This window comes from Desulfovibrio sp. 6_1_46AFAA (genome assembly GCF_000224635.1).
Lineage (GTDB): Bacteria > Desulfobacterota > Desulfovibrionia > Desulfovibrionales > Desulfovibrionaceae > Desulfovibrio > Desulfovibrio fairfieldensis.
Map to the genome: position 1 here is coordinate 599,729 of NZ_JH114302.1, position 84,776 is coordinate 684,504.

Genomic DNA, 84,776 nt, shown 5'->3' on the forward strand with positions numbered 1-84,776 from the left:
CCGACGGCGAGAGCGGAGATCGTCCGGTCGTCTCTCTCTCTCTCTCTCTCTCTCTCTCTCTCTCTCTCTCTCTCTGCATCATCGCCCCCTTACAAACCCCAGAGTCAAACCTGTTTAGTTTTATGAATTTCTCTTCCTGGAGCAGATTCACTTTGAAATTTTATAAATTTCAAAGTGAAATTGTTCTAAGTTGGCTTATACCATTACTCAAAGAGACTGAATGCCTGATCCGCTGTTGCGGGCGTGACCACGCATTTGATGCAGCCGTCGCTCTTACGTTCAAAAATGTCGTAGCCTTCCAGAATGCGCTCCAGGGGCAGCCGGTGGGTAATCAGGGGACGCATGTCCAGTCTGCCTTCGGCGATAAGCCGGATCAGGCGGTCACAGTGCACGGCATCCACCCCGCCGGTCTTGAAAATGAGGTTTTTGCCGTACATCCGGTGCAAGGGCAGGCTCTGGTCCTCGGCATACATGGCTACCACGGCCACACAGGCGTGGGGCCGGGCGATTTTCCAGGCCGTCTGAAAGGTATCTCCGCCCCCGGCGGCTTCGATCACGGCATCCGCGCCTTTGCCCGCGCTGAGTTCACGCACGCGGGCCTCCACATCTTCCGTGGCGGCGTTTATCGCGTCGTCGGCCCAGCCCTGGGCCCTGGCCAGACATAAACGGCTTTCCAGAAGATCCACGGCAATGATCCGGCCCGCGCCGAACAGGCGGGCGCAGGCCATGGCGCAGAGGCCCACAGGTCCGGCCCCGAGCACGGCCACCGTGTCGCCGGGGCGGATCTCGGCCAGTTCCACGCCGAAATAACCGCTGGAGAGCACGTCGCCCACAAAAATGACCTCCTCGTCGGTCAGGTCCGTGGGGATGGGGTTGAGGCCGTTGTCCGCAAAGGGCACGCGCACATATTCGGTCTGGCAGCCGTCAATGCGGCAGCCCAGTTCCCAGCCGCCCTGCTCGCAGTTGTTCACATAATCGTGACGGCAGAAGAAACAGGAGCCGCAGAAGGTTTCCACATTGGCCGCTACCCGCATGCCGGGCCGGACTTTGCGCACCTCGGGGCCGATCTCGACCACCTCGCCCACAAATTCGTGGCCCAGAATGACGCCGGGCCGGGCGCGCGGCACCGCGCCGTCGCGGATATGCAGATCGCTGGCGCAGATGCTGGACAGTGTCACCCGCACAATGGCGTCGCGCGGGTCCTGAATGTGGGGGAGGGGGCGTTTTTCCAGGCGCAGTTCGCCCGCGCCGCGCCAGACCAGTGCCGTCATTGTGCCGTTCATGACAAGCCTCTTTGAACATGAATATTTTTAAAGCGAACCTGCTCCGGGGGACAGCATGCCGGAAGACGGGTGCGCGGTAAAGGCCGGAAGTCCGCCGCAGCGCGCCGGGACATTGCGCCGCGCCGAAGCTTGAGCTATAGTGTTCTATGTCGGGCAACCGCCGGAGACCCTTGTCTTTGCGCGTTGTTCTTCTGATCCGGGAGGCGTAAGAGTGCGGCGTTTTTATCAGGAAAGCTGGCAGGGAATTCCGTTCACGGCGTTCTCGCACATTTCGTTTTTCCATCTGGCGGAACCCAAGTTCTACGCCACGTTTTACGAGGAGTTGTTCCGCCGCTACAAGGATTGGGACGACCTGCCCTCGGTCTGGCGCGCCAACAAGCGCAAGGACGCCCGCTGGCTGGCCGGTCAGTTGCGCGCCAAGCTGGCCCAGGAACCGGGCCGGGCCGGGCCGTTGCGCGTGCTCTCCATCGGCAGCGGTGTGGGCTATATGGAAAAAGAGCTCCTGGAGGAAATGCCCGAACTGGAACTGCACGTCAACGAACCCAGCACCGTGGGCATGAAGTGGCTCAGGCGGCAGATCCCGGCGGAGCGCATCTACATCGGCCTGCCCCCGGCCTGCCTGCCCTCGGACGTGCAGTACGACATGATTTATCTTTCTACGGTGGATTACGGCATTCCCACCCGCGAGCTCACCCATTTGCTGGAGGAACTGCGCGCCCAACTGGCGCCCGGCGGCGAGCTGGTCTGCCTGTCCGCCTCGTTGCTGGAAGAGGATTCCTTTATCGGCAGCTTCGTCAATGCCATCAAGATCGTCATTCGCGGCGTCCTGCATTATCTGGGCATCCGCCGCCAGCAGTTCTGGGGCTGGCGGCGCACCCGCGACGAGTACCGCCAGCTTTTCAAGCAGGCGGGTTTCAGCAATGTGGAGGACGGCTGGCTGGAAGACGGTTTTGAAACCTACTGGATCCGGGGACAGTAGCAGGCGGAATGTGGGCAGGCGAGGGCATGTTCAAGGTGAAAATGCTTAACTCCCGGCGCAGCTGTAGAGCATTTAACGTGTTGACTGCTCTGGGAGCTGTTTTTAAATTGTCCTTTAGCCCTCTGCCTGCGTCAGGCTCGCCCCGTGCGGAGGTCGAATCTGTTTGAATATGCTCCTCGCCCAGGACTCGTCTTCCTTGGCAGAGAATGAAAATCCTAATTTAGAAACAGCTCCTAACCTACATCTGTTTTTATTGTTGTGCGGCCCGCGCGGCACTTTCTCCTGTCGCGCTTCCCTGTACCAGTATCACCCCGGAATTGCCGTTGACCGTCTGTGGCGACGGCTCCGATGTCTGCCCTGTGATTCGCATTGCCGGAGTTGTGACTGATTCCCCCTTCCCATTGCAGCGCGTGCTCATGTTCCGGCACGGGCTTGAGCCGTCTTGTCGCTCTTATCCGCTTGTCGGCTTGTGCCCAGAGGACACTCCGGCAGCTTTTCCCCCCTATATGAATACCTTTATTTTTGAATTGATAGTGCATAGGATGCTGTCTGTCACTATCTAAATGTGTACTATATACGTATGAAAGGTCAGGTCTGAGCGCTCCATGCAGCCTCCAGCAATATACCATGTCGGTCTCGATATCGGCTCCACCACCGTTAAAACGGTTGTCATGGACCCGGCGGAGAACATTCTTTTCAGCAAATACACGCGGCACTATTCCGAGGTCAGGGAATGCGCGGCGCGCCTTGTGCGCGAGATCGCGGCTTTCGGGGGCGATACGGCCTGCCGCATGAGCATCACCGGCTCCGGCGGCATTTCCTTGGCCGACGAGCTGGGGCTGCCCTTCATTCAGGAAGTGCTGGCCTCAAATCTGGCCATCAGAAAAAAAATTCCCGATGCCGACGCGATTATCGAGCTGGGCGGCGAGGACGCCAAGCTGACCTTTCTGACCGGCGGCCTTGAGCAGCGCATGAATGAAACCTGCGCTGGAGGCACGGGCGCGTTTATTGACCAGATGGCGGCCTTCATCGGCACGGACGCCGCCGGTCTGGACCGGCTGGCCCGGAACTGCGCGACCATCTATCCCATTGCCTCGCGCTGCGGGGTTTTCGCCAAAACCGACATTCTTCCCCTGCTCAACGAGGGCTGCGCGCGCGAGGACATTGCCGCCTCCATCATGCAGGCGGTGGTCAACCAGACCATCGGCGGCCTGGCGCGCGGCAGGGCCATCAAGGGCAAGGTCGTTTTTCTCGGCGGTCCGCTGTTTTTTTTGCACTCGTTGCGGGAGCGTTTCACGGCCATGCTCAAGGACATGACCGAGGCTGTTTTTCCGGATGACGGGCATTTTTTCGTGGCCCTCGGCGCGGCCTACCATGCGCTGAACATGGCCCCGCGGGAAATGTCTTTTCAGGACTGCCTGACCGTACTGGAAAAACGCAGCGCGCCGCAGACCTACGGCAGGCTGCCGCCCCTGTTCGCCTCCGAGGCGGAGCGAAGGGCCTTTACGGCGCGGCATGCCGGAAGCCGGGTGACGCGGCGGGATCTGGAAAGCGCCGTGGGCGACGCCTGGCTGGGTTTTGACTGCGGCTCCACCACCATCAAGGCCGCCTTGCTGGATGCCGACGGCAATCTGCTCTACTCCTTTTATGATTCCAACAAGGGCGACCCCCTGACCGCGGCTCTCGGCGTGCTCAAAGACATTTACGCCCGCAAGCATCCGGATCTCGTCATCAGAGCGGCGGCGGCCACGGGCTACGGCAGCGCCCTGCTGACGGCGGCGTTGCGCCTGGACATTGATGAAGTGGAGACCGTGGCGCACTTCACGGCGGCCGCCTTTTTCGAGCCGCGCGTCTCGTTCATTCTGGACATCGGCGGCCAGGACATCAAATGCATGCGCATCCGCAACGGCGTCATTGACAGGATCAATCTCAATGAAGCCTGCTCGGCCGGATGCGGTTCTTTTATCGAGAATTTTGCGGAGTCCCTGAACATGCCGCTGGCGGACTTTGTGAACGAGGCGCTGTATGCCGGGTCGCCCGTGGATCTGGGCACCCGCTGCACGGTGTTCATGAATTCCAAGGTCAAGCAGGCCCAGAAAGAAGGGGCGAAAATAGGCGACATTGCGGCCGGCCTTTCCTACGCCGTGGTGCGCAACGCCTGCTTCAAGGTGATGAAGATCGCCAATGTGGCCGAGTTGGGCGAATACCTGGTCGCCCAGGGCGGCGCTTTCGCCAACGACGCCCTGCTGCGGGCCCTGGAGCTGGAGCTGGGGCGTCCGGTCAAGCGCCCCTCCATTTCCGGGCTGATGGGGGCTTTCGGCGCGGCCCTGATCGCCGAAAGGCGCGGGCCGATGGGTGCAAAAACCAGCCTGATCGGCCCGGAAGAACTCAAGACGTTTTCCGTGCGCACGGCCGCGACCCGCTGCCGCCGCTGCACCAACGCCTGCCTTTTGACCATCACCACCTTTGCGGACAAGCGGCGCTTCATCTCCGGCAACCGCTGCGAGCGCGGCGCGGAAACGGAACCCTCGCGCTGCCCCAATCTCTATGCCTACAAGTACAAGCGCCTGTTCGAACCCTATACGCCGCTGGCAGCGCGGGAGGCTTGGCGCGGCTCCATCGGCATTCCCCGCGCGCTGAACATTTTTGAAAACTATCCGCTCTGGTTCACCTTGTTTACCAGGCTGGGCTTTCGGGTGGTTCTCTCCTCTCCGTCGTCCAAGGAAATATATTACGGCGGTTATGACACGATTCCCTCGCAGACCGTCTGTTACCCGGCGAAACTCTCGCACGGCCATGTGCTGGACCTGGTGGAGCAAGGGCTCACCACCATCTTTTTTCCCTGCCTGCCGCACGAGCAGAAAAACGCCGGATCAGATGCCGGCACCTTCAACTGTCCGGTGGTCATCGGCTATCCTGAACTGTTGGCGCGCAATATCAGCGCTCTTGAGGAGCGCGGCATAACTTTTATCCATCAGTTTCTGCCTCTGGACAGAAAGGTGCTTGCCAAGCGCATGCGCGACATTCCCTTCTTTTCGGGCATTCCCCTGGCCGAACTGGAAGAGGCCGTGCGCGCGGGCTTTGAGGAGATGGACAATTTCCACCGGGAAATGCGCGAGGCGGGCGAAGCCGCCCTGGCGGAGCTGACGGCTGCGGGCAAGATGGGAATCGTTCTGGCCGGGCATCCCTACCATACGGACCCGGAGGTGCACCACGGCGTGGCCGAGCTGGTGGCCTCCTGCGGTCTGGCCGTGTTGACCGAGGATTCCGTAGCGCATCTGATGCCGGACCCGGGCCCGTTGCGGGTGGTGGACCAGTGGGCCTACCATTCGCGCCTGTACCGGGCCGGTGCCTATGCGGCCACGGTGGACAACCTGGCCGTGTTGCAGCTGGTCTCGTTCGGCTGCGGCCTGGACGCCATCACCTCGGACCAGCTGGAAGAAATCGTCACCCTGCGGGGGCGTCTGTATGCCCAGATCAAGATCGACGAGGGCGCGAACCTCGGCCCGGCGCGCATTCGCATCCGCTCGCTGCTGGCGGCCATGCGCGAACGCCGGGAAAAGCAGACCTGCCGCGCCGTGATGGCGGGAGGGCCGCCGCCGGTCTTTACCAGAGACATGCGCGAAACGCATACCTTGCTGGTGCCCCAGATGTCCCCCCTGCATTTCCAGTTCGCGGAAGCGGTGTTCGCCTCCGAAGGCTACACGGCCGTGCAGTTGTCCCATGTGGACAGGGCGGCCATTGAGCTGGGGCTGCGCCATGTGAACAATGACGCCTGCTTTCCGGCCATCGTGGTGGTGGGGCAGTTGCTGGCCGCAGTCAAAAGCGGCGCCTATGATCCGGACAAGGTGGCGCTGGTGATCTCGCAGACCGGCGGCGGCTGCCGGGCCACCAATTACATCGGTTTTCTGCGCAAAGCCCTGTTGGACGCCGGTCTGGAGCATATTCCCATTGTTTCCTTTTCCACCAGCATCCAGGCGGATGCCCCGGGCATCAGGCTGACAGGCAAGATGCTGCGCCGGATGATCATGGCCGGGCACTACGGTGACGCGCTGTTGCGCATGACCCATCGGGTGCGGCCCTACGAAAGGGAGACAGGAAGCGCGGAGGCCCTGGCCGCGCTCTGGGCGGAGAAAGCGAGGAAAAATATCGTCTCAGGAAACATTCCGCGTTTTGAGCTGAACATGCTTTCCATGATCCGGGAGTTTGACCGTCTGCCCCTGCTGACCGAGGAGCGCAAGCCGCGCGTGGGCCTGGTGGGCGAAATCCTGCTCAAGTACCATCCGGACGCCAACAACAATGCCGCCGGAATCGTGGAAGAGGAGGGCGGCGAGGCGGTGGTCACGGACCTTATGGATTTTGTCCTCTACAACTTCTATGACCACGTCTTCAATTACAAACACTTGGCGGGCTCCAAAAAGGATTCCCGCGCGGCCCTGGCCGGAATCGCCTTTCTGGAGTTCACCCGGCTGGGCATGCGCATCGGCTTTCGGCGCAGCAAGCGCTTCAGCACGCCGGTGCGTTTTCACGAACTGCGGAAAAAAACCAAGGATCTGATTTCCCTGGGGCACCAGACCGGCGAAGGCTGGCTGCTGGGCGCGGAAATGGTTCGGATGCTGGAGGCGGGGGTCAACAATATTCTCTGCATGCAGCCTTTCGGCTGCCTGCCCAACCACATTACGGGCAAAGGCCTGCTCAAGGAGCTGAAACGGCGCTATCCCGAGGCCAACATCATTGCCCTGGATTATGATCCGGGCACGAGCGAAGTGAATCAGATCAACCGGATCAAGTTGATGATGCGCTCCGGCCAGTTGAAGTGACGGGGCGCGGGTGGCGGTTCCGGAAGACGCGCTCTTTCGGCCGGAAACGCCGTTTTATGTATACTGCGGTTCGTTTTCCTTGATGATCTGAAAGGCCTTCATGGCTTTGACCGTGCCCGCGATACCCTGGTATTTGCCCACACCGGCCACCGTGCAGGTGAGCAGGTCCTCCACGTCGGTGTCCAGCACCAGCACGTCGCCCACCTGCATGCGCAGGAGCTGATTGCCGGTGATGGTGGTGTTGCCGTAATGCACTTTGAGTTCCACCGGGGTTTCCAAGAGCCTCTCCTTGAGGCGCGCCACCCAGGCGTGGTCCACTTCCAGGCGTTCGGTCTGGAAGCTGGCGTGCAGTTTGGAACGGATGGGTTCAATGGTGGCATATGGCAGGCAGATGATCATGGAGCCCAAGGCCGTATCCAGCTCCACCTCAAAGGTGATGACCACCACCACGTCGCTGGGCGGCACGATGGCCGCGAACTGGGGGTTGATTTCGCTGCGCACCAGTTCCAGTTTGACGTCATGCACGGGCCGCCAGGATTCCTCCATATTGTCCAGGGCGATCTTGACGATTTTGTCCACCACGGCCTGTTCGATGCGCGTGAATTCGCGGCCTTCGATCTTGGGCTGGGTGCCCGCGCCGCCGAAGACGTTTTCCACCAGGGCGAAGACCAGACGCGAGTCCACCACCATGATGGCGTTACCGCGCAAGGGGTCCATCTTGAAGATGTTGATGGACGTGGGCACGGGCAGGGAGCGCATGAATTCCCCGAACTTGGTCATGTCGATGGAAATGGGGTTCAGCTCCACACGTTTGCGCACGGCGTTGGACAGGGCATTGGTGCAGAGCCGGGCGAAACGGTCGTTGACGATTTCCAGCACCGGCATGCGGCCGCGGATGATACGGTCCTGATTGGCGAGATCAAAGGCCACAATGCCGGAATCGTCTTCCGGCACTTCCGGTTCGTTTTCGATCTCGCCGCCGGAAAGCCCGCGCAGCAGGGCATCCACTTCGTCTTGCGCCAGAACTTTGTTCATATGGACCTCGAAACTCCCGCTTCCGGTATGCGCACCGAAAATGCGGATATTTTTATTCGGGTCAGGCAGCAATGCAAACGCGTTTGCGCCTGGCCTTTGCCGCCTGTCGCGGCCGGAACCGCCTGTTCCGAAAAAAGATGCAAAAAAAAGGCCAGATTGACAAGGCCTTCGGAACAGGGCCGCCGCGCGCCGCGTCCGTCATCGCGTTCCGTTTCTTGTCAGAAGCCCGACATGGGGGCCGGGCCGGGAAGGCTCTTTTGCCTATCTGACTATTTTATATGCTGATTCCATTTGTCTATATTTTATTGAACAGATATTAGCGTGCGCTATAATGTATCATTATTGCTGCTGATCATATACCGCTGCCGAATATCAGGATATGAATGATTCCATAAACGCTAAAGCATAGTATCCTTATAGGATATGGCGCATTGTCATTTCCTCACGCGCAATATATAGTCAAGTATCCTGCTTGTGTGAAACTGAATTAGGTGACTATTCAGATTTTTCGGTTCTGATGTGACGTAATATGGTTGCTATTTTGATTTTCCGTCACATTTCCCCTTCAGTTTCTCCATTTCGGCTGTGACTCTTTGAAAGAATTCCAAAGGATGCACTTGCAGGGCTTCGCAGATGGAATAAACGGCGTTGACGGTCGGTTTTTTGGTCCTCTGTTCGATTTCCCGTAAGTAGCGCCGTTCAAGACAGGCGAAATCCGCCAGGGAAGATTTGGTCATGCCTTTTTCTTTGCGCAGTATTTCAATGACTTCAGCAATGGCTTCAGCCAAATGGGGCTGTATTTTCATGCTGCCAGCCTACACAATAACTTGCTATGGTATGTGAGCTATAGTACTCCGGTTAAAGGAATGCCTTTCCGGGCATCGTGAGAGGGTGAAGTCATGCCCAGCGACGGCACGGGCTTGAAGCCCCGCGCCCGGACAATCCGCGAACAGAAAACAGACCCGTCCCGGACAAGCGATCCGTTGCTCTGACGGTGACCGGCCGGGAAAATACGGGAGGCCGCATGCGCTTGAATGATATTTCCATAAAAAAGAAACTCGTCGTCATTTTTTTATTGGGCATGCTCGTTGTCGTGGCCTTCATGCTGCTCAATATCCGGGAATTGCGGCTGATCGGGGGCGAGGCCGATATCCTGAGCCGTCCCCGGCAGGACACCATGCTTCTGGCCGCTGAAGTGGCTCACTTGCAGTGGGCGTCCCGCGTGCAGAGCTATCTGCTCGATAACGGCGAAACCACGTTGGAGGCCTCGCTGGACGGGCATACGTGCGCATTCGGCCATTGGTTCTACGGCCCCGGCAAGGCCGGTCTGGAGCGGGAACTGCCCGCGCTGGAACCGCTTTTTCAGAAGCTCGGGGCCGTCCATCTGGCTCTGCATGATTCCGCCGTACGGCTCAAGGCCGCCATGGAACGCGGCGACAGCGCCCAGGCCCGCCGCCTGTTTGAAGACGTCACCATGCCGTTGCTCAAGCAGGTGCAGGAAATTCTTACCGAGGCCCGGGGCGAGATCAATACGTCCTTTGCCGGGACGGTGGAAAAACTGCGCGCCAAAATCCATATGACCACCATGCTGGATATGGGCCTCGGCACGCTTACCGTGCTGGGCTGCTGCCTGGCGCTCTGGCTGTTGATTCGGGGCATTTCCGCGCCCCTGGCCAGGTTGAAGGACCACGCGGGCCGCGTGGCCCAAGGGGAGTTCAGCAACGTGCCCATCCGCCAGGCCGACGAGGTGGGGCAGCTGGCCGAAGCCTTTAATATTATGGTGGGGCATATCAAGGAAAAGCTGGGCATGTCCCAGGGCATCATGCGGGGCATCACCCTGCCGTTCGCCGCTTTTGACGTGGATTGCCGCCTGATCTACGTGAACCGGGCCATGCTGGCCTGTTGGGGGCATTCCGGCAGTCCGGAAGACTACCTCGGCAGAAACGCCGGCGAGTTTTTTTACGCTGATCCTCACCGGGAAACGCTCTGCGACCAGGTCATGGGCGAACGGCACGAAATTTTGAATTACGAAGTCACGCGCGAGAATTTCAAGGGGCAGGTCAAGCGCGTGGCCATGGACGTTTCCCCGCTCTGGGACCTGGACGGCACCCTGATCGGCTGCTTCACCCTGCACCGGGATCTGACCGATATTCACGCCCAGCAGGAACGCATCGCGGCCCTGAATGAGCGCATCTACCAGTCCGCCGACGAGGCGCGGGATATTTCGGGCCGCCAGGCGCGGGCCTTTGAAAAGCTCAGCGGACAGTTGCGCACCACCGGCGATATGGCTGAGGAACAGGCTCAGGCCTCTCTGGCCGCGGCTGACGGCATTCGCAGCATGGTCGAGATCATGAGCGAGGTGGCGGCCGGAGCCGGTCGGGCCGCAGGCGACAGCAAAAGCGCGGAGGAAGAGGCCGGCAGCGGCGTGGAGGTGGTGCGCGAAACCATCGCCTGCATCGCCAGGGTGGCCGAACAGACCGCCGCCGTGGCCGAAGGCATGGGGGAACTGGGCGCGCATGCCGCAGGCATCGGCCGCATTCTTGAGCTGATCACCGACGTGGCCGATCAGACCAATCTGCTGGCGCTCAACGCGGCCATTGAGGCGGCGCGCGCGGGCGAGGCCGGGCGCGGTTTCGCGGTGGTGGCCGACGAGGTGCGCAAGCTGGCGGAAAAAACCATGCAGGCCACCACGGATGTGGCGGCGGCGGTGCGGGCCATCCGGCAGGGCGTGGACGCGGGCAGCGCGGCTACGGAGCGTGCCGTGGAATTGACCCGCCAGACCACGCAACTGGCCGACAGTTCCGGGGAGCGGCTGAACCGCATTCTCGACGTGTCGCGGCAGGTGGCCGACACGGTGGCGGGCATCGCCAAAGCCACGGAAGAGCAGGCCGCCGCGGGCGGGCGCATGCTGGAGAGCATCAAGAGCATCAGCGGCAAGGCCCGCGACACCACGGACAATATGCAGGCTTCCGACGGGCATGTGCGGGACTTGAGCGCGCTTTCCGGCGAACTGAAAAAGATCATCGACGGCATGCGCAGCGAGCGCCGCGCGGAGCCCCGTTTCCAGTTGCGCGATCCCTATAATATGCATGTTTCCTTCAGCGGACGGAAGATTGAGGCCGTGCTGCTGGATGTCAGCCGATCGGGCGCGCGCCTCTGTTTTAACGCTCCCGCCGGGCTGGAGGGCGGGGAGACCATTGTTCTGCACGCGGAGGCCGGTCCCTTTGACGCGGTCCTCGCCGGGCGGGAAGCCAGGGTCATGTGGGCGGACGGCCCGCAGGCGGGCCTGGCCTTTGCCGAGCCCGTGGAAGGCGATCTGGAGGCCCTGACCAGAGCCGTGGGCGGCAACAGGGCCTAAGCGCACTCGGTGCCGTTTGCGGCGCGGCTTGCCATTGCGGCGGCCTTGGGGCAGGGTAGGCGGCATGAAATTGCGCCTTTCTCCCGCTGCGGAGGGTACCGCCGTCGGCGGTACGGCCCCGCAAATTTCCGCGCCGTGCGTGGACATTGAAGCTCCGGCCGGAGAAAGTCTTTCCCGTGCCCTCTGGCTTTCCGGGAAGCTGCGACCCCTGCCGCTCTGCGGCGGGCTGGGCCGTTGTGGCCGCTGCCGCCTGCGCTTCCCGCAGGATGCGCCCTTGCCCCTGCCCGCCGAGGAGGCGGTTTTTTCAGCGCGGGAGCTGGAAGCGGGCTGGCGGCTGGCCTGTCGCCGCCAGGTCCCCGATGCGCCCGCTACCGGGCCCGCTTCCGGGCCGGGCAGCGTTCTGGAGCTGGAACTGCCGCCGGAGGATTTCGCGGCGGAAGTCGACGAGGTTTCGCCGGGGAACGCCCTGGGCGCGGAGGCGGGACGGAAACTGGCGCTGGCCGTGGATCTGGGTACCACTTCCGTGTACTGGCGCGCTCTGGAGACGGATTCCGGCGCGGCAGTTGCCCAGGGACACTTTCTCAATCCCCAGGCCGGGGCCGGAGCGGATGTCATGTCCCGCCTGGCCGTGGCCCGCGAGCCGGAAGGCCGCGCCCGTCTGGCCGGGCTGGTCCGCGCCGCGTTGCGCCGCGTTGTGGACGGCCTGCACGCCTCGGGCAACACGGTGGTCCGCATCTGCTTGGCGGCCAATACAGCCATGACCGACATTTTCCTGGACCGCGATGTGGAAGGCCTCTGCGCCGCGCCCTATCACGCGGCCCACGCCGGGCACGAAACCGCGCATCTGTCGGGTCTGCCGCCTGTCTATATCCCGCCGCTGCCCGCGCCCTTTGTGGGCGGCGACGTGAGCGCGGGCCTGGCGGCACTGCTGGCGGCCCGAACGCCCCGGCCCTTTGTGCTGGCGGATCTGGGCACCAACGGCGAATTGGCCCTGGTCACGGCGCGGGGGGATCTTCTGCTGACCAGCGTGCCCCTGGGTCCGGCTCTGGAGGGCATCGGCCCGGAATGCGGGCAACTGGCCGGGCCCGGCGTGGTCACGGACTTCAGCCTGACTCCGGCGGGACTGGCGGCGCATTCGCCGGACGGCGCACCCGGCTCCACGTCTGGCCCCGCGCGCGGCATCAGCGCCACCGGTTATCTTTCGCTGCTCGCTCTGCTGCGGCAAGTGGGGCTGCTGGACGCCGCCGGCCTGTTTGCCGATGGGCGCGCGGGATTTTCCATGCCTCTGGCCCGTAAGCTGGCCGCCGGTTTGCAAAAAGAGCATGGCCGCATGCGCCTGCATCTGCCGCGCGGTCTCTGGTTGGCCGCCGCCGATGTGGAAGAGCTGCTCAAAGTCAAGGCCGCCTTTGCCCTGGCTCTGGACGCTCTGCTGCGGGCCGCCCGCGTGCCGCCGCGCGAGCTGGCCGCGTTGTGCCTGGCCGGTGCGCTGGGCGAGCATGTGCGGGCCGACAATCTGGAACAACTGGGTTTTGTGCCTTCCGGACTCGGCTCCCGCATCCGGGCTGTGGGCAATGTCTCTCTGGACGGCGCGGCCCTGCTGGCCCTGCATCCGGACAAAGGCGCTGAACTGGCCCGCCTCTGCGCCGGAGGCCGCCTGCTGCCCCTGGTGGAAAACCCGGATTTTCATCACGCCTATCTGCGCCATATGCGCTTTGGAGTCTGAATGCCCCGCCGCCCCGCGTTCCCGCCCTCCCGATCCGGCAAGAACAAAGCGGATGCCCCGCCTCGCCGCGCGCCTCGCAAGGAGCGCCGCGAGCCCGCCGCCCGTGCAGAAAAACATTCCGAGTTCCGGCATTCCGTAAGAACCGAGCCGGACGGGCCGCGTCCCGCGCATCCCGCCCACCCTGCCCGGACGGAGCGCGCAGTGCCAAGCCGCCCGCTGCCGCCGTCTCCCTGGCCTCAGGCCGAGCCGCTCTTCCCGCCTCTGGACGCGGACGCGCGCACGGCTCTGGAGCGCCTGCCCGAGGCCCTGCACAAGGTCTGGCCCCTGAACGCCGCGCACCGCCGCTCCCTGCCCGAGGACGTGGCCGCGCTGTCGCGCCTGCTGACCACGGAACGCCGGGATCTGCGGCATCCCTATTGGAGCTCCCCGGCTTTTGTCAGCGCCTATCTCTATTATTTCCTGCCCTGGAATCTGCTGCGCCTGGCCCGGCTGTTGGCGGCCCTGCCGTTGCCCGACCCGCGCGCTCTGGCCCCGGCGGGCGGCGAGGCCTTGCTGCTGGACGCGGGTTCCGGCCCCCTGAGCCTGCCCCTGGCCCTCTGGCTGGCCCGGCCGGAGTGGCGGGAGGCCCCGGTGCGGGTGCTGGCCCTGGACAGTGCCGCCCGGCCCCCGGAACTGGGCAAGGCCCTGTTCGCGGCCTGGGGCGCGTGCCTGGGCTGGAAAACCTGGCCCGTGCGCACGGCGCAGGGACCGCTGGAAAACCTGGCCCGACAGGCGGCCCCCCTGCTGGCGGGCCGTGCCGGGGCGGGGCCGTGCCGTCCCTGGCTGATCACGGCGGCCAATGTGCTCAATGAGCTGCGGCCGGGCCGCAAGACTGCGGGCGGACGGCAGACCTGGGACGAGGACGGGGAGGACCCGGACGGTTCCGATGCCGGGGACCGGCAGTCCGGCCCGCTGGCCGAGCGCCTGGACGGCCTGCTGGAGGCCTTCGCGCCCCTGCTGTTCCGTCGTGAGGAATCGTGTTCCGGCGGCACGCGGGCCGCCCCGGCCCTGCTCTTTGTGGAACCCGGCACGCGCCTGGGCGGCAATACCATCATGCGCCTGCGCGCCCTGGCCCTGGAAGGCGGGCTCGCGGCCCTGGCTCCCTGCCCGCACAACGCGGCCTGTCCCCTGCTGTCAGGGCAGGGCGGGCGGACCTGGTGCCACTTCACCTTTGACAGCCGGGATGCGCCGGACTGGCTGCTGCGTCTCTCCACCGAGGCCGGGCTGCCCAAGAGCGGCCTGTCCCTGGCGCCTCTGCTGCTCGGCCCTGACGTGGAGAACGCCCCCGTCGCCGGGCAAGGGACCGGCCTGCCTGCGAGAGTGCTTTCCGCGCCTTTCCCGGTGCCGGGCCTGGCGGGCAGGGGCCGCTATGCCTGCACGGCTCAGGGGCTGGCCCTGCTGGAAGATGCCGAGGCCCTGGCCTCGGGCGGACTGCTGCCCGTGCGGCTCGCGCCGGACGCGCCGCGCGACGCCAAAAGCAGGGCGCGCATTGTCCGCAGGCCGCGTCCGCAGCCGTCCGCAAAGCCTTGAGCGGCGCGGCCCCGGCATTTTTTCGTGAACTTTTTCTGAAAAATTATTTTGTTATTACAGATAGTTATACGGGGAATGCGGATTTTCGGAGGCTTTTTTTTCAGCCCCGCCAAGCGTATATGAACAAAGTTCACGCCCCTGCCGCAGGCAGGGTGTGTCCTTGTCCAACTTCTATCCCAAGGTTTATGCTCTGATGATCGCAATGCCCAAAAATCTGCCGCAGCCGCAATTGAAACCCAACACCGAGGTGGTGCTGCAGAAGCGCTATCTGCGCAAATCCCTGGACGGCAAACTCTCGGAAACCCCGCGCGACCTCTTCTGGCGCGTGGCTTCGGCCATCGCTGCGGAGGAAGGCAAATACGAGCGCTCCTCCTGCGAGCCTGAAGCCCTGGCCCGCGACTTTTACGATCTGATGACCGGCTGGAAGTTCCTGCCCAATTCGCCCACCCTGATGAACGCGGGCACGGATCTGGGCCAGCTCTCCGCCTGTTTTGTGCTGCCCGTGGGCGACTCCATTGAAGAAATTTTCGACGCCGTTAAGTATGCGGCCATGATCCACAAATCCGGCGGGGGAACGGGCTTTTCCTTCTCGCGCCTGCGCCCCAAGGAAAGCCGGGTGGGTTCCACCGGCGGCGTGGCCTCCGGGCCCGTCTCCTTCCTGCGCATTTTCAATACCGCCACGGAGCAGATCAAGCAGGGGGGCACCCGGCGCGGCGCCAACATGGGCATTCTGCGCGTGGACCATCCGGACATTCTCGATTTCATCCGAGCCAAGGAAAAAGAGGGCGAATTCAACAACTTCAATCTTTCCGTGGGCCTGACCGAAGCCTTCATGCAGGCCGTGGAAAAGGACGAGCACTACGATCTGCGCGCGCCCAACACCGGCGAGGTGGTGGACCGCCTGCGCGCCCGCGACGTCTTTGACCTGCTGGTCAAAAAAGCCTGGCAGTCCGGCGATCCGGGCATCGTCTTCCTGGACCGCATCAACCGTGACAATCCCACTCCGGACCAGGGCGAGATCGAATCCACCAACCCCTGCGGCGAGCAGCCCCTGCTGCCCTTTGAGGCCTGCAATCTGGGCTCCATCAATCTTGCCTGCTTCTATCTGCCCGGCCATAACGACGACGCCGACCCGGCCCGCGACGGCATCGACTGGGCGGAGCTCAGGCGCGTGGTGCATCTTTCCGTGCGTTTTCTGGACAACGTCATTGACGCCTCGTTGTTCCCGCTGCCCCGCATTGCCGAAACCGTGCGCAAAAACCGCAAGATCGGCCTGGGCGTCATGGGCTTCGCGGATCTGCTCTTTGAGCTGGGCGTGCCGTACAATTCCCGGGAAGGCATTGCTCTGGCCGAACGGGTCATGGGCTTTGTACAGGAGGAAGGGCACAAGGCCTCGGCCGAACTCGCCAAGGAGCGCGGGCCCTTCCCGGCCTATCCCGCCTCCACCTACGCCAAGGCGAAAAAAGGCCCCTACCGCAACGCCACGGTGACCACCATCGCCCCCACGGGCACGCTCTCCATTATTGCGGGCTGCTCCTCCGGCGTGGAGCCGCTCTTCGCGCTCTGCTTCACCCGCAATATTCTGGACGGCGAGCGCCTGGTGGAGGTCAATCCCTATTTCGAGGCCGCGCTGGCCGCCACCGGCCTGGCCGGCCACGAGCTCATGGACAGCGTGGTGGCCAAGGGCTCCATCCAGGACATGGACTTTCTGCCCGCCAAACTGCGCAAGGTCTTTGTGACCGCCATGGATATCGAACCGGTCTGGCATTTGCGCATGCAGGCGGCTTTTCAGCGGCACACGGACAATGCCGTATCCAAGACCGTGAACCTGTCCAACACGGCCACGGAGCAGGACATTTTCGACATCTACTGGCTGGCCTACAAGGAAGGCTGCAAGGGCGTCACGGTGTACCGTGACGGCTGCAAGAGCATTCAGGTGCTGGCCACCGGCGAAGGCCAGAAAAAAATGGACGGCGAACCCGCCGCCCCATCCGGCCGGGTCGCCGTTCAGACGGGCCGGGCCCAGGCTGCGGTGCGCAAGCGCCCGGACATCGTGCAGGGCTTCACCCAGAAGGTGCAGACCGGCCTGGGCGCCATGTACCTGACCGTCAACGAGGTGGGCGGCGAGCCCTTTGAGGTCTTCGCCACCATCGGCAAGTCGGGCCGTTCCATCACGGCCAAGGCCGAGGCCATCGGCCGCCTGGTGTCCCTGGCGCTGCGCTCGGGCGTCCATGTGCGCGACGTGGTGGCCCAGATCAAGGGCATCGGCGGCGAACACCCGGTCTTCCGGGGCAAGGGCCTGCTGCTGTCCATTCCGGACGCCATCGCCTGGGTTCTGGAAAAGCGCTATCTCAAAGACGAGCACATCGGGGAGGTCAACGACCTGGAAGCGCAGCGCTGCCCCGAATGCAACGAGCCCCTGGTTTTTCAGGAAGGCTGCCTGATCTGCCCGGCCTGCGGGTTTTCCCGCTGCGGTTAGCGCCGGACGGTCTTTTTGCCCGCTGACTGCGTCAGACGGCGCGGCCCGGTTTGGTCACGTAGTTAGGCTACGTTCCCGCGCCGGGCTGCTTGTCTTTCTTGTCGGCGAACAAAAACCCCCGTCCGCCGGGGAAGCGTCTTATGATGTGGCATGGTATGGAGGAAAATATGACACAAGTACGAGTGTTTTTGGGGGCAGTCGTGCTGGCCCTGATTGTCTGTTGCTGGTCCCCTGCAAAGACTGCGGCGCAGGAAATCGGCGAGTCGGCCCGTGTTGCGGAGGATCTGGACGTGGTCCGGCTGTCCGGGCGGGTATACATGCACGTATCCCGCTATGAGATGCCGCCGTTCGGCCTGGTGCCCGCCAATGGTTTGATTCTGGTGGACAAGGGCGAAGCCTTTCTCTTTGACACGCCGTGGACCGAATCTCAGACCGAAGTCCTGCTGGACTGGATAGAAAATGTCCTGCACGCCAGAGTCACGGCCTGCGTGCCCAACCATTGGCACAAGGATGCCATGGGCGGCTTGCCCGCCGTGCGCCGCCGGGGCATCCCGACCTACGCCTACGACGGCACTATTGCCATTGCCCGGCAAAAGGGCCTGTGCCTGCCGGAGCACGGCTTCGCGAGCGAGCGGACGCTCAAACTGCACGGTCTGGAGGTGCGCAACGTCTATCTGGGCGGCGGCCATTCCACGGACGGCATCTTTGTCTGGATTCCCGCCGAAAATCTGCTTTTTCCGGGCTGCATGGCAAAGGACGCCAAGACCGTCAATCTGGGCAACACTGAGGACGCCGACGTGCGGGCCTGGCCGGGCACTATGGAAAAGGCCCTGGCCGCCTTTCCCGATGCCCGCATTGTGGTTCCCGGCCACGGGCAGCCCGGCGGCCCGGAGCTGTTGCGGCATACGCGCGATCTGGCCCTGCGGGCGAGCGGATCACGATAGAGCAATTCCCGATTGAAATGTATAACATTTCAATCGCAAAATACTGTAGGTCACGGGACAGCGCATGAAATGGATCACCCATCAGGCGGCGGCCGTGGGCGCGGCCCTGGCCCTGCATCTGCCGCCCGCAGGCGTGCTGGCGGCCTGCGTGGGCGCAGTGCTGCCCGACGTGCTGGACCAGCGCCTGGCCGGTCTGGCCCCCACGCGGCGCGGCCGTCAGAAGGTCTTCAACCGTATCCACCGGGGCGCGACGCATTGGTTCGGCTGGTGGCTGGCCCTGTTTCTGGCGGCCCTGTTCTGGCATCTGCCGCCGCTGGGACGGGCCGCGCTGACCGGGCTGGCTTTCGGCGGCCTTTCCCATGTGGCCCTGGACATGCTCACGCCTCAGGGCGTGCCCTTGCAGCCCTTTTCACGCAAGGGACGTTTTTCCCTTAAGCTCTGCACCACGGGCAGTCTGGGAGAATACTGCTTTCTGGCGGTCATTGCGCTGGCGGTCTGGTTTTTCATGGGCCGGGATCTGCTGCGCCTGGTGCAAGGGCTGGGGCACGGCGCGCTGTTTTAGAGCGATTTCACTTTAAAATTGCTCTAACGCCGAACATGGTGAGGCGCGTCGCGAAGACCGACCCGACGGGCGGCCCGTAGGGCCGTGCCTCTAGCCCAAAGGGCGTACAGGCATCGAGAGCAACGCGGCGTGGATTGCGGCGAAGCGGCCGAAGGCAGCCCGAAGGGCTGTCCCCGTTGGCGACAACGGAGCCATACGGGGATCGACAGCCGTTTCAATCGTAAATTGTTTTATAGTGTCAACAGGCTCTAAGGGGAACGCCGCAGCCGCCGCAGCACGGGTTCCAGAATGGACGGCGCGAGCCACCAGGCCAGAGGCAGGAAGAGCAGGGCAAAAGCCAGGCCGCTGACGGCCAGAGCCGCGCAGGCCGCCGCAATGGGCGGCAGCGGCAGATGCGCGAGACTGTACCCGGCCAGCCACCAGGCCGCGCCCGCGCCGGGGAGAGAGCAGGCCAGGGCGCGCAGCCCCAGGCCGCAGAGCCCGGCAAAGGCCCCGTCGCCGTGGCGGCGGATCCACAGCCCCACCAGCCAGAGCACATAAAGGCTCACGCTCGCGCCGGACAGGGCGGCGATGGCCCAGGCCCCCAGGGGCACGGCCCAGTAATAGTAGAGCGGCAGGCAGGCCAGGGTCATGATGGTGCCCGTGACCGCCGGGGTCAGGGTGTCGCCGTGGGCGTAGTAGGCCCGTACCAGCACCATGTAGACGATCCAGAGCGGAGTCGAGGCCAGCATGATCCGGGTCAGGGGCACGGCGGCCATGGTCTCTGCCGCGCCGAAGCGCCCGCCCTGGAAGATCACGCCCAGAATGGGCCAGGCGGCGGCCATCATCCAGAGCGCGCAGGGGATGATCAGGCCCAGGCCCGCGCGCAGGGCCATGCGCAGGGTCTGGTCGAAGCGTTCCGTGTCGCCCTTGGTCAGCAGGGAGACCAGAAAGGGATAGGAGGCCACGGCGGCGGCCTGTCCCATAAGACCCACCGGCACCTGGGCAATGCGCCGCGCGTAGTTCAGCAGGCTGACCACGCCGTCCCCGGCCAGACTGCCGAAGACGCGCAAAAACTGCTCATCCAGCATGATGATGGTCTGTCCCAGCATCAGGGGCAGGGCCGTGATCAAAAATCGGCCCATGAGCCTGTGCCGCCAGACCGGGCGCAGATGCAGTCCGCCCGCGGCCGCCACCCGCAACGGCAGGGCAAAGGTGCCCAGGGCCGCGCCCACGGTGACGCCCAGGCAATAGCCAGTCATGCCGTAACCGTTGCCCTGGCTGATGCCGAGGCGCGTTCCCAGCAGGGGCAGCAGCAGGCCGCCCGCGATGATGCAGCCGTTGTAGACCAGCGGGGCCAGGGCCGGAACGCTGAACTGCCGCCGCAGGAAGAGCAGGGCCGTGAGACAGGCCCCACAGAGAAAAAAGACCTGGGCGGGCAGAATGATGCGCATGAAAAAGGCCAGCCTCTGCCACTGCTCCGGCGAGAAGCCGGGGGCCACCAGGCGGGCCAGGGGCTCGGCGGCCAGGATGCCCGCGCCCGTGAGCAGCAGCGAGGCGGTGAGGGCCCAGCAGAACACGCAGGAAAAAAAGCGCCAGGCGTCGGCCTCGTCCTCCTGAAAGCGGTGGGAAAGCAGGGGAATGATGGTGATGGACATGAAGCCGCCGGCCAGCAGGTAGTTGATGATGTCCGGCACCACAAAGGCCGCGAAATACATGTCCGCTTCACCGCCCGCGCCGAACTGCCAGGAAATGACCTTGTCCCGGATCAAGCCCATGAGCCGGGAAAGAATGGTGCTGGCGGCCAGAATCAGGGCCGCCGCGCCCATGTGCTGGCGGGAGGAGAGCAGGCCCATCAGCGTCCCCGTTTGGGGCGCGCGCCGTTTTGCTTTTGCCCGTTTCGCCCGGTCCGTGTCTCCTGTCCGGTGCGGGCGCGCGTCCGGCTCTTGCGGTCCGGTGCCGCGTCGGCGGGTTTGTTCCGGGTCTGCTTCTTGCGCGTCTGTTCAGCACGTCGCTCCGGGCGGGCCGCGCTTCGCGTCCGCCCGCCCGCATTGCGGCGTGCGCGCGTGCCCCGGTTTGCGCGGGGCAGTTCCAGGGGCATGAGCCGGATTTCCAGGCGGCCCATGTGCACCTCGGCCAGACGCACGTCCAGACGCTGGCCCAGACGCCAGCACAGGCCGGAACGCTGGCCCAGCAGGCACTGGCTGCGGGAATCCAGCTCGTACCAGTCGTCGCCCAGGTCTTCCACGCGGATCATGCCTTCCACGGGCATGTCCGCGAGCTCCACAAACAGGCCGAAATCCGTCACTCCGGAAACCACGCCGGCAAAGCGTTCCCCTTCGCGGTCTCGCAGGGCCAGGCAGCCCAAGCGGCGGGCCATTTCGCGTTCGCAGTCCACGGCGGCGCGCTCCCGCCGGTTGAGCTGGTCGCTGATGCGCAGCAGCTTCTGTCCGGCGGGCAGGGGGCCGACGGCCTGTCCCAGCGAGGTTTTCAAGGCCCGGTGAACCAGCAGGTCCGCATAGCGGCGGATGGGCGAGGTGAAGTGGCAGTAGGCCTGGGAGGCCAGGCCGAAATGCCCCTCGTTTTCCGGCTGGTAGCGGGCCTGGGGCATGGCCCGCAGGCAGAGGCGGTTTACCAGAAATTCCTGGTCTGTGCCTTGGGCCGCGGCGAGGATGCCCTGAATGGCCGCCGCATCGGGCCGCCCGTCCGCCTGCTTTCCTGATTGCTTGTCCGCGGGCATCGTTTCCAAAGCCGTGGCGGCAAGGGTTTCAAAGAGGCTTTCCAGGCGCTCCGGCTCCGGCTGGGGATGCACACGGTACAAAAAGGGCAGTCCGGCGTCGCGCAGATGCCGGGCCACGGCCTCGTTGGCCGCGATCATGAATTCCTCGATGAGCCGGTGGGCGTCGTGGCGCTGGTGGAAGCCGATCTTGAGCACCCGGCCCTCCGCGTCAAACGTGTATTCCGGTTCGGGCAGATCGAAATCCAGACTGCCGCGCTCCCGCCGGGCCTCGCGCAGCACGGTATAGAGCCGGAATGCCTCCTCCAGCATGGCCAGCACGTCCCCGCCGCGCGGGTTCTCGCGCAGCCGGGCCAGAGCTTCGGCGTCATGATCCAGCAGGCAGGCCTTGACCTGGTCGTAGGTCAGGCGCGCGGCGGAACGCATCACGGCCGGGGCGAAGCGCGCCTTGCCAGGCTGGCCTGTGGGTGAAAAGGGAATTTCCGCCAGCACGGCCAGACGGTCTTCCTGGGGTTTAAGGCTGCACAGGCCGTTGGACAGGGCCGGGGGCAGCATGGGTTCCACGGAACGGGGGAAATACCAGGAGTTGCCGCGCGCCAGGGCCTCGGCGTCCAGGCTGGCGTGCCCCTTGCCGGGAGCGGGCCGCACGTAATGGCTCACGTCGGCGATAGCCACCCGCAGCAGCCAGCCCTTGCCCTTGCGCTCCACCTGCACGGCATCGTCAAAGTCGCGGGCGTCCGCGCCGTCAATGGTCACCAGGGGCAGATGGCGCAAATCCTCACGCCCGGCCAGGTCCGCCTCGCCGGGAGCCGTGGGCAAGGCCGCCGCCTCGGCCAGGACCGAGGGCGGAAAATCGCGCGGCACCTCATGGTTGAGCTTGACCAGCTCCTCCTGCACGTCCACGTCGTCTTCGCGGCCGTAGGCGCCGATCAGGCGCGCGCGCCAGAGATCCGAAGCCAGACGCTCTTCCGGGGCCACCAGCAGAAGCGCGCCCTGTTCAGGCACGGCGGTTCCCTCGGGCAGGGGCACGCTGAAGTCCACGGCCAGGCGGCTGTCCGCCGGGCGGCAGAACAGGGTCCGCCCCGTGCGACTGTGCAGATGCACGGGGATTTCCTTTTGCGGGCGCTCCAGGATTTCCACAATACGGCCTTCCGGGTTCGGTCCGCCGCGCCCCTGCCCGGAGCGCGAGGAAGCCGGAGCCAGCACCACCCTCACCAGATCCTGATGCCAGGCCTCATTGCTTTGCAGGGGATGGATGAAAATGTCCCTGCCTCCCGCCACGCGCACGGCGGGCGAGCCGTTTTCGGCCGCCAGCGGGGTGACGAAGCCGCCGCCGTTGCGCAGGGCCTGATAGCGGCCCACCAGGCTTTTGAGGCTTTCGGGCCGGGTCCAGAGTCCGCCGCGCAGGCGCACCAGACGCCCCTGCCGGGCCAGATCCGCCAGGTTTTCCTCAAGTTCTTTTTTCGCCCGGCGCGGCAGACCCGTGGCGCGCAGCAGGCCGTCCAGACGCATGGGGCGGGATTCGCGGGCAAAAAGTTCCAGCAGTTCGTCATTGCCGGGAAGGGCGGCGGGATCGGCAGGGCGTATATTTTTATGTTGCTTTTTCACGTTATTTCCATGGGCCGCGCCATGCTCAAAAAAAAGGGGCAAAAGGCTCCGCCTTTTGCCCCCGCGCGGCTGAAAAAAGGTTCAGGGCTTATCTCCAAAGTGCGATATTGTCGGCTTTCCGGCAAGAAAACCGGGAAATCCATTTGGAGACAGTCCCCGCGGTCCGGCGGAATTGCAATCAAGATCCGTCGAGCCCGCGTTCTAGAGCAGATTCGTTTTGAAATTGTGCCAATTTCAAAGCTGACTCTGCCTTCAGCCTATCGTTGCTGTCGTCTTCCGTAGCGCTGCTGTCTTGATCCGTAACACGGCTTCGCCGTGAACGGCTCAAGCAAGCCGCCCAGCGACAACGGCTGACGCGCGGCGGGAACGCGCTCCCACCTTGGCTTCAGGCGCGGGCGTCCGCTCACGCGGCCGCCGGAGCATTTCAACATTTTCAACGTTGAAATGCTTTAGGCGGCTCAGTTGCGGTTGCCGCCGAAAAGCCGCAGCATCATCAGGAAGAGGTTGATAAAGTCCAGGTAAAGGGTCAGCGCGCCCATGATGGCCCCGCGCCGCACCGCCGTGCCGTCGTCCAGAGGCGCGGCTTCGCCGAAGCGGCGCAGCTTCTGGGTGTCATAGGCGGTCAGGCCGGTGAAGATCAGCACGCCCAGGCAGCTGATAATAAAGTCCATCATGGTGCTCTTGAGGAAGATGTTCACCACCATGGCGATGATGATGCCGATGAGCCCCATGAACAGGAAGTTGCCCATGGTCGTGAGGTCGCGCTTGGTTACCGTGCCGTAGACCGACATGGCCAGGAAAGTGCCCGTGGTCACCAGAAAGGCGTTGGCAATGGACGCGATGGGGTAGATCACGAAGATGGACGAAAGCATGGCGCCGGTCAGGGCCGAGTAGAGCAGGAAGAGGCCGGTGGCCGTGCCCGCCGACATTTTGTGGATGGCGGCCGAAAGGGCGATGACCATGCCGAATTGGGCCACGATCAGAAGAATCATAACCAGGCTGTTGCCCAGAATGGCATCCCGGATGGCCGGCGAGTTGGCCACGCCGTAGGCCACCACCGTGGTCAGGGCAAGGCCCGCCGTCATCCACTGGTAGACCTGACGCATGTAAGCGGAAACGGCGCTGGTTACGCCGCTTTGCGCGACACTGCGGGTAGTCGGTGACATAAGTCCTCCAAAAAAACTGTTGTTGTCCGATCCGGCACAGCGTGCCGCGGGGTGGTTATCCACACTCCTTTTTGCATACTATATGACTCCCCCCCGATTTAGCAAGTGCCGTGGCCTTGCGGCGGCGGAGCGGTTTTGGGGTTTCCGCGTCAGGCGTTGTTTCTAGGTTCCGGCTATGCCGTATAGGCTCTTATCGGGCAGACGCTCGTCATTGAAACTTTGTTTTTTTGTCGGATGCCGAACCGGCCTCACCGCCCGGCAAGGATTTGTCTGCAAGTCCTTGCCGCGAAATGCGAGCAGACGGGCTTTACTCGCCGTAAGCGGGCATTTTATGTGTTAACGTACTGGTGAGCGGGCCATGCTTCGTCTTGCGGGTGGGCCGGGCCGCGTGCTAGCATGCACAGTCGGCGCGGTGCCCGCACCGGCGAAAATGCCGTATTCCAAGGAGTCAGTTATGAAATTTTTTCTTTCGGCCTTCTGCCTTGTCCTGAGCCTGGCGCTGCTGCCGGTTTTCGCCGGGCAGGCCCGCGCCGCCGCGCCGGCGTCCGATCCCGCCGTCAAGCTGGAAACCAGCCTCGGGGACATCGTGGTGCGCCTGGATGCCCGCAAGGCCCCCATTACCACGGCCAACTTCATCCAGTACGTGAAATCCGGGCATTATGACGGCACCATTTTTCACCGCGTCATCAAAAACTTCATGGTCCAGGGCGGCGGCCTGACTCCGGATATGAAGGAAAAGAGCGCCCGCGCGCCCATTCACAACGAGGCCAACAACGGCCTGCGCAATCAGAAGTACACCATCGCCATGGCCCGCACCGCCGACCCGCACTCGGCCGGCGCGCAGTTCTTCATCAATACCAAAGACAACGGCTTTCTGGATTTCAAGAGCCAGACCCCCCAGGGCTGGGGCTATGCCGTGTTCGGCAAGGTCATCAAGGGCCATGAGGTAGTGGACAAGATTGAAGCCGTGGCCACGGGCAAAAAGGGCTTTTACGAAAACGTGCCCACGACGCCGGTGATCATCAAAAAGGCCGTGGTCATTGAATAGCGCGTTGAAAGAAATTGCCGGGTCCGGAGTCCGGACCGACGACGAACCCCGCCCCACGGCGGGGTTCGTTTTGAGGAGTTCACATTGTTGATGTGTAACTCCTCTGGCGGTAGCGTCAGCCTTGAGAATGCAATTTTCAAAGCTAATCTGCTCCAGGGAGTGTGAAATTTTTATGACGTTGCGCTTCGGCAGCGCAGGGCTTCTTGTCAGTCCATTTCGCTTGCATTACGGTATTTGAAGGCCCGTTGCGCGGCTTCATGGGGAAGCCCCGCGCGGCGCCGCAATCCGCAAGGAGAGAAAGGATGAAAAAGCTCATTGCGCTGGTCACGCTGCTGCTGGGCGCGGCCCTGTTCCCGCCGCAGGCCCCGCAGGCCCGTCCGGCCCATGCCCCCAAGTACGAGTACACGCTCAAAAGCGTCATGCCCGTGGCCGGCCGCCAGGGCGTGGCCTGCGACGGCAAGTACATCTACGTGAGCGACAGCAAAAAACTGTTCAAATACGACATGAACGGCAAGCTGCTGAAGCAGAACGACAATCCCTTTGAGGGCTACGCCATCCCGTCCAATCACATCGGGGACATCGACGTCTACAACGGCGAATTGTACATCAGCGCCGAGAATTTCATGGACGGCGTGGGCAAGGATATTCAGATCGCCGTGCACGATGCGGACACTCTGAAATTCAAACGCACTTTTAAGTTCGAGCCCAAGTCCGGCCAGCTGGAAGTGTCCGGCATCACTGTGGACCCGGTCAAGGGCACGGTGTGGATGTGCTCCTGGGTGGGCGAGGAAAGCGGCCGCTATCTCTATGAATACGACCTGGACGGCAAGTATCTGCGCAAGGTGCATCTGCAGCCCGTGCCGCAGTGGGTGCAGGGCGTGTTCTACTATGACGGTTCGCTTTTTGTGACGGCCGACGACGGCACCGCCGACGACAACGAACCCGACCATCTTTACCGCGTGGACGTGACCTCGGCCACCAACGCGCCCGTGGTGCTGGAAAAGACCTTTGACGAAGCCATCAAGCAGGGCGAAATCGAAGGTCTCTGCGTGGACCCCTCCAGCGGCGACCTGCTGGTGCACATGAACCGGGGCGCGCGTATCGTACTCGGCATGGGCAAGGGCTTCTATCCCGGCTACGACAAGGAAATTCACGAGTTGTACCGCTATTCCATGCAGCCCGCCGGGCCGCGCGCGCCGCGCCCGTAATGAAAACGGCGCACAGCGGACGCGAACCGTCCCCATGCGCCGGTGTTTAATTTCTGATGGACGGGATGCGTTTCCGGCTCCGGAGGCGCATCCTGTTCTTCGTTTTGTGGTCAGCGCGCCGTGAGCGCGGCAAAGCGCCGCATGGTCAGATGGCAGACAGCCACGCCCAGAGCGTCGGAGGTGTCCAGCGCCCAGTCGGCCTCGCGGACGTTGAGCAGGCGCTTGACCATAAAGGCCACCTGTTCCTTTTCCGCCCGGCCTGTGCCCACCAGGGACTTTTTGACCAGGGTCGGCTCGTAGTCGCTGATTCCCAGGCCATACGCCGCGCAGGCCGCCACGGCCACGCCTCTGGCCTGGCCCAGCTTGAGGGCGCTGGCCGCGTTTTTGGCGGTAAAGACCTGTTCAATGGCCGCTTCGTCGGGCTTGCAGCGCCCGAGCACCTTGGCCAGCTCATGGTAAATGCGCGCCAACCGCGCGGAAAATTCCTTTCCGGCTGAGGCCGTGCGCACCACGCCGCAGTCCACCAGCCGGAGAACGCCGGAGACTTCGCGCACCACGCCCCAGCCCGTGCGCTGGGAACCGGGATCAATGCCGATGACGGTGACGGGCTGCATAGAAGGTGCCCCAACAATATAGTTATGCCGCCGTCAAGCCGGTAGCGGGGGTATGACGGCGGCAATGAAAAAGGGCGCGCGACGAGGAATTTTGCCTTTCCGCAAGGAGCGCGAGTTTTTTATGCAGGAAGTGGACTCTTCTGGTCCATGACCGGAATAAAAAACGATGCGCGACACAGCAAGAAGGCAAAAGGACCGGCTTGCGTCAGTCGGTGGGCATATCGTCCGGAAAATCCACATTGGCATAGACATTCTGCACATCGTCATTGTCGTCCAAGGCTTCCATCAGGCGCAGCACCTTCTGGCCCATATCCGCGCTCACGGCCACCAGGTTCTGCGGCACCATGGCCAGCTCGGCGGACTGCATCTCAATGCCCGCGGCTTCCAGGGCGTCGCGCACGGCCGCGAAGTCGGCCATGGCCGTCTGAAGGGTCCAGACATCCTCGTCGTCCAGCACGTCGTCGGCCCCGGCTTCCAGGGCGGCTTCCATAATTTTATCCTCGGCGTAGGCGGCCTTGTCCACGCTGATGACGCCCTTGCGCTCGAACATCCAGCCTACACTGCCGTTCTCGCCCATGGAGCCGCCATGCTTGGTGAAAAGGTGGCGCACTTCGGCCACGGTGCGGTTTTTATTGTCCGTGGCGACCTCCACCATGATGGCGATGCCGCCGGGACCGTAGCCTTCGTAGAAGCCTTCCACAAAATCGCCGCCCGCGTCTTCGCCGGTGCCCTTGCGGATGGCGGCTTCAATCTTGTCCTTGGGCAGGTTCACGGCTTTGGCCGCAGCGATGGCCGCCCGCAGACGGGAATTGCCCGAAGGATCGCCGCCGTTTTTAGCGGCAATGATGATTTCCTTGGCGGCTTTGGTGAAAATCTTGCCGCGCTTGGCGTCCTGGCGTCCCTTGCGGTGCTGGATATTGGCCCATTTGCTGTGACCTGACATAAAACCTCCCGAAAACCGTAAAAGTATTAGAGCGTTTCACCTTGCAATGTTTGCGCGGCCCGTGGGGACTGCGCGCCGCGAAGCGGCATGGATTCAGCAAAAAAATATGTCTTTTTGCTGGATACAGTCTGAACCGCCATATGATTCAGACGAAATCCGGTTATGTTTCCAGCCCGGCATCGCCGGACGCGATAGCGGCTGTGTTGCCGCGAAAACCCAGGCCCGTAAAAAAGGTTTCCTTGCTTTCGGCGCGTGAGCTTTTGGGTTTAAAGGATTTGACCGAGCTGAACGCCTTGCGCATGGGGGTGAGCAGATCCTGAATATCCGGTCCCATGAAGATCTTGACCACAAAATTGCCGCCTTGCTTCAGATGCAGGCAGGCTACGGCCAGAGCCTCCAGGGTCAGCTCCAGGGAACGGGCCTGATCCGTGAAGCGCGTACCCGTGGTACGCGGAGCCATATCGCTGATGACCAGGTCAAAGGGGCCCAGTTCGGCCAGCTTGGCCTCAAAGGCGGCGGAGCGCTGGAAGACGTCCTCCTGCATGAAGAGCACCTGGGGCGGGAACGCCGTTTCCGTGCTCTGGATGTCGCAGGCCAGGACAAGCCCCTTGGAGCCCACTTTTTCCGCGACGCCCAAAGACCAGGAACCGGGGGCGGCCCCCAGATCCAGCACTTTCATGCCCGGCTTGAGCAGACGGAATTTGGCATCCAGCTCTTTCAGCTTGTAGACCGAGCGGGCCGGATAATTTTCCCGCTTGGCTTTGAGGAAATAATGGTCGCGATATTCCTTCATAAAAACCCCAACACATAAGCATAGCCTTTTTCAATTCGTTCGCCAAGTCTTGATGCCGGATGGGGCCGAGCGGCCTTGCACCGTGCCGCAACAGGCTTATCTGCCTGCTTTGAGAATAATTATTTCTTGTATTGACGGAAAGCCGGAAAGCAGGCTAGCGTCAGGACAGGTTAAAAAATCCATGCCGCTCCGGCTGAAGCCCGGAGTGCGCATTTGCCTATCTTAAGGAGAATGACAATGATTTTGAAAAACATGAGTTTCGCCCTGCTGCTCTGCGGCGGGCTGTTGTTGATGGGCTCCGCCGCGCAGGCAGAAAGCGTTAAAACCCCGGTGAACAAAATCAGCCCCGACGGCGTGGGCGAGGAAATCGGCTTCATCACCTTCTCGGACGCCGACGGCGGCGGGGTGGATATTATTGTGGACCTGACGGGCCTGCCCGAGGGCGAGCACGGCATGCATGTGCATGAAAACGCTTCCTGCGCTCCGGCTGAAAAGGACGGCAAAATGGTGGCGGGCCTGGCCGCCGGCGGGCATTACGATCCCATGAAGACCAATAAGCACGCCGGGCCCGACAAGGCCGGCCATAAGGGCGACCTGCCGCATATCATGGCCGATGCCGAAGGCGTGGCCAAGGCCAAGCTGCACGCTCCCAACCTCCAGGCCAAGGACCTCAAGGGCCATTCCGTGATGATCCATGAGGGCGGCGACAATTATACCGACAATCCGCCCTTGGGCGGCGGCGGCGCGCGCATCGCCTGCGGCGTCATTAAGTAGTACGTAATCAGGCTCATACCTTTCACTTTCCTTCTGTTGACAGGCCCCGCCGGAAATCCGGCGGGGCTTTTATGTCGCACGGTCTTGCGGCGGGCGGCGCATGGCGGCTATGGTGGGAAATCCGTTTTCTTGCGAGGGAGCATGCCTGAATCCATGCGCGCGCCACGGCGCGTCAGTTTGCCTGATTTCGCGGGGCGCAGCCTGAGCCTGCCCGACAATCCCGAATCCTGGGAGCGCCTGGGCGTCGGCAAGGATGTGCTGTTGTTGGGGCTGGGGCCGGGGCGGCCTGAGGAGCTGCCTTTTGCGCGAGGCGGCGCGCGCCTGTTCTGGCTGGACGAGCCGGAAACCCTGCGGCGTCTGGAGGTCGCGCATTCAGGAGCGGGGCGGCGGTCTCTGCCCGGGCATTGGCAACAGGTCACGCCGGAAGATATCGTGGCCTTGGCCGCGCGCTGCTCCGTCTTTTTTTATCGGCCGGGTCTGCGCCTGGCTCCGGATTTCTGGGGTCCGCTCCTGGGACGCCTGGGTGCGGCCCGACTGGAAGTGCGGACGCGGCGGACAGTCATTGAAGACGCTAAGAAACATGCGGCGGAGGAGGGCGGTCGCCGCCCGGTTCTGCTGCCCGGCACAGAGCGGCAGCTTCTGCATCAGGAATTGCGTCAGGCTTTGGGCGAAGCCGGTTTCGGACCGGTGCTGGAAAGTGTGCCCATGTGCCGCGACACGGAAAACCTGTTGGCGGCCTGGGAAAATCTGCTGGCCGGGAGCAATCCCGCGCTGCTGCTCTCCGTCAATTTACGTGGCCTGGACCCGGAGGGGCGGATTTTTTATCTTTGCCAAGCTCTGGGCGTGCCGGTGGCTGTCTGGTTTGTGGACAATCCCTGGCATTTGCTCTCCGGCCTGCGCCTGCCCTGGTGGCAAGAGGCCGCGCTGTTCGTGACCGACGAGAGTTTTATTCCCGGCCTGCGGGCCGCCGGAGCCCGGCGGGTTTTTTATTTGCCTCTGGCTGTGGCCCCACAAATGTGGCGGGATTTGCCGGACGAAAACGAGGCTGCGGACCTTGTCCAAAACCCGCCGCTCTTCGTGGGGCGTTCGGCCTTTCCGGAGCGGGAACGTTTTTTTGCGGCGGCCCGTGTGACGCAGGGCCTGGAGCAGGAGGCGCGCACCCTCTTGACGCATTCCGGCAGTCCTGCGGAGGGGCCGCATTTTCATTGGTGGCTCCGGAAATCTGGGGTTGCCCCCTGGCCTGGACAGGATGTGCGTTGCGTTGGTCTGGGCGCGGAGATCTGCTCCCAGGCCAATCGCGTCCGCTGGGTTCGGGCCGGGTTGGGTGCCGATATGCGGATAGTGGGCGATGCGGGCTGGCAAGACCTGCTGCCGGGCCTCGAGGTGCTGCCGCCGGTGGATTATTATACGGTCCTGCCGGATCTCTACCGTCGAGCCGAGGCCGTGCTCAACGTGACCAGCCTGTTGCTGCCGCATAGTCTGAGCCAGCGCCATTTCGACGTCTGGGCCGCTGGGGGCCTGCTTTTGAGCGACGCCACGCCCGGCCTGCGACTTTTCCCCGAGGCGTTGACCCGGCCTGTAACATTAAGTAGCCCGGCGGACCTGCTGCCCCGGCTGGCCGCCCTGCGCGCTGATCCGGCCCGGACCCGCGAACTGCGCCGCGCCTGGCGGGAATACTTATGCGCCGGGCATGCCTACCGTCATCGCGTGGCGCAACTGCGTGGAATTTTGGAAATCTGAGGAAAAACATGTAGCGCAAACGCGATCAGCCCTGGACTGGAGAAGGGCTTGACAGCCCGGCCCTTTTTGCCTAGAAATTTTTTCCACGATGTTTCTATTTGTGGGGAAGTAGCTCAGCTGGGAGAGCATCGCCTTCGCAAGGCGGGGGTCGAGGGTTCAAATCCCTTCTTCTCCACCACAAATTTTAAGGGGTTATGGTTTTAAAACCATAACCCCTTTTGTCGAGTTATAGATTTTCCGTGAAATGCATTCAATGGACATCGCCGCTGTTTATGGATAAAAACAAAAGCTACCAATAGTTGCTCGTCTTGTTTGTGCCCCCGTACTTGCGGATTGCGGCGCTATAACCCATTATAATAAAAATGGATATCATGAAAAAAGCTCTGATCACCGGTATTACCGGGCAGGACGGCGCATATCTGGCGGAATTCCTTCTCCAGAAAGGGTATGAGGTGCACGGCCTCAAACGGCGAGCCTCTCTGTTCAATACCGACCGCATCGACCATCTCTATCAGGATCCGCACGCCTGTGAGCGGCGTTTTATTTTGCATTACGGCGACCTCAGTGATTCCAGCAATCTCGTTCGCATCATGCAGGAAGTAAAACCTGATGAGGTTTACAACCTGGCGGCCCAGAGTCATGTGCAGGTGTCCTTTGAATCGCCAGAATATACGGCGGATGTGGATGCCTTGGGCACGTTGCGCTTGCTGGAAGCCATACGCATTACCGGGTGTGCCGAGCAAACCCGTTTTTATCAGGCCTCTACTTCCGAGCTGTTCGGTCTGGTGCAGGAAGTGCCTCAGACGGAAAAGACGCCTTTTTATCCCCGCTCGCCTTACGCCTGCGCCAAACTTTATGCCTACTGGATTACGGTCAACTACCGAGAAGCTTACGGCATGTATGCCTGTAACGGCATTCTGTTTAACCACGAGTCGCCCATCCGCGGCGAAACCTTTGTGACCCGCAAGATCACCCGTGCCTTGTCGCGTATGGTACTGGGACTGCAGGATTGCCTGTATCTCGGCAATATGGATGCCAAGCGCGACTGGGGCCATGCCCGCGATTATGTTGAAATGCAGTGGCTCATGCTGCAACAGGAACAGCCGGACGATTTCGTCATCGCCACGGGACGGCAGTTCTCGGTGCGGGATTTCGTCAATGCGGCGGCGGCCGAAGTAGGGGTAACGCTCACCTGGGAGGGCAGCGGCGTTGACGAGACCGGAACCGTGGCCGCCGTGGACGTATCCCGTCTTGCACAGGCCGCCGGAGGGCGGCAGGGCATGGAATGCCACGTTAAACCCGGCGACGTCATTGTGCGGGTGGACCCGCGTTATTTCCGCCCCACGGAAGTGGAAACTCTGCTGGGCAATCCGGTCAAGGCCAAGGAAAAGTTGGGCTGGACGCCCAAGACGACCTTTGAGGATATGGTGGCCGAAATGACCCGCGAGGATCTGGGCTTGAGCATGCGCGACGCCGTGTGCAAGGTGGCGGGCTTCAAGACATTCAGCCACAACGAGTAGCGTATGGACAAAAACGCGCTTATTTATGTGGCCGGGCACCGTGGCCTGGTAGGCGGGGGTATTTGCCGCGCGTTGCGTCGGGCCGGTTACAGCAATCTGCTTATCCGCACGCACGCGGAGCTTGATCTCTGCGATCAGGCCGCGGTACGCGCGTTTTTCGCGAAATGCCGCCCGGACTATGTCATCCTGGCGGCGGCCAAGGTGGGTGGTATTTATGCCAACGCCACGTATCCGGCGGAATTCATCTACCAGAATTTGCAAATTCAGAATAACGTCATTGACAGCGCATACCGCAACGGAGCGAAAAAGCTGCTCTTTCTGGGCTCATCCTGCATCTATCCCAAACTCTGCCCACAGCCCATCAAGGAAGAATACTTGCTCACCGGGCCTCTGGAACCCACCAACGACGCTTACGCCTTGGCCAAGATTTCGGGCATCAAGATGTGCCAGGCCTACAGAAAGCAGTATGGCTTTGACGCCATCAGCGCTATGCCCACCAATCTATACGGGCCGGGCGACAACTATCATCCCGAAAACAGCCACGTCATCCCGGCGCTGATCCGGCGCTTCCACGAAGCCAAACTGGCCGGGGCGGAAAAAGTGATTATCTGGGGCACCGGCACGGCCCTGCGCGAATTCCTGCATGTGGACGACATGGCTGAGGCCTGCGTTTTTCTGCTGGAGAAATATTCGGATTTTGAACACGTCAATGTAGGGTGTCAGAAAGAATGCGCCATCATGGACGTGGCTCGGCTTATTGCCAAGGTTGTCGGCTTTGAGGGCGCAATTGATACGGATCCCTCCAAACCGGACGGGACGCCGCGCAAGCTGATGGATTCCAGCAAGTTGTTTGGCATGGGCTGGAAACCGCAACACACTCTCGCTGAAGGCTTGGCCGAGAGTTATCAGTTGTTTGTGCGTCAGGCCGAAGTGCGGTCATGAGCGAGTCTCGTTCTGTTTTTCAAATTCTGCGTGCTCTGACGCCGTTGGCCTCCAGCCTAGGAAAGGGAAAAATTTGTGGCCTGCTGGCTTTGACAATTTTAATGGCCTTGAGCGAACTGGTCATCGCCGGCTTGGTGGCCTTGCTGGCTGCGTTATTTGGATCACCAGAAACGGCGCTCAACCATAATCCCTTGCTCTGGTGCAGAACGAACTTCGGTGTAGATTTTGGCAACGATGCCCGCTGGTTGGCCTTGGGAATTCTTTGTATGATTCTTCTGGCTATTGTGTGCAAAAATCTATTGAGCACAGTACATCAATGGCATATGACCGCATTTTCTGAATCCATAGGCAACAATGCTCGTAAGCGCCTGCTCCAATTGTTTTTGCGTGCCCCTTATTTATGGGTTCTCCGTGCGGGGACATCCGATATGCTGTTTGGCTTTAACGCGGGAACAATGCTTGGGCCAACCCTGTTGGCGGCTTTGCAGATACTTAGTAATGGCCTGATGATACTTACTATCTTTTTTGGGCTGGTGGCCGTATCCCCGTTGCCTTCTTTGGCTTTTTTGGGGGTGCTCGGTTTGGGCGGGTATCTGATTGTTCGTGTGACGCGCAATATGCTGAATACTCGCGCGAGCGCTGTCTATCGGGCCGATCTTGGGGCGCATAGAATACAGCAAACAGTTGTGCACGGTTTAAAAGAAATGCGTCTGTACGGGCGAGAATCTGTAGTCTTTGCGGCCTATTCAGACAAACTGTGTGACGTGCTGATTGCGAAAAAGTGGCTTCAGGCTTTGTCACGCTTGCCGGTTGGCAGTTTGGAAGTTTTGGGTTTCGCATCCTTGGTGGGGGTGCTGTTGCTTTTGATTCTTGTGCAAAATGCGAGCATCGCCATCGTGTCCGGAATCATGGGGTTCATGGCCGCCGCTGCTTGGCGGACCTTGCCCACGGCCAACAGGCTTGTTGATGCTCTTACCTTGCTGCGGTCTTCGCTACCCTATTTAACGAAGATAGTTGATACCATCGCGCTGGAAAAACAGTTTGCAGGGCAGCTTACTCCCGCATTTGAATCTTCTGTGCCGATTATTGCTTTCAGCAAGGCCATAGAACTTGAAAAGGTAAGTTTTCATTACCCGGGAGCAGTCGCTGCTGCGCTACACGATGTGGATTTTTGCATTCAGGCTGGGAAAATGGTGGGCTTGGTGGGATTCTCTGGTGCGGGAAAAAGCACGCTAGTCAATATCATCGCGGGACTTATTCCTCCCGAGTGTGGGCATCTTAAGGTGGATGGGGTCGCAATTACTAAGGACAACTATCAGTCTTGGCTGAAACGTATAGGTTATGTGGCCCAAGCCCCCTATCTTTTGGATGCATCATTGGCGGAAAATGTGGCGCTTTCCCGTTGGGGAGAATCCATTGACCGAGAGCGCGTTCTTGAGTGTTGCCGCATGGCGGCTCTTGATTTTATCGAAGAGCTGGACGATGGAATTGACACGGTGCTTGGAGAGTTGGGAGTACGCCTTTCTGGGGGCCAGGCACAGCGTGTTGCCATTGCCAGAGCTTTGTATAGTAAGCCTGAACTGATCATTTTTGATGAAGCAACAAGCTCTCTCGATTTGAAGAATGAAAAGTCCATCCATGAAACTATCCTGTCTCTGCGAGAGAAGGTAACCATAGTTATTGTTGCCCACAGGCTAAGTACCGTAGAAACCTGTGATGCCCTTATTTGGCTCGATAAAGGGCGAGTGCATATGGCTGGAAGTGTAGAAAAGGTATTGCCGGAATATATGGCGGCATTATCCGGCAGTGTGAAGAAAGTATTACCCAGCAATGTTGCCGGAGCAGAAGTGGAATAACATGTTTAATGAAAAGTCTATTCTTATTACGGGTGGGACGGGCTCTTTCGGTAAAAAGTGCATTGAAGTTTTGCTTAAAAAGTACACGCCGAAACGCATTATTGTTTTTTCTCGCGATGAACTGAAACAGTTCGAAATGGCGCAGAAATTTTCTCCAGAAAAATATCCGTGCATGCGTTATTTTATTGGAGATGTGCGCGATAAAGAACGCTTGCACAGAGCCTTTAGAGGCGTGGACTATGTTATTCATGCCGCAGCACTCAAGCAGGTTCCCGCAGCAGAGTATAATCCCACGGAATGCATCAAGACAAATATTACCGGCGCAGAAAATATTGTTAATGTTGCCGCCGACTGTGGTGTTAAAAAAGTAGTAGCACTGTCTACAGACAAAGCCGTAGCCCCGGTGAACCTATATGGGGCTACCAAACTTTGTTCAGACAAGCTTTTCGTTGCTGCCAATGCCTTTACCGCCTGTGAAACTGTGTATTCTGTGGTGCGTTATGGCAACGTTATGGGCTCGCGGGGTTCTGTTATTCCGTTTTTCATCAAAAAACGTGAAGAGGGTGGCCCGCTGCCCATAACAGATATGCGGATGACGCGCTTTTGGATTACGTTGGAAGAAAGCGTGCATATGGTACTACGTTCATTTGAAATTGCTGGCGGCGGCGAGGTGCTGGTGCCCAAAATCCCCAGCATGAAGATCACTGATCTAGCGGAAGCCATCGCACCTGGTATGCCCACAGTAGAAGTGGGGATCCGCCCCGGCGAAAAGCTGCATGAAACCATGATTACCGCGGAAGACAGCCGGCATACTATTGATATCGGCAAGTATTATGTCATTAAGCCTGAAACTTTCCGTTACAAAGGGCCAGAAGGAACGCCTGTTCCTGAAGGTTTTGAATATAATTCTGGTACCAACTCAGAATGGTTGACGGTGCCGCAGTTGAAAAACACTCTGCGTGAGCAGGGCTTTGATGTGAAATAATATGAGTAATTTTTTGCCTTATGGGCGTCAAATCATAGGTGATGATGACATCGCCGCAGTTGTGGATGTGTTGCGGTCAGACTATCTGACCACAGGGCCAGCTGTTGAGCGTTTTGAGGCAGATGTGTGCGCCTATACCGGTGCGACCCATGCCGTTGCGGTAGCCAACGGTACAGCGGCTCTGCACGCGGCCATGCACGCACTCGGTATCGGCAGGGGGGATGAGGTTATAGTCACCCCCATGACTTTTGCAGCCTCTGCCAACTGTATTCTCTACCAGGGGGGAACCCCCGTATTTGCCGATGTGGATTCACATACCCTGCTGCTTGATCCAGCAGCGGTGGAGGCTGCCATTACGCCGCGCACCAAGGCGATTATTGCCGTGGACTACGCAGGCCAGCCCTGTGATTGGGACGCTCTGCGCGGTATCGCGGACAAGCATAAGCTGGCCCTTGTGGCCGATGGCTGCCACGCCTTGGGGGGAGCTTATAAAGGCCGCAAGGTTGGCACGTTGGCAGATATTACGGTATTCAGCTTTCACCCTGTAAAGCATATCACCACTGGCGAGGGCGGTATGGTTGTAGCCGACGATGCGAATCTTGCCAGAGCCATGCGTGCCTTCCGGGGTCATGGTATCACCACCACGGCCAGCCAGCGCGAAAAATCCGGCGCGTGGTTCTATGAAATGACGGATTTGGGCTACAACTACCGCATCACAGACTTTCAATGCGCCCTTGGCAGCAGCCAGCTGAAAAAGTTGGATCAATGGATTGAAAAGCGCAACGCATTGGCGCAGTCCTATGACGCGGCCCTCGCGAGCACGGCCATTCGGCCGCTTACCAAGCATGCGCACGTACTCCATGCCTACCATTTGTATGTGGTACGCACGCCAGATAGGGACAATACATTTAAGCGGCTGCGCGAGGCAGGAATAGGCGCTAACGTGCATTATATTCCTGTACACTTGCACCCATACTATCAAAATCTGGGTTATAAAAAAGGCAGTTGTCCCGTGGCAGAAGCCGCTTATACGGAGATTTTGACGTTACCGCTATGGCCTGGAATGGTGACAGAAGATGTGACGAGGGTTGTGGCAGAGCTGTAGTTTTTTTGAAATGGCAGCGTTCTCTTTGTTGTCTTTCCACAATTGGCCGAGGGCCATATGAAGATAGCTGTTATTCCCGCAAGGGGTGGATCAAAACGTATTCCGCGTAAAAATGTGCGGCAATTTTGCGGTAAACCTCTGCTGGCCTATCCCATTGACATCTGTCTGCAGAGTGGTCTTTTCAAACACGTAATCGTGAGTACAGACTCAGAAGAAATCGCAGAAGTGGCAAGAGCGTGCGGAGCTGAAGTTCCTTTTATGCGTCCGCCTGAATTGGCAGGTGACTTTGTCGCCACAGCGCCAGTAGTGAAGCACACTGTAGCATGGGTGGACGAGCATTGGGGGAGCGTAGCGTACTGTTGCCAGCTCTATGCAAACCCTTTCATAACATTGTCACATTTGCAACAAGGGTTTGAATTGCTGCGTGAGCGTGGAGTCCATGAAACCTTGGGGATTGTGGAATTTCCCTATCCAATATTGAGAGCCTTTCAATTAAGCGATGCTGGCACTGTTGATTATGCTTTTCCTCAGTACCGCTCTGCCAGATCACAAGATTTGCCTGTGTTTTATCATGATGCGGCACAGTTTTATTGGCATGACTGCGCAAAAATGCACGAAGATGGTGAACATAAGTCGCTGCCTGTGATTATTCCCCGTCATAGGGCTGTGGATATCGATACTGAAGAAGATTGGCGCGTGGCAGAGCGCCTGTACATGGCCTTATCTCTGCGCGACAGGAGCATGTGATGGCCGTACAGTTCATGGCTGAGGTATCCAGCAATCATAATGCGGACATCAGCCGCTGTCTTGCTTTTGTGGACGCGGCGGCAAGGATCGGGTGCAATGCGGTCAAGTTTCAGCTTTTCAGGCTGGAAGGTTTGTTCGCGCCGGAAATATTGCAGCGTTCGGCCATGCACCGCGCCCGAAAGGCATGGGAGCTACCCGTTGCTTTTTTGCCTGCCATCGCCGAGCATTGTCGAGAACTGGGGCTGGCTTTTTGCTGCACGCCCTTTGATCTTCGTGCTGTGGAGGAGCTGGCGCCGCATGTGGACAGTTTTAAAATCGCCTCCTATGAGCTCACATGGCCGGATTTGCTCCGCGCCTGCGCGCAAACAGGTAAGCCTGTGATTCTTTCTACGGGCATGGCCTACCTGGAAGAATGCCAGAACGCCGTGAAAGTCCTGCGTCAGGCAGGGGCCAGGGATGTGACTGTTCTCCACTGCGTTTCTCACTATCCAACACGCCCCGAAGAGGCCAACCTGTCCTGCGTGGGCACGCTCCGACAGGCGTGCGGCTGTCCGGCGGGGTGGTCAGACCATTCTGTGCAGCCCGGCGTTATCTATCAGGCCATTTTCGGCTTTGGCGCGTCGATGGTGGAATTTCACCTTGACCTTGACGGGCAGGGGGCAGAATACGCTTCTGGTCATTGCTGGTTGCCTGAGGCTATGGGCGACGTCATCAAACAAGTCCGCTGCGGTGAAACAGCTGTGGGTGACGGCGTCAAACACACTACCCCGAGCGAAGAAGCGGAGCGTCTCTGGCGGGCTGACCCTGAAGACGGTCTCCGCCCCTTTAAGACGGTGCGCCAGACTTTTGTGGGTGATGGTTAATGAATGAAAAGCGCGTGCTTTTTCGGTGCAATGCCGATCACGCAACGGGATTTGGGCATGTGAGCCGTTGTCTTTCCGTGGCACGCGAGCTTCGGCAATCAGTGGATCATATCTGCTTTGCACTGGGCAGCGGTGACGCGGTACGGCGTGTGCAAGAGCGCGGGTTCACTGCTGCCGTACTTTCCGGTAATGATGCCGATGCAGCATTCGAGCAGCTTGTGAGCCGTATGCGTCCCTCTATTCTCGTGATGGACGTGCGGCCTGCGCATTCAGAGGCCTGCCTGCGGGCTGTACGCGCCCTTGTACCTACCATCGCGGTTATTGATGACAGCAGCCGCCAGCGATTGTTTGCTGACCATGTATTTCTTCCACCCACGCCCACGACCAAGCAACTTGACTGGACAGATTTCAAGGGGCAAATACACATGGGACTGGAATGGATGCCCTTGGGGGACACTTTTGAACCCTGCCCGCCCAGTCCATGGCCGGGCACAGGACCGCGCCGTTTGCTCATGACCATGGGCGGGAGCGACCCTTGGGGCTACACCATGGCTCTTGCGCCCGAACTGGATGCGGTATGCCGGCTTCAGGGGATGGAGTTGGGCATTGTCATAGGGCCGGGTTTTGCACAGCGTGAACAGCAAATTGAAACATGCACGGCGCTGCCGTGCCGTCCCCGCATTTTTGACAGCCCTGCGCGCATGACCGAGGTATATCAATGGTGTCATGTGGCCCTGATCGTGTTTGGCGTGACTGCCTACGAACTGGCCGCGTGCGCCCGTCCTGCGCTCTATGTTTGCCCCAACGCGGACTATAAGGAACACGCGGGGGTATTTGTTGCAGAAGGCAAGGGAAGAATATGGCCACTCAGGCCATATTCTCTTGCCTTCTTGAGCGACGTATTGGAAAAGATGTTCATGCTGACATTTGCTCCACTGCCAAATGCAGGGGCAAAATCTATTGCGAACCTGGTGCAATTATAGGGATATCCATGTCCATGTCGAATACTCTGACTACAGCCGCGCACTATGGCCCATGCCTTGCTCGCAAAGGCGACTATGAAATCATTGACTGCCAAGCGTGTGGTTTTGCCCACAGCACGCCACTTCCGACTGAAGATACGGTTGAGCAGATATACACCGCAGAGTATTATTCGGCTGTAAAACCAGAATATATTGCCTTGGTAGAAAAAGAGCGCACGTGGCACGAAAGCGTTTTTAACGAACGCCTTGGCGTCTTAGAGGGTGCCGTTCAAGGGCGTCGTCTGTTGGAAGTTGGCTCTGGACCGGGCATTTTTTTGCAAACGGCCGTGAGTAGAGGGTGGACTGTACAGGGATTTGAACCTTCGCGCGAGGCGTGGGCATATTCTACAAAAGTGCTGCATATGCCTGTAGAAAACACCTTTTTTACACACGAAAAAACCCAAAACGAGCCATTTGATAGTGCCTATCTGGGACTTGTGCTTGAGCATATCCCCAACCCCATACAGATGCTGGAGAATGTACGGCGGTGTCTTAAGCCTGAAGGCGTGATTTGCGTGGTCGTTCCCAATGATTTTTCACCTTTGCAGCGCGCCTTGCACGAACAGGGATTTCCGGAATGGTGGGTGGCTCCGCCGCACCACCTCAACTACTTCACGCATGAATCGCTGAAGAGAATTCTGGAACGCACGGGCTTTGCCGTTATTTCACAGACTGCAACGTTCCCACTGGAGATATTTTCTTTACTGGGCATGAACTATATTGGGAATGACGAGGTCGGCCGAAAATGTCATCAGCTTCGCTGTGATTTTGAAAAGACTCTTGATGATGTTGGCTTGCACCAGATGCGCCAAGAGATCTATGCGCTATGCCAAAAATATGGCATCGGTAGAGAATGTGTTGCCTATGCTCGGGTGAACAATATTGCCTGATAATGGTATCTCGTGACAAAGATCTACAGAAAAACTTGTTGTGGCTTTTGACATCTCATAGTTGAAATTGTTGGAAATCTACGGGTTTTCAACTGATGAAACGCTTTCATACCGTGCCCGTAATGGAGGCAATCTTCATGAGTCCGCAAAATATGATCCTTACGGGGTCTAGTGGCGACATTGGCGAAGCCATAGCCCTTGCCGCAGCTGAGGTGGGCATCAATGTAGCTCTGTGCTGCAATTCTGCCGCAAACAAGGCGCATGCCCTTGAAGAAAAGGTAAAATCGCAAGGTGTCAAAGCTGTAGTCATACAGGGAGATCTATCTCAGCCCCCAACATCAGCCGCCATAGTGCGGCAAGCGTGCGAGGCTCTTGGCGGGGTGGATATTCTTGTGAACAACGCAGGTTTTTTGCACCAGCAGCCTTTTGAGCAGATACCTGTTGAGGAGTGGGATGTCACTTTTGACATTAATCTGCGCGCTCCCTTTCTTTTGGCTCAAGCGGTGTTTCCTGTCATGCGGCAGGGGGGCGGAGGGCATATCATCAATATTGTCTCGTCTGGGGGCCAGTTGGGGGGACCGCTGGCGCCACACTATGCGGCCAGTAAGGCGGGTCTGATTTGCTTGACCAAATCCCTCGCCCGTCTGGGGGCTAAAGACAACATCATCACCCACGCCATTTCACCGGGACTTATTGTAACAAAAATGGTCGCCGTCGAAATGGCCTCTGAAGCTGGCAGGGAAAAGCTGAAAAATATTCCCCTTGGCAGGGCGGGCACTGTGGGGGAAGTTGCCCAGTGTGTATGTTTACTTGCGCAGGGCAAGATGGATTATGCCACAGGGCAGACCATCAACCTGAACGGCGGCCTATATATGGGATAGTTTCCCATGTGCAAATTGTGCTGTGCAAAATGAGGATATACTTATGTTGGGCGCAGAGAATATTATTGATTTTTTCCATGCTAACGGGGCTTCCTTTTTCACCTTTCCTGGTGGGACCATTGCGCCTTTGTATGACGTGCTGCTGCAGCGGGGCATTGCTGTTTTTACAGCGCGGCACGAGCAGGGCGCTGGGTATGCGGCTTTGGCTAAATCGAGGTTACTGCAGGAACCGCAGGTTGTTATGGTAACTTCGGGCCCTGGGGTAACAAATATTCTCTCTGTTGTCGCTGATGCATATTTTGATGGTACGCCGCTAATTGTTCTTACAGGGCAAGTTGGCACGGCTGACTTGCAGTCAGGACGACCAGTTCGCCAGCGGGGCTTTCAGGAAGTTGATACGCCAGCCATTGTTTCATCGGTGTGCAAACACTGCTATCAAGTGACTGATCCTGAAACTTTGCCTTCTGTACTCAGGGATGCCTATGCGTTGAGCATGATCGGGCGTAGAGGCCCCGTTGTTATTGATTTGCCGATGAATGTACAACGGGCGGAGGTGCATTGCTCTGCGGCGGAGGTTCCCGTACCCGCTGAAGGACAGCTGCCCCATCAGCAGGTACAGGAGGCAGTAGAGTCGTTGAAGGTGTCTGAGCGGCCAGTCATTCTCGCAGGTCAGGGCGTGCTGCAATCAGGTGGACTGTTGGCTTTGCGCGAACTTGCGCATCAGCACAATATCCCAGTGGTTTCTTCCTTGCTCGGGCTGGGCTGCATGCCGGGCGATTCTCCTTTGAATGTCGGTTTTGTAGGCCATACGGGAGTTCAAGTCGCAGGACAGGTTTTGCAAGAAGCTGACTTTGTCTTGATACTCGGAGCACGCCTTGACGTCCGTCAAACCGGGACATGTGTTGATGATTTTTGTCGCCATGCGCGTAAAATACTGCGTGTGGACATCGACGAGGGCGAGCTTGCAGCACCGCGAGTGCGTATCGATGGGGTAATTTTAGGTGATGTGAAACACTTTCTAAATGTCTTGAGCGCTGCCCTGTCAACTCCCACAGGGCTAGTTCTGAACGCTCGTGGGCAATGGCTTGCGCAGATTGAAACCTGGAAACAGCACAACACGACCGACGCGCATGAGGATCTTTCCCCCAAAACCGTTGTCCAATTTTTGGACAAAGTCACCGCTGGCAAAGATGTGGTGCTTACAACCGGCGTGGGGTCGCATCAGCATTGGGCGGCCAGGCATTTCACCTTTGATTGGCCTAAGCGAGTGCTGTTGACGTCTGGTGGGCATGGAACTATGGGCTACGACGTGCCTTCAGCTGTGGGGGCAGCGCTGACATATCCTGATAGAACTATTCTCTGTATCGTGGGCGATGCCTCCTTTCAAATGAATATTCAAGAGTTACAGTCTATCCGTGACCACAACCTGAATATTAAAATCATTGTGCTGGATAACGGGCGCATGGCGCTTGTGTCGCAATTCCAGCAGTTGACATGGGGTTCTGACCCGACTACGGGCAACGTTTTAAATCCGGATTTTGTAGCTATAGCAAAAGCCTACGGTATTGAAGCTGTCACTGTCGAAAAAGCGGAAGCGTTGCCGGGAACTCAAGATCTACTTTTGTCAAACAAGCCAGCCCTTCTGCATTGCCGCATCACACCACATGCCGATGTGCTGCCCATGCTGCTTGCGGGCCAGAAACTTGATGCAATGCATCACGGTGACATACAGTAATGCAGAAAACCCTCATTTTGCTCGGCGCTGGCGGGGAGTGCGTGCACGCTATTCTCCATGCGAAAAAGCTTGGCTATCGCGTGCTTGCCACAGATAAAAATCCGCAGGCCTGTGGCGCAACCGTGGCAGACGAATTTTTGCCCTTGTGTGCGTACACGCCTGAAGAATCTGTGGCGGGCCTTCTTGCGTGGCGTGAGCGGGGAGGGGATCCTGGCGGCGTCTTGTGCGTGGCTGTGGACGCACCAACCACTGTAGCCGCCGTGGGGAAGGCTCTGAACCTCTCCGCCATCAGTGTTGAAACCGCCCAACTGGCCACAGACAAGCTGGCCATGAAGGATATGTTCAAGGCTCGGGGGATTCCCATCCCGTGGTATGCTCCAGTGCGCGATGCACAGGACGTGCGTGAGGCTTTACAAAAAAAAGCCTGCCCGCTTGTTATTAAGCCTGTAGACAGCAGGGGCGCGCGCGGCGTAATGCGCCTCACTCCTGATGTAGATGCGGAGTGGGCCTTTGCGGCGGCTCAGGCAGAATCGCGAACTGCGCGGGTGATGATAGAGGCCTACCTTGACGGCCCGCAAGTGAGTACCGAAGGGCTTATGGTGCATGGTGTGGCGCACATTCCCGGTTTCGCTGACAGAAATTATGAATTTCTGGAGCGCTTTGCTCCACATGTTATAGAGAACGGCGGGGACATGCCTTCGATATTGCCCATGGAAGCGCAGGCCGCCATCAAGACGCTTACGGGCGAGGCGGCCACGGCCTTGGGTCTTACCCACGGCCCGGTTAAGGGGGATTTGGTGTGGCATGAGGGCAAACCCTATGTCATTGAGCTCGCTGCACGACATTCAGGCGGGTACTTTGTAACTCATGAAATTCCTTGGAATACGGGCGTAGATCTGCTCGGCGTGTCCATTCGCATGGCCATGGGCGAAGAAGTCGACACCGATGCTCTGCGCCCCAGATACCAGAAAGGTGTTTGCCAACGCTATCTTTTTCCTGAAGCAGGGAACGTAATTGCCGTAGAGGGAGAGGAAGAAGCACGACAACTCCCCGGTGTAAAGTATGTAGAACTACGGGTAAAGCCGGGGGACGCCGTACAGCCTATTCAAAGCCATCCCGGCCGTGCTGGTGTTGTCATGACAGTGGGTGCGACGCGCCGTGAGGCGCAATCGGTCATGCGTGAAGCTCTTGAGCGTGTGCGCATCACAACTGCTGTGGAGGATAAGTGATATGGCGCAGCGACCTGCCATGATTTTAATTCAAGCCGCATCACGGGCGTGGAGCGGTGGACAGGATTTGTGCATGCGACTTGCACAAGGGCATATCCCCGCAGTGCAACAGACTGCGGCCAAAGCTTTAGCAACGTGGCCGGGCATTCCCGTGGTTATCATTGCCCCTGAATACGATAGAGGATGTGAGCTTGAGCAGGTCAAGGAAGCCTTGATAGAAAATGGAAATATTTCAATATATTATGGGTTTGATGCCAGCCCCCTTGATCGAATGCTGGCCGCAACTGAATCCTGCTCTGAAGAAGACTGCATTGTACGTATTGATGGTCTCCATTTTGGCTGGATTCCAGATGTTGTTGCTGGCATGTATGAACTTGCGATAGGAAAGCGCCTAGATTGCGTTAAACTACCAGATGATTTTCCCGCACAGATTTCTTCGGATATCTACCGTGTTGGTGCTCTGCGTAAGATGCGAGCTATGCTGCAATATCATCCGGATTCTGCCGTTTATGCGGTACATCCAAAATATTTTATGTTTTTTTCCGCAGAGTTTACTTGTGCTTTTTTTGAATGTGACGACATAATTGACGACACATACCTGCAGCAATGTCGCGAGGCATTCGCAGCGGTATACGACAGTCATATTAATGTGATATTATCAGCACAAATTGCTTCTGGAAATCAATTTTCTTTTAGATATGAGCTTGCGCAGAAGTATATTTCAAAGTCGGACGTTGTCCTTGATATTGCCTGTGCCACAGGCTGGGGAACACGCATGCTTGCCGAGCATGCAAAGTCTGTGATTGGTGGGGATATAGAACCTGCTTCAATTGCTGCTGCGTCCATAGATATTCCGAGCAATGTGCATTTCCAAGTGGAAGACTGTCTTGCCATGTCATTTGCAGATGAGACGTTTGATGTTGTCGTCTCCTGTGAAACTCTTGAGCATGTTGATGCAGCCGCTTTTCTTCAAGAATGCAGGCGAGTCTTGAAACCGAATGGAATTCTTGTCATATCAACGCCGCAAAATCGTTTCGGCCATATTCCGATAACGATTGAGCATACTCACGAGTTTTCCGCAAAGGAATTGCGGGATGTTTGTGGTAGTTTCTTCCATGTCATCACCCAGCAAGGGTTAAAGCAGGGGCGTATTTTGAAAGATGGCGACCCGTTGGGCGCTAGCTCCTTTATCGTGTGTAAAAAGATTGCAGATGACTAAAGCGCAAACCACAGCCTATTTATTTTTCCATTGTAACCTCGCCTTTTCTTCTATTGCGGAAGAACAGCGCGCCGAGGTGATCGACCGTTGTTACATTCCCATGCTTGGCATTGCCCAAGAGTACGGCATCCCCCTTGGCGTGGAATGCACGGGATGGACGCTGGAAGAAATCGCCCGCTTACGGCCGCAGTGGTTAGACCGCTTCAGCACGCTCTGCGCTCAAGGCTTGGCTGAGTGCATCGGCTCGGGCTACACCCAGCTTATCGGCCCGCTGGTTCCGTCAGATGTTAACTGCAACAACCAGCGTCTTGGGCAGCGGGCATATGAACACCTGCTTGGGCAGCAGCCCGCAATTGCGCTGATCAACGAGCAGGCGTACTCGTCGGGTATTCTGGAACATTATGTAGACCACGGCTATGCCAGCATCTTGATGGAATGGGACAATCCCGCCCTTGCCCATCCCAGCTGGCAGAGTGAGCTGCGGTACGCGCCGCAGAAGGTTCTTGACCATCAGGGCCGCCCTCTTGATCTCGTATGGGTGCAGTCTGTGGTATTTCAGCATTTGCAGCGGCTGGTACACGAAGACTTGGAGCTTGATGCTTATCTGAATTGTCTGAAGCGGCATGTTGGCCCCAGTTCCAGAGCTATCTGCCTTTACGGCAATGATGCGGAAGTGTTCAACTTCAGGCCGGGACGTTTTGAAACAGAGGCCGCTATAACACTGGGCGAATGGCAGCGCATGGCGCAAGCCCTGTGCGCAGTGCGGGATGCGTTGGGTTGGCGCTTTTGTTTGCCAAGCCAGGTAACGGCCTTGAACCTCCCTCATGCCGGGCACGTCCTGCAACTGGAATCTTCAGCTCAGCCTGTTATTGTCAAAAAGCAGCCCAAGTACAATCTGTTGCGCTGGGCGGTCACCGGGCGGGGTGACTTGGACATCAATACGCGTTGCCATCGTATACTCCATGCCATGCGCGCGGGCGTGCCTGATGATGCGGACTGGAGGGCACTCTGTTGCCTTTGGGCCAGCGACTTTAGAACCCACATCACAGAGCAGCGATGGAATCGGTATGCGGCGGCGTTGGCAGACATGGAAAACAAGTGGCAGGTGTCGCCGCCGGATAATTCAAGCTTGCTCACGGGGCAAACAGCAGCATTGACCATGCCGCGCTGGATTGATGCGGCCACTCCTCATGTGGCGGCGCGGCTCAACCCACGCAAGGGCTTGGCGGTGCAGGCGCTTTCCTTCCCTTCGCTTGGCTCTGCACCCGTTCTGGGCACTATCTCGCACGGTGATTTTGAAGATATCGCGCATGCTGCCGATTTTTTTACCGGACATGTGGTGCTGGAAGCCCAGGGGGAGCGCAAGCGTACAGACCTCGCAACCGTAACTCCAGAAATGACGGAAACAGAGCAGTACATCAGCTACAGCGCTGCTATTCCCAATTTTTTCTGCCCCATGGAAAAGGCTGTCCGCCTTTCAAAGCAGCGGCCTGAGTTCAGCATTGCCTATCGGTTTGGCTGGCAATCGTTGCCCGTGTGTTCCATACGCCTTTTGCACCTTACTCTGTTGCCCGAGGCCTATGACGTAAGCACCCTCTTTTTTGCAACGCACAACGGCGGCAGCGGGTGGGAGCGCTTCGCGCTGACCTCGCCAGTTAACCACACGGCGCCGGTGTCCTTTCTGGTATCGGCAAGCCATGCCTTGGGCATGACAAGCGGGCTGTTGCGCATTGGCGATGCACGACACTGGCTTGAAGTAAAAACAGATTTAGCGCAGACCGCACTTGTGGGTATGATTGTCCATCAGCCCGTTGGCGCATCATGGCTTACCCGCGTTATATTGTCGTATCGAGAGATCGATGATACTGCCAAGCCTAATGCACTGGTTCCACCTTCAACTGTGACAGTCACTGTGGCCGCACACAGTAAAGAAATGGCTGCTGATGCCATATGTTAAAATGGTTTTATACCAAAGTCTAAGGTTGCCGTTTAAAAGATCGCGCATCTCGCGTGCGACACCTAGTCAAGGATTAATATAGAAATGCTTGTCACCGCACCGCGTCCCTTGGTAATTTTTTGCCGGAAACGGGCATAGAGCCCTATGCGCGCAATCTTGCCGTATTGGCCATGCCGGCCGCACATTGCGGCAACGTGTTTTGCTCATAAAGTGTACCGGCCAAATGGCGTATTGTTCCATGATAGCTATGTACGGCATGCCTGTAGAAAATCTCGAAATGGAAAAAAAGCGCCTTTGCGCCATATGCCACGCCAAGCATGATATAATATGTCGAGAGTATAGCTTTGAGCCTCTGGATATGGCCCAACTCACTGCTCCTCCAGATGAGTTTGCACAAATAATCGAGGCATATTCTTACGATTTGGGATCTGCTGAATATGCTGGCTTCTCTGTAGGGCTTATAGCCGCCTATGATTTTTCTCTTTTAACAAAACACTTGTATAGCGCAGACATTTCCCCTGAAAATATACCTATTATGCGTGCATATGTTCTCAACACCATGCCTTGCCTGACATACAGCAAAAAAATGCTTGAACGCATTACACTAGGTGCAATCCTTTGCTTTAATGAATACGCGCATGCCAAGCGATATGATTTTGCGCTAGCATTGCGCATGTACCGTTTATTGCAGTAAACTTGGCATCACATTTGGGCACAAGTGGGGCATTGTTTGCTTGTACAAGAAATATATTATCTGCTTAGGCATTTAAATATTGCGCTCAATGGCCTTCAGCACGCCATTTACCTATCGCAGAGAGATATGTCTGTGCCTACTTTGATGTTGTCCTCTTCCGCTCATATGGGAAATATGGAGTAGAATTTGCGTCAGGGCGACGAACAAATAAAAACAAACAAAGATTTTTCTGTTGAATTTACAAAGATTGCACAATAATTAAGCTCAAACCTTGCTACGATGGACGAAAAACATGGGAACAAAACAAATACTTCGAAAATTCTTGTCTTTTCCGGCGCGTATTTGGAGGGATAAACTGGTTTTTATCAGCATGTTATGCCCATTACCGGAACATCCTCAGTGCCCGAAGCCGATTAGAAAAAAAGATACCTGCTTGATTCTGGCAAATGGCCCTTCGGCCAAAAGCATCCTTCAGGAACTCATTGCTAAAAGAGAGCAATTTGATCTTTACACCATGAATTACGCTCAGCAGAACGACGTTTTTTCCCAGTTGCAACCCGTGATGCATATTCTGGCAGATCCAAATTTTTTCGAGTCAAATGTACACCCAAACATCAAAGATGCGCGCAACAAGCTTGCCGAAGTACTGCAAAATACAACCCATGGGTTACAAATTGCGGTGCCACTCAGATATTTCAGGCTGGCTCAAAATATTTATGATTCATCTTCTGTCGTTTTGACAAGCTTCCCTGACCGCTCCGTTTCGACCCAGAAGGTGTGGAACAAACAATTGGTTCAAAAAGGCTATTATAGCTTTGGTGCTCAAAGTGTGCCAAGCGCGGCATTGTACATGGCGCTGATGGCAGGATATAAAAAAATTTTGTTGGCCGGAGTTGATGCTGACTGGCTAAAGTCTATGAGCGTTGACCAGCACAACAAAGTATATTGGTTTGACAAGCATTACTATGACGGCAGCGCAAAAAAATGCTATTCAAACTCATCGTACAGCCAAGAGATCTCATCTATCTTTGGATATTTCTCTGAACTCCAAGAAATATATAACTATGCCAACAGTATTAATGTTAAAATTATCAATCTAAATCCGCAGTCAATGGTTGACATTTTCCCAAAACAGACACTTGATCAAATTGTGTTATAAAATATTTTTTGTATTGGATCACCCATGAAACTGAAGACTCTATGCAGGGAAATTCTTCCGCCCATTCTGTTGCGCTACATACAGAAATTCCACCATCGCAGCCACACTGAACAGGCTGTGACTTGGCAGGGCGACTATCCTGACTGGCAGAGCGCGGTTGCAGCTTCCACCGGCTACGATCAGGATGCTATTTTTGTAAGGGTTCGGGATGCGGCCAGAGCAGTGCGTGATGGCAAGGCTCTATGGGAGCGCGATTCCGTTTGTTTTGATCATGAAGAGCACAACCTGCCCTTGCTTTCAGCCCTCATGAGCGTGGCTGCCTGGAACAAGGGGCGTTTGCGGGTTCTTGATTTTGGTGGCGCGTTCGGCAGCACCTACTGGCAACACAAGCCCTTGCTGCAAAACCTGGACAGCCTTTCCTGGAATGTGGTGGAGCAGCCGCATGTTGTTTCCTGTGGCAGAGAAGAATTCAGTTCTGGTGAACTGCAGTTTTGGCCAGACATGCAATCCTGTGCCGCTAATGGGCCGATAGATGTGGTGCTGTTTTCCGCTGTGCTGCAATATCTAAAACTCCCTTATGCCTCCCTGGAGCAGTCTGCTGCTCTGAATCCGCAGGCTATCATCCTTGACCGAACCCCTTTTGCAGAAAAGGGCGAACGAATAACCGTGCAAAATGTTCCCCCGGAAATCTACCCGGCAAGTTATGCTTGCCGCTGGCTGGATGAAGAAAAGGTTCGCGGCATCCTCAAAAAAGCGTTCTCGTTAAGCCCCAAATGGCGAAGCCAGGTAGACCCGCCGGGCTTTTGGGGTATTATGGGGTATCATCAACAAATCATACTGAACTGTAGGGATTAAGCATGACCTCCTCTTTCACTCCCTTCGCCAATCCCCACGCGGCCTACGCCCAACGCAGGCAGGAAATTCTGGATTGCGTGGCCCGGGCTTTTGATGCTGGCCAATACATCCTTGGGCCGGAAGTCGAAGCATTTGAAAAGGATTTTGCTGCCTGGCTTGGTCTTGAACACGCGGCAGGGTGCGGCAGCGGTACTGACGCCATTGAGCTGGCCCTGCGTGCTTTGGGAGTTGGGCCGGGCAAGGCCGTGTTTACGGTATCACACACGGCGGTAGCCACTGTGGCGGCAATAGAGCGGGCGGGTGGGGTGCCCGTACTTGTGGATATTGATGCCGCCACATATACCATGGATCCGGCGTCTCTGGAAGAATCCGTTTTGCATCTGCAAACGCACCGATCGGATTTGACTCCGGCGGTAGTTATTCCTGTGCATATCTATGGGCATCCTTGCGACATGGATGCTATTACGGCCATAGCAAACCGACATGGCCTTGCGGTGCTTGAGGACTGCGCTCAAGCCCACGGTGCTCGCTATAGGGAGCGCATGGCCGGGACCATAGGCGCTGCCGCCGCTTTCAGCTTTTATCCCACAAAAAACCTGGGCGCGCTGGGCGATGGCGGGGCAGTCGCCACCAATGATGCCGCTCTGGCCGAAGAGTTGTCTGCCCTGCGTCAATACGGCTGGAAACAGCGCTACGTTAGTGCGGTTCCGGGCATCAACAGCCGTCTTGACCCGATACAGGCTGCCATACTGCGCATACAGTTGCGCTACCTGGATGCGGACAACGCCGCTCGGAGAAGTTTGGCGGCTCTCTATGCTGCCAAGCTCAATGCCTGCGGTCTGATTTTACCCCAAACAGCGCATTGGGCAAAACCGGCCTTCCATCTCTATGTCGTGCGTTGTCCAAGCGACAGAGAAAACTTTATGGATTTTTTACGCAAAAAAGGTGTTGGTACAGCCATCCACTATCCGCAACCAGTGCACTTGCAGCCCGCATACAGAACGCGTATTCTTGCGCCTTGCGGGCTTGCTGTCACTGAAAGCATTATGGATGAACTGGTCAGCCTGCCCATGTTTCCGCAGCTTGGCGCGGATGCTGTTGAACTGGTTTCTTCCGCTGTGCTGGCGTGGTGCAGTTTGGGTGCGTAAAACCGCAGTCAGGGAGTTTTTGTGGATTTTTCAGGAGCCAATGTTCTTATTACAGGCGGCGCCGGGTTCATCGGCGCCAATCTGGCCCGACATCTTGTAGATGCCGGGGCAACGGTGACCATTGCGGACAGTCTTATACCTGAATATGGCGGCAACTTGGCCAATCTGGAAGGCTTTCGACACAAGGTTTTTCTTAATATTACCGATGTGCGTGACACGCACGCCTTGAGCCACTTGATTCGAGGACAAGACTTCCTTTTCAATCTTGCGGGCCAGACAAGCCATATGGATTCCATGTCTGATCCCTTTACAGACCTGGAAATCAATGCCAAAGCGCAGCTTTCTATTTTGGAAGCATGCCGTGCACATAATCCTGGGGTGAAGATAGTCTTTGCAGGAACCCGCCAGATATACGGGCGACCAGACCATCTGCCGGTGGATGAAGATCACCCCATTCGGCCTGTGGATATCAATGGTATCCACAAGGTTGCGGGTGAATGGTATCATTTGCTTTACAATAATGTCTATGGGTTGCGTTCAACCGTGTTGCGACTGACTAATACCTATGGCCCCTGCATGCGTATCAAGGATGCACGCCAGACTTTTGTAGGTATTTGGATTCGTTTGATCTTAGAAGGCAAGCCTTTTGAGGTTTGGGGCGGCGAGCAGTTGCGCGACTTCACATATGTGGACGACTGCGTGGCGGCGCTACTTATGGCTGCGGCGAACCCCAAGGCGGATGGCCGCGTGTACAATCTGGGCGGAAATTCTGTAGTTAGTTTGCGCGAGTTGGCTGCAACTCTCATTGCTGTCCACAAGGGCGGAAGCTATGTGCTGCGCGAATTCCCGGCAGAACGGAAAAAGATTGATATCGGTGACTACTATTCCAAGGATGCGCGCATTCGGGGCGAATTGGGGTGGCGGCCAACTACTTCACTGGCGGAGGGGCTAAAGTGCAGTCTGGCCTATTTTGCGCCGCGCCTGGAGCAGTATTTGTGAGCACGCGCCATTTTTGCACATATTTTGATCACAACTATCTGCCGCGCGCCATGGTCATGCTGGAGAGTTTGCATAAGCACTGCCCGCATGCGCATGTGCATGTTCTGTGTCTTTCCGACCAGTGCCACGCGGCGCTGACCGCCTTTGCCTACCCCCATGTTTCACTGATTCGGCTGGAAGAATTGGAAAGGGCAGACCCCGAATTGGCCGCCACGCGCGCAGCGCGCAGCCTTATCGAATATTACTTCACCATTACACCCTGCCTTCCGTGGTATATTTTGGCAAAGGATAACGGCATCAAGGAAATTACCTATCTTGATGCAGACATGATGTTTTTTTCATCGCCTGAGCCAATTTTTGAAGAAGCCGGGGATGCCTCGGTCATCATCACGCCGCACAGATTCTCGGAAAATCTGAAAGACAGGGAGTGTTATGGTCTGTACAATGTGAGCTGGCTGACGTTCACTCAAACAAACAATGGTCTAGAATGTTTGAGTTGGTATCGTGATGCTTGTCTGAATTGGTGTAAGGATGAGCTAGAAGAGGATCGATTTGCGGATCAAAAGTACCTTAATAATTTTCAACAACAATTTCAAGGTGTTCATGTTATAGCACATGGTGGTGGCGGTGTTGCCCCGTGGAATTTGGCAGGGGCAGTCATTGAGTGGCACAGCTCTGGCCCACACATAAATGGTTCCCCCATAATTTTTTACCACGCGCACGGCTTTAAACATCTTTGGGGGCCACTGTTTGCTTCAGGATTATCCGAGTATAGAACCGCCATCTATTCAGAAAACCTTCGATTTTTTCTTGAGACATACGCACAGAAATTAAAATTTGCGATGGAGAATGTACGGCGTGTTTCAAAAGAAAGAGAGAATAACGGGATACGCCGAAATAAGAAAAAATCTTTATACACTTTGCCATTACAAGTGTTCTATGAGTACAGAAAGAATACACTTCTTTTTTTAGCCTAAGATTACAGACCTTTTATTTTTAATCCTGTTTTCATTGTTAAATAATATGGATAACCTTGATATGCGATGTATATATATTATAACCCCAAGTTTTAACGCTGTAGAAACAATAGAAGAGACATTATATAGCGTCTTTAGCCAAAGAGGTGAATACGTCATCCACTACCATGTCCAAGATGGCACATCTTGTGATGGAACACAGAATAAACTCGAAAAATTTGCACGCGACATAAGCACGATAGATCTAAATGGCTCATTTATTTTTTCTTGGTGCTCACAGCCCGATAAAGGAATGTATCACGCCATCAGTTTGGCTGTTGCGCATCTTAACATTCCTGAAGAAGCATTTATGGGGTGGATTAATGCAGATGATCTGCTCTATGCAGGATGCATTGCAAACTTGTTTAAAGTGGTGAAAGTTCTTCCTCAAGTACAGTGGGTTGGCGGAAAACCTATGATGATTGATATGGCTGGAAATATTATACCTAGAAAAAGTTTTGATTGGTATGGGCAGCAGCTCATCCGAAATGGCCTATGTGATGGGGTACATTGGCCATATATACAACAGGAAGGAACATTTTGGCGGAAGTGGCTTTGGGATGCTGCTGGCGGAATCAACTCGGACTTACGACTGGCGGGTGATTGGGACCTATGGCGGCGGATGGCGGAACACTCGCCATACATACAGTTACCGTGGCATATGGGAGTGTTCCGCAAACGTTATGGGCAGCTCAGCTCGAATATTTCGGCCTACAATGAAGAGATTAACAGCCTCTCCCCTATTGTTTCGCGCTATAAATATCTACGGAACGTATCTATAGAAACATCAACTTTTTTTGCACCCACCGTGGTGTCTATTGGTGAGAATCATTTTCAATTGGTTGAAGTGCCACTCAGCCTAAGGCTTGGATGCAAAATGAGGATTCGCTTGTTTTTGCTGAGCCTTGGATTACACTCTTTTGTTGCTGTTTGTCAGAAGATATTACGTGCTCTCAAGGGCGGTAAAGGTTAACTCGCATGTGGGACTATTTTTTCACCATCATCACCTCGACGTACAATGCCGGCTCCACCTTGCCTCGTCTCCTGGAGTCGCTTGCTGGGCAGACGTGTCGTGATTTTGAGCTTATCATTCAGGACGGCGCATCCAGGGATAATACCCTGGATGTTCTCCAGTCATACGCTTCACGCCTTCCGTCTGTTTCAATTGCATCTGAACCAGACAGTGGTATTTATAATGCGTGGAATAAAGCTGTGCAGCGCATCCAGGGGCAATGGGTAATATTTCTTGGCGCTGATGATTGCCTCGTGTCGCCTGATTCATTGGAGATAGTGCGTCAAAAATTATTGCCCTTACCTGCTTCAGTTGTCTTCGGTGCGGGCGATGTCTTTATTTGTGACGATGATAATGAGTTGTTTCTTATGCGAGGGCTTGACGGCGATGTTGCCAAGAAGCTGCGTGCGGGTGAGCCAGCCGTGCATTCGGCCCTTTTTCAGCGTGCGTGCCTGTTTGCCGGCACGCCATTTGACGAGTCATTCAAAGTAGTTGGCGATTATGATTTTGTGGCCCGTCTTTGGCGAAATGATGAAGATGGGCACTATCTTGATATTCCGGTAACGCGCATGAGCATTGGCGGTGCTACGAGTAACCTGAGAACCATGCTGCGCTATCGTTATGAAAAAGTGCGTGTCATGAAGAGATATTACGGCGTTGGGGCGACCTTGCCGCATCTGCCTGGCCTGGTAAAGGGGCTTTTGCCTTTTGCGCTTTCCCGAATGTTTTCGCCGCAGCGAGCAGTCTTTATCTATAATAAAATTCGTATATTACGAAAATTAAAAGCAGCGTATATCAAGTAAAATATGAATTCTCACGCCGTTGCCATTATTGCCTACAGGTCTGAACCAGATAATGATGAATTGGCCTCTCTACGGCAATGCTTTGTTACGCTGGGGCAGCATCCTCTGTTGTTGATTTGCCCAGAGTCTTTGCAGCCAGCCAGCTACCTGCGTGAGGCTGCGCTTGCCGGTGTGCGCCTGAGCCTTGTTCGGTTTTCGGATCACTGGTTCCGCAGTGTGAGCACATACAACAAGCTGATGTTGAGTGTTGATTTTTATGAACAGCTAAGCATGTATGAGTATTTGCTTATATACCAGCTTGATGCATGGGTGTTCTCCGATGCATTGGACAGCTGGTGTGCACGGGGATACAGCTATGTAGGCGCTCCTTTCTTCAATGACCGTGATGAATTGTTCCCTTTTGCTGGCAATGGAGGCTTTTCTTTGCGAAAAGTGTCTGCTTTTCTTGCTCTATTGCATGGCTCAGTAAATAGGAAGGAATACAATTATGATTTTATGACTATTCATCTCCCTGCTAGGACAAAACTTAGAGGGCAATTAAAACGTATTTTGCACGGGGGTGAAATGTGTCTTTGCCGATTGTCCTCAAAATGGTATTGTCGTTTAATACCAGACCATGAAGATTTTATTTTTGCCAAGGCTTTTTCATTGCTCGGGGTTGATAATGTTCCTCTGCCGCAAGAGGCTGCTTATTTTTCTTTTGAGCGCTGCCCTGAATTATTATTTTCATGGACAAAGGGAAACCTTCCATTTGGATGTCATGCTTATAGGAAATATGGGCGATCATTTTGGAATAAATGGATAATACCAGGCAGCGTTTCATGTAAATAAACAGGCAAAATCTGATATGCTGTAATATAATGCAAATTGAACAAACAATTCTTTCAATTATTATTGCTACGCACAATGCTGCTGAACTTTTATGCTATACCTTGACAAGTATCCCTCGTGACTCTTCATTTAGTTTTGAGGTGATTATTCAGGACGGCGCATCATCGGACAGCACTTGCTGCGTTGTGCAGAAATTTACTCATCTCCCAATATCTTTTGAAAGTATATCCGATAATGGTGTCTATGATGCTTGGAATAAAGCTCTCACCAGGATGCGTGGTCAGTGGGTGATTTTTTCTGGTGCAGGAGATTACTTTGACTGGCCTGTCTTGGAGTGTTGTGTGGCGGCCCTGCGGAGCCTGCCGAAGTTTGTAGATTTTTATGCCACGCCTATACGACTGATAACGCCATCTGGGGCTAGCTTGGAGCTGATGAAGCCCTCCGCTAGACCCTTGCATGACTTGCCGCAAGGTATGTGTCTTCCGCATCCAGGCATCTTTCATCGTAGTAGTCTTTTTCACGAACATCGGTTTAGTACAAACTGTCGCATTGCCGGAGATTATGATTTTTTGTGTCGTACAGTGCGGAGAGACAATGTTGCCATCGGGGAAAATTTCTTTGTATCCATGCTGACCGGGGGAATAAGCGGCTGTATGGATACCATGTTTTCCAGTGAAAAGGAGTTGCTACACATATCGAGAAAATATTTCCCCGGCGTTATACCTTTGAAACCGCTGTTACGGCTTTTGCGTAGTGGCAGCTATTTGGTAATACACCGTTTCTTTGGTTCACGGATTGCTGGCTATTGGGCGGATCTGCCCCGTCTGATGCAAGGCAAACAACGTCTTTGGAGTTTGCCTGCTAGTCTTTCGCCTTCAATGCTACCGGAATCAGGTAAAGAGCCATATATTGATTTGATGATCGCTACTCTTGGCCGTGAGTATGAACTCGGTCGTCTGCTCGCATCGCTGGAGAAGCAGACCTACAAAAATTTTCATATCTGGCTGGCGGATCAAAATCCTCCCGGTTTTTTAGACGACATGCTGGCATCCCACTCAGGCTTGCCTCTTACGAGAATAATATTGCCTTCACGCGGCGTATCCACTGCCCGCAATGCATTACTGCCCATGGCGCAGGGGGAATTGATCGCCTTCCCGGACGACGACTGCTGGTATGCCCCGGATACGCTTGCAAACGTTGTGGATGCCTTTCGCAAACATCCTCAGTGTGGCGCGCTGCTGGGAACATGGGGGCCCCGTGAAGATATGCCTCCACCGTGCTCTAAAGAAGGGCCGGTAGGCCGGATTGATTTGTTCCGGCAAGGGGGAACATGTGTACAGTTTTTCAGGAAGGAAGTGATAGAAGGTATTCGTTTTGATCCTGTCCTGGGGCCAGGAACCGGACTACCGTATGGATGCGGGGAAGATACTGATTTTTTGCTCTATGTCCATGCGAGGACCAAGGTATGTCGTTGTTCGAGTATACGGGTTTTCCATCCTTCACCACTCAATACCCTTCCCAATAAGGATAAAATCCAGTCGTACGCCTCCGGCAGAATATTTTTATTGCGCAAGCATAAATTTTCTCTTTGGTTTCAAATTGCCACTGTATTTTTTCCATTATGCATGATGCCCATAGACGGGTTGCGAAGAGGACGGCGGGGGATTGTGTACCGGTGGACGATGTTCCGGGCACGTCTTTGTGCTTTTTTCGCACAACGGACAACAGAACGCCGACGTGGATGATCCGCGTCGGCGCTGCTTCCCCTGAAGAAGAGATTTTCCGGCCCCAGGCACCCGCCGGGGGCCGGAAAATCGTGTGGGGAGGGGAGTATCTGTTGGCTGCTTCAAGGCCGGGCGTGCGCCCGGCCTTGTCTTACGCGGCCATGGTGTCGAAAAGTTCCTTGGCGTTGTTATTGGACGGATTGGCGCCCAGCACGGTTTCCAGGTGCTGGCGGGCTTCGTCGCTGCGGCCCAGGTAGATCAGGCAGCCGGCCAGGGTCACGCGCACGGCCTCGGCTTCTTCGCTGCAGGCCAGAGCGGCTTCCAGGTAGGGCAGAACCTGTTCCACGCAGCCCAGCTGATAGGCTTCGCGCACCAGGCAGTTCAATGCCACAATGTTGGCGGCGGATTTATCCAGCGCGCGGGCAAAGTGGCTGAAGGCGTCTTCGTGTTTGCCCTGTTCCATGTAGACCAGTCCGATACCGCAGAGGGCCTTGTCGGTTTCTTCCACGGCGGCGGCTTTCTGATAGAGCACCAGGGCTTTTTCCAGTTCGGAACGCTGCACGGCCACGGTGGCCAGCCCCATGTAGGGCGCGGCGCTTTGGGCATTGTTGCTGGCGGCCTTGCGGTAGTATTCCTCGGCCTTGTCAAAATCGCCCATGAAAAGATAGCACTCGCCCAATTCCTTATTGATTTCGTAATCCAGTTGGTTGTCCATGTTGTCCTCCCCATGAGGCTGTTTCCCACACCGGCGCCGTATGCGCCTGTGGCTTGTGCCCTCCTCATATGCACTGCCTATGCCACCTGAAATAAAAGTTAATAAAATCAGCGGAATTTTTTCTAAAAAATATCTCACAAGCGGGATGCATGCGCCGTAATGATGTGCACGCGCCAAAGACTTGTCGCGCTGGGGGGAGGGCAATCGGCAATTTTTGCCGTGAACAGGAAATTTCTGCCGGGGTTATGGTGAACTGGGTTTTGGGAAATACGGCGAGAGAAAGAGATGATATGGCGGGACAAAAATCATCGTCCCGCCAAACCGAGCGACAGGACATCTCGACAGTGAAAGGAGAAAGAAAAGAGTGAGAGATGGTGCGCATTATGCCGCCCCGGAAGCGCAAAGCCTGCACGCTGTCGTCCAAGGTAACGCCCTGAGTCATAGGGATGGACCAAAGAGGATTCGCCTTGGTCGTCTCTGTTGGCCAAGGACAAGCCTTTATAGGAAACGGCGGCGGAGAAGGGGAAGTGGCGGAAGGGAAAACCTCATCTCAGCTCTTGCGCCGGAGCCTCGAAACCTTGGCATCCGCTGGCCATTAGAGCATTTTACATTTGAAATGTTACACATTTCAAACGTTACGCCGCCCGGGTACTGCGGAAGCGGCAGCTGTTGGCGAGTCTTCGAGCCATACGAATACCGGCAGCAATGTTAAAACGCGGTTTATCGCTGCTGTCGATGCCCTTAAGCCCTTTTGGGCTAACGGGCACGGCTGCCGTGACTTGCTCTAATAATTACTGGAAACCGCAGAGGTGCCGTCGAGGTCCGCCTGGACGGCGACAGCAGAACAAGGGATAAAACGCCTTTCCCTATTTCGCCTGTGAGAATAAGGCCTGCGTGCCGCCGTGCACATTGATATAGTGCAGCATCACGCCCAAAACGCCTTCAATATCCAGCTGGGATGTATCCACAATCAAGGCATCCGTAGCCGGACGCAGAGGGGCCACAGTTCGATTGCGGTCCAGGGCGTCGCGCTGCCGGATCTGTTCGGTCAGGGCGGTCAGTTCCGCATGCTCGCCCCGGTTTTCCAGGTCGCGCAGGCGGCGCATGGCGCGCACTTCGGGCGCGGCGTCCAGAAAAAACTTGAAGCGCGCATCCGGAAAGACCACAGTGCCCATATCCCGGCCCTCCGCCACCAGGGGCGAGCGTTCGCCCATGGCCCGTTGCGCCCGACGCAGCACGTCGCGCACCACCGGCACTGTGCCGATGCGCGCGGCCAACATGCCCACTTCTTCAGTGCGCACTTCGCCGCGCACGGCTTGGCCGTTGCAGAACAGCGTGGCGCTCTGGCCCCTGCCCGCGATGCTGAAAGTCCACTGGCCGCAACGCTCGCGCAGTTCGTCCTCGGGCAGATGCTCCGCGCCGGGGCCCAGTTTGAGGGCCAGGCAGCGGAACATGGCCCCGGTGTCCAGATAGGCCAGACCCAGGCTTTCGGCCATGCGCCGGGCCAGGGTGGTTTTGCCCACGCCCGCAGGGCCGTCCAGGGTCACCACCGGTAGGCGTCCACTCATGCTCGCCTCCCTTCGGACTCGGTCAGAATGTCGCGCATGGCGGCAAGAAAAGCCGTATTTTCTTTGGCATTGCCCACGCTGACGCGCAAGTGTTCCGGCAGATTGTAACTGTTCAGCGGGCGGATGATGATGCCTCGCCGGAGCAGACCCTCAAAGCAGTCCCTGGCCGTACCCGCGCTCGGAGGCAGTTGGAAAAGCAAAAAGTTGGCCGCGCTGGGCCAGACCGTGCAACCCAACTCCGCGAGGCCGTCGCACAGTGTGGCGCGTCCCTGGCGCACAGCGTCCAAAGTTGCCCGACGGAAGGCCGTGTCCGACAGGGCGGCCAGCGCCGCCTCTTCCGCCAGGATGTTGACGGAGAAGGGCAGACGCGCCCGCCAGAAATATTCGGCCAGAGCGGACGGCAGCACCCCGTAGCCCAGGCGCAGCCCGGCCAGGCCCCAGCTTTTGGAGAAGGTGCGCAGAAAGGCCGTGTTCTCCGGCAGCGTGCCCGAGGCCAGGAGGGATGCGCTTGCCTCGTTTTCGGCAAAATCCATATAGGCCTCGTCCACCACCAGCAGGCAGTCCGGCGCGAGCCCGGCCAAACGCCGGGCCAGGTCCGTCACAGCCTCGCGCGGCGGGCAGTAGCCTGAGGGATTGTCCGGGGTGGTCACGAAAACCAGACGGGTGCTCTGGTCCACCAGACCGAGCAGCGCGTCGAAATTGAAGGAAAAATCCTTTTCCAGCGGGCAGCGACGGACCTCCACGCCCGAAATCCGACCCTGAATGGGGTAAATGCTGAAGCAGGGCTCAAAGCAGGCCAGGGAATGTTTGCCCGGTTCGGCCAGGATGCGGATCAGCAGATCAATGATTTCATCGGAGCCGTTGCCCACAGCTACCCGGCACGGGTCCACCCCGTGCAGTCCGGCCAAGGCGTGGACCAGACGCGGATTGCCGCCCTGGGGATAGCGGAACAGAAACGGCGCGTGGCGGCGCACGGCTTCCTGGGCCAGAGGCGAAGCCCCCAACGGGTTTTCATTGCTGGCCATTTTGATGACCTGGGAAAGGCCGTATTTCTGCTGGATTTCCGCAATGGAAAGCCCCGGCACGTAGGCGTCGAGCTCCCGGATGTGTGGGCGCACGCTGATCTCGGACATGGTCACCCCAAAAAAAAGCCGCCGCTGGCGCGGCGGCTGGCAGGCGTTGCGTGGCGGCGGGAAAAGGTCCCCGTCGCCGTCACGGCGGATTATTCCCCGATGGGTTCTGCGGGACGGATGGTCAGCACGGGCATGTCGGCATTCTTGACCACCTTTTCGGCTACGGAACCGAAAAGAATGCGGTCAATGCCCTTGCGGCCGTGGGTGCCCATGACAATGATGTCCACCTTTTCCTCGTGGGCGCGGTTCAGAATTTCCTCGGCCGCATAGCCGATGAGCACTTGGCCTTTGGCTTCCACGCCGGCGAAGTTCTCGGCCACGAAGGCCTCCATGGACTTTTCCGCGCCGGTGACGATTTCACCCACGAAGTTCTCAATGGTATTGGGCGGCACATGAAAACCCACATACTGGCTCAGAGAGGGAGCCGTATACACGACGAGGACGCCGGCACCCAGGCCCTTGGCCAGCAGGACCGCGTATTCGGCCACGGCCTTGCTGTGCTCGGAGAGGTCCACAGCGCAAAGAATCTTCTTGATTTCCTTCATGGCAAGCTCCATTTCCCCTGCGGGCTGCTAGTGTGACTGGGGAGCTCCCGGCAGGGGCGGAAAATTCCCCCGCCCTAGCCGAAGGCGCGCCCGGCCTGAAACCGAACGCTCTAACCCTGTAACTTGTATAAAAGCATAGAGTTTTTTTGGATAATAGACAAGGGCTTTTACAAAGCATATGCTCTGGGCATGGGAAATTTTTTCCTCCCCCAAGTGGGCGAATGTTGAAAAAAACAACAGGTTAGCCATCGTTTTTCTGTGGCAGAGTTTTTGCATATTTGGAGCGGAACGCCAACCCTGGAGGCGATATGGAAATTAATACCGAACAATTGGAAGCTCTGCTGCGCCAACAGGAGCAGCAGGCCGGGACGGTCCGCAGACAGACGGGCCAGAGCGGCGGTTTTGACGCCATTCTGGCCCAGCAGCTGGGAACCGGCACGGAACAGGCAAATGCCGCGGCCAGCCCGCTCTCACCCGGAGCGGCGCAGGCCGGGATGATCAGCCAGATGCTGTTGAACGGCGCGGGACAGAGCCAGGCTGCCGATCCCGATGCGGAGGTTCTGCAGGAAGCCTTTAACCAGGCATCCGGCACGTTGGATCTCTGGGATTCCTATGCCAAAACCCTGGGTTCGTCCGCTGACGGGGGTTCCCTGCGCGACGCGTATGCCCTGTTGCAGGGCATCGACAGCCAGGTGACCCAGATCAAGCAGGGCACAGCCGGTGTGCGCGGCAAAAACCCCGGTTTCGATTCGTTGCTGAACGAGCTGGAAGTGATGACCGCCACGGAAAAATTCAAATTCAACCGGGGCGATTACAACGTGTAAGCGCCTTGCGTAGCTTGTTATGTTAAGAGCTGCGGATTTCAGGGGATCCGCGGTTCTTTTGTTATGCAGACGCCTGCGTGTGGCTGTCGAAATGCGCAAAGCCCATACGAAAAGGGGAGCCTTGTGGGCTCCCCTTTGTCTGTCTGAAGATGTTGTTGCGTCCCTGAAGCTTAGAAAGCGTATACGAAGCTCAGGTTGACATTCCAGGGATCGCGTTCCTGGTCGCTTTTGCCGTTCATGGTGCTGCGGCCCCAGACGGACTTGGAGTGATCGATCCAGGTGGCCAGGTAAGCGGCGTCCAGCATGACGGTGAAGTTTTCGTACATCTGGTAGGTGTTGGTCAGGCCGATTTCCAGGGCGCTGTCGCTGGTGGTCATGTACAGCGGGTCTTCGCCAAGCCCACCGGCATTCGGGCCGTCATAGTAACCGTTGCCAGTGAAATACCGACCGGAAGTGGTGCCGGAAGAGAGGTACTTCTTGGCCATGGACGGGCTGTTGGTGCCGCCGATGTAGTTCACGCGCAGGGTGTGCTTGAGGTCTTCCACAAAGCTCACGTCCTTCACGCGGGCGCCGATGCCCCAGGTGCCGGACATGCTGTAGCCCAACTGGCCTTCACGGGCAATGTAGGGATTGCCGTTAAAGGCGAAGTTGGAGAAGCCGTTGTTATTGTTGTTCACGCTCAGGCTGGGCATGCGCTCGGAACCGTTGGCCGGGTTGCTGTCGTCGCCGGAACCGTACCAGCCGTACAGACCGGGAATGCCCCAATCCATCTTGTATTCGAAGAGCAGGGAGGCCAGCCAGCCCTGACGGTTCAGGCGGCTGTCGTCATACTGCACGGAACCGTAGTTGAAATCCCAGGCAATGCGGAAGGGATCCCACATGGTCACTTCGCCGGTCAGGCCGGCCCACCAGGCGGTGCCGTAGGAATTCAGCTTCTTGTTATCAAGACTGCCGTCCTTGTGACGGGCTCCACCCACTGGGAACATCCCGGCGGCGGGATACTTATTGGAGGTACCGGCCACATCGAAATAGTTGCGACCGTCGGGGTTATCATCCTTGTCGTACTTCTGCTTCGCAAAGGCATTAGGACCGATGGCGGCCATCATGCCCCAGGGGGTCACTTTCATGCCGTCAAAGGACAGGGGCAGCAGCAGAGCGAAAGCATCCACATTGTCCATGTAGTTGGCTTCATAGCCCTTGTCGTAGCCATCCTTATACCAGCCTTCGAAATTATCGTTAAAGGGGCGAGCCCACAAAGCGGTGAGGCCCACGTTTTCGTTGAACTGGTAGCTGGCGACCACACCGGCCACGTCGTCATTGAACACGTTGCTACCGGTGGTCATGCTGGGCAGGGCCACGCCCTGAATGCCCATGCGCACCTTCAGGTCGGTCTGGGGCACCATCCAGTCGATATAGGCGTTCTTCAGCTTCACCACGTCGTTACCGTCCGCGCCCAGCGCACCACCGTTCTTGCTGTCTTTGCCCCAGGTCTGGGCGCCGATTTCAAAGAAGACCGTGCCGGACAGGGCTTCAGAAGCCACGGCATCCAACTGCAAACGCACACGCTGCTTGGCTTCGAATTCGTCTTCGCCGCCTTTGCTTTTCGCACTGCCGTTGTAGCCGGTCAGGCCGTTGCCGCCGGTGAACTTGCCGTTCTGGGATCAATATGTTCCAGCAACAGTTTTTTGGCCGCTTCCCGTCGTTCCCGGGCCTCCCGCAGACTGAGCCCGGGCCAGGGGCCGATGACCAGCAGTTTCTGGCGGCCCAGGTAGCGGTACGCCAGCCGCCAGGATTTTCCGCCCTTGGGCGAGACGTACAAAAAAAGCCCGCCCCCGTCAGCGAGCTTTTGGGCCTTGCCGTTGCCGGTGACGGCGCGGACGGCTTTTTCCGTGAGTTTCATGCTTCCTCCTTGGCGGCTGGATGCCGCCAAAGAGGAAATCGGCAAAAAACGGGGAGGTACGGGGCGGCTCGATGCGAAAACAGGTTCCCGGGAGATACCAACGTCCGTACCAACAGCCGCGCGCGGCGGCGAAAAAGCTGTCAGTCCCGGCGGCGCAACGACAGCAAACCGTCCAGAATGCTCCAGGGATTGGGCGGGCAGCCGGGCACAAAGACATCCACGGGCGGCAGGCGGCCGCCTCCATCCAGACCCCCGTGACATTGCGGGCTTTCCCGGAACAGGCCGCCGGAAATGGCGCAGGCCCCCACGGCCACCAGCAGACGCGGCTCCGGCATGGCGGCCCACGTGTCCAGCAGAGCCCGACGCATGTTTTCCGTCACCGGGCCGGTGACCACCAGACCGTCGGCATGGCGCGGCGAGGCCGTAAATTCGATGCCGAAACGGCCCAGATCATACACCAGGGTGCCCAGCACATTGCAGTCGGCCTCGCAGGCGTTGCAGCCCCCGGCGCTGACCTGGCGCAACTTGAGGGAGCGGCGGAACAGACTGTAATCGCGGGGCGGGCACGGCGACGCGGATGCCGGAGCGGACGCGCCGGGCGGCAGGGGCGCGATGCGCAGAGCCTCCCGCCGGAAGGCGGCCAGACGGTGCTCCCCGCTGAAGTGGAAGGCCCCTTTGGGGCAGGCCGCGCGGCAGGCGCCGCAAAAAATACAGCGGCCCATGTCCAGCAGCGGGGTGCGCGCGCCGCAGGACTGACCGGGTGGGCCGGATGCAGCGGACGGGGACGGCAACAGCGCGCCTGCGGGGCAGGCCGTGAAACAGGCCCGGCAGTCGCCGCAATCCACATCCGTAAGCGTGGGACGCCCCAGATAGCGTGGCGAAAGCGCGGGCTCCCGCCGGGGATAGTCCAGCGTGCGGTATTTCTGGTGCAAGCGTTCCTTGATGATGCGCAGCATGGGCAAGCCTCACAGATCGTGGCCGCAATATGAAAGATTGAAGCTCTTGTTGCAGAGGGGAAAATCCGAGATCTGGCCTCCGCGCATGGCTAGCGCCAAGCCGGGCCAGTTGTGGAAGGACGGGTCCACGATTTTGCAGACCAGCGGTTCCCCGTTCGTGCCGGTGACGGCCAGATGGCAGATTTCGCCGCGCCACCCCTCCACCTGGGCCACGGCCAGCTTGCGGGCCGGAAGACGCGGCGGCCGCGAAAGCGCGGACACGGCGGGCGTTTCCGGACAGGCGGCCAGACGGGCCAGATCATCCCGCAGCAAGGCCAGGGAATCGTCCAGTTCATGGCTGCGCACCAGGGCGCGGGCCAGCACGTCGCCGCCGCGTTCCCGGCGCGGACCGTGATCGCCCACGGGCAGCTCCGACAGAGGGGCATGAAAGCGCGCGTCCAGATCAAGGCCGCAGGCCCGCGCGGGCACGCCCACCAGCCCCAGAACGCGGGCGTCCTCGGGGCGCAGCGCGCCGATACCCGCCAGCCGGTCGCGCACGCTGGCCGCCTCCAACATGATGTCCACCGCGCCGCGCGTGTCCCGTCCGGCCGCCCGCAGCCGCGCCGCCAGATCCTCGCAGCCCGCCGGGTCCAGATCCCAGGCCACGCCGCCGTAGCGCAGCAGGCCGCGCCCGAAACGGTTGCCGCACAAGCTGGCGGTCATGTTCAGAAAATCGCCCCGGATGCGCCCGTTCCAGGAGGAAGTGGGCAGAAAACCCGTATCCCCGGCAATGGCCCCCAGGTCGCCGCAATGGCTGGCCAGACGCTCCAGCTCCAGGCCGATGCGGCGCACAAGCTGGGCGCGTTGGGGCACGTCCGTCCCGGTCAGGCGTTCCCACAGCACGCAATGGGCCGTGGCGTGGGCCACGCTGGAATCTCCGGCCGCGCATTCCAGCAACGGCAGGCGGCGGCCCGCCGGGCCGCCCGTGAGCATGGCTTCCAGACCTCGGTGCTGATAGCCCAGGGCGATTTCCAGGTGCAATACGATTTCGCCGTGGCATTGAAAGCGGAAATGTCCCGGCTCAATGATGCCCGCATGCACCGGGCCCACGGCCACTTCATGCACTTCGCCGCCGTCCGCCCGGTAAAAGGGGTAGTCCGCCGGGGCGTCGCTCTTCGCGCCGCCCCGCATGCCGTCGGGCGTGCGGCGCACGGCCTTGAGCCAGGGATGCCCCACGGGTTCCACCCCCCATTGCTCGTATATCTCGCGCTCAAAAAGGTGAACCTGGGGGCAGTCCGGCGTGAGAGAGTCGAAGCGCTCCAGCGGCGGGGTGCGCAGCACTGTCAGCATGCGCGCGGCGTCGTGGCCCAGCACGCAGCACAGGCCCACGGGGCCGGAAGCGTCCGGACCGCGTGCGGCTTCCGGCAGTCCGAAGAAGGCCAGTACGCGCCAGCCTTCGGCCACGGCTCCGGTCAGACGGTCGCGCAGCTCCGCCGCGTCCATAAGGGGCAGATCGTCGAGATCCATGGCCTGCCGGTAATCAAAGGAAAGCATACCCAGGTCTCCTAGAGAGCATTTTGCGCTTGAAATGATCGCGTAACGGCGAAATAAATCTGCCTTGCGATACTTTCGCGGTGCGAATTTTCACGGAAAATCCGCACGGAGCGTTGAGATATTTTCAATATCAAAACGCTCTAGCCGTCGATAAGCGCCGCGCCGCGTTGCAGAAAATGCCACAGCCGGTCGGGCACCCAGAGGCCCAGCGTCAGTACGGCCAGACAGAGAGCCAGGGGCGGCAGCACGCTCAGCAAGGTCTCGTGTCGGCTCCTCGGCAAGTCCGGGGGCCGGTTGCCCTGCACCATGCGCAGCACGGCCACGGACATGCCCACGAAAATCACGGCCAGAGCCGTCAGATAGGCGGCGGCCACGCCGTAGGAGTCTTGGGCCAGCATGCCCTTGAGAATCAGGAATTCGCTGACGAAGATGCCGAAGGGCGGCGAACCGGCCACGGCCAGAAAACCCGCCGTCCAGAGCGCGCCGGTGACGGGCATGGTCCAGCGCAGGCCGCGTATGTCATAGCTGGAAAAGGTGTGATAACGGGCCAGGATGTTGCCCGCCAGCAGAAAGAGCATGCATTTGGTCAGGGAGTGGCAGACCGCATGCAACAGCGCGCCCTGGGCCGCCAAGCCGCCCAGGCCCGCGCCCAGGGCCAGAATGCCCATGTGCTCCACGCTGGAGTAGGCCAGCAGGCGCTTGTAATGGCCCTGCCCCACGATGAAAATGGCCGCCGTGATCAGAGAGAGCAGGCCGAAAAAGACCAGCAGGCCGCCGCTGAAATCGCCCAGATCCGCCGCCAGCATGATTTGGTGCCCGCGCAGGATGCCCAACAGGGCGCAGTTGAGCAGTGCGCCGGAAAGCAGGGCCGACACCAGGGACGGGGCCTGGCTGTGGGCGTCGGGCAGCCAGTTGTGCAGGGGCGCGAGGCCCATCTTGGTGCCGTAGCCCACCAGCAGAAAGATGAAGGCCGCCTTGAGCCAGGGTTGCGCGGCCGTATTCGCGTGCCGGATGAACCAGCCGACCTGGTCCATGTCCCCGGCCGGGATGCCGCTTCCGTCAGGTGCGTAAAAGGCCACGGAAAGCAGGATATTGCCCAGCAGCGCCAGGGCGATGCCCACGGAACAGATGATCAGATATTTCCAGGTGGCTTCCAACGAATGGCGGTGGCGGTGAAAATAGATCAGCGGCGCGCTGGAGAGGGTGGTGGCTTCTATGCCCACCCAGAGCGCGCCCAGATGCGGGGTAGTGGTCACCAGGCTCATGGCCGCCAGAAAGAAGCAGAGACAGGCCGTGAAGCGGCGCTCCGGGGCGTTGGTGAAGGGGCGGCCGTCCTGGATGCAGGTGCGTTCCTCAAAGTTTTCCTCTTCACGCAGATAGCCCACGGCGTAGATGGAGGCCGCCAGAAACAGCAGGCTGGCCAGCGCCAGAAAAAGCGCACCCAGCGCGTCCGGGGCCAGCAGGCCGCCCAGAGCGCAGGGCTGTTCGCCTCGCGCCACGCGCGCAACGGTCAGCAGAGACAGCGTGACGTGCCCAAGAGCCGTGAGCGGCAACAGTCCCCGGCAGAAGGCGGCGTTGCCCACCAGCAGCATGATCAGGCCCGCGCCGAGCGGGAGAAAAAGCAGAGCTTCCAGCATGCGCGTCTAGTCCCTGAGGCTGCGAAAGCGCCCCACGTCAATGGATTCAAAGGTTTCGCCGATGTGATTGATGGCGATGCCCATGACGAAAACCGCCACAAAAATGTCCAGCAACAGGGCCAGTTCGAACCAGACCGCGCCTGCGGTCATCAGCGGCACGCCCAGCAGAAAAATGCCGTTTTCCGCCACCAGATAGCCGATGACCTGCGAAAGGGCCGTGGTCCTCCCCACGACCAGGATCAGCCCACAGAACAGAGTGGTCAGGGCCGTGGGCAGCAGCAGCGGCGGAAAAAGCCCCGGCAGGATGGACAGCCGGGCCTCCAGCCAGAACGAGAAGACCAGCCCGGACATGCCCGCCAGAATGCCCAGCCCGATGTGCAGGCGGGGCCTGAGGCCCGCCCCGGCGCGCAGGCGCTTCCGGGTGCGCGTGAGCAGGCCGGGCAGCAGCAGGCCCTTGATCAGCAGCACGGCTCCGGCCAGCAGGGCATGATCCAGACACAGCAGCAGGGCCGCCAGCAGAATGCCCTGAAAAGCCGTGAGCCGGATCAGAGCCGGCAGACGCGGCGCGCCCAGCAGCAGAAGATTGTTGAGCAGCAGCAGAAAAAGCACTGTGGGGAGGAACGTCGTGGTCATTGTCCGCCTCGCCTGGAACAGCTTAGAGCGTTTTGATATTGAAAATATCTTAACGCTCTGTGCGGATTTTCCGTGAAAATCCGTACCGCGAAAGTATCGCAAGGCGAATTTACTTCGCCGTTACGCGATAATTTCAAGCGCAAAATGCTCTATCGTTGAAACGCCGCGCATTTCAGCGAACCTGGGTCAGAATCAGGGCCAGGGCCGCCAGAGCCGCCGTGCCGCCCAACAGCTGGGGGACGCGCGTCAGGCGCAGGCGGGCCATGACGGATTCCACCACGCCCACCACCGCCGCCAGTCCCGGAATGACGGCCAGCCACAGACCGGCCTGCTGCCAGAGCGGCAGCGGCGGCACCAGCAACCCGGCGATGAGCGCCGCGAAAAACCAGAGCTTGAGCGCCGCCCCATATATGATCATGGCCAGGTTGGGGCCGGAGTGGTCCAGCACCATGGCCTCGTGGATCATGGTCAGTTCCAGATGGGTGTTGGGGTCGTCCACCGGGATGCGGCAGTTCTCCACCAGCAACAGCACAAAGAACACCGCCGGAATCAGCAACAGCTCCGCGCGGCCCAGCAGCCAGGCCCCGGCGGCCTGTCCGCCGAACATGCCCGACAGGGAGAAGGACGCGGCCGGGTCCAGGCCGTGGTGCAGGTCGAGGCTCAGGCTGGTCAGCACCAGAAAGGCCAGAAACAGAACGGGTTCGGCCAGAGCCGAAAAGGCGGCTTCACGGCTGGCACCCATGCCCTCGAAGGAGGAGCCCGTATCCAAGGCCGCCAGAATCAGGGCGAAGCGCCCCATGCCCAGCAGATAGGCGGCCAGCAGAAAGTCCCCGCTGAAACCCAGCGGCGAGGGCGCGCCGCCCAGGGGCAGCAGGGCCAGAGCGCAGAGCGTGGCGGCCAGGGCCACGCCGGGCCCGGCGGCGAAGGTCCAGGTGGCGGTGCGGCTGATGACCTCGCCCTTGCGCAGCAGCCGGGCCAGATCATAGTAGGTTTGCAGCAGGGGCTTGCCCCTGCGCCCGGCCGTCTTGGCCTTGACCCGATTGATGATGCCGGGCAGCAGCGGGGCCAGGGCCAGGGCCAGCAGCAGCTGGACGAGATAGGCGGAAATGTTCTGGCTCATACGCCCAGCCCCCATATCAGCAGGCCCACCACCGTGGCCAGAATATAGAGGATATACAGATGAATCTTGCCGTGCTGGATGATTTTACAGGCATTGCAGAGGCGTTCCACGGCTTCGAACAGGGGCGTGAACAGACCGCTGCGCAGACGATCCGGCGCGGTCACGCTCAGCCCGGCCCGGCCGGGGAAAAGCCCCTCGATCATCGGGCGGCGAACCTTGAGCCCCATGGCTGGGGCGAAAATCCGCGCCAGCGGCTCGGAAAAGGAGGCGTCCGTATACTGGATGCGCGCTGAACCCGCCTGAAAGCCGCAGCCCCATGTCTGCTCCGTCCGCTCCATTTGCGCCGCCGCGCCGCGCCGCCGCAGCAGCCATTTGCGGCCCAGCAGCAGCGCCAGGGACAGCAGCAGGCCACCCCCGCCCAGCATGGAAACCATGCCGAGGCTCCCGCTCGCCTGGGCCTGGACTTCCAGCGCGCCGGGAATCAGACCTTGCGGCGGGGGGACGGCGTGCAGGGCAGTTTGCGCGGCCAGGCCGAAAAAGCTCGGGGCCAGCAGGCCGCCCGCCACGCAGGCCAGGGCGGGCAGGGACAGCGGCCAGAGCGTGCGCCAGGAGACGGCGTGGGCATTGGCCGCGAAGCCCGTGCGGGCCTCGCCCAGAAACGTCATGCCGTAAGCCTTGGCATAGAGGGCGGCGGCCAGGCCGCTGATCAGGGCCAGACCCGTCAGGGCCAGCAGCAGGCCCATCTGCCGCTCCACGCCGGGCAGGGTCGGGCCGTCCAGCATGGAAAGGGCCAGCACAAATTCTCCGGCAAAACCGCTCAGGGGCGGCAGGCAGGCGATGGCCGCCGCGCCCAGGGCGAAGGCCGCGCCCAGCAGGGGCAGGCGCTTCTGCAAGCCGCCCAGCAGTTCCATGCGCACCGTGCCCGTGGCGTGCAGCACTTCGCCCGCGCAGAGAAAGAGCAGGCCCTTGAAACCCGCGTGGTTGAGCATGTGCAGCAGTGCGCCCGCGAAGCCCAGCAGGGCGATCCAGGCGTTGCCCGAGGCCTTGCCGATGAGCCCGGCCCCCACGCCCATGAACATGAGGCCCATGTTCTCCACGCTGGAATAAGCCAGCAGGCGCTTGAGGTTGCTCTGGGCCAGCGCTTTCAGAATGCCCATCAGGCCGGTGCCCAGGCCCAGCAGAAGCAGACACCAGCCCCACCATTCGGGCGCGGCGCCTGGAGCCGCCAGTATGCCCAGACTGCGGATCAGCCCGTACAGTCCGGCGTTGATCATGGCCCCGGACAGCAGGGCCGAGACATGGCTGGGCGCGGCGGGATGGGCCTCGGGCAGCCAGACGTGCAGGGGCGCGAGCCCGGCCTTGGCCCCGAAGCCCAGCACGGCCAGCAGGAACAGCGCGGTCATGACGCCCGGCCCGGCCGCGCGCAGGGCCGCGCCGTCGCGAAGCGCGTCCAGCGCCGTGACGCCCGAGCTCTGCCAGAGCAGGCCGAAAAAGGCGATCAGGGCCACGGCCCCCAAATGCGCGGCCACCAGATAGACCCAGGAGGCGTCGCGCACCTTGCTGTCGCCGTCGTTGAAATCAATCAGAAAGAAAGGAGCCAGGGACATGATTTCCCAGGCCAGCAGAAAAAGCACGGCGTCGCGCGCGCTCATGACCAGGGCCATGCCCAGCAGCAGAAGCAGATAAAAGAACCAGTGCGCGCCCAGATTGTGCATACGCGGCGAAACGTGCCGCAGGGAGAGGCCGCCGGAAAGGGCGCAGACCAGTCCCAGGCCGAAAACCGGCAGCAGAAAAAGGCGGCTCAAGGAGTCCAGACCCAGGACGCACGCGCCCACGGGCAGTCCCCAAGGCAGGGCCGGCGACAGACTGTCGACGGCCTCCCAGGGGCCGACGGCCAGGGCGCAGAGCCCGATCAGGCACCCCAGGGCCGCGCCCAGCGAGCCGAACCGGTTGACGGCCCGTCCCCAGGCCGCGCCAAAAGGCCGCAGGGCCGCCGCGATGGCCAGCAGGCCTGTCGCCAGCGCCGTCCCCGCCAGAATCAGAAGGGCCGTGAGAAAGAGTTCCATGCGCTGTTCCGGATGTTCTCGGCCGGGCTACGCCAAGCCCTGCCGCAACTGTCCCTCGAAGTAGGCAACGGTTTTTTTCAGGCCTTCTTCCAGGGGCACCACGGGCTCCCAGCCCAGCATCTTCCGGGCCAGGGAAATATCGGGCCGCCGCTGCTTGGGATCGTCTCCGGGCAAGGGTTCATAGCTGATGACCGAACCGCTGCCGGTAAGGGCCACCACCTTTTCAGCCAGTTCCCTGATGGTGAATTCGCCGGGATTGCCCATGTTCATGGGGCCGGTGAAGTCGTCGGACGAGGCCATGAAACGCAGCATGCACTCCACTAGGTCGTCCACATAGCAGAAGGAACGGGTCTGGCTGCCGTCGCCGTAAATGGTGATGGGTTCGTTTTTCAGGGCCTGGATGATGAAGTTGGACACCACGCGGCCGTCGTTGGGATGCATCTTGGGACCGTATGTATTGAAGATGCGGCCCACTTTGATGGGCAGGTTGCCCTGCCGCCGGTAGGCGAAAAAGAGCGCCTCGGCGCAGCGCTTGCCTTCATCGTAGCAGGAACGGATGCCGTTGGGATTCACATGGCCCCAGTAGTCCTCGGTCTGCGGATGCACTTCCGGATCGCCGTATACCTCGCTGGTGGAGGCCTGATAGATGCGCGCGCCCAGCCGCTTGGCTAGGCCGAGCATATTGATGGCCCCGTGCACGCAGGTCTTGATGGTCTGCACCGGGTCGTGCTGATAATGCACGGGCGAGGCCGGGCAGGCCAGATTGTAAATCTCGTCCACCTCCACGTAGAGCGGGAAGGTGACGTCGTGGCGGATCAGCTCAAAACGCTTGTTGTCCATGAACTCTTCCACATTGGCCCGCGCGCTGGAAAAGAAATTGTCCACGCAGATCACTTCGTGCCCCTGATCGAGCAGACGCTCACAGAGGTGCGACCCCAGAAAGCCCGAACCGCCGGTGACCAGAACCCGTTTACGCAGATGCATGTTTCCCCCGGAAAGACTGTAGCCGGACGCCGCCGCGTTCAGGCGGCGGTGCCCGTAATGCAGATATATTACTCTCAATGCCCGCCGCTGGCAACGCCGCCCGACGGCCGTGCCGCGTGGTTCCCGCTTTACTTGCCTCGTTGCCGGAGCATTGCTATGTTTCCCCGCGAGGTTACGCATGGGACACAAAAAAGTGGAGCGTATTGACCCCCTGAGCCGGGCTTTGCCCCTGGGCGGGGTGGACAGCCACGCGCATCTGGACGATCCGGACTTCGATCCGGACCGTGAGGATGTTCTGGCCCGGGCCCGCGCGGCAGGGCTGGCCAACGTGGGCAACGTCTTTCTGGGGCCTGATGATTTCGTCGCGCGCCGGGCTTTGTTCGACAAGCATCCGGAAGTCTTTTTTCTGCTGGGCATCCATCCCTGCGACGGGCGGAACTGCACGCCGGAGAGCCTGGCGGCCATGCGCGCGGCCTTTGCGACGGAGCCGCGCCTGCGGGCCGTGGGCGAAATCGGCCTGGACTTCCACTGGCAGGACTGCCCCAAGGAGTTGCAGTTCAAGGCGTTCACTGAACAGCTGGATCTGGCCCGCGAGCTGGACGCCCCCGTGGTCATTCACTGCCGCGAGGCCGAGGACGAATGTCTCATGACCCTGGAGGCGCGCGGTTTTGCCGGATATCCGCTGCTCTGGCACTGCTTCGGGGGCGGCCCGGCTCTGGCCCGTCGCATTCTGGACAACGGCTGGCACATTTCCGTGCCCGGCCCGGCGACCTACCCGGCCAATGCGGCGTTGCGTCAGGCCGCGGCGATCATTCCGGCGGACCGCCTGCTGCTGGAAACCGACTCCCCCTATCTTTCACCCATACCCTGGCGCGGCAAGCGCAACGAACCGGCCCTGACAGTGTTCACCGCCAGGACTGTGGCCGAGGCGCGCGGCGTCGCGCCGGAAGAACTCTGGCTGGCCTGCGGGGAAAACGCACGCCGCTTTTTCAAGCTGAATCAGGGCGTTTTGGCATTGAAAATGTCTGACTGCTCAGCATAGTATACTCTAATGACCGATGCCTGCGATCCTGTTCAGCGGCGCGTATGCCACCGTGACGCGCCCCGGACAGGCCGGATACCAGGGGCATGACGAGGCCGCCATGGAATTTCTGACATTTTCTTCGCTGGACCCCGCTTTTAATCTGGCTCTTGAAGAGCGGCTTTTTGATTCCCTGCCGCCGGAACATCCCGGACTTTTCATGCTCTGGCAGAATGGCCCTTCCATTATTGTGGGCCGCCACCAGTGCACCGCCGAGGAAGTCAACGCCGATTTCGTACGGCGCGAAAATCTGCCGGTGGTACGGCGCATCACCGGCGGCGGCGCGGTCTACCATGATACGGGCAATCTCAATTTTTCCTTCATTGAAAACGCCAACGGCCAGGAGCGGGTGAATTTCCGGCGTTACCTGGAACCGGTGCGCGAAGCCCTGTACGATGTGGGGGTGCGGGCCGAAATTTCGGGCCGCAATGACCTGGAAGTGGACGGACGCAAGATATCGGGCAGCGGCCAGCGGATTCACCGGGGCAAGGTGCTGCACCACGGCACCCTGCTGGTGGACGTGGATTTCGGGCGCCTGAGCGAGGCGTTGAGCGTGGATCCGGAGAAAATCCGCTCCAAGGGCGTGGCCTCGGTACGGGCCAGGGTCTGCAATCTTTCCGAATGCTGGACGCCGGGCACGGACATGGGCACGCTCAAATGTTGCCTGCTGCGCCATTGCGCCGCAAGCGCCGCCCGTCTGAACATGGGGGATTACGCCGCGGCCCAGGCTCTGGCCGACAGCAAATACCGGCAGTGGAGCTGGAACTACGGCGCTTCGCCGGCCTTCACCGAGGAAAAGCGCCGTCGTTTTCCCTGGGGCGGTGTGAACCTGCGGCTGAGCGTGCGCAACGGTCGGATCGCGGATTGCCGGATTTACGGCGATTTCTTCGCCAATGCCGAAATCGAGGATCTGGAAAACATGCTTGCCGGGTTGCAGCATGAGCCCGGAGCCTTGGCCGAAGCCCTGGAAGACGTGCCTTGGGAATTGTATTTCAGCGGCTGCGATCCGGAGGAAATGCGCCGCTTTTTTGCGGAATAAGAACGCATTGGCTTCCACCGCCGCCGGGCGCGATGAGAGCATTTTAACGTTGATCCGCTCTGGCGCCGCCGCGCGGGCGGCGTTCAGGCTTGGGCGCTCCCGCACGCCCGTTCGGCTCCATGCCGCCGTTTGTCCTCATACATCCGGGCGTCGGCCGTTTTCATCAGCGCGTCATAATTCTTGCCCTCGGCGGGAAATTCCGCCCAGCCCGTGCTGCTGGAGATCCCTGCGGGCATGCCGTCGAGCAGGACCGGTTCGCGCAGACTTTCCCGGATGCGCCGCAGCAGTTCCGGCACCGCGTCCCGGCCGCCGCCCGTGACGACCACGGCCGCGAATTCGTCGCCGCCCACGCGGGCAAGAGCTGCCTGGGGCCCCAGGGCGGAGCGCAGGCGCCGCGCGAACTCCTTGAGTACCGTATCCCCCCAGAAATGGCCCAGCGTGTCGTTGCAGGCTTTGAACGCGTTCAGGTCCATATACAGAAACACAAAGTGCGCGGGCTGCGGCGCGCGGCAGAGCGCATCCACCACCCGGTTCAGCTTGCGGCGGTTGTACAGGCCGGTCAGATCGTCAGTCTCCGCGGCTTGGCGCAGCAGGCGTTCCTTTTCCCGCCGCTGGTGCGCCACGACGGCGCACAGCCCGCTGATGACGAAGCCCAGGCCCAGTTGAAGGGGGAGCTCCCTTGTGTCTACCCAGCCGCCTTCCGGGGCAAGGCTGAGCGTCCAGGCATGGTTGGGCACCTGGATGCCGTAGTCCACAGGCCGTCCGGAGGGCATGACGCCGCTCTGGGCGATTGTCAGGTCATCGCCGTGTTCCCCCCGGCAGTGCAGGCGGTAGGCGTAGCCCTCCTGCCGCAACGCGTCCAGAAAGACCGGTTTCAGGGCCTCGGGCAGGTCCAGGATCAACGCCGCGAACCCCCAGAATTTTTCCCGCCCGTCGGCCTCGGTCAGAAAAATGGGATTGCGCGCCACCAGTCCCAGGCCGCCTTGGAAAAGGCTGTATGGGCCCGATAAAACAATGCTGCGGCTGTTGACGGCCAGCAGAGCATCGGCCCGGCGTTTGGGGTTGGTGAAAACGCTTGTGCCCATGACCGCTTCATTGCCCTCGCGGGGATAGCAATAGGTCACGACGCCGTCCGGCAGATACTGGACGGCCCGGATGCCCGCGCCGTCGGCCAGCGATCTGGCCAGATCCTCAAAGACTGTTTCCGGTATGTGCCCGTGTCCGGCGATGATCACGGATTCCAGCACGTCGGTTTTGTGAAAAAGCCCGCCCATCAGCGTTTCCAGGCGAGCGCTGTACACTTCGGCGGTGTGCAGGGCGTCCGTCCGCCGATGATCGGCCGAGGACCACGCGGCATAGGCGACGAAGGCGATGGTAAGCAGCACGCCGGTCAAAAAGACCGGGAAATGCAGAGGGCGGACCTTGGGCATGTAATGTTTCCGAAAGAAGGCGCTTGAAAAGGAGGCTGTCGAAGAACCCGCGCATGTCCGGGCAGTTCATTTTCTTATGCTCCATATGCCGCAAGGGTCAAGGCGCCTTGGGCGACGGCCCCGGCGTCTTTTTTGCCGCGTTGTCAGGTTTGCGCGGCATGCCGGGCTTCTTGTGCCCCGCCTCCGGACATGGTAAAGTACACGCGCCCATCACAGGCTGCCCGACGGGCTCCGGCCGCTTACGGCCGCGTTGAAGACACTGCAGCAAAGGAGAATCCATGTCGGAACTGCGTACGCCGCTCACTTCCTGGCATGAGGCCCATGGGGCCAAAATGGCGCCTTTCGCCGGTTGGCTCATGCCCATCCAGTACGAGGGCATTCTGATCGAGCATCAACACACCCGTCAGCATGCCGGTCTTTTCGACATCTGCCATATGGGCGAATTCCGCATTGAGGGGCCGGGCGCGGATGAGGCGCTGTCCCGCGCGGTGAGCCACAACCTGGCCACCCTTGCGCCGGGCAAATGCCGTTACGGCTTTCTGCTCAACGCCGAAGGCGGCGTGCTGGACGATTGCATCATTTATCGCTTCGGCCCGGACGCTTTCATGATCGTGGTCAACGCGGCCTGCGCAGCCGGGGATTTTGCGGCTCTGCGCGAGCGCCTGCCCCAAAGCGTGGCCCTCACCGACCTTTCCGCCGTCACGGCCAAGGTCGACCTGCAGGGGCCGGAGTCCGTGGGCGTGCTGGAAGCCGCGCTCAACGAGAATTTTCATGACCTGCCCTATTTCGGCTTCCGGGAAACGACCTTTGACGGCGCGCCTCTGCTGGTCAGCCGCACGGGCTACACCGGCGAACTGGGTTTTGAGCTTTATCTGCCCTGGGACAAGGCCGAGTCCTTCTGGACGGCCCTGCTCAAGGACGAACGGGTCAAACCCGTGGGCCTCGGCGCGCGCGACACTTTGCGCCTGGAGGCCGGGTTGCCCCTCTACGGGCACGATCTGGACGACAAACACTCTCCGGCCGAGGCGGGCATGGGCCGCATGCTGACCAGCACGGCCGACTATGTGGGCAAGGAAGGCGCGCAGCGCGTGCGCGAGGTGCTGGTGCCTCTGCGCATTGAAGGCCGCCGTTCCGCGCGGCACGGCGACGTTCTGGCTCTGCCCGGCGGCCCGGAAGTGGGCCGGGTGACCAGCGGTTCCTTTGCGCCCTCGCTGGGCTGCGTCATCGCTTTTGCCTGGGTGGACGCGGCTCAGGCCGAACATGCGGATTTCGTGGTCCGCACGGCCCGCAGCGAACTGGCGGCCCGCCGCGCGGATCTGCCTTTCTACAAAGAAGGCACGGCCCGCAAAAAATTGCAGTAGGCGCGGAGCCTTTGCCCGCGCAAGGCTTTTGATTTCACATAACCAACACATTTTATGCAGTGTAAAGGGGAAACACCATGTCCAACGCTCCCGCCGATCTTCTCTACAGCAAAAGTCATGAATGGGCCCGCCTGGAAGGCGAAGAAGCCGTTATCGGCATCACCCATTTCGCCCAGGAATCCCTCGGCGACATCACCTATGTGGAACTGCCGCAGGCGGGCGACGCCCTGGCCGTGGACAAGGAATTCGGCTCCGTGGAATCGGTCAAGGCCGCCAGCGACCTGGTCTCGCCGGTGAGCGGCGAAGTGGCCGAGGTGAACGCCGTTCTGGAGGATGCCCCGGAAAAATGCAACAGCGATCCTTACGGCGAAGGCTGGCTGGTGCGCGTGAAGCTGTCCGGCAAGCCCGAGGGCCTGATGGACGCGGCGGCGTATGAGGCTTTCTGCGCAACAGAGGCTCACTAGGAGCTGTTTCTAAATTGGTTCTTTTGTCTGCCGGCTTCGTCAAACGTCGCTTTTCACTCCGGCCGAATACCAGAAGAGTATACTCCCGTCGTAAAAAGCTCGTTTTCCTCGCTGGAAAGGCAAAACTCCCTGATTTAGAAACAGCTCCCAGGAAAATACTGAGTAATGGTCTTTTTGCGCTCTGCCCGCGTCCGGCTCATTCCGTGCGAAGGTCGGGTTTGAATATACTCCCTCCGCCCGCGGTTCGCCGCCCTTGGCAGAGAACAAAAATTTTCATTACTCAGCGCTTCCCTTGAGCAGATTCCTTTGAAATGCTCCGGGGCTGTTTCTAAGGAAGCGCTGATGTCATTTTGATTGACGTAGCGGTTTCTTGGATATGTTTTGTAAAACTAACTGGTTTTGCAAAAGACGCGCAACGTTGCAGGGCAAGCCGCAAGGCAGGTTCAAAAAGGAGTAAACATGCCCTATATTCCACACACGCCGGACGATCTCCAGGAAATGCTCTCCGTGGTCGGCGTGCGCACCCTGGATGACCTTTTCGCCGACATTCCGCAGGACATGCGGCCCAAAAGTTTCAAACTGCCCAAGGGGCAGGGTGAAGCCTCGGTCTGTGCCTATTTCGAGGACCTGGCCGCCAAAAACCGTCCGGAAATGATCTCCTTCCTGGGCGCGGGTTATTATGCCCACCAGATCCCCAAGGCCGTGGACGCCCTGGCCGGACGCAGCGAGTTCTATACCGCCTACACGCCCTACCAGGCGGAATGCTCCCAGGGCACCCTGCAGGCCATTTTTGAATTCCAGACGGCCATCAGCCGCCTGCTGGACATGGACTGCGCCAACGCCTCGGTCTACGACGGCGGCACCGCCCTGTTCGAAGCGGCCATGATGGCCGTGCGCGCCACCCGGCGGCGCGTGCTGGTGGTGGACGAGGCCGTGAACCCCATCTGGCGGATCATGCTCGGCACCTATATGTCCAGCCTGGACCTGGAACTGAAGACCGTGCGCCAGCGTGACGGCGTGAGCGACATGGACGCGCTGATGGCCGCCGTGGACGACAACTGCGCGGCCGTGCTGGTGCAGAATCCCAACTTCTTCGGCGCGGTGGCCGACTATACGGAACTTTTCGCCAAGGCCCGCGCGCGCAAGGCCTTCGGCATCATCTCCGTGTACCCGGTCATGCAGGCCGTGCTCAAAACTCCCGGCGAAATGGGGGCCGACGTGGCCGTGGCCGAGGCCCAGAGCCTGGGCCAGCCGTTGTCCTTCGGCGGTCCCTATCTGGGCGTCATGACCTGCCGCAAAGAGCACATCCGCCAGTTCCCCGGCCGCATCGCGGGCCGCACCACGGATCTGGACGGCAAAACCGGCTACGTGCTGACCCTCCAGGCCCGCGAGCAGCACATCCGCCGCGCCAAGGCCACATCCAACATCTGCTCCAACCAGGCTCTCTGCGCCCTGCGCGCCCTGATCCACATGAGCCTGCTGGGACCGGAAGGTCTGACCCGCCTGGCGGAAAACAACATGGCGCTGGCCCGCTATGCCGTGGAGCGGCTCACGGCCCTCAAGGGCGTGGAGCTGCTCAACGACGCGCCCTTCGGCAATGAAGTGGCCCTGCGCCTGCCCATGCCCGCCGAAACCTTGGTGGACACGCTCACCAGCCACGGCTGCGTGCCGGGCTATCCCGTGGGCCGCTACTATCCGGGCATGGAAAACGTGCTGCTGCTGGCCTGCACCGAGCTCAACAGCCGCCGCCAGATCGGCTTTCTGGCCGAAACCGTGGGAGGTCTGCTGTGAAAACCATTTTCGCCAAATCCGTGCCCGGCCGCCGCGCCTGGGAGATAGATTCCGACGCGCCCACGGCCGCGCAGATGCTGCCCGCCGGTCTGCTGCGCAAAGATCCCCCGCGTCTGCCCGAGTGTTCGGAGCTGGACGTGGTGCGGCACTTCACCGGGCTTTCCAAGCTCAACTACAGTGTGGACGCCAATTTTTATCCCCTTGGCTCCTGCACCATGAAGTACAATCCCAAGTTCACCGAATACGTGGCCGCGCTGCCCGGCTTCAGCCGCCTGCATCCGTTGCTGGCCCAGCTCTCGCGCGGGGCGGCCTGCACGCAGGGCGCACTGCAATGCCTCTATGAGGCCGAGCGCTGGCTGTGCGAGCTCACGGGCATGAAGGCCTTCACCTTCCAGCCCATGGCCGGGGCCAACGGCGAATTCACGGGCGTCAAGCTCATCGCGGCCTATCACAAGGCCAAAGGCCGCAATCGCAAAAAGATGCTCATTCCGGACGCGGCCCACGGCACCAATCCGGCTTCCGCCGCGCTGGCCGGTTTTGAGACCGTGAACATCGAGTCCCGCGACGGCATGGTGGATCCGGACGCCTTGGCCGCGGCCATTGCCGAGCACGGCGAGGACGTGGCCGGTCTGATGATGACCTGCCCCAACACGCTGGGCCTCATGGAGCTGTACCTGCCGCGCATCGTGGAAGAATTGCGCAAGGTGGACGCGTTGCTCTATTACGACGGCGCCAACATGAACGCCATTATGGGCAAGATGCGCGTGGGCGACGTGGGTTTTGACGTGGTGCATCTCAATGTGCACAAGACCTTGGGCACCCCGCACGGCGGCGGCGGCCCCGGCGCCGGTCCGGTGGGCGTGGGCGAACGCCTGCTGCCCTTCCTGCCCGCGCCGCGCGTGGCCCTGCGCGAGGACGGCAGCTATTATCTTGATTACAATCTGCCCCGGTCCATCGGCTACATGGGGCCGTTCTACGGCAGTTTCGGCGTTGTGGTGAAAGCCTTGGCCTACATGCTGCGCCTGGGCGGCGAAGGCCTGACCCGTGCTTCGGAATACGCGGTGCTCAATGCCAACTACCTTAAAAAACGCCTGGAAGACATACTGGACGTGCCCTTTGCCGACCGGCTCTGCGCCCATGAGTTCGTGGCCTCCGCGCCCGAAGGCACCCGCGCCCTGGACATTGCCAAGGCCCTGTTGGACCGGGGCTTCCATGCGCCGACCATCTACTTCCCGCTGATCGTCAAGGAATGCCTGATGGCCGAGCCCACGGAAACTGAAAGCAAGGAAACCCTGGACGCGTATGTGGATGCCCTGCACGAGATCATCGCCCAGGGCAACGCCGATCCGCAGAGTCTGGCGGACGCGCCTATCGGCCTGCCGGTGCGCCGCCTGGACGAAACCGCGGCCGCGCGCCGGATGGTCCTCACCGAGGATATGGAACAGGGCCGGTAAGCCCGTCTTCAGATATTCCCGTTGTTGCAAAAGGCCGGAGCAAAACTCCGGCCTTTTGTCGTTCGGGAAGAGGGGAATTGCCGCACGGAGTGATAGGTCGCCCTTTGTTCAGCCAGACGCATGGGATGGGGTTTGCCGCGCACAGATTTTCCGCATTTCAGTTTACCTGATTTCTTTCACAACGCCCCCGGCCAACACCCGGCCCCCGGCGTCGTAAAGGGCCGCCACCTGGCCCGGCGCGCTGGGAAACTGGGGCGCTTCCAAGGTAATCCGCAAGCGCTCGCCGTCCAGGACTGCCTGGGCCGGGACGGCCCGCTGGCGGTGGCGCAGACGGGTCAGCACTTCTTCGGGCCAATATTCCGGCGGCACAAGAATATTGGCCGGCCCGGTCAGGCAGGCGCGCATGCCCAGCAGGGCGCGCGGCCCCACGATCAGGGCATTGCCCGCCCTGTCCTTGCGCAGCACATACAGCGGCTCGCTGTGGGCGATGCCCAGGCCCTTGCGCTGGCCCTCGGTGTAGCGCCAGAGACCCTGATGCCGTCCGATTTCGCGCAAGCCGTCCGTCGCACCGCCGGGCTCTGAGGCCAGCAGTACCGGGCCTTCTCCGGGGGGGGGCAGGCCTTGGACGCGCCATTGCGCGGTCAGAAAAGGCCGGTAGGCGGCATCGTTTTCCGGCACGAAGCAGATGTCCTGGCTTTCACGGGGCAGGGGCACGGCCAGACCAGCAGCGGCTACCAGGGCCACGCTTCGGGCCTTGTCCTGGTCCGCCAGGGGAAAGAAGGCATGGCGCAGGCGCGCGGCGGGCACCAGGCTGAGAAAATAACTCTGATCTTTGGCCCTGTCGTGCGCGGCGGCCAGAACCGGCGGCGCGTCCTTCTCCCCGTTGCGCCCCGGCAGCAGGCGGGCGTAATGGCCGGTAGCAAGCTTGTCCGCGCCCAGAGCCAGGGCCGCGTCCAGCAGGGCTCCGAATTTGACGGCCCGGTTGCAGCGCGCGCAGGGATTGGGCGTGCGCCCTTCGGCATAGGACCTGGCAAAGGGAATCATGACCTCGCGCTGAAAAACGGCGCGCAGATCCACTGTGTGCAGGGGAATGTCCAGGTCCCGGCAGGCGGCTTCAAGGCCCGGCAGTGGATCACAGGCGCCGCCGGGCCGGGGATGGGACTGTTCCGGCAGAAAGAAGCCGTGCAGGGCCAGCACATCGTGCCCGGCCCGGCGCAGAAGCAGCAGGGCGCAGAGGCTGTCCACGCCGCCGCTCACGGCTACGGCAATGCGCATGGGCAATCTCCGGGGGCTGTTCCTAGAGCATTTCGACCTTGAAATGCTCTAACGAGGCTGCGATAGCAGCCTCGCGCCACGAAGCCGCAAGCGCAAGTTATTTGCGCTGTTGCCTCTCCCGTTAGCGAGTCTTCGAGCTTTACGGGCGAGGACAGCATAGCTAAGCGGCGGAGTAAGCGTGTCTTTAACTTTGGAATGCGCAGCATTTCAAGGTTAATCTGCTCTAGGGCCTGTTAACACTATTTGACAAAGAGCGAGTATTCCGTAAGAATGTCTTATGCAAATTACTCGCGAACAATATGAGAGAATCGCTGACTGCTTCCCGCGCCAAAGAGGTAATGTCCATTTTGACAATCTCCAGGTGTTGAATGCGATTCTGTACGTTGCGGAGCATGGGTGTAAATGGCGTGGACTGCCGAAAAATTTTGGCTGTTGGCACAGCATCTACACGCGCATGAACCGCTGGAGCAAGAACGGAGTTCTTGACCGTATATTTGAACGCCTTCAACAAGAGCAGATACTCCGCCTTAAAATAGAAGCAGTTTCTCTCGACAGTACTATTGTTAAGGTTCATCCCGATGGAACAGGGGCCTTAAAAAAACAGGTCCGCAGTCCATCGGAAAGTCCAGAGGCGGCTGGACGACCAAGCTTCATATGGTTGCCGCGAATGCTGAATGCGCGTTGAATTTCAGCCTCACTCCCGGCAACGCCGG

General features: G+C 59.3%; 67 protein-coding genes, 1 tRNA gene and 1 pseudogene. 45 read left to right on the plus strand and 24 right to left on the minus strand.

Annotation, left to right across the window (positions count from 1 at the left end):
* Positions 1-203: 203 nt before the first annotated feature.
* On the minus strand, positions 204-1,283 hold the full coding sequence (locus HMPREF1022_RS09305) for an alcohol dehydrogenase (protein WP_008681857.1): 1,080 nt from the start codon (positions 1,281-1,283) through the stop codon (positions 204-206).
* Between the two features lie 211 nt (positions 1,284-1,494).
* On the opposite strand from HMPREF1022_RS09305, the gene HMPREF1022_RS09310 reads away from it, so the two are divergent.
* Entirely contained in the window at positions 1,495-2,262 is a 768-nt protein-coding gene (locus HMPREF1022_RS09310; protein WP_008681856.1) for a methyltransferase domain-containing protein, read from the plus strand.
* 605 nt (positions 2,263-2,867) lie between these two features.
* A complete protein-coding gene (locus HMPREF1022_RS09315) occupies positions 2,868-7,082 on the plus strand; it encodes an acyl-CoA dehydratase activase-related protein (RefSeq protein ID WP_008681855.1) in 4,215 nt (1,404 codons plus the stop codon).
* A 54-nt stretch (positions 7,083-7,136) separates the two neighbouring features.
* Here the strand turns inward: HMPREF1022_RS09315 and fliM are convergent, their stop codons facing one another.
* Positions 7,137-8,117, minus strand: a complete 981-nt coding sequence (gene fliM, locus HMPREF1022_RS09320) for a flagellar motor switch protein FliM (protein ID WP_008681854.1) — start codon at positions 8,115-8,117, stop codon at positions 7,137-7,139.
* Between the two features lie 536 nt (positions 8,118-8,653).
* The gene (locus HMPREF1022_RS09330; RefSeq protein WP_008681853.1) at positions 8,654-8,923 is read right to left on the minus strand and encodes a helix-turn-helix domain-containing protein; all 270 of its coding nucleotides are present in this window, start codon (positions 8,921-8,923) and stop codon (positions 8,654-8,656) included.
* 218 nt (positions 8,924-9,141) lie between these two features.
* Between HMPREF1022_RS09330 and HMPREF1022_RS16615 the strand changes: the two genes are divergently transcribed.
* From HMPREF1022_RS16615 to HMPREF1022_RS09360, 6 genes are all read left to right on the plus strand, one after another.
* On the plus strand, positions 9,142-11,475 hold the full coding sequence (locus tag HMPREF1022_RS16615) for a methyl-accepting chemotaxis protein (protein WP_009302894.1): 2,334 nt from the start codon (positions 9,142-9,144) through the stop codon (positions 11,473-11,475).
* Between the two features lie 64 nt (positions 11,476-11,539).
* Positions 11,540-13,198: an ASKHA domain-containing protein gene (locus HMPREF1022_RS09340; RefSeq protein ID WP_009302895.1), complete on the plus strand. Its 1,659-nt coding sequence runs from the start codon at positions 11,540-11,542 to the stop codon at positions 13,196-13,198.
* A gap of 201 nt (positions 13,199-13,399) precedes the next feature.
* A complete protein-coding gene (locus HMPREF1022_RS09345) occupies positions 13,400-14,767 on the plus strand; it encodes a small ribosomal subunit Rsm22 family protein (protein ID WP_050801261.1) in 1,368 nt (455 codons plus the stop codon).
* Between the two features lie 193 nt (positions 14,768-14,960).
* Positions 14,961-17,246, plus strand: a complete 2,286-nt coding sequence (locus HMPREF1022_RS09350; protein WP_035061348.1) for a vitamin B12-dependent ribonucleotide reductase — start codon at positions 14,961-14,963, stop codon at positions 17,244-17,246.
* 167 nt (positions 17,247-17,413) lie between these two features.
* Entirely contained in the window at positions 17,414-18,190 is a 777-nt protein-coding gene (gene bla / locus HMPREF1022_RS09355) for a subclass B1 metallo-beta-lactamase (RefSeq protein WP_009302898.1), read from the plus strand.
* A gap of 64 nt (positions 18,191-18,254) precedes the next feature.
* Positions 18,255-18,752, plus strand: coding sequence for a metal-dependent hydrolase (locus HMPREF1022_RS09360; RefSeq protein WP_009302899.1), 498 nt, complete (start codon positions 18,255-18,257; stop codon positions 18,750-18,752).
* A 248-nt stretch (positions 18,753-19,000) separates the two neighbouring features.
* Here the strand turns inward: HMPREF1022_RS09360 and murJ are convergent, their stop codons facing one another.
* From murJ to HMPREF1022_RS09375, 3 genes are all read right to left on the minus strand, one after another.
* Entirely contained in the window at positions 19,001-20,587 is a 1,587-nt protein-coding gene (gene murJ, locus HMPREF1022_RS09365) for a murein biosynthesis integral membrane protein MurJ (RefSeq protein WP_009302900.1), read from the minus strand.
* Complete coding sequence (gene rnr / locus HMPREF1022_RS09370; RefSeq protein ID WP_009302901.1) at positions 20,587-23,076, minus strand: ribonuclease R; 2,490 nt, start codon at positions 23,074-23,076, stop codon at positions 20,587-20,589. Before rnr ends, murJ begins: the two co-directional genes overlap by 1 nt.
* 458 nt (positions 23,077-23,534) lie before the next feature.
* Positions 23,535-24,242, minus strand: a complete 708-nt coding sequence (locus HMPREF1022_RS09375) for a Bax inhibitor-1/YccA family protein (RefSeq protein ID WP_008681841.1) — start codon at positions 24,240-24,242, stop codon at positions 23,535-23,537.
* 454 nt (positions 24,243-24,696) lie between these two features.
* On the opposite strand from HMPREF1022_RS09375, the gene HMPREF1022_RS09380 reads away from it, so the two are divergent.
* Together HMPREF1022_RS09380 and HMPREF1022_RS09385 are read left to right on the plus strand one after the other, a co-directional pair.
* Entirely contained in the window at positions 24,697-25,290 is a 594-nt protein-coding gene (locus HMPREF1022_RS09380) for a peptidylprolyl isomerase (protein ID WP_008681839.1), read from the plus strand.
* 302 nt (positions 25,291-25,592) lie between these two features.
* Positions 25,593-26,498, plus strand: coding sequence for a hypothetical protein (locus HMPREF1022_RS09385; RefSeq protein ID WP_008681837.1), 906 nt, complete (start codon positions 25,593-25,595; stop codon positions 26,496-26,498).
* 110 nt (positions 26,499-26,608) lie between these two features.
* Here HMPREF1022_RS09385 and ruvC read toward each other — a convergent pair whose 3' ends face one another.
* The 3 genes from ruvC to HMPREF1022_RS09400 form a co-directional block, all read right to left on the minus strand.
* Entirely contained in the window at positions 26,609-27,112 is a 504-nt protein-coding gene (gene ruvC / locus HMPREF1022_RS09390; RefSeq protein WP_008681835.1) for a crossover junction endodeoxyribonuclease RuvC, read from the minus strand.
* 205 nt (positions 27,113-27,317) lie between these two features.
* Positions 27,318-28,055 carry a YebC/PmpR family DNA-binding transcriptional regulator gene (locus HMPREF1022_RS09395; protein ID WP_008681833.1) on the minus strand — a complete coding sequence of 246 codons (738 nt, stop codon included), beginning with the start codon at positions 28,053-28,055 and terminating at the stop codon, positions 27,318-27,320.
* Between the two features lie 160 nt (positions 28,056-28,215).
* Positions 28,216-28,848, minus strand: coding sequence for an RlmE family RNA methyltransferase (locus HMPREF1022_RS09400; protein WP_008681832.1), 633 nt, complete (start codon positions 28,846-28,848; stop codon positions 28,216-28,218).
* Positions 28,849-29,085: 237 nt separating this feature from the next.
* Between HMPREF1022_RS09400 and HMPREF1022_RS09405 the strand changes: the two genes are divergently transcribed.
* The 27 genes from HMPREF1022_RS09405 (at position 29,086) to HMPREF1022_RS17355 (ending at position 58,575) form a co-directional block, all read left to right on the plus strand.
* Positions 29,086-29,622, plus strand: a complete 537-nt coding sequence (locus tag HMPREF1022_RS09405) for a superoxide dismutase family protein (RefSeq protein ID WP_008681830.1) — start codon at positions 29,086-29,088, stop codon at positions 29,620-29,622.
* A gap of 141 nt (positions 29,623-29,763) precedes the next feature.
* On the plus strand, positions 29,764-31,362 hold the full coding sequence (locus HMPREF1022_RS09410) for a glycosyltransferase family protein (RefSeq protein WP_009302902.1): 1,599 nt from the start codon (positions 29,764-29,766) through the stop codon (positions 31,360-31,362).
* A 102-nt stretch (positions 31,363-31,464) separates the two neighbouring features.
* Positions 31,465-31,540 (plus strand) — tRNA-Ala (locus tag HMPREF1022_RS09415).
* Between the two features lie 193 nt (positions 31,541-31,733).
* Positions 31,734-32,882 carry a GDP-mannose 4,6-dehydratase gene (gmd, locus tag HMPREF1022_RS09420; RefSeq protein WP_008681826.1) on the plus strand — a complete coding sequence of 383 codons (1,149 nt, stop codon included), beginning with the start codon at positions 31,734-31,736 and terminating at the stop codon, positions 32,880-32,882.
* A gap of 3 nt (positions 32,883-32,885) precedes the next feature.
* A complete protein-coding gene (locus tag HMPREF1022_RS09425; RefSeq protein ID WP_008681824.1) occupies positions 32,886-33,824 on the plus strand; it encodes a GDP-L-fucose synthase family protein in 939 nt (312 codons plus the stop codon).
* Entirely contained in the window at positions 33,821-35,680 is a 1,860-nt protein-coding gene (locus HMPREF1022_RS09430) for an ABC transporter ATP-binding protein (RefSeq protein ID WP_009302904.1), read from the plus strand. The genes HMPREF1022_RS09425 and HMPREF1022_RS09430 overlap by 4 nt, the downstream gene beginning before the upstream one ends.
* Before the next feature lies 1 nt (position 35,681).
* Positions 35,682-36,665, plus strand: a complete 984-nt coding sequence (gene pseB / locus HMPREF1022_RS09435; RefSeq protein ID WP_008681822.1) for a UDP-N-acetylglucosamine 4,6-dehydratase (inverting) — start codon at positions 35,682-35,684, stop codon at positions 36,663-36,665.
* A gap of 1 nt (position 36,666) precedes the next feature.
* On the plus strand, positions 36,667-37,770 hold the full coding sequence (gene pseC, locus HMPREF1022_RS09440) for a UDP-4-amino-4,6-dideoxy-N-acetyl-beta-L-altrosamine transaminase (protein WP_035061098.1): 1,104 nt from the start codon (positions 36,667-36,669) through the stop codon (positions 37,768-37,770).
* A 57-nt stretch (positions 37,771-37,827) separates the two neighbouring features.
* Complete coding sequence (pseF, locus tag HMPREF1022_RS17340) at positions 37,828-38,517, plus strand: pseudaminic acid cytidylyltransferase (RefSeq protein ID WP_008681820.1); 690 nt, start codon at positions 37,828-37,830, stop codon at positions 38,515-38,517.
* A complete protein-coding gene (locus tag HMPREF1022_RS09445) occupies positions 38,517-39,380 on the plus strand; it encodes an N-acetylneuraminate synthase family protein (RefSeq protein WP_008681819.1) in 864 nt (287 codons plus the stop codon). The genes pseF and HMPREF1022_RS09445 overlap by 1 nt, the downstream gene beginning before the upstream one ends.
* Positions 39,380-40,363 (plus strand): acylneuraminate cytidylyltransferase, encoded by a 984-nt coding sequence (locus HMPREF1022_RS09450; protein ID WP_009302906.1) that lies wholly within the window; start codon positions 39,380-39,382, stop codon positions 40,361-40,363. The genes HMPREF1022_RS09445 and HMPREF1022_RS09450 overlap by 1 nt, the downstream gene beginning before the upstream one ends.
* Positions 40,364-40,377: 14 nt before the next feature.
* Positions 40,378-41,292, plus strand: coding sequence for a class I SAM-dependent methyltransferase (locus HMPREF1022_RS09455; protein WP_232221584.1), 915 nt, complete (start codon positions 40,378-40,380; stop codon positions 41,290-41,292).
* A gap of 95 nt (positions 41,293-41,387) precedes the next feature.
* A complete protein-coding gene (locus tag HMPREF1022_RS09460; RefSeq protein ID WP_008681816.1) occupies positions 41,388-42,173 on the plus strand; it encodes an SDR family NAD(P)-dependent oxidoreductase in 786 nt (261 codons plus the stop codon).
* Between the two features lie 43 nt (positions 42,174-42,216).
* Entirely contained in the window at positions 42,217-43,908 is a 1,692-nt protein-coding gene (locus tag HMPREF1022_RS09465) for a thiamine pyrophosphate-binding protein (protein ID WP_009302909.1), read from the plus strand.
* On the plus strand, positions 43,908-45,137 hold the full coding sequence (locus HMPREF1022_RS09470; protein WP_008681813.1) for an ATP-grasp domain-containing protein: 1,230 nt from the start codon (positions 43,908-43,910) through the stop codon (positions 45,135-45,137). The genes HMPREF1022_RS09465 and HMPREF1022_RS09470 overlap by 1 nt, the downstream gene beginning before the upstream one ends.
* Position 45,138: 1 nt before the next feature.
* On the plus strand, positions 45,139-46,356 hold the full coding sequence (locus tag HMPREF1022_RS09475) for a class I SAM-dependent methyltransferase (protein WP_009302910.1): 1,218 nt from the start codon (positions 45,139-45,141) through the stop codon (positions 46,354-46,356).
* Entirely contained in the window at positions 46,349-48,313 is a 1,965-nt protein-coding gene (locus HMPREF1022_RS09480; protein ID WP_008681811.1) for an alpha-amylase, read from the plus strand. Before HMPREF1022_RS09475 ends, HMPREF1022_RS09480 begins: the two co-directional genes overlap by 8 nt.
* A gap of 238 nt (positions 48,314-48,551) precedes the next feature.
* Positions 48,552-49,007 (plus strand): hypothetical protein, encoded by a 456-nt coding sequence (locus HMPREF1022_RS09485; RefSeq protein ID WP_035061101.1) that lies wholly within the window; start codon positions 48,552-48,554, stop codon positions 49,005-49,007.
* A 292-nt stretch (positions 49,008-49,299) separates the two neighbouring features.
* Positions 49,300-50,166, plus strand: a complete 867-nt coding sequence (locus tag HMPREF1022_RS09490) for a hypothetical protein (RefSeq protein WP_008681809.1) — start codon at positions 49,300-49,302, stop codon at positions 50,164-50,166.
* A 24-nt stretch (positions 50,167-50,190) separates the two neighbouring features.
* Positions 50,191-51,021, plus strand: coding sequence for a TIGR04325 family methyltransferase (locus HMPREF1022_RS09495; protein WP_009302911.1), 831 nt, complete (start codon positions 50,191-50,193; stop codon positions 51,019-51,021).
* A gap of 2 nt (positions 51,022-51,023) precedes the next feature.
* Positions 51,024-52,169: a DegT/DnrJ/EryC1/StrS family aminotransferase gene (locus HMPREF1022_RS09500; protein WP_008681807.1), complete on the plus strand. Its 1,146-nt coding sequence runs from the start codon at positions 51,024-51,026 to the stop codon at positions 52,167-52,169.
* Positions 52,170-52,190: 21 nt separating this feature from the next.
* Positions 52,191-53,168, plus strand: coding sequence for an NAD-dependent epimerase/dehydratase family protein (locus tag HMPREF1022_RS09505; RefSeq protein WP_008681806.1), 978 nt, complete (start codon positions 52,191-52,193; stop codon positions 53,166-53,168).
* Positions 53,165-54,145: a hypothetical protein gene (locus tag HMPREF1022_RS09510; RefSeq protein ID WP_008681805.1), complete on the plus strand. Its 981-nt coding sequence runs from the start codon at positions 53,165-53,167 to the stop codon at positions 54,143-54,145. The genes HMPREF1022_RS09505 and HMPREF1022_RS09510 overlap by 4 nt, the downstream gene beginning before the upstream one ends.
* A gap of 46 nt (positions 54,146-54,191) precedes the next feature.
* Positions 54,192-55,157, plus strand: a complete 966-nt coding sequence (locus HMPREF1022_RS17345; protein WP_232221585.1) for a glycosyltransferase — start codon at positions 54,192-54,194, stop codon at positions 55,155-55,157.
* Positions 55,158-55,162: 5 nt separating this feature from the next.
* Positions 55,163-55,999 (plus strand): glycosyltransferase family 2 protein, encoded by an 837-nt coding sequence (locus HMPREF1022_RS09515; RefSeq protein WP_008681801.1) that lies wholly within the window; start codon positions 55,163-55,165, stop codon positions 55,997-55,999.
* Between the two features lie 3 nt (positions 56,000-56,002).
* On the plus strand, positions 56,003-56,830 hold the full coding sequence (locus tag HMPREF1022_RS17350) for a DUF5672 family protein (protein ID WP_008681800.1): 828 nt from the start codon (positions 56,003-56,005) through the stop codon (positions 56,828-56,830).
* Positions 56,831-56,859: 29 nt separating this feature from the next.
* Positions 56,860-58,575: a glycosyltransferase family 2 protein gene (locus HMPREF1022_RS17355; protein ID WP_008681799.1), complete on the plus strand. Its 1,716-nt coding sequence runs from the start codon at positions 56,860-56,862 to the stop codon at positions 58,573-58,575.
* A 130-nt stretch (positions 58,576-58,705) separates the two neighbouring features.
* Here HMPREF1022_RS17355 and HMPREF1022_RS09520 read toward each other — a convergent pair whose 3' ends face one another.
* The 4 genes from HMPREF1022_RS09520 to HMPREF1022_RS09535 all read right to left on the minus strand — a co-directional run bounded on the left by HMPREF1022_RS09520 (position 58,706) and on the right by HMPREF1022_RS09535 (position 62,515).
* Positions 58,706-59,269 (minus strand): tetratricopeptide repeat protein, encoded by a 564-nt coding sequence (locus tag HMPREF1022_RS09520; RefSeq protein WP_008681798.1) that lies wholly within the window; start codon positions 59,267-59,269, stop codon positions 58,706-58,708.
* 866 nt (positions 59,270-60,135) lie between these two features.
* On the minus strand, positions 60,136-60,837 hold the full coding sequence (gene cmk, locus HMPREF1022_RS09525) for a (d)CMP kinase (protein ID WP_008681797.1): 702 nt from the start codon (positions 60,835-60,837) through the stop codon (positions 60,136-60,138).
* Positions 60,834-61,970, minus strand: a complete 1,137-nt coding sequence (hisC, locus tag HMPREF1022_RS09530) for a histidinol-phosphate transaminase (protein ID WP_009302913.1) — start codon at positions 61,968-61,970, stop codon at positions 60,834-60,836. The genes cmk and hisC overlap by 4 nt, the downstream gene beginning before the upstream one ends.
* Positions 61,971-62,059: 89 nt before the next feature.
* Positions 62,060-62,515, minus strand: coding sequence for a universal stress protein (locus HMPREF1022_RS09535; RefSeq protein ID WP_008681795.1), 456 nt, complete (start codon positions 62,513-62,515; stop codon positions 62,060-62,062).
* 308 nt (positions 62,516-62,823) lie between these two features.
* On the opposite strand from HMPREF1022_RS09535, the gene HMPREF1022_RS09540 reads away from it, so the two are divergent.
* Entirely contained in the window at positions 62,824-63,339 is a 516-nt protein-coding gene (locus HMPREF1022_RS09540; RefSeq protein WP_009302914.1) for a hypothetical protein, read from the plus strand.
* A gap of 170 nt (positions 63,340-63,509) precedes the next feature.
* Here the strand turns inward: HMPREF1022_RS09540 and HMPREF1022_RS09545 are convergent, their stop codons facing one another.
* The 9 genes from HMPREF1022_RS09545 to HMPREF1022_RS09585 form a co-directional block, all read right to left on the minus strand.
* Positions 63,510-64,901, minus strand: a complete 1,392-nt coding sequence (locus HMPREF1022_RS09545) for an outer membrane homotrimeric porin (protein ID WP_009302915.1) — start codon at positions 64,899-64,901, stop codon at positions 63,510-63,512.
* A 62-nt stretch (positions 64,902-64,963) separates the two neighbouring features.
* Complete coding sequence (locus HMPREF1022_RS09550; protein ID WP_009302916.1) at positions 64,964-65,239, minus strand: Arm DNA-binding domain-containing protein; 276 nt, start codon at positions 65,237-65,239, stop codon at positions 64,964-64,966.
* Positions 65,240-65,379: 140 nt separating this feature from the next.
* On the minus strand, positions 65,380-66,195 hold the full coding sequence (locus HMPREF1022_RS09555) for a 4Fe-4S dicluster domain-containing protein (RefSeq protein WP_008681787.1): 816 nt from the start codon (positions 66,193-66,195) through the stop codon (positions 65,380-65,382).
* Between the two features lie 9 nt (positions 66,196-66,204).
* Positions 66,205-67,728: a hydrogenase large subunit gene (locus HMPREF1022_RS09560; RefSeq protein WP_009302917.1), complete on the minus strand. Its 1,524-nt coding sequence runs from the start codon at positions 67,726-67,728 to the stop codon at positions 66,205-66,207.
* 140 nt (positions 67,729-67,868) lie between these two features.
* Positions 67,869-69,365: a proton-conducting transporter transmembrane domain-containing protein gene (locus HMPREF1022_RS09565; protein ID WP_008681782.1), complete on the minus strand. Its 1,497-nt coding sequence runs from the start codon at positions 69,363-69,365 to the stop codon at positions 67,869-67,871.
* Positions 69,366-69,371: 6 nt separating this feature from the next.
* A complete protein-coding gene (locus tag HMPREF1022_RS09570) occupies positions 69,372-69,998 on the minus strand; it encodes a hydrogenase-4 component E (RefSeq protein WP_008681780.1) in 627 nt (208 codons plus the stop codon).
* 172 nt (positions 69,999-70,170) lie between these two features.
* Complete coding sequence (locus HMPREF1022_RS09575; protein WP_009302919.1) at positions 70,171-71,118, minus strand: respiratory chain complex I subunit 1 family protein; 948 nt, start codon at positions 71,116-71,118, stop codon at positions 70,171-70,173.
* The gene (locus tag HMPREF1022_RS09580; RefSeq protein ID WP_009302921.1) at positions 71,115-73,184 is read right to left on the minus strand and encodes a proton-conducting transporter transmembrane domain-containing protein; all 2,070 of its coding nucleotides are present in this window, start codon (positions 73,182-73,184) and stop codon (positions 71,115-71,117) included. Before HMPREF1022_RS09580 ends, HMPREF1022_RS09575 begins: the two co-directional genes overlap by 4 nt.
* A 27-nt stretch (positions 73,185-73,211) precedes the next feature.
* The gene (locus tag HMPREF1022_RS09585; protein WP_008681776.1) at positions 73,212-74,168 is read right to left on the minus strand and encodes a UDP-glucuronic acid decarboxylase family protein; all 957 of its coding nucleotides are present in this window, start codon (positions 74,166-74,168) and stop codon (positions 73,212-73,214) included.
* A gap of 178 nt (positions 74,169-74,346) precedes the next feature.
* On the opposite strand from HMPREF1022_RS09585, the gene HMPREF1022_RS09590 reads away from it, so the two are divergent.
* Both HMPREF1022_RS09590 and HMPREF1022_RS09595 read left to right on the plus strand, forming a co-directional pair.
* Positions 74,347-75,210, plus strand: a complete 864-nt coding sequence (locus HMPREF1022_RS09590) for a TatD family hydrolase (protein WP_009302923.1) — start codon at positions 74,347-74,349, stop codon at positions 75,208-75,210.
* A 100-nt stretch (positions 75,211-75,310) separates the two neighbouring features.
* On the plus strand, positions 75,311-76,288 hold the full coding sequence (locus tag HMPREF1022_RS09595) for a lipoate--protein ligase (protein ID WP_035061351.1): 978 nt from the start codon (positions 75,311-75,313) through the stop codon (positions 76,286-76,288).
* A gap of 83 nt (positions 76,289-76,371) precedes the next feature.
* Here HMPREF1022_RS09595 and HMPREF1022_RS09600 read toward each other — a convergent pair whose 3' ends face one another.
* Positions 76,372-77,718 (minus strand): diguanylate cyclase domain-containing protein, encoded by a 1,347-nt coding sequence (locus tag HMPREF1022_RS09600; RefSeq protein WP_009302927.1) that lies wholly within the window; start codon positions 77,716-77,718, stop codon positions 76,372-76,374.
* A 278-nt stretch (positions 77,719-77,996) separates the two neighbouring features.
* On the opposite strand from HMPREF1022_RS09600, the gene gcvT reads away from it, so the two are divergent.
* From gcvT to gcvPB, 4 genes are all read left to right on the plus strand, one after another.
* Positions 77,997-79,079, plus strand: coding sequence for a glycine cleavage system aminomethyltransferase GcvT (gene gcvT, locus HMPREF1022_RS09605; RefSeq protein WP_009302929.1), 1,083 nt, complete (start codon positions 77,997-77,999; stop codon positions 79,077-79,079).
* A 77-nt stretch (positions 79,080-79,156) separates the two neighbouring features.
* A complete protein-coding gene (gene gcvH, locus HMPREF1022_RS09610; protein WP_009302931.1) occupies positions 79,157-79,543 on the plus strand; it encodes a glycine cleavage system protein GcvH in 387 nt (128 codons plus the stop codon).
* 459 nt (positions 79,544-80,002) lie between these two features.
* Positions 80,003-81,334, plus strand: coding sequence for an aminomethyl-transferring glycine dehydrogenase subunit GcvPA (gcvPA, locus tag HMPREF1022_RS09615; protein WP_009302933.1), 1,332 nt, complete (start codon positions 80,003-80,005; stop codon positions 81,332-81,334).
* The gene (gene gcvPB, locus HMPREF1022_RS09620; RefSeq protein ID WP_008681766.1) at positions 81,331-82,788 is read left to right on the plus strand and encodes an aminomethyl-transferring glycine dehydrogenase subunit GcvPB; all 1,458 of its coding nucleotides are present in this window, start codon (positions 81,331-81,333) and stop codon (positions 82,786-82,788) included. The genes gcvPA and gcvPB overlap by 4 nt, the downstream gene beginning before the upstream one ends.
* A gap of 162 nt (positions 82,789-82,950) precedes the next feature.
* On the opposite strand, the gene mnmA is transcribed toward gcvPB, so the two are convergent.
* A complete protein-coding gene (gene mnmA, locus HMPREF1022_RS09625; RefSeq protein ID WP_009302936.1) occupies positions 82,951-84,063 on the minus strand; it encodes a tRNA 2-thiouridine(34) synthase MnmA in 1,113 nt (370 codons plus the stop codon).
* Between the two features lie 277 nt (positions 84,064-84,340).
* Between mnmA and HMPREF1022_RS17360 the strand changes: the two are divergent.
* Positions 84,341-84,776: pseudogene (locus tag HMPREF1022_RS17360) on the plus strand (IS5 family transposase); the annotation flags it as partial.

Coding starts and splice junctions, on each gene's coding strand:
- HMPREF1022_RS09305 (WP_008681857.1), bottom strand. CDS start 1,283: ATGAACGGCACAATGACGGCACTGGTCTGGCGCGGCGCGGGCGAACTG.
- HMPREF1022_RS09315 (WP_008681855.1), top strand. CDS start 2,868: ATGCAGCCTCCAGCAATATACCATGTCGGTCTCGATATCGGCTCCACC.
- fliM (WP_008681854.1), bottom strand. CDS start 8,117: ATGAACAAAGTTCTGGCGCAAGACGAAGTGGATGCCCTGCTGCGCGGG.
- HMPREF1022_RS09330 (WP_008681853.1), bottom strand. CDS start 8,923: ATGAAAATACAGCCCCATTTGGCTGAAGCCATTGCTGAAGTCATTGAA.
- HMPREF1022_RS16615 (WP_009302894.1), top strand. CDS start 9,142: ATGCGCTTGAATGATATTTCCATAAAAAAGAAACTCGTCGTCATTTTT.
- HMPREF1022_RS09340 (WP_009302895.1), top strand. CDS start 11,540: ATGAAATTGCGCCTTTCTCCCGCTGCGGAGGGTACCGCCGTCGGCGGT.
- HMPREF1022_RS09350 (WP_035061348.1), top strand. CDS start 14,961: ATGATCGCAATGCCCAAAAATCTGCCGCAGCCGCAATTGAAACCCAAC.
- bla (WP_009302898.1), top strand. CDS start 17,414: ATGACACAAGTACGAGTGTTTTTGGGGGCAGTCGTGCTGGCCCTGATT.
- HMPREF1022_RS09360 (WP_009302899.1), top strand. CDS start 18,255: ATGAAATGGATCACCCATCAGGCGGCGGCCGTGGGCGCGGCCCTGGCC.
- murJ (WP_009302900.1), bottom strand. CDS start 20,587: ATGGGCCTGCTCTCCTCCCGCCAGCACATGGGCGCGGCGGCCCTGATT.
- HMPREF1022_RS09375 (WP_008681841.1), bottom strand. CDS start 24,242: ATGTCACCGACTACCCGCAGTGTCGCGCAAAGCGGCGTAACCAGCGCC.
- HMPREF1022_RS09380 (WP_008681839.1), top strand. CDS start 24,697: ATGAAATTTTTTCTTTCGGCCTTCTGCCTTGTCCTGAGCCTGGCGCTG.
- HMPREF1022_RS09385 (WP_008681837.1), top strand. CDS start 25,593: ATGAAAAAGCTCATTGCGCTGGTCACGCTGCTGCTGGGCGCGGCCCTG.
- ruvC (WP_008681835.1), bottom strand. CDS start 27,112: ATGCAGCCCGTCACCGTCATCGGCATTGATCCCGGTTCCCAGCGCACG.
- HMPREF1022_RS09395 (WP_008681833.1), bottom strand. CDS start 28,055: ATGTCAGGTCACAGCAAATGGGCCAATATCCAGCACCGCAAGGGACGC.
- HMPREF1022_RS09400 (WP_008681832.1), bottom strand. CDS start 28,848: ATGAAGGAATATCGCGACCATTATTTCCTCAAAGCCAAGCGGGAAAAT.
- HMPREF1022_RS09405 (WP_008681830.1), top strand. CDS start 29,086: ATGATTTTGAAAAACATGAGTTTCGCCCTGCTGCTCTGCGGCGGGCTG.
- HMPREF1022_RS09410 (WP_009302902.1), top strand. CDS start 29,764: ATGCCTGAATCCATGCGCGCGCCACGGCGCGTCAGTTTGCCTGATTTC.
- gmd (WP_008681826.1), top strand. CDS start 31,734: ATGAAAAAAGCTCTGATCACCGGTATTACCGGGCAGGACGGCGCATAT.
- HMPREF1022_RS09425 (WP_008681824.1), top strand. CDS start 32,886: ATGGACAAAAACGCGCTTATTTATGTGGCCGGGCACCGTGGCCTGGTA.
- HMPREF1022_RS09430 (WP_009302904.1), top strand. CDS start 33,821: ATGAGCGAGTCTCGTTCTGTTTTTCAAATTCTGCGTGCTCTGACGCCG.
- pseB (WP_008681822.1), top strand. CDS start 35,682: ATGTTTAATGAAAAGTCTATTCTTATTACGGGTGGGACGGGCTCTTTC.
- pseC (WP_035061098.1), top strand. CDS start 36,667: ATGAGTAATTTTTTGCCTTATGGGCGTCAAATCATAGGTGATGATGAC.
- pseF (WP_008681820.1), top strand. CDS start 37,828: ATGAAGATAGCTGTTATTCCCGCAAGGGGTGGATCAAAACGTATTCCG.
- HMPREF1022_RS09445 (WP_008681819.1), top strand. CDS start 38,517: ATGGCCGTACAGTTCATGGCTGAGGTATCCAGCAATCATAATGCGGAC.
- HMPREF1022_RS09450 (WP_009302906.1), top strand. CDS start 39,380: ATGAATGAAAAGCGCGTGCTTTTTCGGTGCAATGCCGATCACGCAACG.
- HMPREF1022_RS09455 (WP_232221584.1), top strand. CDS start 40,378: ATGTCGAATACTCTGACTACAGCCGCGCACTATGGCCCATGCCTTGCT.
- HMPREF1022_RS09460 (WP_008681816.1), top strand. CDS start 41,388: ATGAAACGCTTTCATACCGTGCCCGTAATGGAGGCAATCTTCATGAGT.
- HMPREF1022_RS09465 (WP_009302909.1), top strand. CDS start 42,217: ATGTTGGGCGCAGAGAATATTATTGATTTTTTCCATGCTAACGGGGCT.
- HMPREF1022_RS09470 (WP_008681813.1), top strand. CDS start 43,908: ATGCAGAAAACCCTCATTTTGCTCGGCGCTGGCGGGGAGTGCGTGCAC.
- HMPREF1022_RS09475 (WP_009302910.1), top strand. CDS start 45,139: ATGGCGCAGCGACCTGCCATGATTTTAATTCAAGCCGCATCACGGGCG.
- HMPREF1022_RS09480 (WP_008681811.1), top strand. CDS start 46,349: ATGACTAAAGCGCAAACCACAGCCTATTTATTTTTCCATTGTAACCTC.
- HMPREF1022_RS09485 (WP_035061101.1), top strand. CDS start 48,552: ATGATAGCTATGTACGGCATGCCTGTAGAAAATCTCGAAATGGAAAAA.
- HMPREF1022_RS09490 (WP_008681809.1), top strand. CDS start 49,300: ATGGGAACAAAACAAATACTTCGAAAATTCTTGTCTTTTCCGGCGCGT.
- HMPREF1022_RS09495 (WP_009302911.1), top strand. CDS start 50,191: ATGAAACTGAAGACTCTATGCAGGGAAATTCTTCCGCCCATTCTGTTG.
- HMPREF1022_RS09500 (WP_008681807.1), top strand. CDS start 51,024: ATGACCTCCTCTTTCACTCCCTTCGCCAATCCCCACGCGGCCTACGCC.
- HMPREF1022_RS17345 (WP_232221585.1), top strand. CDS start 54,192: ATGGATAACCTTGATATGCGATGTATATATATTATAACCCCAAGTTTT.
- HMPREF1022_RS09515 (WP_008681801.1), top strand. CDS start 55,163: ATGTGGGACTATTTTTTCACCATCATCACCTCGACGTACAATGCCGGC.
- HMPREF1022_RS17350 (WP_008681800.1), top strand. CDS start 56,003: ATGAATTCTCACGCCGTTGCCATTATTGCCTACAGGTCTGAACCAGAT.
- HMPREF1022_RS17355 (WP_008681799.1), top strand. CDS start 56,860: ATGCAAATTGAACAAACAATTCTTTCAATTATTATTGCTACGCACAAT.
- HMPREF1022_RS09520 (WP_008681798.1), bottom strand. CDS start 59,269: ATGGACAACCAACTGGATTACGAAATCAATAAGGAATTGGGCGAGTGC.
- cmk (WP_008681797.1), bottom strand. CDS start 60,837: ATGAGTGGACGCCTACCGGTGGTGACCCTGGACGGCCCTGCGGGCGTG.
- hisC (WP_009302913.1), bottom strand. CDS start 61,970: ATGTCCGAGATCAGCGTGCGCCCACACATCCGGGAGCTCGACGCCTAC.
- HMPREF1022_RS09535 (WP_008681795.1), bottom strand. CDS start 62,515: ATGAAGGAAATCAAGAAGATTCTTTGCGCTGTGGACCTCTCCGAGCAC.
- HMPREF1022_RS09540 (WP_009302914.1), top strand. CDS start 62,824: ATGGAAATTAATACCGAACAATTGGAAGCTCTGCTGCGCCAACAGGAG.
- HMPREF1022_RS09550 (WP_009302916.1), bottom strand. CDS start 65,239: ATGAAACTCACGGAAAAAGCCGTCCGCGCCGTCACCGGCAACGGCAAG.
- HMPREF1022_RS09555 (WP_008681787.1), bottom strand. CDS start 66,195: ATGCTGCGCATCATCAAGGAACGCTTGCACCAGAAATACCGCACGCTG.
- HMPREF1022_RS09560 (WP_009302917.1), bottom strand. CDS start 67,728: ATGCTTTCCTTTGATTACCGGCAGGCCATGGATCTCGACGATCTGCCC.
- HMPREF1022_RS09565 (WP_008681782.1), bottom strand. CDS start 69,365: ATGCTGGAAGCTCTGCTTTTTCTCCCGCTCGGCGCGGGCCTGATCATG.
- HMPREF1022_RS09570 (WP_008681780.1), bottom strand. CDS start 69,998: ATGACCACGACGTTCCTCCCCACAGTGCTTTTTCTGCTGCTGCTCAAC.
- HMPREF1022_RS09575 (WP_009302919.1), bottom strand. CDS start 71,118: ATGAGCCAGAACATTTCCGCCTATCTCGTCCAGCTGCTGCTGGCCCTG.
- HMPREF1022_RS09580 (WP_009302921.1), bottom strand. CDS start 73,184: ATGGAACTCTTTCTCACGGCCCTTCTGATTCTGGCGGGGACGGCGCTG.
- HMPREF1022_RS09585 (WP_008681776.1), bottom strand. CDS start 74,168: ATGCATCTGCGTAAACGGGTTCTGGTCACCGGCGGTTCGGGCTTTCTG.
- HMPREF1022_RS09590 (WP_009302923.1), top strand. CDS start 74,347: ATGGGACACAAAAAAGTGGAGCGTATTGACCCCCTGAGCCGGGCTTTG.
- HMPREF1022_RS09595 (WP_035061351.1), top strand. CDS start 75,311: ATGGAATTTCTGACATTTTCTTCGCTGGACCCCGCTTTTAATCTGGCT.
- HMPREF1022_RS09600 (WP_009302927.1), bottom strand. CDS start 77,718: ATGCCCAAGGTCCGCCCTCTGCATTTCCCGGTCTTTTTGACCGGCGTG.
- gcvT (WP_009302929.1), top strand. CDS start 77,997: ATGTCGGAACTGCGTACGCCGCTCACTTCCTGGCATGAGGCCCATGGG.
- gcvH (WP_009302931.1), top strand. CDS start 79,157: ATGTCCAACGCTCCCGCCGATCTTCTCTACAGCAAAAGTCATGAATGG.
- gcvPA (WP_009302933.1), top strand. CDS start 80,003: ATGCCCTATATTCCACACACGCCGGACGATCTCCAGGAAATGCTCTCC.
- mnmA (WP_009302936.1), bottom strand. CDS start 84,063: ATGCGCATTGCCGTAGCCGTGAGCGGCGGCGTGGACAGCCTCTGCGCC.